The sequence below is a fragment of the Woodsholea maritima DSM 17123 genome (assembly GCF_000382325.1).
GTDB lineage: Bacteria > Pseudomonadota > Alphaproteobacteria > Caulobacterales > Maricaulaceae > Woodsholea > Woodsholea maritima.
On record NZ_KB908056.1, the window covers coordinates 331,111 to 446,453 of the forward strand.

The window sequence follows — 115,343 nt, forward strand, 5'->3', positions numbered from 1 at the left end:
GTGGGCCTTTCTCAAAGCGGCCAGCGCGAGATCATCCAGTTCGGCGCGAACCAGACCTTTGAGCGTTTCTGGCTGGAAGCGGCCATGGGCGTGCGTGCGACCCAAGTCGAGCTGAGCGTCACCCTAGAGGGCGATCTTCACCATTTGAGCCGCGGTGAAGAGCGTGTGGCCACGTTGGATTTCACCGCCAGCGACAATCAGGCCGCGCTTGATGGCCATGTGCTGACCAGTTTTACCCGCTGGGCAAGCCATAATCTGACCCTGCACCCGGACATTCTGGCCTATATCACCGAGGTCGGACACATCCCCAGCGCCATGACGTTCAAAGTCGTCAGCCCCGAAAGCCCTCAAGGGCGCATGGAGCATTGGCAGCTGACCAGCGCCACACCCAACCCGGACCTGCCGGAGCTTTTGAACGATAAAACCAGCTTCATCTTCCCGATTGAGGGCGAAGTGGGCGATGTAATTGAACATGCCGCGGCAGGGCTTTTCTCCTATCGCCCAACGCAGGAGAGCTTTCTCAGCGAATTTCAAGACGCGTTGGGCGAGGAGGATCCCGCCAAGGCACTTTTAATCGCCCATCAAGAAGCCTTTCACTTTGGCCCCTGCCCGCGTGAAACCATTGGTTCTTCGCGCCTGGTATGCGCCAGCCTTCAAGGTTTGACGAATGCGGGTGTCGGCAATGCCCGCTTTGAAGCGCTTAATGATGTTTTGATGCGCCTGGGCCAGGTGAATTATGTCGATCTGGAAGCCGCGCTGAGCCCCTATCTAAACGCCGATGGCCATGCCGGGGCGGGGGCCAATCTGATCTATGGCCTTGAGCTGAGCCGTTTGGCGCAAAGCGACACGACTTTGATCGAGGATAGTGCCCTTTCCCCGCAAAGCGCTTTAAATGCTGCCCTCCTCAAAGATCCCATGGCCGGGGATACGTATTGGTATCTCGCTCAACATGCGATTGCCAGCGGGAACTATGATCAAGGCTGGGCCTATTTAGATCTGGCGCGCGCCGGGGCGCAGATCGAAAAGACCCCCGCTTTAGACCAGGCCGAAGCCATCGAATCACGGCTCAAAGCCCTGGCGCCGGGATTCTTCCTGCCCAGTGAAGAAAATCTTCAGATTTCTGAATAAATATTAGCGCGAAACCCCAGGCGTTAACGCTGCATTAACCGCACCAACGGCTCTTGATTTTATGGGAGTTTGGTGCGGTGCGCGCCCCAACAGCGATTCGGTGTGGATATACCACATCTTGAGGGGGCAGACATGGTTTACACAATATTAACCGCTCGATACCGTCTACCCATTGAGTGATGGAGTTGAGTCGTATGGCGTCGGGAACGCCCTGGAGCATTAAAGGCATTGACCCTCGTGCCCGTGCAATCGCGAAAAGCGCTGCGCGCAAGGAAGGCATGACTTTGGGCGAATGGCTAAACAGCGTGATCCTTGAGGATGGCGAACCTGCGGCTGAGCGCTCCAAGCCCTGGGACAAGCTGGCGGGTTTTCCCGGCTTTGCCCGTCCTGGCGGCGGTGGCGGGGATGATGATGGCCCCGGCGACGAAGACAGTGAGCTGAACAATATCGTCCAACGCTTGTCCGAGCGTTTGGAAGCGGCCGAGCAACGCTCTGCCCTCGCGCTGACCGGTGTTGACCATTCCGTGCTTAATCTCGCGCGCCGTTTGGAACGGATTGAGGAAGAGCGCGATCAGCATGATAGCGATCTTGATGAAACCCTGGTGCGCACCCGCGCGGCCCAGGAAGAATTGCTCGACCGGATCCGCAAGCTGGAACGTCAAGACCCTGCGCAAATCACGCCGGAGAGCGTCAAAGCCATAGAAAAGGCGGTGGGTAAAATCGCTCAGCGCCTGTTTGAGACGGAAAACACCGTACGCTCTGAGCTGCAACACGCTGAAAGCCGCGATGACAAAGCTCAATCGGATCTCGAAAAAACCACCAAAGCCCTTTCGACCCGCCTGGAAGACATCGAAAAGCGGGCAAAGGGTGAATATAACGAGCTGAAAGACCTGTTAGAGAGCCGCGAGCGGCGCGCCACGGAAGGTCTGCAAGGGCTCTATGATGCCACGCGCGCCATGCAATTGCGCCTGTCACAAGCCGAAGAGCATACCGATCACGCGGCCAAAGCGCTCTCCACCCATCAAGAGATGTTTGAACAGCGCCTGCGTGAGATTGAAAGCCGCAGTGCGGGATCTGTCTCCACCCAGTCCTTCCAGCGCCGCTTTGAGCATCTTTCTGATGAGCTCGCTCAAGTCATCGCGCGCACCCGCAGTGAGCTGGCCAATGAGATCAGCCGCGCCAGCCAGGCCCCGCGAGTGGATCAAATCGAAGCCGCGTTAAAAGCCGCTGAGAGCCGGATCGAAGCTGCCGAAGCGCGCCATTCTCAGGCGCTGGCTAAAATCGGCACGGAAATCGGACGCATGGCGCGCGCCATGGATCGCCGTTTGAAAGAGACCGAGCGCCGGGTTCAAGTTCAGGCACAAGCGCCCGCCCCGCGTCCTGTTCAACCCAGCGCCCATATCGAAGCGCGCCTGGATGAAGTGCGCCGCGAAAGCACCGATGCCGTAAAGCGGATCGGCGAAGAAGTCTCCAAGCTGGGCAATAACTTAGCTGAACGCGTTAGCGAGGCCGAAGCCCGCTCGGCCGCCGCCGTCGAAGCGGCCGGTGAGCGTATGGCGCAGATGCTTGAGCGTTTGGAAAGCCAACGCGTTGCAAGCCCGGAAGCAGATTTGGAAGCGCGCATTTCCGCCTCAGAAGAGCGCACCGCGCGCCGCATAGAGGAAGCCATGCAAGGGGTTCATCAACGGCTCGACATCGCGCGCGCCGAAACGCACGAGGCCTTATCCCCGGTGCAACGCGCCATGACCGCGCTCGCCGAACGGCTCGAAGCGATTGAACAACGCCATCCCGGTGCCCATGCCGCGCGCACCCAACACGCCCCCGCCCAAGAGGATGCTGGGGAATGGATCGAAGCCCAACCCCAACAGCCCTATACGCCGCAAGCGCCCAAGGCCGAGCCCACGGGGGGGGCCAATCGCGATTTTGATGAGCCGCTGCCCTTACCGCCCGGCTATAATCTGGGGGCCCAGCCGCACAGCGATCCGGCCTTGGAAGACGATGGCTTCATCCTGAACGCCCTTGATATGCCAAGCCAGCAGCCCCAGGGCGCGCGCCAGCCTCAAGCGCAGGCGCAGACAGCCCAGCCTCACATGGCTCAAACTCAGGCAGCACAAACTCAGGCGGCTCCGGCTCAACCCCAAAACGCGCCGCAGCCCCAGGCGCAACCGGCCAAACCCGCCCCCTTGGGGGCCACGGCCAACGCTGAATTCCTGGCGGCCGCACGCAAAAGCACCCGCACGGGGCAGAACAGCTATAATCAAGCCATGGGGGCTGCGCCGATGGCGAGCGCGCCGGTCCAGGGCCTGAGCCTTCCCAAAGCCCAGGGCGGACGCTTACTTCTGATCGGACTTCTCGTCGTGGGGTTCTTGACGATTGGCTCGGCCTTTGCGCTGTTGATGCTGGATCGTACGGGGTCTGAACCCCGTCAGGCCCAAGCCAATACCGATGCGGTTTCGCAATTATTCGCGGCTACGCCCTCTTCTGCGCAAGAGCCACCGGTCGCTGAGCCTCAACAGCCCCCGCAGACGGAGGGCGAAGGCGAAGCGCGCCCTTTTGATCCAGACCAAGGCAGCGCACGCCCGGACTCCCTTTCCAGCGCCGCAGATGAGACACCCCTTGAGGCTCCGCGTGAGGCCCAATCTGCGCCTGCACCGCGCCTAGAAACACCCGCCCAAAATGTGGAGCCGCAACCCATTGGCGCCGCGCAAGAGCCAGGCGCACAAGACCTAGGCGCGCCCAGCCCGGCGGTTGAGCGCGCTGCCCCGCCGCTGACTTTAGAAGCCGCCGCCGCTCAAGGTCATCCCATTGCACGCTATCAATTGGGCCTGCGCCTCTATCGCGAAGGTGAGTTCGCGGATGCCGCCGCGCTGTTGCGCCGCGCCGCGGAACAAGGCGTGCCTGATGCCCAATATCGCTATGCCAAAATGTTGGAACGCGGCGAAGGCATGGAGCAAGATTTCCTGGGCGCTGCGCGTTGGAACCAGGAAGCGGCCGAAGCCGGTCATGGCCGGGCCATGCATAATATGGGCGTGCTTCTGGTGACCGGTCAGATGGGCGAGCCTGATTATGAACGTGCCAAGCGCTGGTTTGAGCTGGCCGCCCTGCATGGCGTGGCCGATTCGCAAAACAATCTGGCGCTGTTCTTTGAGCGCGGTATTGGCGGTACAGCGCAAAGCCTGCCCGATGCCTATGCCTGGTATTCGATCTTGGCCCAAAGCGGCGATGAAGCCGCACCCGAACGCGTCGCGGCGCTGCGCCCGCAAATCAGCCCAGAAGCCGCGGCCCAAGCCGATCAGGTCGCACGCCAATTTACCCCCCGCCCTCTCGATCCAATTGTTCAAGGCCAATATGGCCCACAAGCCTGGGACCAGGGAGAAAATTCAGTTTCTGTTCAACGTGCACAAACTTTATTAGCACGCTTGGGCTATGATGTGGGTCCAACCGATGGTGATGTCGGACCCAAAACGCGGGAGGCCATTATCGCTTATCAAAGCGAGCATAATCTTGATCAAACCGGAACGATTGACGCAGCGCTGATTGCACGCCTAGAGCGCACAGACGGGCGTTAAGCCCGATGCAAATCTACCTGCCGATCGCGGAAATTTCGATCAATATTTTCCTGCTCTTAGGATTAGGGGCCGGGGTCGGCTTTCTATCGGGTATATTTGGCGTCGGCGGCGGGTTTTTGATGACACCGCTGTTGATTTTCATCGGCATTCCCCCCGCCGTGGCCGTTTCGACCCAAGCCAATCAGGTGATTGCCTCCTCCGCCTCGGGCGCGTTGACGCATTGGCGCCGCCAAGCCATTGATATCAAGATGGGACTTCTCCTGCTGATCGGCGGCTCACTGGGCTCCGTTCTTGGGGTTTTCCTCTTCACATGGCTGCGAACCCTGGGTCAGATCGACCTTTTCGTCTCGCTGGCTTATGTCGCGCTCCTCTCCATCATTGGCGGGTTGATGCTGGTCGAAAGCGTCAATGCCCTACGCAAAAAATTCCTGGGCAAGGGCGATGACAAGGCCAATCCGCGCCGCAAACGCCGCCTGATTGACCGGCTGCCTTTCAAAGTGCGTTTTGCGCGCTCTGGGCTCTATATCAGTGTGATCCCGCCTTTATTCATGGGCTTTTCGGTTGGGGCATTGGCCGCAATGCTGGGCATTGGGGGCGGCTTCATCATGCTTCCGGCCATGATTTATATCCTGCGCATGCCGGCCAATGTCGTGGTGGGAACCTCGCTGTTCCAGATCCTCTTCGTCACCGCGCTGACCACCTATCTTCAAGCGGCGCAAAACCAAACCGTCGACATTGTTCTGGCCCTCACCTTGATTGTGGGCGGGGTGATCGGGGCGCAATTTGGCGCGCGCCTGGGCCAGCGCCTTCCGGCGGAAGAATTGCGCACGGGCCTAGCCTTGCTGGTTCTGGGCGTTGGGGTCAAGCTCGCCTGGGATCTGGGCTCAGAGCCCAGTGATATGTTTGAAATTATTCAGACCGGGGTGAAGTGATGATGCGCGCCCTTCTCCTCACCTCGCTCCTCATCCTCATCAGCACACTCAATAGCGCCTTGGCCGCCCCGCCCGATGAGTTAGAGCGCGAGGCCGATATCGTTGCCGCTCTATCCCAGACGACCGTCGAGATCCGCTCCAATTTTGCCGGGGCGGATTTGATTTTATTTGGCGCAATTGCAGGCTTTCAAGACGGCGATGATGTCGCGGTGGTGGTGCGCGGGCCGGCCAGTGATTTACGCGTGATGCGTAAAGAGCGCAGCTTCGGCATCTGGATCAATCGCGCGCCGGTGCGCTTTGAAGAGGTCTCTGGCTATTATGCCGTGGCCTCGACCCGGCCCCTGAAAGACATGGGCACGTTCTCGGCCCTGAGGCGCAACCAAATCGGGCGCGATCATGTGCGCCTGAATGCCCCCGAAACCCAGCGCCGCGAGACCCGCTTTGGCGTCAGGGATGTGTTGGTTTCGGATCTCGGCTCGGAGATAGTTGATTATCGCGAAGCCTTGGGCCGGATCAAAGGACGCGCGGGGCTTTATGTCGAAACCCCCGGTGGGGTGACGATTTTGGAAGGCGGGCTGTTCCAAGCGCGCCTGCGCCTACCGCCCGCCACGCCCGTGGGCGATTATGTCGCCGATGTCTATCTCTTCCGCGCTGGTCAGCCCATCGCCAGCCGTCAGATTTATCTTGATGTGCGTAAAGCCGGGTTGGAGCGCGCGATTTATGATCATGCCCATAACCATCCCCATCTTTATGGGTTAATCTGCGTCCTACTCGCGGTCTTCGCCGGATGGGCCGCGGCCGAGATTTTCCGTCGCCGCTAGGGGAAAGACCATGAACCATCTCAAAGACGCACCGACCCTTCCTTTGATTTTGGGCTTTGGCGGACTGATCCCTTTTGCCTTAGGTCCGATAATGTGGCTGATCGGCGGGCCGCTCAGCGCCGCGGCGCAACTAGCCTTACCGCTTTATGGCGCGATGATCCTTTGCTTCCTGGCCGGGGGACGCTGGAGCGCCGAGCTGGTCCTAAAAAGTGATGCCCCGCGCGCCGCGATCATGATCGAGAGTGTCACCATCATGGTGCTGGCCTGGGGCGCGGCGCTGATCTTGATCTGGCCCAGCGTATTGATCATTAAGGGCGTCAATTTGCATCTGGTCAGCTGGGGCACCCTGGCCCTGTTGTTCATGATCCAATATCTGATTGATCGCACAGCCGTGCGCGAAGCCATGCTGGCGCGCTGGTATGGCGATCTACGCTTTTGGCTCAGCGCGGGCGCGGAGATCTCCATGCTGAGCGCCGGTGCGCTGACCTATGCCCAGCTGGGCGCTTAAAGCCTAATCCCCGACACAGCGCGCATAGGCGATGGGATACATCTGATCCTTGCCCATCACATAGGCGCGCGGGGCTTCCTTAAAACACGCCGCAAAAGCCTGATCACGGATATTGAGCCCACCGGTATAAGCCCCAAAGGCCGGCAGGATCAGGCGCGAACCATCGCTGACAAAGCAACGCCGTCGCACCGCGCGCCCACTGGCGCGCACCTTGGCACAGGGGTGGAGGTGGCCGGCAATCTCCCCCACTTGCGGGCCCGGCAAAGGATCATGGCGCAGGCGCAGGGCCCCGATATGCAAAACCTCGCGGCGTTGACCGCCAAAGCGCGTTGGCGGGGCAGGATCGTGATTGCCTTCAATCCAGATCCAATCTTCAACACTGGCGATCAAGTGCGCCAAGCGGCGCTCATCATCCAGATGCATGCGCCCATCTGCGCCCAGATCATGGAAGCTATCGCCCAGCGAAACCAGGCGGCGCGGGCGAAAGCGCACAATCAATTCAGACAGGCGCGCCAGGGTCGCGCGCGTATCATAAGGCGGCAGCAAAATGCCTTTTTGGGCAAAAGCCGAACCCTTTTCAAAGTGGAGATCAGACACTACCAGGGTGAGGCTATCCTCATGCCAGAGCGCCCCACTGAGATCAGCCCACAAGGCTTCACCGGCTACAGTCAATTTGGCCACGCTCAGCTTAGCACCGGGCGCGGGGGTTTGGGGTGATGATAGTCGGGCCAGGCTGGGCTTCACCCCATCGCCTCCTCAATCAGATCTGTATCTGCGGCATCTTCCAAAATGGCATCATGGGCTTCGCCATAGACCGGTTCGCGCCCAACCTCCAGCATCACTGGAACCGCCAGAGGAGAGATGCGCGTCAAGCGCTCTACATCGACATGATTTTGGATGCGTGACAACCAGTCTGAGAGGCGGCGAATATCCAAAAGCCCCGTGGCCGCATCCTGCCAGGCCGCCTGAAGCAAGATATGATCGGGTTCATGCTGGCGCAGAACATCATAAATGAGATCGGCCGAAAATGTCACCTGACGCCCGGTTTTCTCAAGGCCCGGCACGCGGCGCTCGATGAGGCCTGAAATCAGCGCACAATTGCGAAATGTGCGCTTCATCAGCGCGCTTTCATCCAGCCAAGCCTCCAGATCATCACCCAGCATGTCGCTGTCGAACAGGGCGGCCATATCCAGATCCGCCATATCGCGCAGCCCCCAGATCGACAGCGCATATTCATTGGCGACAAAGCCCAGGGGCCGCATCCGCGCGCGCTCCAACCGGCGGGTCAGCAACATGCCCAGGCTTTGATGGGCCAGGCGCCCTTCAAAGGGATAGCAAACCAAATAGAATTTGCCCGCGCGTGGAAACGTCTCCACCAACAACCGGCCCGGCTGGGGCAAGCGCGATTTTTGCTTCTGGATGCTCAGCCATTCGCGGATCTGATCAGGCAATTGCCCCCAGAGATCTTCCCTGTGGACCAGATCGCGCACGCGCTCAGCCAGATAGGTCGAATAGGGAAATTTTCCGCCATTATAGGCCGGGATTTTAGGGGTTTCATCGCGCGCGCGGGTCACAAGACAATCAGCCCCGCTAACCCCTTCAAAACGCAAAACCTGCCCACCAAACAGGAAGGTATCCTTCGGGCTAAGCTGATCGACAAACCATTCTTCAATCTGGCCCAGGCTGGCACCCCCGACGGCGCGGATTTGCGGATGGTCCTTGTTGGGATTGATCACCTTGGACAGGCGCACATGAAGCTGAGCGGCTTCGATAATCGCGCCGACATTCATGCGATGACGGGTAATGACCTCACGCGAGCGCGGTCGCCACAACCCATCGCGGGTTTTCACCAGGCGGCGGAAACGATCATAATGATCCAGCGCATAGCCCCCATCGACGACGAATTGATGGATGCGGTCAAAATCAGATCGGCTGAGATGGGCATAGGGCGCAGCACCGGTGATTTCGCGGTAAAGATCATCAAGATCATACGGATCCCCACAGGCCCGGCCCATAATATGTTGCGCCAAAACGTCCAGATGACCCGCCGCCAAAGGATCGCCATCCATGACCCCTTCATGAACGGCGGCGCGCGCAGCGGCACATTCCAAATGCTCAAACCGGTTTGTCGGCACCAGAACCGCGCGTGAGGCTTCATCCAGGCGGTGATTGGACCGGCCTAAGCGTTGGATCAGGCGCGAGGTTCCTTTGGGCGCGCCCAGTTGTATCACCAGATCGACATCCCCCCAATCTATCCCCAGATCCAGGGTCGAGGTACACACCACGGCCTTTAACGCCCCGCGCGCCATGGCCGCTTCGACCTTGCGGCGCTGTTCTGGCGATAACGAGCCATGATGGAGCGCGATGGCCAGATGATCCTCATTCAGCGCCCACAGCTGTTGGAAGGTAAATTCCGCTTGGGACCGGGTATTGACGAAGATCAGGCTGAGGCGCGCCGATTTGATGGCCTGATAGACATCCTCCATCGCGTGGCGCCCTGAATGGCCCGACCAGGGAATGCGGCTCTCGCTGGCCAGGATCTCAACTTCACTGGGCTTGCCGGCCTGGCCTTCGATAATGCGGGCAAAGCGCGGCTCCCCCCCGCTTTGTAAGGTCAACCAACGGGCATGGCCCATCACATCTTTGACGGTGGCCGAAAGGCCGACCCGGCGCATAAGCGGGGCATAGCGCGCCAGGCTCGCCAGCCCTAAATTCAACAAATCCCCGCGCTTTTGCGGGGCCAGAGCATGGATCTCATCCACGATGACACAGCGTAAATCGGCAAAAAAGCCCGCACAATTATCCTGCGCCATGAATAAAGCCAGTTGCTCGGGCGTGGTCAGCAAGATGTCCGGGGGTTGGGCGCGCTGGCGCTGGCGCTTAGCCGGTGAAGTATCACCTGTTCGCGTCTCGATCCGCAGATCCAGACCCATCTCCTCAACCGGGGTCATCAGATTGCGCGCCACATCCACCGACAGCGCTTTCAGCGGAGAAATGTATAGCGTGTGCAGCCGATAAGGCCTTGAAACCCCGTTGAAACTCTCAGCCTGCTGGGCCAGATCAATCAAGCTTGGCAAAAACCCGCCCAGCGTCTTGCCTCCGCCCGTTGGTGCGATCAATAGCGCGTCTTCGCCCGCCCGGGCGGCCTCGATCATCGCCAGCTGATGGGCACGCGGATGCCATCCGCGCTGAACGAACCAGTCGGCAAAGCGTTGAGGAAGAAGCGAAAGCGCCTGATCAGCGGTCATATCTTATTAGATAGAACGGAAGATGAGCTATCGACAGAGCAAATGCGCTTCGTTACTGTGTAACCAAATAAATTCGCTATGCGCGCCCTTGGGGGGGCGTGTGACGTTAAAAGGGGAGATCCTAAATGCGCCATCTTCTATTCTGCGCGGCTTCAGTGCTGGCCCTTGCGGCCTGCGCTGAACCCGCCAATACCGCGTCTTCTTCTGAAGCTGCGAGCACACCTTCCGTTGAAGCAGAGAGCCAACACGTGAGTGAAACCAGCTTCACCTATCCTGAAACCCGCACCGTCGATCAAACCGATGTTTTCCAATCGGCCGCAAATGGCGAGGTCACCATTGCTGACCCCTATCGCTGGTTGGAAACCGATGTACGCGAATCCCAAGAGGTCGCCGACTGGGTTGCCGCCCAAAATGAGCTGACCTTTGGTTATCTGGAAAACCTGCCCGGGCGTGAACAGATCGCCGCGCGCATGACCGAATTGTTCAATTATGAGCGCGTCGGCATGCCTGAAAAAAACGGTGAGCTGTATTTCTTCTCGCGCAATGACGGTCTGCAAGATCAATCGGTCTTCTACGTTCAAGAAGGCCTGGACGGCGAGCCGCGCGCCCTGATCGACCCCAATGGCTGGTCTGAAGATGGCACGGTGGCGCTGGCCGGGTCTGTCCCCAGCCCCGAAGGACAAAAAGTTGCCTACTTCATCCAGGATGGCGGGTCTGACTGGCGCACCGTACGCGTTATCGACACGGCCACCGGTGAACTGGATAGCGATGAGCTGAGCTGGGTTAAATTCTCTGGCATTTCATGGGCCAAAGACGGATCTGGCTTCTATTACTCGCGCTATCCTCAGCCTGCAGCCGGTGAAGAGTTTACCGCGCTCAATCATAACCAAGCGGTCTATTTCCACACGCTCGGCACTGATCAAAGCGAAGATCAGTTGATCATCAGTGATCCAGAGCAGCCAGAAGTTGGCTGGGGCGGCTATGTCACCCATGATGGCCAATATCTGGTCATCTATACCTCTAAAGGCACCGACGGGAATGGCATCCGTATTCTGGACCTGACCCAAGAGGGCGCGGAGCCGGTCGTGATCTTTGATGGCTTTGACAACAATCACGGCTATATCGGCAATAATGGCTCGACCTTCCTCTTCTCTACCGATCTGGACGCGCCAAACAGCCGCGTCGTCTCAGTTGATCTCGCCAATCCAGGCACGTTGAGCGACATCATCCCTGAAGGCGAGAGCCCGCTGCAAGGCGTCTCTTATGTCGGCGGTCATTTGATCGTTGAGAGCCTGGAAGACGTCCAGTCTAAAGTGCGCGTTTTCACCCCAGACGGTGAGTTTGTACGCAATGTCGAGCTGCCGGGCATTGGCTCTGCAGGCGGCTTTGGCGGCGAGCCGGATGAAGCGGAAACCTTCTACAGCTTCACCAGCTTCAATCGTCCTTCGACGATTTATCGCTATGATGTCGCGACTGGGGAAAGCACGCTCTATCGTGAGCCGAACCTCCTGTTCAATCCTGATGATTATGTTGTTGAGCAAGTCTTCTATGGCTCAACCGGTGGGGCGCAAATCCCCATGTTCATCATCCACCATAAAGACGTCACGCCAAACGGTCACAACCCGACCATGCTCTATGGCTATGGCGGTTTTGCGATTTCCCTAACCCCAGGCTTCTCCGTCACCCGTCTGCAATGGATGGAAATGGGCGGCGTGTTTGCCATCGCCAACCTGCGCGGTGGGGCCGAATATGGCCGCGATTGGCATGATGGCGGGCGCTTGAAAAACAAGCAGAACGTCTTTGACGACTTCATCAATGCCGCGGAATACCTGATCGACAATGATTGGGCCGGACAAGGCACGATCGCCATTCAGGGCCGCTCTAACGGGGGTCTTTTGATTGGTGCCGTCACCAACCAACGCCCAGACCTCTTCGGCGCGGCCTTGCCAGGCGTGGGCGTGATGGACATGCTGCGCTTTAATCAATTCACCGCCGGTCGCTTCTGGGTTGATGATTATGGTAGCCCGCAAGACCCTGAGCTGTTTGATGTGTTGAGCACCTATTCGCCTTATCACAACATCCAGCAAGGCGTGGATTACCCCCCTGTCATGGTCATTACCGCCGATACCGATGACCGCGTGGTCCCTGGCCACTCGTTCAAATATATCGCGGCCCTGCAGGCTGCTGATGCTGGCAATGCCCCGCATTTGATCCGCATCGAAAGCCGCGCAGGCCATGGTGCCGGTACGCCGGTATCTAAAGTGATTGAGGCCGCCGCCGATGAATGGGCCTTTGCCGCCTATCATACCGGGCTGGATCTGAGCGAAAATGAGGGCGAAGCGCACTAAGCGCTTTTCCCCAATTCCTTGAAAAAGGCGGTGATTTTGTCACCGCCTTTTTTCATGGCTGAACGCGCTCAAAAAAATATGCGCGTGAGGCCAAGATTTACTTTTTTATAAGACATTTCCCCTTATAACGGTAATGCAAAACGCGTTCAACGTATGCATTTACTTCGGAAGCCGATAGTCTCCCCCCTCGCTAGAGGCTTCCCCATAAGGCACCGCACAGCGCTCTCTTCCCCTCCCCCCTTGAGATCCGTGCGGTGCCTTTATTTCTTCTTCCCCACTTTACCCCTTAAATCTGTCACACATGCACGCTAAAATCGTGGCTATGGGGGACACACGCTTACACGCTCAGTCGATTATCAAGGCGCTGCGCCAGCTGGTGCTGCGGGTGGAAGAGCGCTTTCCCACAACCAGCCTCAATGGGGTCTGTAAGGATCTGCTGGAACAGGCCGAGCGCAGTGACAGGCGCGTGCGCGCCATTGCTCGGCCCTATATGTTGTTACGCGGCGGATTGATGATTTTGGTGGTGCTGGGGCTTGCCGGGCAAGCGGTCATCATCAGCCATATGGTCAATCTGTTCGACTTCAATGTCTCCAACACCGAGGTCTTTTCCTTCGTCGAGGGCGTTGACGCCGCGCTCAATACCCTGATCTTGATGGGCGCGGGTATTTTCTTTCTGACGACGGTGGAAGAGCGCATTAAACGTCGGCGCGCCCTGTCCGACCTTCATCAATTGCGCGCCATCGCGCATATCATTGATATGCATCAGCTGACCAAGGATCCCACGGCGATCCTGGGTCATGGTCCGCGCACGCAATCCTCACCTGATCGCGAACCGATGACCGCGTTTCAGCTCAATCGCTATCTTGATTATTGCTCGGAAATGCTTTCGCTGACAGCGAAGCTGGCCGCGCTGTATGGTCAAAGTGCCCATGATCCGGTGATCATCAATGCAGTGGCGGATGTCGAAAACCTCACCACCGCTCTCTCACGTAAGATCTGGCAGAAAATCATGCTGATCAACCCGAATGTTATGACGGGCGAGGACACTCACTAAGCTTAACGTCTTTAAGAGACCTCCAGAGCCTTTAAACCACGCATAAAAAACGGCCCCGCAAAGCGAGGCCGTTCTTTCATATGAAGGCTAAGAACGCTTACGGGTTCATCGCCGGTAGCGTGTAATGAACCTCTGCGCCCGGCCCCAAAGGCCAACCCAGATAGACCCAGGCCACGGTTAGTGCGACACCGACAATCATCAGCCAGATTGAATACGGCACCATGGCCGCAGTCAAAGAGCCTAGACCAAATTCAGGCTGCCAGCGTTGGGCAAAGACCAAGATCAGTGGGAAATAGACCATCAACGGCGTGATGATATTCGTGGCACTATCCCCAACACGATAAGTGGCGGTGGCCATTTCCGGGCTGACGCCCAGCAACATCATCATCGGCACCATAACAGGGGCCAATAGCGCCCATTTCGCACTGGCCGAGCCCACGAAGAGGTTGGCGATACCGGTGAAGATCACCATCAAACCCATCAAGATCGGCAAGGGCAGACCGGAAGCCTCCAGCGCGTGTGCGCCATTGACCGCAAAGATGATACCCAGATTTGACCAATTGAAGAGCGCCACAAAATGCGCCGCAGCAAAGGCCAGAACCAGATAATAACCCAGATCCTTCATCGCCCCGGCCATCATCTCCACCACATCACGGTGCGATTTAACTGTGCCTGCGGCCGCGCCATAAAGCCAGCCTGCAACCAGAAACAAGAGAAGGAAACCCGCCACCAGTGAGCGATAGAATGGCGTTAAACGCCCCGGCCCGGTTGCGCTTTCATCGATCAGCGGGATATTCCCGCCCCACAGTGAGGCCGCACCACCCGTGACCATCGCCAGCACATCCGTCGACAACAGCGCCCAAATCGCAATGACCATCAGCAAGCCTAAACCTGCCATCATCAAGCCCTTGCGCTCACCCGCATTCAAGTCCTGACGGTCGGTATCCTCACTGTTCGCGGCACCATGATCGCTCCATTTACCCAGGCGGGGCTCTACGATCGCATCGGTGACAAACCAAATGACCGGCAAGAAGACCAGGGTCATCGCCGCAATGAAATACCAATTACCCGCCAGATTCACAGTCCAATCCGGCACCAAGGCCTGAACGGTGGTTTCGGTAATCCCAAACAAAAGCGCATCAAGCTGGCCCGGGAAGATATTGGCCGAGAACCCGCCCGACACCCCGGCAAACGCCGCGGTAATCCCAGCGATGGGATGGCGCCCAGCCGCCGCAAAAATCACGCCCGCCAAGGGGATCAAGACCACATAGGCGGAATCCGCCGCATGGTTCCCGATCATCGCCACCAAGGCAACCATTGGGGTCAAAAGGAAATGCGGGGCTTTAGAGATACTGCCGCGCATCGCGGCGCTGAACAGGCCGGTGCGTTCGGCCACACCCGCGCCCAGCATCACCACCAATACATAGCCCAAAGGGTGGAAGTGGGTAAAGGTGGCCGGCATTTGAACGATCAAGCGATTGAGGTTTTCAGCTGAAAACAGGCTGACCGCTTTGATGATCACGGGATTGCCGTTGTCATCAAGCTGGGTGGGGTGCTCCACCGCCAGACCGAACATCGCGCACAAGACACTGATCGCGATTAAACCCGCCATCAGATAAAAGAAAATGAAAACAGGGTCTGGCAGACGGTTCCCCGTGCGCTCAATCCAGCCCAAAATCCCTTTGTTTTGCACCATATCCGGCGCAGGTGGGTTTGCCATGTCGTTCTCCCCAAGACAATCTGGGAAACAACTTACCCAATTTTAACCCATCCCCATACCCGCATTCGACATATTGCTCTGCAACACTTCTAGAATTGAGTGCATTATAGTGTTAGCGCTAAGTCTAATATTTCTTATCCATCCCTGGGGGACATAATGGAAGACAAAGGTTTTGATCTGGCCGCCCTGGCCCAGCCCTTAATGTTTCGCGGCCTAGAACTGGCCATCAATGTTGGTTTGGCTGCCCTGATTTTCGTCGTGGGTATGTTCATTGCGGGTTTCGCCAGCCGCATGGTGCGCCGCGCCGCTGAACGCAATCCGCGCATTGACAAGACCTTATCGTCTTTCTTCTCTTCCGTTGTGAAATACGCGATCATGGCCGTGGTCTTCATCTCGGTCCTTAATCGCTTTGGCGTTCAGACCACCTCAATCGTGGCCGCCTTGGGTGCCGCAACCTTGGCCATCGGCCTTGCCTTACAGGGCACACTCTCAAACCTGGCCGCAGGCGTGATGATCGTCTTCTTCCGCCCTTATCGCATTGGAGATTTCGTCGAGATTGCGGGCACTTCAGGCACAGTCAAAGAAATCACCCTGTTCACGACAGAGCTGGCGACGCCGGATAATAAGCAGATCATCGTTCCCAACGGCAATGCCTGGGGCCAGGTGATTACCAATTATTCTTTCCACGCCACGCGCCGCGTCGATTTCACCTTCGGCATTTCCTATGATGACGACATCAATAAAGCGATGAGCGTCATTCGTGAGGTTGTCGCCAAGGACACCCGCATCCATGCCGAGCCTGAAGCCTTTTTGGGCGTCCTGGCGCATAATACATCCTCCATCGACATTGTGACCCGGGTCTGGTGTAATACAGAGGATTATTGGGGGATTTATTTCGACACCATGAAAGCGGTCAAAGAGGCCTTTGACGCCAACGGCATTGAAATACCCTATCCTCATCAGGTCGAGATTCATAAAGGCGGCGAGGCATAGGCCTGGTGCCCCACATGACCAAAGCGTAAGGGATGCGGCCACAATCCGGCCCTAATTGGAAGAAAGATTAAGGCTATGAGCCCGTCAAACAACACGCCTGAGAATACAGTCGAGGACAAGCGCAGCTTTGTTCAACGCCTGATCAGTATTAAACCGACCGACATCATTACCTTGATCATATTCTGTGTGGTCGCGGGGCTGGTCCTCGGTGCGTTTAATGTCGACCCGGCAGATCTGTGGGTCGATTTCTTCGGCACATTGTTTGAGGCCTGGGATCGGTTCTTACACATCATCACCGAATCCTTCGGCTGGTCCGTGCGCTACTTCTTCTTAGGCGCGGTTCTCGTCGTACCGATTTGGATCTTGTGGCGGGTGCTCAGCGCGCTCAATGCCAAGCGTTAAGGCCTATAAGGGGTGAGGCGTTCAATCGCTTCACCCTTACTTAACCCTAACCTAAATTTAGCCACGCGCGCGTGGGAACTTTACGCTATCTCCAGCGTCTTTCTTGGAATGGACGATGGGGACGGCAATGGCGATCGAAGCGGTATCTTGGCAAGAACAAGAACCTCAAAGCGTGAAAGACTGGCGAGAGCGCCTGGTCATCATCTGCGATCCGTTTTCCTTCACCCGTCAATTGATGCGCGACATCCTGCGACATGCGGGGGCGCGCGCGGTGGAAACCACCCAATCGCCCGAAGATGCGTTAAATGCCCTGGCCATCGGCAATCAGGCCACCCTGCTGATGGATTGGCAGGATAATAGCACTCAAGGCCTGCACGCTATTCGTCAACTGCGCCAGTCCCCCAAGCATGCCCGCCAAACCCCGATCATGGTGGTGAGTGCGCGCAATCGCTTTAACGATGTCGCCTCGGCCCGTGATGCCGGGGCCAATGAATATCTGCTCAAGCCGATCTCGCCCAACCGACTGATTGCCCGCCTCGATCAAATTCAAGATAGTCCGCGCGCCTTTATCTTAACCGAAGGCTTTACCGGGCCTGATCGCCGGCGTCGGCGTCCACGCCCGCTACCCAGCCATAATTATAAGCGCGATCAGGATATCGAAGCTGGCCTCACCGATCCGCTTCAGGCCGCCATGGCCCAGGCCGACAGCATGTCGTTTGAAATGCTACGCCGCGGCGATCCGATCGCCGCACGGGTTGGGCGCTCTTTGCGCTTCTTCTTAGAGCGTGTGGACCAGATCGACCCCGAAGCCCAAGCCATTATTGGCCTGCATCGCGCGACCCTTAATCGGATCCGTGATCTGTATGAAGCGCGCGCCAAAGATCGGCTAGACGTCATTCATGGCTTGGAAAAAATCGTCGGTCGTCACGCACATCACTAAATCGCGTAAGGTATAAAATATTAGACCCCTTACACGTTCTCCGGTATGAGCGAGGGTATGGATAAAGCACCCCACCCTCAATTGGTTGAGCTGGGCCATCTTATGGTCGACGGCTCACCCCATGCCGTTCATCTGGGTCTGAAATTAGAAGCCATTGGTGAAGGCAGCGCGCAAATGCGCGCGCCCTATCATGGCGATTTTGTCGGCGATCCTGAAACCGGCGTCATTCATGGCGGGGTGGTTACGGCCCTGTTGGATCATGTCTGCGGGCTTGCGGCCTTTGCCGGTTTTGGCGGCCATGACCCGGTAGCAACACTGGATCTGCGTCTTGATTATATGCGCCCGGCCCAGCCTGGCGCGGATATCGTCGCTGAGGCCCATTGCGTCAAAACCTCTGGCCTGATCGCCTTCGTGCGCGCCAGTGCCCATGATGGCGATCCAGACAATCCCGTGGCCCTGGCCCAATCGACCTTCATGGTCACGCGCGCCAGCCAAAAAGCCGTCGAAAAAGCTAAAGCCCTCTTCAAAGGAGACGCCTCATGAGCCAATCCTTGGAGCGCTTGTTGACCTCGCCCTATGTCAAAGCCATGGGCGTACGCTTCGATCAGCATGGCGATGAACTGACCGGCGTTATGGCCTTCGCACCGCATATCGTGGGTAATCCCCTGATCCCCGCCCTTCATGGCGGTGCGGTCGGCGCTTTCATGGAAATGACGGCGAGCGCGAGCCTTCTATGCGCGGCTGAGTTAGAGGGCCTTCCGAAAACCATTGACGTTTCCGTGGATTATCTACGTCCCGCTGCGGCCAAGGATGTCTATGCGCGCGCCGTGATCGGCCGGCTGGGCTCTCGCGTGGCCAATGTCCGCGTCGAAGCCTGGCAAGATCGCCGCGAAGCCCCCGTCGCCACGCTCCACGCTCACTTCATGATCAAACGCGTCGATGCGGCGTAATGGCTCATACAGTTTCGACTATAAGGGTTTAAACTCTTCACCATGACCGAGCCAACATCCAATACCACTGCCCTCACCGTGTGCTATGACGGGGCCTGTCCGGTGTGCCGCACCGAGATCGACGGGTACCGTGCCCAAGGCGTGGCGGCGGACTTCGTTGACATTTCTCAAGACCTCACCAGTCTTGAGCATGCCTCTGGCGCACCCGATCAAGCCCAACTGATGGCGCGCTTTCATGTTCGCGACGAAAATGGGGCTTGGATCAGCGGTTTTGCCGCCTTCTGTGCGGTCTGGCAGCGCTCACCTAAGATGAAAACTCTCGGTAAAATCTGTGCCCAGCCGCCCATCGTCTGGATCGGCGAAGGACTTTATCGCTGTTATCTGATTTTTAGACCACTCTTAAAAAGATAACGGAAACAGCGCTTTAATTGCCCTCAAATTAAAGCTTTCCCCTATATGTCCAACACATAACCGCATTTTAATATGCGCCTAAACATCTCTATGAAATAGACTTTCTATATTAATGAACCAAGAATGAATATTTTGACATCTTCGCGTTAGCCCTGTGCAATCTTCGCCTTGCGATAACGATCCTGCCGACTTTCACAACAGATGAAAGCCGCATTGGTTGATTAAAAACGAAAGGCGTCTCCCATGTTCATTGCAACCCTGTCTAGCTTAGTGCTATTAGCATCAGGCGGTCAAACAACTCTAAGTTCTGATTCTGTTGTAAAGCAACGCACAATCCACCTCTCTGATTATGATCTTTCTGACGAGCGTGATGTTCGTAGACTACGTGATCGTATTGATGCTTCATTGCTTAATGTTTGCCCTTATTTTGCGATTTATATGGAAGGTGAAGATCAGCAATCATGCCTAGACCAAGCCCGCACTGCGGCCTATGCGCAATTGGACCAGCACATTCAACATGCACAAGCCCACCAACGTCTGGCCCAAAATTGACTTTGCGCAAAAGATTGGGTGATCACATTTAGTGAATCACCCAATCTTTCATGACACATTGCGAATGTCGAGGCATAAAGCCTTGCATTTTTGCAATCGTGCGTTGCGTGAACACAGCACAACCTGTCATGGTGTCGTCATGGGAGTCGGGCACAAAGCCCGTGCCGGCCAGGAGATGTCTGGACAAGAGATCCGGACACCTTGGCTTGCTTGGTCAAATAGCCCTTAGGAGCTCCTCCCATGCGTATCCTTTTGTCTGCCTCTGCCCTTGTTCTTACTCTGTCTGTGTCTGCTTTCGCGGCCCCTTCAAACCGTTATGAAATTCGCTATAATTCTGACGAATTGACCATTCAAAGCGGCGTTGAGCGCCTGGAGCGTCAAATCCGCAATGCCGCTGAAAACGTTTGTAATGCTGACTCAGCGCGTAGCCTGACTGAAATTCGTATCGCCCGCGAATGCGTAAGTGAATCTGAGCGTCGCGCTCTCGACGTTCTTCACGAACGCGTTCGTAACGCCAATAGCGAAAATGGCTCAATCACTGTTGCCTCTCGCTAAGGCCGATCTCCCCCTTCTGATGACGCAGAAGGGGGAGAATTTCTTTACTCACTGAGTTAATTCAATTTCAGTCATTCTCTGACATTGTCCCCCCATACCGCCCGCAAGGGGTGGAAGAACAAAAGTGGTGGAGTGTCAGAGAATGAAAATGATTGTATCGCTTGCCCTAGCCAGCGTTCTGGCTGTGGCGACTTCCTCAGTCAGCATGGCCGTTCCGCCTCGTGATCATGATGACGAGGTTGGCTCCGTTGAAATCTGGTTCAATACCGACGATTACAGCGATCCGCAAAAAATCCAGGAAATCGAAGCCTATATCCGCTCAGCCTCGGTGGATGTGTGCACTCCGCGTGAAGATCAACCGCGCCGTTCTAGCTATGAAATCACCCAATGCGCGCAATTGGCTGAGCTTCAGGCGCTCGCCTTATTCCATGCACGCCTCGACGCGCACCAAAACTCATCACGTGAGCTGTTATCAACGGTGAGCGAAGCTGAAGACGAGGCCTCATCCGTTGAGGTCTGGTTTGACCGCGCTGCCCTAGACGATCCAGATCAATACGCCGGGGTTGAAGCGCGCATTCGCGCGGCGGCCGCACGCGTCTGCGCCCCGGAAGAAAACTATCGCTATGTCGAGCGGCGCACATCCCATGCCCGTTGCACCCGCTTGGCGACCTCCCAAGCGCTGGCGGTCTTACAAGCCCGCGCCGATGCGATGGCCAATGATGAGCGCGAGCTATTACCTGAAACCCATAACGAATAACCGGCCAGGGGACTGACCGGCGCGGGCTAAGTACGAACCTCCGGCGTACTTAGCCCCCCCCCTTTTATTGCCTAAACATCATTCTCCAGAACAATACGGTAATGGGCCTTGCCCTGACGCAAGCGCTCAAAAGCCGCGTTGATCTCAGACATTTTCATCACCTCCACCTTAGGTCGGATCTGGTGACGGGCACAAAACTCCAACATCGTGGCTAACACAGACGGTGAACTGACGGGCGAGCCTGATATCGCGCGTTGTTGATCAATCAATTGACCGGCATGGGCCGGGATCGGCTCTAACGGCACGCCAACACAATGCAAGCGGCCCTTCGCGCGCAGGGTTTCCATATAAAGCGGCCAGTTAAGACTGACATTGACGGTCGAAAGGATAAGGTCAAACCGACCCTTCTCGGCTTTGATGGCCGCTTCATCCCGGCTATTGACCACGCGGTGTGCGCCAAAAGCCATGGCCTCTTCGCCCTTATCGGCTGAAGAAGTGAAGGCCGTCACCTCACACCCCCATGCGCGCGCAAACATCAAGGCCATATGGCCCAGCCCACCAATACCCACAACGCCGACCCGATCAGTGGGCTTGATGTCACAGGCCATAAAGGGCGTGAACACCGTGGCCCCGCCACAAAACAAAGGCCCCGCACTTTGGGTGTCGATCCCCTCAGGCAATGGTACGGCCCACAAGCTTTTTACCCGCACCCGATCGGCGAACCCGCCATGGCGGCCCATGATAATGCCTTGGCGGTCCCCACACAGATTATGATCACCGCTTATGCAAGGATGGCAATGGCCACAGCTATGGGCATACCAGCCCACCCCCACTTTTTGGCCCGGTTTAAGATGGCTCACCCGATCGCCGGTCTCAACAATTGTACCGATAACTTCATGACCTGGGACAAAGGGAAATTGTACCCGGCCCCATTCCCCATCCAGCAAGGACAAATCCGAATGGCAAAGCCCACAGCTTTCCACTTTGATTTCAACCTCTTCAGCCCCAATCTCACCGGGATCATAGCTATAGGGTTGAAATTGACCTTGGCTTTCAAAGGCCGCATAGGCGTGAAACATGGCGCGCTCCCAAAATTGTATCAGTGGGTCAAACAGTAAGATACAGATCCCCACTTGCAAGAGAAGACGGAGGCAGGCTAGCTGAAATGATGGCTTTATCCCTCACCAAGCGCGCCGATGTTTTCCTGCTGGCCGTGCCGATCATCGCGGCGAATATCGCCAGCCCTCTGGTGGGCTGGGTGGACACGGCTGTTATTGGCCAAATTGGCGATGCCGCCGATCTGGCCGCGCTGGCGCTCGGCACACTGATTTTCAATGCGCTCTACTGGTCCTTTGGCTTTTTACGGATGAGCGCCACAGCCCTGACCGCCCAAGCCCTAGGCCGTGAAGATAAAGCCGCCCTACCCCTTCATCTCTGGCGCGGCATGGGGATCGGGTTCACAGTCGGCTTGAGCTTTATTGTGTTCAGCCCCCTGATTATGCCTCTGGCCTTGATGGCTTTCTCAACAAGTCCCGCGCTCAACGATCTTACAAGTACTTACGTCTTTTCGCGCATCTGGGGGGCACCCGCGGCGCTGGCCGGAATGGCCGTGCAGGGCTGGCTGATCGGCATGGGCCGCACGCGCATGGTCTTCATCATTCAGCTGGTCTTGAACCTGGTGAATGGTGCCTTCTCGATCCTTTTTGTGCGCGTTTTTGAGGGGGGCCTGGGCGGGGTTGCCGCGGCCAGCGCCCTGGCGCAAATCGCCGCCCTGGCCGTCGCACTTTATGGCGTGCGTGATTATTTGCGCCTGGATCTCAAAGCCCTTTGGACGCGCTTGATCGAACGGGCCGGACTTCGCGCTTATTTCGGGCTCAACCGCGATATTTTCCTGCGCACCCTCGCCCTCTTGGCCGGGTTTTATTGGTTCAATGAAGCCTCCCTGCGCGCAGGCACTGAAGTCCTGGCAGGCAATGCGATTTTATTGCAATTCATCACCCTCGCCGCGATGTTTCTCGACGCCTTTGCCTATCTCACCGAAAGCGCGGTCGGGCGCGCGCTCGGCCGCGGGTCGCGCCAGGATTTCCTGCGCATGCTCTACCTCACCAGTGAACAAGCCCTAGGGTTTGCCTTGGCGTTAAGCGCCCTCTTCTTCCTGGCCGGGCCTGAGATCATTGACTTTCTGGCCAAGGATGAAACCGCGCGCGCGGCCGCCAAAACCTATTTGCCGTATTGTGCCCTCGTGCCGCTCATCGGCCTCGCCAGTTGGCAGCTGGATGGGGTAATGATCGGGGCAACGCGCGGCGCGCTGATGCGTAATGCCATGATCGCGGCCTTTATCCTTTATCTGGCGCTTGATGCGATACTGCGCCCGCTGTGGGGCGGGCATGGACTTTGGCTGGCCTTTTTAGGCTATTATATCGCGCGCGCGGGGACGTTAATGCTCGGCTGGAAAGGCCTGATGGCGCAATTTCACGCCCCGGCCTCGACCCCTACCGCATCTGCGATCGACGCATAGCCCTCGGCTTTTACCAAATCCAGCAAGCCATCGCGCACGCGCTGAACCAGACCCGGACCTTCATAGACCATGGCCGAATAAAACTGCACCACATTGGCCCCGGCTTTGATCTTGGTAAAGGCGGTCTCAGCGCTGGAAATCCCACCCACGCCCATGATCGGTAAAGCGGGTCCAGCCGCGCGGCGGAAGGCCTTTAACAAGGCCGTCGAAGGCTCAAACAAAGGCGCACCTGACAGTCCGCCCGCCTCGCTGGCCTGCGCATCTTTCAAGCTTTCAGGGCGTGCCAACGTGGTGTTGGAGACAACCAAACCAGAAAGATTATGGGCGCGAACCGCCTCTAAAATCGGCTCAATCGCGCTGTCATCCAAATCGGGCGCGATTTTCAAGAAGACCGGCTCCGCGCCGCGCGCATCATTGACCTTTTCTAAGAGGGCATGAAGGCTCGCCTCATCTTGCAGCCCGCGAAGGCCGGGCGTATTGGGCGAGGAAATATTGACCGTAAAAAAGCTGGCCAATCCCGACAAGGTTTCCAGCAAGGCGACATAATCGGCGATGCGATCAGCAGAATCCTTATTGGCCCCCAGATTGATCCCGACCACGCCGGGCTTACCCTTGCGCGCTTCCAAACGTCGCGCCAAAGCCTCAACGCCTTGATTGTTAAAGCCCATGCGATTGATGACGGCTTTATCCGCGCTCAGGCGAAAAACGCGTGGTTTTGGATTGCCCGCTTGCGGGCGCGGGGTCACCGCACCCAATTCAACAAAGGCAAATCCACAATTAAGCAGAGCGTCCGGCGCTTCACCATTTTTATCAAATCCGGCCGCCAACCCTACAGGATGGTCTAAAGCGAGACCCGCAAAATGGGTCTTCAATTCAGGGGCATTCAACGCCGGAACCTGCGGGCCAAAGCCCATTTTCAAACCCGTCAGCGCCAAGCCATGGGCCGTTTCCGCCGGGAAAACATGCATGAAACGGGTCATCGTATCGTGAAGGCTCATGAGGCTTATAATCCCTGCTCTAAATCACTCGGCAACACCCAATCCCCCTCGTCATTGCGCCGGATCAAGCGCACGCTTTCAATCGCGCTGAAGGGTAAGGGGCCATAAAGATGAGGAAATAGCGCACCGCCGCGCGATTTTTCCCACTTCAGACGATCATTGACTGACGCAACACGGATCTTGGCCAGGGCCAAGCGCTCAACACCGTCAAAATGAAGGCTCAATGTGTCTTCCAATTGCTCACGTCGCGAACAATGGATGTAGCCATCGCGATCATCAAGCGCCTCGCCCGCGAATGCACCCGATAGCGAGGCTTGCGCCATCGCCTCAGGGGCGGCAAGGCGGTAAATATAAACATCTTGGGGAAGGGTCTGGGTTTTGCTCATAGCTTGGGCCATAGCCCGCAGCGCAGCCGAATGCAAGCATTTGAACAGGCGTGTAAGAGGACGTGCCTCCCACACGCGTCAATACATTTAGACGTCACAACTTCCAAAGCTAAGACGTTCCGAATATCGCGTATAATCACCCCAGCTGCTGAAACCTGCAAAGCAGTCATACTCAACTTCGCCCACTAATAGCTGATGGTCTTTATCGGCATAATAGCGAATGATAAAAAGCTCCTTAGGAACCCTTGTCACAATCGCCGCACCGCCGACCAAAGCAGACACCAAAAATACACTCAGAACAAAGACTTTAGAGAGTGTCATGATTAGTCTGTCTCACATTTTGATATTTTTATGATCGCAAACGCACAATTGAAAAGCGCCAGATGAGAAACCCATCTGGCGCTTGGACTTAACAAGGCCCGTAAGAAATCCGGGTTCGGTAGGATGTACGCTCCCCCCACGAATAGAAGCGAGAGCCACAGTAATATTCCAGACCGCCCACAACATTGGTTTTGGACGGGTTGGAGAAATAAATCACTTCAAAGGCTTCATTGGGCAGAGCGACAACAGCGGTTGCAGCGGCGCTAGCCAGCAATCCTGCTGAACACAAAGCAAGTGTAATCTTTTTAGAGATCTTCATAACGTGCACCGCTTAGTAGTAACCACCACCATTTTGATCACACCAACCCACGACATAGCGGGTTGAATAAGAGGTTTGCTGCCCCCAAACTTGGGTCCAAACGTGACCTGATGAACAACGGTCTACACCGTAGCCGACTTCAGTTGTTTTAGCGCTGTTGGAATAGTAGGTATATTCCCACATTTTGGAACTGAACAAAGCAAAGGCTGAAGCAGATACTGAAACAGCACCCAGAGTAGCGGCTAGAATTGCGAATACGGCTGTTTTTTTCTTGATTGAAAACATGATGTTTTCTCTCCTCCCTTTATGGTTAACGGAGAAAAAATATCTCACGGTGAGAGAAAAATCACGCTCGAATTCAATGAATTTGATAAATTATATTGTATGAACTGAAACAGGCATCTAAGTGTTCACCCCACCATTTAGCGAGAGAATGAGGGGCCGTCGCCCCTCACCCGTTAAAAACCATCACAGTCCTGCGTTAAGTCGACATACTCATAATATGGCGTTCTTGAACCATTGAAGTAAAAACGCCCATCGCACAGAACCGCTTCTTCACCAACACGCGTCACCATTTCCGGCCCCGAGTAGTAAGTAATTGAGTAGTATTGACTCACCGCATGTGCAGCATATGTACCGACAACAGCAATCAAGCTCACGGCTAAGCCAATTTTAAGTCCTAAGCTTTTCATAGTTTATCCCTCACGGTGATGAATAACATGTTTAAGGATTTAGAAGCATCCTATTGGGGGATTTTTTCAAATAAAATCCCCCAATAGGTTATACCCAGCGCCGTACACGCTGACAATAGGCGCGATACTCATCGCCAAAAGTGGCGCGCATATACGCCTCCTCATAAGTGATCCAGGTGAAATTCATCACCAGACCAAACACGACAACAGGGATCAAGGCCCCGGCTGAGCCCAGGAAAAGCCACGCCCCGAGCAAGGCCAAAAGAAAGCCCAAATACATGGGATTACGAGAGTATTTGTAAACGCCATCATGAATGAAGCGCGTTGGGGCTTTATGGCTTCGCACATTCGCGCCGTGGCGACGAAAGCGCCCCGCCTGACCCATCGTCAGCACCAAGCCGATCATGATCAGTGCCAGCCCCACCCAGCGATAAGGCCCCGAGACCCATTTCGCGAGGGGCCAAAACTTATGAATAATCACCATGGCCATCAGAGCTTCAAAAAAAAGGATCGGAGGAAGAAACATAACAACCACATCACACTCCACTTTGTTAAGCGGCTAAACTTAATAAGCAAATAAAAAGCGAAGGCCTACTTCGCTTTCTCATGCGCCTCACTGTCAGCGAAATGCGCGATGATCTCGCCCATCTCTGCCATAACCTTCAGGGCCTGATCGAGGCGCACCTCCATATCCGGCCCATAATAGTCCCTAAAGGTCTGATACATCGCCCTATGGAACGCCTTATGGGCCGCAACCCCTTTTTCGCCCAAAGCGCTTAAGACCAGGACAATCTCCTTACTATTACGTCCTGCCTGGCGCGTAATCAGACCTTTATCCTCTAACCGGCGCGCCATTTGCGACATCGCCCCGCGTGTCACGCCCATGCGTTCGGCCAAATCCTTCATAATCGCGCCCTGACTATCGCCAATGGCCTGAAGGGTATGGATTTCCGCACGATGTAGAACAACGCCGGTATTGAAGGTGCGGGGAGCCTGGTCAATCTCTTGCGCCCTCATCATGACATGGTGGAACAGCTCAACCAATTGGTCGACCTTGTTCGCGTCATGATGACAGCCCTTAAAACTCACGCGCACTCCCTGCGACACAGATTGTTTAGCAGCTTAACACGCTCTCTTCAAGCACAAAATGAGCCCCCCTTAGGAGAGCTCACCGCGCAGACCCTTTTCAATCAGGCCAATCGTCTCTGGCACGCCATAAATGGCAGCAAAACCCCCAAAGCGCGGGCCTTGGGATTGCCCCAGCAGCACCTCATACAGCGCCTTGAACCAGTCGCGCAGCTGTTCGATACCAGCGTCTTTACCGGCGGCAAAAACCTCGGTCTGGATCACTTCGGCATCGGTCTCCCCCGGATCGAGCGCCTTAAGGCGCGCCACCAAGCCTTCCATGGCTTGGCGCTCTTGATCCGTAGGCGCACGATAGACTTTGGTCGGTTTGACGAAGTCTTCGTAATAGGCAATCGCATAACCCGCCAAACGGTCGAGGAAAGGATCACTTTGTGGGCTCGCTTCTGGGGCATAGCGTGAAATAAAGGCCCACAGCGCCGCCTTGGTTTCGACATTGGCCGCAGAGACCAAGTTCAACAGCAAGGCATAGGTGATGTCTGAGCCTGGCTGTGGCGGATTACCATCATGGATGTGCCAGACCGGATTTTCGATCTGCTGTTTACGCTCCTGCGTGGGATAGGCCGCCAAATGCTGGCGATACTCATCCACCGCCTTGGGGATCACATCAAAATAGAGCCGCTTGGCCGTACGCGGTTTTTGGAACATGTAAAGCGCCAGGCTTTCTTGCGGGGCATAGCGCAGCCATTCTTCCACCGCCAAGCCATTGCCCTTAGACTTGGAGATCTTTTCACCCTGATCATCCAAAAACAGCTCATAGACATATTGCACAGGCTGTTCACGGCCTAAAATCCGGCAGATTTTTGAGTAAACCGGGGCATTAGACTGGTGGTCCTTGCCAAACATTTCAAAGTCCACACCCAGCGCAGCCCAGCGCATGCCAAAATCTGGCTTCCATTGCAGCTTAGTGCGCCCGCCGGTCACCGGCATGGTGATATCTGTCCCGTCCTCATCCTCAAAGGTGATCGTGCCAGCCTTGGCATCAATCGCCTTCATCGGCACATATAAAACCCGGCCCGTGGTGGGAGAGATCGGCAGGAAAGGCGAATAGGTCGCCTGACGCTCCGCGCCCAAAGTCGGCAACATCACCGCCATAATATCGTCGAACTTCTCCAAGGCATGCAGCAAGGCCTCATCAAACGCGCCGGAGCGATATTCATGGGTCGCAGAGCGGAATTCATACTCAAAGCCGAAGCTATCCAAGAAAGAGCGCAAACGCGCATTATTATGCTGAGCAAAGCCCTCATGAGTGCCGAAGGGGTCGGGCACATCGCTTAACGGCTTGTGCAGATGCTCGGCCAACATCTCTTGATTGGGCAAATTGGTCGGCACTTTACGCATGCCATCCATATCATCAGAAAAAGCGATCAGCTTGGTTGGATATTTATCCTCACACAATTCGCGAAAGGCATGGCGCACCATCGAGGTGCGCGCCACCTCCCCAAACGTGCCGATATGAGGAAGGCCAGAAGGGCCATACCCCGTTTCAAACAGGACGTAATCACCCTTCATGCCCTGCTTCTCCACCCGTTTGAGCAAGAGGCGGGCCTGTTCAAAGGTCCAGGCCTTAGCCGTTTGGGCGAGCGCAGAAAGATCACTCATGATGATTACCGTCCTTTTGACAACAATAATAGAAGCTCAAGCGAGTAGCCCTTTTGTTGCAGACGCGTCAATACAGACTGGCAACCCCAAGACGGTTTAGCCCAAGGTCGTTAGCCCCAAAAACACAACAAACATCCAATCCAGGGCGGACATCACCCATGTGCACAGAACATCAAGCATAACACAACCCCGTGCCTATCGCGCTAAGCGTCTTTAACGTGAGCGGAAAAGAGACGTTGAAACAAGACTTTGCGCTTTGCAAAAATCGTCCAGCCGCCAATGACGGCCCCTGTCCACATCGCCAGTTCTGTTAAAAGCCCGACCGTCAGCCCCAAGGCCAGAAGCTGAGGCTTAGACAGATCAAGCAGGGTGATCGCTACGCCAAGGGCAATCCAACTCAGACCCGCCAACACCAATACACTCAACAATGCACTCTTACGAAATTGGGCTTTAGTCATGACTTCCTCCAAGATTTGTAAAGCTCACTTTCCACTATATGGAAAGCGAGCTTTACGTCAAGCCCCCTTGTCATCATCGCATAAAAAAGAGCCGCCCTAGGGCGGCTCTGATGCATCACTCAGCGTTAAAGCGCTTATTTATTGGGTTGCGGCGTGGTGCGCAGATAAGGCTTGATCTTAGTAAAGCCTTTTGGAAACAGCTTTTCTGCGTCTTCATCAGACAGGGTCGGCACGACAATCACATCTTGACCATCTTCCCAATTCACCGGGGTCGCGACTTTGTACCCATCCGTCAATTGCAGAGAATCGAGTAAACGCAAGACCTCATTGAAGTTACGCCCTGCGCTAGGGGGATAGGTGAAGGTTGCACGGATTTTTTTATCAGGATCAATGATATAAACCGCACGCACCGTCACTTTGGCGTTCGCATTGGGGTGGATCATCGAATAGAGATCAGACACCTTCTTATCGATATCGGCAATGATCGGGAAATTCACCGCGCAATGTTGCGTCTCTTCAATGTCTTTGATCCAAGCCTTATGATCTTCCAAAGGATCAACCGACAGTGCGATGGCCTTTGCATTGCGCTTGGCGAATTCATCTTTTAATTTCGCAGTATAGCCCAATTCTGTTGTGCACACAGGGGTATAATCCGCTGGATGTGAGAAGAAAATCACCCAATTATTACCAATCCAGTCATGGAAGTTGATATTGCCTTCGGTGGTTTCAGCGTCAAAATTCGGAGCGACATCGCCTAATAATAAACCCATGTTTTTTCTCCTTCAGCCGTGACGGCGATAAAAAACCAGTATTTACTTGGACCTCACACCGCACACTTACAAGCCCCCTTATTGTCACGCCTCATCGAAAAGGGTCCCTCATGCCTCACATTATCTTGATGCGCCACGCCAAAGCCGTTGACCGCCTGGAAAGCGATGACGATTTTGATCGCGCGCTCAATGAGCGCGGGCAAAGACAAGCGCGCGAAGCCGGTGAGATTATGCGCGCTGCTGGGATTACCTTTGATGTGGCGCTGGTTTCCCCGGCGCTTCGTACGCAGCAAACCTGGAAAGCGGTGAATGAAGTTCTAGGACAGGACGTTGAAGTTCAAGGCGGTATGAGCCTCTATCATGCCTCGCCAGACATGCTGCGCCGTGCCCTGGATGACGCCCTGCAAACTCATACCTCGCTCATCCTCATCGGCCATAATCCCGGCATTGGCGCGCTGATCCATAGCCTGTGCGGCGATGTCGGCCAGCTGCAAGGCCTGCCCCCAGGCTGGCCAACATCTGCTTTTATGGGCTTTAAGCTTGAGGGGACAAATTTATCCCAGATCATAGCGCGAACGCTCCATCACAACCCTAAGGCGCAGAACTAAGAGAATTTAGAAACCTCTGATCGCTCGAAGAAAATTCCATTTTCCCCCACACTTCACAGCTTGTGGAAACACCAGGGGGATCAAAGGTGGAGCGCACAGCCAGCATCACGGTCCTATTCAAAGACGGGCAGACTTCCCCCCCGGCTAATACGGTATTAAAACCGACGCACCTTTCCGACCCTGCCGCCCTTGTCAGCCTGTTTCGCCAGCCGGCGACGCAGCCCCAAGCCCCCAACTCCGGCCCGAATGCCAGCCTCATCACCTATCAGGCGTTTCGCGCCGCCTTCGCCCTGAAACGCAACTCTCCTGAAGCCTGCCTGGGCACGCCCTGGCCTGCGGCAAAATTTTATCAAGCAAGCCTGCCGCCTTGCATGTTCTTGCTGGGACTAATAATCGTCGCCCCCCTCTTTACGCTCAAGGCATGCGCGCTGTGTTTAAGCCTGGGCTTTATCGCCCTCAGTCTTTTTCGCTTGAGCGCAACCTTGTCCACGCCGCTCAAAGCAAGCTTTCCCGCGCGCCAGCCCGATCATAGCCTGCCCAAAGTCAGCCTGATCCTTGCGCTCTATCAAGAAGCCAATAGCGTTGAAGACCTGATCGGGGCCTTAAAAAAACTCGACTACCCTGATGATAAGGTCGAAATCTTATTGGCCATTGAGCAAGATGATGTTGAAACGCTGTCCAGGGCCGCACTGGCCATTTTAAAAGATAAACGCTTTCGCCTTATCCCCATCCCGCTCATCGGCCCGCGCACTAAACCTAAAGCGCTCAACTTTGCCTATTTGCAAAGCCGCGGGGACATTATTGCGGTTTATGACGCCGAAGACGCCCCCCACCCCCAGCAAATTCGCCATGCCGCCGCAGCGTTCGCCCAGAACCCCAAGCTCGGCTGTGTTCAAGCGCCCTTAGGATGGTATAATGCACATGAAAACTGGCTGACCCGGCAATTCACCATGGAATATGCCGCCCACTTTCATGTGATTTTACCCTATTTCTCACGTCTGGGATGGGCACTGCCGCTTGGAGGCACCAGTAATTTTTTCCGCCGCCAAGCCTTAGACGAGGTCTGCGCCTGGGATCCGTTTAATGTTACCGAAGATGCCGATCTGGGCTTTCGTCTGGTCAAAGCTGGATGGCAACTGGATATGATCGCGCCGGGGACCCTGGAAGAAGCGCCCCTCACCTTAGAGGCTTGGCTCAAGCAACGCTCACGCTGGCTCAAAGGTCACGCCCTCACCTGGCGTATACACGTACAACGCAATGCTAAAGGCGAACCCATGGCCTATAAAGATCAAGCCGCCTTGCATCTTTGCCTCGGGGCGGGCGTTCTTAGCGCATTGATCCATGCGCCGACCCTCTTGGCTATCCCCACCGGCCTCGTCTATGCCCTCCTTCGCCCCCAACCTTCGGCCCTACTGCTCCTCTCGGTCATCACTGTGGCCATCTGCGGGCTCAGCCATCTATGGATCTTGCAAACCGGCCTGAAGCGCGCCCAGATGAAAGTCGGGCTTTGGACCCTACTCAGCGCCTTCGCCTATTGGCCTTTGCAAAGCCTGGCTGCATGGCGTGCCTTGCGCGAACTGCTCACGGCCCCCTATCTGTGGCAAAAGACAACGCATGGCCAATCCAAACATAACCGCCATGCGCCACATTAGGGCTCGTTATGGACTTCACCACCACCCTCATCGTTTTGACGATATGTGTCGCCCTGTTCGGATTAAGCGCCTGGCGCTCTAGCCACCGCGCGGACCCCAATCGCGGCGTCAGGCTGATCCCCTGGACCTTTTTGGCCTTGATATTTGCGGTATTTTCTCTGGTGGTTCTCGCCCATTTTGTCAGCTTTTTCGGGATTACGACCGGCGGGCGCTTTAGCTGATAAAAATCATCACAAAGAGGATAAAGAAAATCGCAAAAAAGCTGGCGATGATCAAGCGGCGATAAAGCCCAGGCCAGCTGCGCCACCAGCGAATAAGCGGCGTCCCAAAGCAGTAGACCAACAGCGCCATCGTGCCATAGCGCACCGCGCGCCCGCAGGCGATGGCCACCATGACTGCACCGGCATTTAACCCCGCTAACCCCGCCGCCAAGCATGTCACCTGAACCGGAACCGGGGTCATCATGGCCATGAACACCGCCCAGGGGCCTTTGTCATACAAATGAGCCTGCCAATAGCTTAAGCCTTCGCCAACATCGGCCCAGCGCTCCACATAGGGCGCGATGAGGCTCGAAGCCCCCAGCCCCAGGGCAAACATCACCGCACCGCCCACAACAGAGCCCAAGGTCACCGCAATCGTCGCCGGTAACACCGCTCCGCGCCCGCGTAACATCACGGCCAATAAAGGAAATTCTATCGGCCAAGGTAGCAGCGTCGATTCAATCACTGACCCGGCGAACAACCAGATATATGCGCGCCATCCGCGCGCCATACCCGCCATACGCATCCGCCAATAGCGAAGGCGCACCTGACGCGCCAAACGATTAGATTGCGAGTGCGTTTCAGAAGCCATAACCCGCTTATATCGAGCTTCGCACGCACTGTCGCGCGGCAAACGCGCACAGCAATCAACAAAGTAACAGGAAATAAGTTGGAGCGGGTGAAGGGAATCGAACCCTCGTCGTAAGCTTGGGAAGCTTCTGCTCTACCATTGAGCTACACCCGCGAGCAAGCGCTTAGATAAATCACTTTTTGCGGCTTTGGCAAGCGCCTCAAAACAGGCTCACGCGCGCCTTACGCATCATGATAGCGCCTGAAGCAGGCACGAGCGATCATATAGCTGGCACACCAAACCACCAATAAAGGAGCGCCAATCAAAGTGTCGACAAAGGGCTCCATCAAGGGAAACCATGTCGTCAATGACACGCTGATCACCCATAAAATGACCGAAACGATCATGCCCGTACCTAAGGCCTTAAATTCAATCATCCGCTCTAATTCATCAAGGCGGCGATACCACCCCGTATAAAGCCAACCATAACCGCCTAGAATGGCCAGAATAGTCAGCACAAAAACACCAATCACCAGAGCGGGATGCACCCCCAGCCAACCGGCCAAAGGCACAGCGCCCTCAAAGCCGCGCTCCACCGCTTGTTCGGTTAAGCTAGAGCCCAAGCCAATCACAAAAGTCGGAATAACCGCGGCAAAGATCGACCATAATGACCAGCAATCGGCCCGCGTGGGGCGAATGATCTGGATAAGAAAGCTGAGAAATCCGCGTCGTTCTGTCTGATCGTCGTCCATTTTAACCCTCCCCCTCATCGTCTGAAAAAATATCTTCGATTTTCAGATCAAAGACCCGCGCAATTTTAAACGCCAATGGAAGCGAGGGATCATAGCGCCCGGTTTCAATGGCATTGACGCTCTGGCGCGATACCCCCAGGATTTCCCCCAAGGCATTTTGGCTCCAGCCCCGCTCAGCGCGTAATTCTTTGAGATGGTTTTTCATTAGCCTGTTTTAGCCCGATTTTTATGGCCGCAACAACCGAGGCCAGCTCTGATCGCGCCAATGGCGGAAATGTTTCGACAGTTTAAGCCCTTGAGCCTGATAATTCGAGCCTGATGCGCCATAGGCAATCGCAACGCTACCGGCCATCGGCTCATAGACCAATTTCGCGATGGATTGACCATGTTCCAGAATAAACGGCACATCGCGCCCACGCACCTCCAGCACCGCACGCGCGCCGCCACATGCAACCCCAAAGCCGGGATCGAAAAATCCAGCATAGTGCGCGCGAAACTCACCGATCTCGGGCGCAATGGGGGCCATCTCCGCGGCGTCATGGATAGGGATCTCTACCGGCTCGCGCGAGGCGAGGATGTAAAACTCACCCGGATCCAAGACCAATTGCCCGTTCGGGGCAAATAAAGGCTCCCAATAGGCCAGCGGATCATGTCCCCCCACGTGGGACAGATCAACAAGGCCCGCATGGCGCTTGGCACGAAAGCCCACCGGTTCGCCCTGAGGATGCTCCAGATCCACGCTCAAGACCAAGGCATCTCCGCCTTGGGCTTCACCGCGGCGAAGGCGCACCTGAACCAGGCGATCACCCGGGCGCGCCAACACCGGGAAGGTGCGCGGGCTGATCTCCACATAAAGCGGGCCTTGATAGCCCGCCGGGGCGCGATCAAAGGCCGTGCCCTGATCGGTGATCACGCGGGTAAAGACATCCAAGCGCCCGGTGGAGCTTTTGGGATTCATCACCGCGTGAAGATCCTCGCTGAGATTGAGGCTCTCTTGCAGCGGGGCCAGATAGACACAGCCCGTCTCCAAGACTGCACCCGGTGTCAAATCCATTTCATGGATGACCAGATCACCCTTCAAGCACGCTTCGATAGACCGGTTCGGACCCGGTAAGAAGCTGGCGCGCAGGCGATAGACCTTATCCGACAGGCGAAGGTCTAAACTGGCCGGTTGGATTTGATTGTCCGCCAAAGGCGTTTGCGTGCGTAAAACCCCCTGCTCAAAGGCTTGATAAAGCTCACGATCAGGCAAAATGCCGGGGGCTGGGGACATAAACTACACTCTGAGGCTAGGAATCGTTAAACCAAGATGGTCCTAACATGGCGTCAGCACACGCGATCTGTCCAGCATCCCTTGTGCGATCAGCGCATTCAGGTCAGTGTAGAGCCCCAAAACGAGCGGGTGGTAAGATCATGTATGAAAGCGTGACCCAGGGGATTGTGGTTCGTGTTCAGCCTGATTTTCTTGAAGGCGAATCCACACCGGAGGAAAACCGGTATTTCTGGTCCTATCGGGTGGAAATTGAAAATCGCACCGGCGAAAGCGTGCAATTAATGACCCGCGAATGGCGCATCACCGACGCACGCGGGCGTACCCGCATCGTCAAAGGTGAAGGCGTGGTCGGCGAACAGCCCGTGATCAGGCCGGGTGAACGCTTTACCTATACTTCAGGCGCCCCCTTAGAGACCTCATCCGGCTTTATGAGCGGTTTTTATGGCATGAAGATCAGTGATGGCACGCCCTTCCTGGCGACCATTCCCGCCTTCGCGCTTGATTATCCCTTTGATAACACGACCCTTCACTGATCGGACACCAGCGCCATGACCGCATCTGGCCGTACGGTCATCTTTGCCCTGGGGGCGCTGTTGGCTGCGCTATCGCTGGCGCAATTCATCCCGGCCATTGTCGATCTGCATCATGATGCACAAAGCGCCCATGCCTTCTTTGGCTCAGCCGTATTTGGATTTTTCCTTGGTGGGCTGATGGTGTTCTTCGGGCGCGGCGGAGAAAAGCGCCTGACCCCGCGCGGCGCGATCATTCTGACCGGGGGATCCTGGTTCATGTTGTCCATCGCCTCGGCCCTGCCGCTCGCGCTCTCGGGCGTCGGGCTATCCTGGACCGATGCCCTGTTTGAAGCCACATCAGGCATTACCACCACCGGGGCCACCGTGATGACGGGGTTACAGACCCAACCGGCGGGCATTTTACTCTGGCGCGGGATTTTACAGTGGATTGGCGGCATCGGTATCATCGTCACCGCCATGGCGATCTTTCCCTTCCTGGGCATTGGTGGGATGCAGCTTTTCCGCATGGAAAGCTCGGACCAATCGGACAAGGCTCTGCCCAAAGCTGGGCAAATCGCGGCCTCTGTCGCCCTCGTCTATCTGGGACTAAGCGTCTTATGCATGTTCACCTATTCAGTGGCGGGTATGAAGCCGCTGGATGCGATCATCCATGGCATGACCACGGTCGCCACGGGTGGATTTTCCACCCATGATGGCTCAATCGGGGCCTTTGCCGATCAAGGCGCAGATCTGATCGCGCTGGTCTTCATGATCGCGGCGGGCCTACCCTTCTTGCTTTATCTGCGCGCCTTACAAGGGCGTCCCTTAGATCTCTTCAAAGACAGTCAAGCGCGCGCCTTTTGTCTTGTCGCCTTTGGCGCATGCGCTTTTATGAGCTTGTGGCTCGCCACCCAGGATATCCTACCTGATCCGGGATCCGCCTGGCGGGTGGCCAGCGTCAATGTGGTCTCCGTGCTCACCGGCACCGGCTTTGCCAGTGCTGATTTTGCCACCTGGGGCGGCGGGGCGGCGACCTTTTTCTTTCTTTTGATGTTTGTCGGGGGGTGTGCCGGCTCCACGACCTGCTCGGTCAAAATCTTCCGCTATCAGATCGCGGCCTCAGCGCTGCGCGCCTATATCGAGCAATATGCCCGGCCCAACTCCGTGCGCCCCGTACGCTATCGGGGCAAAGCCCTGCCCCAACAAACTGTGCGCTCGGTTCTGGGCTTTCTCTTCGCCTTCATCGCGACCTTTGCGGTCAGCGCCTGTCTGTTGGCCGCGATGGGTCTGGATACCGTCACCGCCCTTTCAGGCGCGGCCACCACCCTCGCCAATGTCGGGCCTGGCCTAGGCCCCATCATCGGGCCCGCTAGCACGTTTCAAGACCTGCCAGACATGGCCAAATGGGTGATGATCCTTAACATGCTGATTGGCCGGTTGGAGGTTTTCACGGTGCTCGTCCTCCTCTCCCCACATTTCTGGACCCGCTAGATAAAGCGGCGCACGCGGGCCTTATAGGCGCGATAATCCTCGCCATAGACCTGTTCTAGCCACGGTTCTTCATAAAAAGGCGACACTGCATAAAAGGCGGCCCACACCGCCAACAAGATCAACACCCACGCCGAAGGGATAAGAACGGCCCATCCCGCCATCCCGATCCAACTGGCCACATAAATCGGATTGCGCGAGTGTGCGAACCAGCCGCTGGTACATAGGCCCTCATGCGCGCCAAAAGCGTTTTTCCAGCCCATCGACCAGATGATCCGGGCCGCCAGGCCAAACCCGGTTATCAGCACCGCTAGCCCCGCGCCCATACGAACCCAATCTTCAAGGGCTGCGGGCCAGCGGATCTCAAAAATACTCAGAACAATCAAAGGATAGATGAAGGCGCGAAAGCCCCACATATAGGTCGCATAAGCCCAGCTTTTGCGGCTGAGCGCGGGCCAGAATTGAAACGCACTGACCCCGGCCTGCACCCCCATCAATCCACCCAGAAAGAGCGCACTGGAAAAGGATATCGCGAACAAAATATGTGACAACATTCTGCTTTCCCTAAGCTTTCGATAGCTTAAGGGTAAATTGAATGCGCGAACAAGTGTGTTTTTATTGAGGCGGTCTGTGTTTTAAGCCTTCGGCTCAATCTCTGCCGGATCAAAATTCCAGTCGCGATTACAATATTCGCACGTCATCACAATCTGCCCATCACGCACCATATGGGCGCGGTCATCGTCTGGAAATTGCGAGAGGATCGAGGCCAAACGCTCACGCTCACACGTACAGCGCTTGATCACGGTTCGCGGTTCAAACAGGCGCACGCCATCTTCATGGAACAGCCGATAGAGCAGCTTGCCCACCGAAATCGTCTGATCGAGCAATTCTTGATCTTCAGTGGTTTCGAACAGCGCTAAGCCATGGTCCCAGTCTTCCTGAGTGGCCGGGCGGGCATGATCACCGGGGAGTTTTTGCAGCATGGCCGCACCGGCGCGCCAGCTGGCTCCTTCACCGGTAATGCTTTGGCCGACGGCCAATTTGATCCGGGTGGGCACTTGTTCCGATTGCGCGAAGTAATGCTCGGCGCAGGTCGCAAGGCTAGGCCCTTCCAGGGCGACAATGCCTTGATAGCGATCCATGTCAGAGCCCTGATCAATGGTCATCGCAAAACTGCCCTGGCCGAGCAAGAGTTCAGCGCCAGGACGCGGGCCATGCTCGGCCTCCAGCGCTTCCACCGCTTCGCGATCAAACTGGGCAAAGCCGCGCACCCCTTCACCGGTGGCAAAATCGGCCACGACGAATTTCACAGGGCCAGATTTACCACTCGCCTGAACAATCAAGCGGCCATCAAATTTCAAGCTGTCCCCGACCAGCAAAGCCAGTAAGGCGGCTTCACCGACCAAGGCCGCGACCGATTCGGGATAGTCATGGGCGGACAGGATCTCATCCATGGTCGAGCCCAACTGGGCCATACGCCCCCGGATGGGGCGCTGGTCCAATTGGAAAGCGGCAACGATATTGTCCGCCTCGCCTAAAGGGTCATCGCCATGAACCGGGGTCTGCGCATCCATCATTGATCAATCCTGTCCTATCCCAAAGCCTGATTAGGCTGACTTCAATGCGCCCAAAGCTTCGTCCAGAAGGGCGACAGCATCGCGCGCATGGCTTTCTTCAATATTCAGCGCCGGGGCCATACGGGCCACATTATCGCCCGCCGCACCAATCAGCAGATGACGATCGCGTGCAGCCACCACCAGGTCTTTATTGAGGAAGCCCTCACGCAGTTTCAGACCCACCAACAGCCCCTTGCCGCGCACCTCTTCGATTTTGTCTTTATGGCTATCGGCCAAACCTGCAAGCTGTTGATGCAGAAAGTTTGACACCTCGATCACATGATCAAAGAAACCGTCTTTGGTAATCTCATCATAAACGACATTGCCCACAGCCATGGCCAGCGGATTACCGCCAAAGGTCGAACCATGGGTGCCGACCACCATGCTGGCGGCCGTTTTTTCATTGGCAAGACACGCGCCCATGGGGAAGCCGCCGCCCACCCCCTTGGCCACCGCCATGATATCAGGCTGGGCATCCCCGGCCCATTCATGGGCCCACAACTTCCCGGTCCGCCCGGCCCCGCACTGCACTTCATCATAAATCAGGACCAAGCCATGCTCATCACACAGCTGGCGGATCTGGCGCAATTGCGCTTCGGTGAAGGCACGAACCCCGCCCTCGCCCTGCACGGGCTCCAAAATGATCGCGGCGGTTTCTTCGGTGATGGCAGCTTTCAAAGCCTCCATATCGGCGAACTCAACCTGGTCGAAGCCCTCCATGCGCGGGCCAAAGCCTTCGAGATATTTCGCATTACCCCCGGCATTGATCGCGCCAAAGGTCCGGCCGTGGAACGCCCCGGTGAAGGAGATGATGCGATAACGATCAGGACGGCCATTGGCAAAGTGATAGTGGCGCGCGGTTTTCAGCGCGCATTCAATGGCTTCGGTGCCGGAGTTGGTGAAGAAGACCCGGTCAGCAAAGCTGTCACGGGTATATTTCTCAGCTAATTCATACCGCCCGCGCACTTTGAACATGTTCGAGGTGTGCCACAGCTTCTCCGCCTGCGCTTTCAGCGCCGCCACGGCTTTGGGATGAGAATGGCCCAGCGCATTCACCGAAATGCCCGAGATGAAGTCGAGATAGCGCGTGCCATCTTCGGTGAACATATACGCCCCTTCCCCACGATCAAACATCAGATCTGGCGGAGAATAGGTATCCATCAAGGCATTCATAGGCGGGACCTCCCAAGGAACTGGCTGAGACAAATATTTTATAGGGCTAGGTTTAGGACGGCCCTGCTAGCTCTTCAAGCGCCAGCCCGAGTGTAGAAGGAGGTAGCTTGCAGTTAAAAGCACTCCATTGATGGCTCCGATCACCAAAACCCCGATCCAAATCTGACTATCCGCGACGCCGATGAAGCCATAACGGAAGCCATCAATCATATAAAAGAAAGGGTTAAAGTGGGTGATGGTCAAAAATGGCTCCGGCAAAACCTCTACTGAATAGAAGGTGCCTGACAGAAAGGTCAAAGGCATGATGACGAAGTTTGTCACAACGGAGAGATGGTCAAATTTCTCCGCCCACACCCCGGCAATCACCCCAATGGCAGACAGCATGATCGCTGCACCCAAGCCGAAGTAAAAAATCGCCCAGATATGACTGATCGGCACGGCCACAAAGGGTATCACCGCTAAGCCCGTCACCGCGCCCACGATAACACCGCGCGTCACCGCCCCGCCAATAAAGGCCACCGCCAGCTCTACCGACGACAGCGGCGGCATCAGGAAGTCCACCGTATTGCCCTGAACCTTGGCCACGATCAGAGAAGAAGAAGAATTGGCAAAGGCATTGTTTAAAATGCCCATCATGATCAAGCCGGGCAGCAAAAACGCCGTATAGGGCACACCATGAACCTCACCGCGCTGGGCGCCAAAGGCCAGCGAAAACACCATCATGAACAATAAGGTCGTCGCCACGGGAGCCGCAATCGTCTGGATCGAGACCTTCAGGAAGCGGAAAACCTCTTTCTTATAAAGGGTCCACAAGCCCAACCAGTTGACCAGACCCACCGGGCGCGGCTGCGGTGGATTAGGCTGCGCGGTAATTTCTGCTTGATCGCGCATGGGCGACTCCCTCTATAGACGGGTGATCCGGGTTGGAAGCCTTATTTAGGCAAGACCTTAGCCTCTGCCCACCCCTACAAGAGGCTGGTTTCATTTTTCCACAGCAAAAGTGCGTGAGTTATCCACGGCTGGATGAAGCGCGCATCTTGTGTCTTTGCGCACTGCGGATACTGTATCTCGTGGATAGCGCAAGATATTGCGGAAGTGGTTACCAAATCCTCAATATCTTGAGAAAATAACAGTGAGCCTAAAAGGCAAGGAGCGCACGGCCATGGCGTGGACAGATGATCGCGTTGAAACCCTTAAGAAACTTTGGTCTGAGGGCTTAAGCGCAAGTCAGATTGCCAAACAATTGGGCGGGGTGACCCGCAATGCCGTTATCGGCAAAGTACACCGCCTGGGCCTATCGGGCCGCGCGACGCCGTCTCGCCCGCCTCAGCGTCGTGTGACGACCCCCAAGCCGACACAAGCGCGCGTGGCCAAGCCTTCTGCGCCTGCGCAAGTGAAACCGGCTGCAAAAATCGACGCGACCAGCGCGAAGCCCGCGCCTGTCCCTGCCGTTGCTGAGCGTGTTGCCCCAAGTATTCCGGTTGAGGCCCAGCCTTTGCCCAATGGTGAATACGCCACCGTTTTGACCCTAAAAGACAGCATGTGCAAATGGCCCATCGGTGATCCGGCCGATGCGACCTTCCGCTTTTGCGGACGCAAGTCCCAGCCCGGTCACGCCTATTGCGATGCCCATGCCAGCATGGCCTATCAGCCCCAGCAAAAGCGCAAGCGCAAAACCACTGATGCCAACAGCGTCCTGGACGCGCTAGGCACCGGTCGGCGTGCCAACGTCTAAGCCCGCTCTATCCAAACAGATAAAAGCCGCTCTCGTTCGAGAGCGGCTTTTTTTAGTCGACATGTCGGCGTGATTACATCGTGCCGCTGGTATCCAGGGCATAGCCCACAGAGCGGACCGTGCGGATCGGGTCGATCTCGTCGGTCTTATTCAAGGCCTTGCGCAAGCGCCCGATATGAACATCGACCGTGCGCTCTTCCACTGAGACATTGCCCCAGACGGCGTTGAGCAATTGATCCCGGCGGAAAACCCGGCCCGGATACTGCATGAAGTAATCCAACAGCTCGAATTCCTTGGGACCCAAATGAATATCACGCCCACCCCGGGTTACACGGTGCGCCACCCGGTCAATGGTGATATCGCCGCACGTCACCTGATCATCAGCCAGGGCCGGACGCACCCGGCGCAACACCACACGCACGCGCAAGATGATCTCTTCGATGCTGGTGGTCTTGATGACATAATCATCCGCGCCGGTTTCCAGCCCGCGGATACGATCACTTTCTTCCCCGCGCGCGGTCAGCATGATGATGGGCAGATTGCGGGTTTCATTGCGCCCGCGCAGACGCCGGCACAGCTCAATCCCGGAAACCTTGGGCAGCATCCAGTCCAGCAGGATCAGATCGGGTTGTTCTTCTTCGACCAGAAGAATGGCTTCCTCACCATCCTGGGCCACAGAGACCATGAAGCCTTCACGCTCTAGGTTATAGCGCAACAGCTCTGCAAAAGCGTCTTCATCTTCGATGACGAGAATATGCGGTTTCATCGGTAGGGTTCCCTCAGCCTTCCATTAAGTAGCATCAAGTTCCGGGCGCGGACCGCGCGGGCGTTCCCGCGTCAATTCCTCACCCGTCACCAGGAAATGCACGACTTCAGCAATATTCGTGGCATGGTCCCCGATCCGTTCCAAATTCTTGGCCACAAATAACAAATGCGCCCCCGGCCCGATCAGACGTTTGTCCTCGGCCATGAAGGTCAGCAATTCACGAAACAGCGCCGCGTAATGTTCATCGACATCATCATCGCGCGCCCACACGCCCACCGCCTGCTCAGCTTTCCCGGTGGCATAGGCATTTAGAACTTGATTGAGGTGGCCCTGGACCAAGCGCCCCATCCGCTCAACCGCTTTATTGAGCGCACTCGGCTCAATCTCAGAGAGCGGTTTAACGCGCCGCGCGCTGCTTTTGGCCAGATCACCCACACGTTCGAGATCAGAGATAATCTTCAAGGCTGAAATCGTAGCACGCAGATCGCCCGCCATCGGTTGGCGCAACGCCAATAGGCGCAGGATCTGCTTTTCGATATCGCGCTGCATATCATCAAGCTTTTTATCGCGCTCAACGACACTCATCGCCAGATCAATATCGCGCGTCACCAAGGCCTCGATGGCATCCGAGACAAGGCTTTCGGCCAAGCCGCCCATGCGCGCGACATCCGCGGTGAGTTGCTCCAACTCCCCCGAAAACGCCTTTACCGTATGTCCACGCCCAAGTGGGGCCATGACATGTCTCTCTTTTCGTCTCTACCCTTAACCGAAGCGTCCCGTGATATAATCTTGGGTGCGGGTATCCTTGGGGTTGGTAAAAATCTCTTCCGTCGGGCCATATTCCACCAGGCGGCCCAGGTGGAAAAAGGCCGTTGATTGCGACACACGCGCGGCCTGGGCCATCGAGTGGGTCACCATGATAATGCAGTAATTCTCACGCAGCTCATCAATCAGCTCTTCAATGCGTGCGGTCGCAATGGGGTCGAGCGCCGAACACGGCTCGTCCATCAAGATCACTTCTGGATTGACGGCAATGGCGCGCGCAATCACCAGGCGCTGCTGCTGGCCACCGGAAAGGGCGGTACCGGGCAGGTCCAGACGATCGGCCACCTCTTCCCACAGACCCGCTTTACGCAAAGCTGTTTCCACGATGGCATCATGTTCTTCTTTGTTTTCCGCCAGGCCATGAATACGCGGGCCATAGGCCACATTATCATAAATCGACTTGGGAAACGGGTTCGGCTTTTGGAAGACCATGCCCACGCGTGCGCGCAGGACCACGGGATCAACGCTGCGATCATTGACCTCTTCGCCATCAATCCGCACCGAGCCGGTGACCTTGGCCGTATCAATGGTGTCATTCATCCGGTTCATACACCGCAAGAAGGTCGACTTCCCGCAGCCCGATGGGCCGATAAAAGCCGTCACCGAGCGATCAGGGATATCCAGCGACACATCGAACAAGGCCTGCTTGTCAGCGTAAAAGACATCCACGCCGGTCGTTGCGACTTTGATTGGCAGATTGCCAGTCAAAGGATGGTAGGTCGCGCCAGATTTTGCCGTAGGTGTATAATCGTCGACCAACTTACCATCTCCGTTCAAAGCGTCGACGCAGATAAATTGCGAACGCATTTAGAATAATCATCAGGCCCAGCAACACCATAATGGCCGCGGCCGTGCGCATCTCAAAAGCCCGCTCCACCCCACTGGACCACAGATAGACCTGAACCGGCATTACGGTTGCGGGCTCTAAAAAGCCCCCCAGCGACAGGCTGGGCGCATCGGCAATGAAGGCCACCATGCCGATCATCAACAAAGGGGCCGTCTCACCAAAGGCTTGCGCCAGACCGATAATCGCCCCGGTTAAAATCCCCGGCGCAGCCAAGGGCAGAACATGGTGGAATACCGTCTGCATGCGCGAGGCCCCAATGCCCAAAGCCGCTTCGCGAATGGACAAGGGTACCGCTTTCAACGCCGCGCGCGAGGAAATAATCACCGTTGGCAAAGTCATCAGAGCCAAAACCATACCGCCCACCAAGGGGGCCGAGCGCGGCAGGCCAAACCCATTGATGAACAAGGCTAAGCCCAACAAACCGAACACGATCGAGGGCACCGCGGCGAGGTTGTTGATATTGACTTCGACCCAATCGCTCCAGCGATTTTTGGGCGCAAACTCTTCTAGATAGATCGCAGCGCCCACCCCAATCGGCACAGCCAGCAGCATGGTCACCATCATAGTCAGGACCGAACCAATGGCTGAGCCTAAAACCCCCGCTAGTTCAGGTTCGCGCGAATCCGCGCGGGTAAAGAGCCAGGTGTTGAACCGCTTTTTGACAAAGCCGCGCTCCTCCAAGGCCCGCGTCCAGACAATCTGGCGATCAGTCAATCGCGCGGCAGAGGCAGGCGTTTCCAAAATCCAGCGGGTCCAGTGACGCGCTTGCGCCAAGTTTTCCAGAGGGAGAACCACTTCACCCTCAGCCGAGCGCCCATCTGCGCTCAAACGGGTGACGCGCACCACGCCCTCATTCACCCGCACCAACAAGCGCGGCCCATCGGGCTGCAAGGTTAAACCCTCAGTATTGAGCCGGGTAACCCGCTCGCGCCATAACTCACCGGTGCGCAATTCGCGCTGAGCATTCGCACGCTCGGCTTCAGCGGTTTGGGCGTCGATGCCCGGCAAAGACGCCCGGTCAAAAGCGGCGCTGGCACGCGCTTCTGCCGCTTCGGCACGTGTGATATAGGCCTCACGCACCAGTGTCAGAAAGCCTTCAAAAACAGGAGCCGGACTGGACAGCGCCACCCCATCTTCATGCTCGATCAGGCTCAGCGGGGCTTCAACATCCTCAAAACGCTCTTCAACCGAGCGCCCTTTTAGATAGAGGTCCACATCATCTGAAATCGGCATTTCATAGGTGACGGTCTCACCGATCAAATCCGGACTTTTGACGACTTTTTGTAAAAGTCCCGCCGCATTAACCGCCGTGTAGAGCCCAAAGAGTTCGCGCATGTGCGCGCGCGAGGTCACGCCGGGAAACTCCGTTTCCAGCGCCGTTTGCATCATGCGATTATAGCTGCCGCGCCGCAGAGACGATTCGCTGCGATCTCCACGCGGATCGGCCAAATCAGGATCGATCACGACATTCAACGTCAAAGTATGGGCGCTAAACGCAGACACGGCCTTATAGCCAATCGAGCCCAACAAAATCAGCAAAACCAAAATCGCGACACCAATCGCCGACAGGCCATAGACCTGAAAGCGAATTTCCGCGCGATGGCGCTGGGCCAATCGACGCGCTACCGCATCACTGATCTGGGGCGCGCGCTTAAACTCAGTCATATTTTTCCCGATAGCGCTGCACCACCCGAAGGGCGATAATATTCAAAAGCAAAGTCAACATGAACAAAACCAAGCCCAACGCAAACGCAGAAAGGGTTTTGGCGCTGTCAAATTCTTGGTCGCCAGTCAAAAGCGCGACGATTTGCACCGTAATCGTCGTGACCGATTCCAGCGGGTTAATCGTTAGATTTGCCCCCTGCCCGGCGGCCATCACCACAATCATGGTCTCACCCACGGCGCGCGAAACGGCCAATAAAATAGCCCCCACAATGCCCGGTAAAGCGGCAGGCAACACGACCGCACGCACAGTTTCAGACTTGGTCGCCCCCATGGCGTAAGAGCCATCGCGCAAGGTCTGCGGCACGGCATTGATGACATCATCGGACAAAGACGACACGAAGGGGATAATCATCACCCCCATCACCAGACCCGCCGAAAGCGCGCTTTGCGTCGCGGCATTTTCATAGCCCAACATTAAAGCGACATCGCGCAGGAACGGGCCCACAGTCAGCAAAGCAAAGAAGCCATAGACCACAGTAGGAATGCCGGCGAGCACTTCCAAAATCGGTTTGGCCCAGCTGCGCATCAACGGGCTGGCATATTCAGAAAGATAAATCGCGGACATCAAGCCAATAGGCACCGCCACCGCCATAGCAATCACTGTGATCAGCGCTGTGCCAGCAAATAAAGGCACGGCCCCGAAGGCCCCGCTCTGGCCGATTTGATCGGAGCGAATGCCTACTTGTGGGCTCCAATGCAGCCCTAACAGGAATTCATGTAAGCGCCAATCAATCGCCCCAAAAAAGCGTAAGCTTTCAAAGATCAACGAGCAAACGATACCTAATGTCGTTAGAACCGCGATGACGGAGGTGGCGAATAAGAGCAGGGACAGCGCTTTTTCGACATGATTGCGCGCGCGAAACCGCTTGGCGATTTTACCACGAGAGAAGACCAGCCCCGCGAGCGCCAAAGCCAGCGCCAGCCCGGCCACGCTATAGCGTAGAATCTGGTGATAGGGTCGAAATAACGCGCCCGCCGCGCGCAGTTCAGGCGTATCACGGCTTGCTAAAGCTTCATCAAAGGCATAGGCGCGCATATTACTGATATAAAGCTGGCGGCGTTCAGGGGGTAGATGGCTAAACTCAAACCCCGCACGCGCGGTAAATCCATCCCCCTCCACAGGCGCGCCTTGAAACACGCCCAGATAGATCTCTTCCTCACGCGCATCGATTTGATTGATCAGTGAAATGCGTTGCGAAGACACCTCTGGCAAGCGCGCGCGTAGATCTTCATAGCGTTCGGCCTGAACCGTATTTTCACGGCGAATATAGGAAATTTCACGCTCAACCGCCTCTAACTCCGCGGTGGATTGTACAAGCTGCTCTTGCAAATCCTGATAGAGCTGATCTTGGTCCAGCTGCGCTTCATATTGCGCGACTAAAGGCGCGCCAGCGCGCTCCAAGTCCTTCAGGACCAACATGTTGACGAGGCCCGCCCCGATCACGCCATAGACCGCCAACAATAAAAATGCCGGTGCCCCGACCCATAACGCAATATAATAGCCATAATAATTGGGTAGAGAATGCAGGCTCGCCGCACGCCCCCGTCCCGCGCCGTAGGCACGTTGGCGTCCGATATAAAATCCAATTGCGGTCAACACCAGCAAAGCCAGTGCTGTAAGCAGCGAGATATGCATAGAACTCCTTAGGGAAATCCCTTTATAGTCTTCACCTTACCCAAATGATCGCCAGCCCCCCATCATTTGAGTAACGGCCAATGTGCCGTGAAGCCGTAAATCAATTGTGACGAAAGTACTACATTTTTGTGACAGCGCAGATCCTTTGCTCAATCCTAAGAGCAAAGTGTTGCTTTAATTCGAGAAACAAGTGGTTACTCAGCTGCAGCGCTTTTTGCAGATCGCTGGTCCAGTGGGAAGAAAACCGTAAAGACAGATCCCACCCCAGGCGCGCTTTCCACCGTGAAGCCGCCCCGATGGCGGGTCACAATGTGCTTAACTATGGCCAGACCTAACCCAGTTCCCGCCTTAGGTCCACTTTTTTGGCCATCGACGCGATAAAAACGCTCTGACAAGCGCGGTAAATAGCGCCGATCAATGCCATCACCTTCATCACGCACCCGGATCACGCCATAGCGCGCCTGACTATCCAAAGCCGGTGCGGCAATCGTCAACCGGGCAGACATCTCACCAATGCGCTCTGGCAAATGCTCCGACGCGTCACGGCTTAAGGAGCTTAAGACCTCAACGACAACCCGCTGCCCCTCATGCGAATATTTCAAGGCATTTTGTGTTAGATTTTCAATGACTTCATGAATTTGATCGACATCACCATGGATGAGAACGCGCTCATCCTCGGGCGGTGCAATCAATTCAATCGCCATGTCGCGATTTTGCGCCACGAGCTCCAAAGCCATCACCACTTCGGAAGCAACCTGAGCGATATCGACCTGTGTATCCGGCAAGATATGCTCATTCATCTCCACCCGGCTGAGCGAGAGTAAGTCATCAATCAAACGGCGCATACGATCAGTTTGATCGCTCATAATGGATAAAAATCGCGCTTGAGCCTTGGCATCTTCGCGCGCAGGCCCGCGCAATGTATCAATAAAGCCCGCCAAAGAGGCCAAGGGCGTGCGCAATTCATGGCTGGCATTGGCCAAAAAGTCGGCACGCATACGCTCCGCGCGCTTGGCTGAAGTCTCGTCGCTTAAACACAGCATGGCGCGCCAAGGTAAAGCCCCATCGGTTTCAATCTTAATCGGCTCGACAAACGCGCGCACATGGCTTTCGTGCGGTGACAAAGTCGCATATTCAACCGTAGAGCCACTTTCCCCGCGCAGCGCCGCGCTGACCGCCTCTAAAATGCTGGGCTGGCGTAAGACCGTCGATAACAGCGCGCCCTCATTGGCTAAGCCCAAAAACGCCCGCGCGGCCGGGTTCGCGCGCTCAATCCGCCCCCCCGGACCGATCAGCAAGACCGGTGTTTCCAAGCGATCTAAAATCGCATCGGCCAGGCTTTCACCCCCCGATTTTAGCGTGGCGATCGGTGCGCGCGCGGGCAATGGCTGGGCACTGGTAATCGCCGTCAAAAGATAGACAAAAGCCAGCGCACTCAAAGCCGCCGCAGAGGCCAGAAAGGGTAAAAGGTCGATGACCCCAACACTTAATAAAACAATCAGGATGGATAAACCCAAACCCGCTGTGATCACGATATCACGCCGACGCGGACGATCGGGCGTACGCACAGGCGCGGACGAAGAAAGGAGGGGATTGCCATCAAAATCACTCATTTCACCGCTTTAGCATGCAATTGTGACGAACGCGTAGCTAAAAACTGCATTCACCCTCAAACATGAATTTTATGTAATTCGAGATCCTTTTAGCGTTTTTCGATAAACTTTTGTTGACATTCAAAAAGAGTGAGCTAGGTTGCCATCATGCTTGGATTTGAAATGGGAGGACGCCGGATGCTCCGGCAGAGTTTGATGATCACCGCCGCACTCAGCCTAACCGCTTGTGCCGGCACAGGGGCTTTAACTAGCCCGCCAAATTTAGACGCGCCCGCGCAGTTTGCCTCGCAAAACGCAAGCCCTGGGCGTTATGTTGAAACCAATTGGGTTGCGCAGTTTAACGACCCTCAACTAACGGCTTTAATTGAAGAAGCCCTCAACGCCAGCCCCACTATTCTGGCTGCGCAAGCCGATCTGGCCCGCGCACGCGCCGGGGCACGCCTGGCTGGGGCTGACCGATTGCCATCCTTAAACGCGGGCCTCGAGGCCAGTCGCACCGATTCCGATAATGGCCCAGCGACCGAAAGCTACAGCCTAGGCGTCAATGCCAGCTGGGAAGCGGATATCTGGCAAAAGGTCGCCGATCAGGCCAAGGCGGGTCATTTCAGTGCTGAAGCGGCGGCGCAAGATTTAGCCGCAGCGCGCCTGTCTTTGGCTGGGGCTGTCGCCCAGTCCTGGTTCCAGGTCCTTGAGGCCCGCCAGCAAACAGAGCTCGCTCTGTTTGATGTCGAAACCCGCCAACGCCAGCTCGACATTGTCGAGCGTCGCTTTGCGCGCGGGGTCGTGCGTTCGTCAGACGTGCGTACGGCGCGCTCGGTTTTGGCCAGCTCTGAAGCGAGCTATGCCGCGCAGCAGCGCGCGGAAGCCGCCACTGTGCGCAGTCTTGAAACCTTGCTAGGGCGCTATCCTTCGGCCAGCCTGGCCCATGGCGGGGATCTGCCCTCCATCGGGGATGCGCCCTCTAGCTTAACGCCTGAAAGTCTCTTGGCGCGTCGCCCTGATATTCTGGCCGCCGAAGCCCGGCTTCGCTCGGCAGGATATTCCGCTGAAGCGGCCCGTAAGGCGCTCTATCCCAGCCTGACCTTGAAGGCCAGCCTGGGCAATAGTGATAGCGAGTTTGGCGAGATCTTCTCGACCAGCAATCTCGTCAATACGATTGTCGGCAATATCGCCGCCCCGATCTTCAATGGCGGAGCCTTGCGCGCCCAACGCGATCAAGCGCTTGCGAACGCCGAAAGTGCAGCGATTGACTACACACGTACAGCCCTGGCGGCCTTTCAGGAAACAGAAAACGCCCTGTTTGCCGACCAAATGTTGGCTGAACGTGTCGCGGCCTTAGAAACAGCTCATGAAGAAGCTGCCGCAGCTCAAGAACTCGTCGAACGTCAATATGCCAGCGGTGTCGCCGGCATTGTAGAATTGCTAGATGCCCAGTCACGCGCGATCTCAGCACGTTCGGCTCTCATCAACGCGCGCCAAGAACGCGCCAGTAACCGCGTTGCGCTACACATCGCCATGGCAGGGGATTTTGCCTTGGGTCAAGCGCTCAGCGGTCAAGAAAACTAATAAAGAGGTTGGTCATGTCAAAAACAATGGGACGGTTACTAATCGTTGGTCTACCCGTGGCGATTATCGCCGGGTTTATCTTCTTATTTATTGTGATGGCAACGCTGGCACCCAAGCCGGAAAAAGCCGATGCGAGGCCCCGCCCTGTGGCCGTCTTCGTGGCGGAGGCAGAACGCGAGCCGGTAGCCCTCACCGTATCAAGCCAGGGCGAAGCACGTCCGCTCACTGAGATCAGCCTGGTTCCGCAAGTCGCGGGCCGGATTGCCTATGTGAACCCAAACTTTGTGCAAGGCGGGTTCTTTGAAGCTAACGAAGTTCTGGTGCGCATTGAAGATGCCGATTATCGCCTGGCCGTCACGCGTGCTGAAGCCAGTGTGGCCCAGGCCCGTCAAGCCTTGATCCGCGAAGAGGCCGAATCTGAACTTGCGCGCCAAGAATGGGAAAGCCTGGGTGAAGGAGAAGCCTCAACCTTGACCTTGCGTGAACCCCAACTGGCCGAAGCCCGCGCGCAATTGGCCGCGGCAGAAGCCAGCCTTCAAGAAGCCCGCCTGAACCTGTCGCGCACACGGATTTTTGCTCCGTTTGCAGGACGCGTGCGTTCAAAATCTGCCGATTTGGGCCAATATGTCGGCCCGGGCGCCGAATTGGGGCAGATCTTTTCATCGGATACCATCGAAATACGTTTGCCCCTAACGGACAACCAATTGGCATTGCTGGGCATCCCTGTCGCCTTTATGGAAAGCGAAGCCAGACCGGGGCCTAGCGTGACTTTAAGCGCGATCCTGGCCGGGCAGGAACGCCATTGGCAGGCACGTTTGGTGCGTACAGACAGCTCGATTGATCCTCAAACCCGCGTCCTCTACGCCATCGCCCAATTGAATGATCCCTATGGAGCCGGTGCCGACAACGGTACGCCTTTACCTGTTGGCATGTTCGTCAACGCCCAGATCGAAGGACGCACCCTGGACAATTCGATCCGCCTGCCGCGCTCTGCGCTGCGCGGTGAAAATAATGTCTATGTTGCCGAACAAGGTGGGCGCCTGTCCATCCGCACCGTGGCTGTCGTCACCAGCAATCATGAGTATGTGATTTTGACCTCTGGGGTCAGCGATGGCGACATGGTGATCACATCGCCCGTGCGCTCTGCCACCAATGGCATGCCCATTCAAAGCATTGGTGCCGATGGTCAACCGATCGAAGCGCTGTCTGCCGATCTGACCCAAACCGCTGAAAACACACCCCCCGCCGAAGGCGATAGCTCAGTCGCGCACGCTGACTAGGGCTTAGCTAGGAATGGGTGAGGAGACATAAAATGAGTGATGACCATCACAACGATGCCCACGAGGCCCCAGAAACCGAGCACAAAGGCATTATTGCCTGGTGGGCTCAAAACGGGGTCGCGGCCAACCTCTTGATGTTGGTTGCAATCGTCGGCGGTATCATGGGCTATTTCCAGATGAGCCGCCAAGTCTATCCAACGGTGCCCTTCAATGGGGCTTCGATCACTGTGGTCTGGCCAGGCGCTTCGCCACAAGAGATTGAAGAACAAATCATCGTACGGATTGAAGAATCTCTATCCGATCTTGAGACCATCAAAACCATTGAATCGACCGCACGCGAAAGCGCCGCTTCGATCAATATCGAAGCCAAACGCTCTGCCGATCTGAGTACTTTTATTGATGACGTCAAACTGCGCATCGATTCAGTCAACAATATGCCGCCTTCGGCCTATCGCCCGATCGTGGAGCAATGGCGCTCACAAGATCAGGTCGTGGGCTATGCCCTTCACAGCGCCACCTATCCGCGCCGTGATTTGCAACGTCTGGCCGAAGAAATCCGCGATGAAGTCGCGGCCAATGTTACCGGCGCATCTTTGGTCAATGTGTGGGCGACCCTCGGCGAAGAAGTTGCCATCGAACTCTCTGAAGAGGCGATGCAACGCTATAATTTGACCTTTGATGATGTCGCCAATGCGGTTCGTTCTTCATCTTTGAACGCGTCTGCCGGTAATGTTCGCACCGAATTGGGCGATGTGCCTTTGACCTCGCGTCAGTTGGCCGATTCCAAGCAAGACTTCGAAAACATCATCGTGCGCCAAACTCCTGATGGCGGAACCATTCGCGTGGGCGATGTCGCCACCGTGATCGACGGTTTCGTCGATCAAAACCTGATCGGAACGTTCAATTCAGAACCCATGGCCTTGATCGTGGTCTTGACCACACAAAACATGGATGTGGTCGATGTCTCGCAAGCCGTTCACGACTATATGGATGAGAAACGCGCTGAACTGCCTGAAGGCGTGTCACTGTCTGAATGGTGGGACAATTCCGAGCAATATAAAGGCCGGATGTCGACGATCTTGAACTCGGCCACCTCCGGTATGATCCTCGTTCTGATCTGCTTAGTGCTTTTCCTGCGCCCTATCGTGGCTTTCTGGGTCACAGTCGGGATCGCCGTAGCGTTCAGCGGGTCTCTACTGTTACTTCCGCACTTTGATGTCACCTTGAACATGCTGTCCTTGTTCGCCTTCCTAATTGTGATCGGGGTGGTGGTCGATGACGCCATTATTGTTGGTGAGAATATTCACAACCGGGTTGAACGCGGTGAAACCGGGATGACGGCCGCCATTGTGGGCACACAAATGGTCGCCAAGCCAGTGATCTTCGCGGTCATCACCACGATCATGGTATTTGCCCCCTGGATGATGCTGACCGGGCCGGAAGTACAATTTACCCGTCAGATCTCTCTGGTGGTCATTTGTGCGCTGAGCTTCTCGTTGATCGAATCGCTTTTGATCCTGCCCGCTCACTTGGGCCATATGAAGCCACAAAAAATGGATGGCTTCTTTGCGCCCCTGTTCAAACTGCAACGTGCCATTGCCGATGGCCTGATCTGGTTTGCCCAGAACATCTATGGTCCGGCTTTGGTGTTCACCCTGAAACGGCGTCTATCGACCGTCATTTTCTTCATCGGCGTGTTCGCAATGGCCATTGGCCTGCAAGCCACCAACCATGTTGGTAGCGTGTTCATGCCGCAAATTGAAAATGAAACCATCCAGGTCAATATCCAGCTGGCCGAAGGCACGCCTTGGCAGCGTACCGAGCAAGTCCGCCTGCAGCTAGAGCATGCTGAAGAGCAAACCTTGGAGCATTATCGCCAAGAATATCCTGGCTCCATTGACATGATCGAAAGCCGCTCAACCTTGGCCACCGATGGGCGTATCCGCGCCTGGGTGACGGTTGTTGAGCCGGAAAATCGCCCGGGCCATCTGCCCACACGTGATGTGGCTCAGGTTATGCGTGAGTACCTTGGCAATATTCCGGATGCGGAAGAAGTACGCCTGGACGTAACCATCAATGATGGCGATGCTGGTTTGCAATTTGCGATCAGCCACCCTGACTTGGATCGCCTGCGGGAAGCGGCCGATGACTTAAAGGCGCATTTGTCCACCTATGATGTGCTCTATGACATCGTTGATAATCTGCAAGCGGCCAATGATGAATTGCAAATCTCCTTGCGTCCGGATGCGCAATCTTTGGGGCTGAGCCTGGCTCAAGTCACCAATCAGGTCCGTCAAGCCTATTACGGGGAAGAAGCTCAACGCCTGCCGCGCAATGGTGAAGATGTCCGCGTAATGGTGCGTTATCCGCGTGAGACGCGCGAGTCTTTGGATACCCTTCAAGACCTGCGTATCCGCACCAATGATGGGCGTGAAGTGCCCCTCTCAGCGGTTGCCGAGGTTCACTACGCCCCCGGCTTGAACCGGATCAACCGCCGCGATCGTATGCGCACGATTACCGTCAGCGCCGAGCTGACCAGCCAGGAAGCGCGCAAAGCCGTGATGGATGATCTCAACGAGAACTTCTTCCCGGCCTGGCAATCACGCTTCCCAGGGGTTTCGCGTGAAGAAACCGGCAGTGCCGAGGGTGAACGCGAATTCATGCAAGAAATCATGGGTCTTCAGATCCTGGTTTTGGGGTCCATGTATATCTTATTGGCGGTCGCCTTTAAGTCTTACACCCAACCCTTCTTGATCATGACCGCTATTCCCTTTGCCTATGCCGGCGCGGTCTTTGGACACTTCCTGTTTGATATGCCGATTGCGCTCTTCTCCTACTTTGGGGTCGGGGCCGCGGCCGGGGTTGTGATCAATGACAACCTGGTCCTGGTGGATTTCGTCAACCGTCTACGCCGAGAAGGGGTTGGAGCTTTCCAATCTCTGGTCGATGCCGGGGTTCAGCGTTTCCGCCCGATTTTGTTGACCTCAGTAACGACCTTCCTGGGCATTCTGCCCATGATGGCCGAACAATCGACCCAGGCTCAATTCTTGAAGCCTATGGTCGTGGCCTTAGGGTTTGCAGTGGCCTTCGCCCTGTTCCTGACCCTGTTCATGGTGCCCGCGCTTTATGCCTTGGGTGCCGACTTTAAACGGATGATTGTGGCGCTTTGGACCGGTCAAAAGGCCGAGAAATTGGGCCACACCTATCCAGAACACCACAATACCCTGGATGGCGTTGACCTTGGTCACACCCGCCACGCGTCAGAATAAACGTGCCTATCAGGTCTCGCCCTTGATTACAGGGGCGAGACCCCTTTAATAGCTTAATGATAAAAACAATCCTATGGGGGAACCGATGAAACGGATTCTACTGTCTACCAGCGCCCTGATCCTGGCCGCCGCAGCCGCGCCAGCGTTCGCCGCCCAAGCCTCTGCCCAAAGCCATGCCGAACACAGCGCCGATGCGCCGGTCTATGGCAGCTGGGGCTTTGATATTGAGGGCATGGATCGCTCGATTGATCCAGGCGACAACTTCTTCATGTATGCCAACAAAAATTGGTTGGAGAGCACTCAGATCCCGTCTGATCGCTCGAACTATGGCATGTTCACCGTGCTGGCCGATGAAGCCGAAGACCAAGTTCAAGCCATCATCACCGATGCCGCTGCTGAAAACGCAGCCACCGGCACCAATGCCCAGCTGGTTGGCGATCTTTATGCCAGCTGGATGAATGCCGATGCCATCGAGGCGGCAGGCCTGGCCCCAGCCCAGCCTTACCTGGATCAAATCAACGCCGCGTCCAGCCATGATGACATCGCGGCTCTGTTCGCGACCGTTCATTTCGCCTCACCGTTTGGCGCTGGTCCGATCCCTGATCCGGCAGACACCACCCGCTATACCGTTTATGTCGGTCAAGGCGGACTGGGCATGCCCGACCGGGATTACTATCTGGAAGAGGGCGAAGCTCAAGACGGCTATCGCGCCGCCTATCTCGCCTATATCGAACAGCTTTTGAACCTTGGTGGTTTCGAAAACGCGGCTGAGAAAGCCCAAGCCATCATGGCGTTTGAAACCCGTATTGCCGAAGTCCACTGGACCCAGGAAGACAGCCGCGACATCCAGAAAATCTACAATATGATGCCAACGGCTGATGTCATCGCCCTGGCACCGGCTTTCAACCTTGAAGCCGGCCTCGCCGCGCTGCGCCTAGACAGTGTTGATCAATTCCTGGTCGCACAGCCCAGCGCGATTTCAGGCGCATCTGAAGTGTTTGCCGACACCGATGTTGACACCTTGAAAGCCTATCTGGCCTTCCACTTCCTGTCAGACAACGCAAGCGCGCTGCCGAAAGCGTTTGATGATGCCAGCTTCAATTTCTTCAGCAAAACCTTGAACGGTACCGAAGAACAGCGTCCCCGTGAAAAACGCGGCGTAAATTTGGTGGGCAGCGTTTTGGGCCATGCCGTAGGCCAGATCTATGTTCAACGCCACTTCCCTGAAAGCTCTAAAGAGCAGATGGATGGTCTGGTTCAGAACCTGATCACCGCTTTCGAAGGCCGCCTGGAAAACCTCTCCTGGATGGATGATGAGACCCGTGAACGTGCGCTTCACAAGCTCTCAACCTTCGAACCGCGTATTGGCTATCCTGAAATTTGGGATGATTACACCGGTCTGGAAATCAGCGCCGATAATTATTTCGCCAATCAAATGCACATTGCCCAATTCCAATGGGATCAACAAATTGAAGATCTGGGCGGTCCCGTCGATCGCCGCGAGTGGGATTGGCCGCCACAAATCGTCAACGCGTCTTACAATCCGTTGATGAACCAGATCACCTTCCCTGCCGGTATCTTGCAGGCCCCATTCTTTGATCCTAACGCCGATCCTGCGATCAACTATGGTGGCATTGGTGCCGTTATTGGCCACGAAATCGGCCATGGCTTTGATGACCAGGGTCGCCGCTTTGACTATGATGGGTCGATCCGCGATTGGTGGACTGAAGAAACCAATCAGGCCTTCATCGAGCGCTCTGACGCTTTGGTTGCTCAATATGATGCGTACGAGCCTCTGCCCGGCGAGCACGTCAATGGTCGTTTCACCCTGGGTGAAAACATCGGCGATCTGGGCGGTCTGCAAATGGCTTACACTGCCTACCGCCACTATGTGGAAGAGAACTATCCGGGCGGCGAAGCGCCTGTACTGGATGGTTTGACCGGTGATCAACGCTTCTTCCTGGGCTGGGCGCAGGTTTGGCGCCGCCTGTATCGGGAAGACAATCTGCGCTCGCGTCTTTCGACCGATCCGCATTCACCCTCTGAATATCGCGCCAATGTCGTGCGCAATTTGGACGCGTGGTATGCCGCCTTTGACGTTCAAGAAGACGATGCGCTTTACCTGCCACCAGAACAGCGCGTCAAAATCTGGTAAGATAAAGATTATAAATAGCTTTACTGAAAGCCCGGTCAATTTTGACCGGGCTTTTCTTTACAAACCTTACTGTTATGTAATCCAATAAATGTGAGTCAGGACTAGTCGACATTGCTATTTTATTACACTCTCGCGGCTTATTAGATCATACGTGAAGACTGAACACTTCAGTCAGGCGTTGGGGAGAGACCATGAAACATCTTCTATTGGGCACATCAGCCCTCGTTCTGATCGCTTTGAGCGCGTGTACGCCTGACAGCGGACAAGCAAACCAAACCACACATGCACAAACCCATGAGCAAGCCTCAGTTGAGACACCGGTCTATGGCCAGTGGGGATTTGATATCGCGGGCATGAATACTGAAGTCCATCCCGGTGATGACTTCTTCGCCTATGCCAGCGGCACTTGGGATGAAACCACGCAAATCCCATCTGACCGTTCACGCTATGGCATGTTTACGGTTTTGTCCTTGAAGGTTGAAGATCAGGTCAAAGCGATCATCGAAGACACGGACGCGACGGGCCAGCCCAAAGGCTCCAACGCCCAACTGGTGTCCGATCTTTATGCCAGCTGGATGAATGCCGACGCGATTGAAGCAGCAGGCACCGCGCCTTTGCAACCGTATCTGGAAGAGATTTCCACCGCGCAAAGCCATGATGATATCGCGGCTCTGTTCGCAACCGTTCAGCATGCTTCACTTTATGCGCTACCGGTTTGGGCCGACCCGTCTGACCCATCAATTAATGCATTGCGTGTCTATCAATCCGGCCTCAGCCTGCCGGATCGCAATTACTATCTCGATGAAGGTGAGCGTTTCGCAGAATACCGCGCGAAATTCCGCGATTATATCATCACCCTCTTCACTCTTGCCGACATCGAAGACGCTGAGACCAAAGCCGATGCGATCATCGACTTTGAAACCCGCATTGCTGAAGTGCATTGGAGCCGCGAAGATTCGCGCGACATCACCAAGACCTACAATGTCGTCAGCATTGATGACTTGGCTGAGCGCGCACCGGCTTTCAACATCCATGAAAGTTTTGAAGCCCTGGGCCTTGGCAATGTCGAAAACGCCATCCTGGTCCAGCCCAGCGCATTTGAAGGTATGAGCGAAATTTTCGCCAATACCGATGTTGACACACTCAAAGCCTATATGACCTTCCACTTCATTGATAACCGCACCTCGCAATTGCCTGCGGCCTTTGATGAAGCCAGCTTTGATTTCTACAGCCGCACTTTGAACGGTCAGGAAGAACAACGCCCCCGCGACAAGCGCGGTGTTGGCCTGGTCGGTGGGGCCTTGGGCCATGCCGTCGGTCAGATCTATGTTGAGCGCCACTTCCCTGAGAGCTCTAAAACCCAGATGGATGAGCTGGTGGCTAATCTGCGCACCGCATTCCGGGGTCGCCTGGAAAACCTCTCTTGGATGGATGATGAGACCCGCGTTCAAGCGCTTGAAAAGCTCTCAACGTTTGAACCGCGTATCGGCTATCCAGAAATCTGGGACGAATATGATGGGCTCGACATTCGCGCCGATGATTATTTCGGCAATCGCATGCGCATGGCTGAGTTTAACTGGCAGGAAAATGTCAAAGACTTAGCTGAGCCCGTTGACCGCCGCGAATGGAGCTGGCCACCGCAAATCGTCAACGCGTCTTATAACTCTTTGATGAACCAGATCACCTTCCCGGCGGGTATCTTGCAAGCCCCGTTCTTTGATCCCTATGCGGATCCTGCGATCAATTACGGCGGGATTGGCGGCGTCATCGGTCACGAAATCGGCCACGGCTTTGACGATCAGGGCCGTCAATATGATGCCCAGGGCCTGCTGCGCGATTGGTGGACCGAAGATACCAAAGCTCAATTCATCGAACGCTCTGATGCGTTGGTCGCCCAATATGATGGCTTCAGCCCGATCGAAGGCGAAAATGTCAATGGTCGCCTGACCTTGGGTGAAAATATCGGCGATCTGGGCGGTCTGCAGATGGCCTATTCGGCGTGGCGTGAATATGCCGATGCGCATTATGAAAACGGCGAAGCCCCTGTGATTGATGGCTTCACCGGTGATCAGCGCTTCTTCCTGGGCTGGGCGCAAGTTTGGCGGGCCAAAGCGCGTGAAGATGCGCTGCGTGCTCAGTTAAACACCGATCCACACAGCCCTGCGCTGTACCGGGTCAATGGCGTCGTGCGCAATCTCGATGCCTGGTATGAAGCCTTTGGCGTCACCGAAGACAATGCGCTTTACCTGCCGCCTGAACAGCGCGTCAAAATCTGGTAAGCGACAGATTTAAAAACTTAAACTTCAAGGCGTGCGGGATCCCTCGCACGCCTTTTTTCTTTGCGCGCACATCCAGGTGCAGACCAGCCCCATCGCGGCGTGCAATTGTCATAGAGACGCGCTAAACAAAGTCCATCTTCGGACCATGAGGGGAGACGGACATGACCTTTCGCAGCTTGATTTTGGCGACCAGCGCCTTGACGCTGATGGCCTGCACACCACCATCACAAAGCCAGACCGCCGCCCCGGCCGCGCCAGAAGGCCCAAGCCTTCATGAGGTTGAGTTCCAAGGCCCCGGCGCTGCGTATCGCACCCGCGCCCAGAACGAATTGCGCGCGCGTATTGAGCGCCCGGAATATACCGGCACGGCCAAGAATGTGATCTTGTTCATCGCAGATGGGATGAGCCTGGGCACCGTGGTCGCCACGCGCATTTATGATGGCCAATCCAAAGGGATGAGCGGGGAAGACAACACTTTACCGTTCGAAGCCTGGGGCCATAACGCCACCATAAAAACCTATTCTGACAATGGCCAGGTGCCTGATTCTGCGGCGACAGCAACAGCACTGATGACTGGTGTTAAATCCCATAATGGCTCGATTTCCGTTTATGCTCGCAATTGGCTGGAAACCTGCGCAGCGGATGCCGCTCTACCACGCACGATTTTGGAACGCGCCGAAGACACCGGTAAATCCACCGGTGTGATCTCTACCGCGCGAATTACTCATGCAACGCCTGCAACCACCTTTGCGCACGTGCCTCATCGTGATTGGGAAAATGATGCGGCACTGCCCGCTGATGCGGCCGATGCCGGATGCCGCGACATTGCCCGCCAGTTGATCGAGTTTAACTACGGCAATGGCGTGGATGTGGTGCTTGGTGGGGGCCGCGCCTCTTTCCTCACCACTGAGGAAGGCGGACAGCGTCAAGACAATCGCGACCTGACCCAGGAATGGACCCAGCGCGAGCAGGGCGGCGTCTATGTAGATGACCGTGCCGGTTTTGACAGCCTGGACCCCACTGATGCAACCCCGGTTCTGGGCCTGTTCACCAATTCACATATGGCCTATGAGCTGGACCGTGATGCCAGCGCAGAGCCAAGCCTTACCGAGATGACGCATTTCGCCATCGAGCGCTTGTCGCAGAATGAAGAGGGCTTCTTCTTGATGGTTGAAGGCGGCCGTGTCGACCATGCGCACCACGCCACCAATGCCGCGCGCGCCTTGGGTGATGCCCAGGCCTTTGCCAAGGCCATCGAAGATGCCGCCAATCAGGTGGATTTGAGCGAGACTTTGATCCTGGTCACCGCTGACCATGGTCACGTCTTCACGATCGCCGGTTACCCACGCCGCGGCAACCCTATTCTAGGCCTGGTTCATCCGCCCGCCCCTGATCTCAGCGATGATCCAACCCCGCCCCTGCCCGCCCAAGATGGTCGCCCCTACACCACGCTTGGCTATTACACCGGTCCGAACCAGCGTCATCCTGATGGCGAAGTTCTCACCGATGAGCAGGTTCTGGATAAAGACTATCGCCAGCAATCAGCTATCCCGATGGGCTCTGAAACCCACTCCGGCGAAGATGTGATCTTGTATGCCGTTGGCCCACAAGCCCATCTGGTCAATGGTGTGATGGAACAAAATACCGTCAACGCCCTGATGCAATACGCCTTTGGCTGGGAGCCACAGGAATAGGAAGCATTAACCTCCCCCGGCAACGGGGGAGGATTATGCAAGCTAAATGTCATCCCCGACGCCGCAGGCGTCTGGGGATCTATGGATTACCAGATGCTTCGCATCGGCAATGACGAGAATGCTTTACATGTCACCCCACACTTGATGTGGGGTCCATGCCGGAAGGGATGAGCGAGGGTCTGGGCGTGAAGACAATGCCGCAGAGCTCACGGCATGGATGCCAGATCAAGTCTGGCATGACAGTTCTTTTTAAGTCCTCGCTTCGCTGCGGGCGCGCGTTCGCGCTTGCGACCCTTCGGGTCGACCTGTCATCCCCGATTTAATCGGGGATCTATGGACCTTCATGGCTCGCTCAATAGATCCCGGGTCTCACAAAAGTTCGCCCGGGATGACACGCCCTGCAAGGCGAGGAGCACATAACCGCCACGGTTGTCACCCCACACTTGATGTGGGGTCCATGCCGGAAGGGATGAGCGAGGGTCTGGGCGTGAAGACAATGCCGCAGAGGCCCCGGCATGGATGCCAGATCACGTCTGGCATGACAGTTCTTTTTAAGTCCTCGCTTCGCTGCGGGCGCGCGTTCGCGCTTGCGCCCCTTCGGGTCGACCTGTCATCCCCGATTTAATCGGGGATCTATGGACCTTTATGGCCCGCCCAATAGATCCCGGCTCAGCGCTTGGCTTGGCCGGGAACCCGCAGAGTGTTTGATCGGGTCTTGGCCCGCAAGGACGACTGTCCGCCCGCAGCGAAGCGAGGATGCTTTATAAAAAAACGCGGCCCCGGACTTGATCCGGGGTCCATACCAGACCCCCTTAATCGTGGCTCTCGCCGTTTTTACCCATGCAAAAAACATTGAGCTTATTGCCATCCAGATCACGGAAATAGGCGGCATAAAATCCCCCTCCGCGTAGGCCCGGCTCGCCTTCACTTTGGCCGCCTAACTCTAGGGCCTTGGCATAGACCTCATCGACTTTAGCCTGGCTGGGCACGGCCAGCGCAATCATACCGCCATTAGACACCGTATGAGGTGACCCATCGAAGGGGGTTAAAACGCCAAACCCTGGCTGCGTCATGCTGGTGCCATAGGCCACGCCGCGATCAAATTCCATCACCCGCGACGCACCCAGCAGAGGGAATAAGGCATCGTAAAAGCCCAAAGCTTTATCGAGATCATTCGTCCCTACAGTCACATATCCAATCATTATCTTTCCCCTGGTTAGTAAACTTCAAACAGGCCGGCTGCGCCCATACCCCCGCCGACACACATGGTGGCGACCACGTATTTCGCGCCCCGGCGCTTACCCTCAATCAAGGCATGGCCCACCATGCGCGCACCGGACATGCCATAAGGGTGACCGACCGAAATCGCCCCGCCATTCACATTCAGCAAATCATCCGGAATGCCCAGCGTATCGCGGCAATAAAGCACTTGAACGGCGAAGGCCTCATTGAGCTCCCACAGGCCAATATCCTCGACCTTCAACCCATGCGCTTTCAAGAGTTTCGGCACCGCATAGACCGGACCGATCCCCATTTCATCAGGATCCAAGCCCGCAACCGCAATCCCGCGATAGGCCCCCAGTGGGGCCAATCCCGCCTTCTCGGCGCGTTTCGCCTCCATCAACACGGCCGCTGAGGCCCCATCGGAGAGCTGGGAGGCATTGCCCGCAGTGATGAAGCGCCCTTCCTGGATGACCTGACCGTTGGCAAAGACGGGCTTCAAGCTTTGCAAGCCCTCTAAAGTCGTCTCTGGGCGATTACCCTCATCCTTGTCTAACAGCGTATCGACAAAGCTAATCTCTTTGGTCTCTTTATTCATCACGCCCTGCTTGGAGGCGAGGGGGACAATCTCGTCATCGAACTTACCGCCCGCCTGGGCTGCGGCGGTACGCTGTTGCGATTGGAAGGCATAAGCATCTTGGGCCTCGCGCGAAATGCCATAGCGCGCAGCAACCACTTCAGCGGTTTCCAGCATGCTCATATAAAGCGCGGGGCAATGCGCATTGATCCAGGGATCAAAGGCGCGGTGGATATTCATATGCTCGTCTTGCACCAGAGAGATGGATTCAAGTCCGCCGCCCACGGTGACCTCCATGCCATCAGAAATGATCTGCTTGGCCGCCGTCGCAATCGCCATCATGCCAGAGGCGCATTGACGATCCAAACTCATCCCCGCCACGGATGTGGGAAGACCGGCGCGGATTGCGCATTGGCGCGCGGGGTTTTGAAAGGTTGAACCCTGCTGCATCGCCGCGCCCATGATCACATCATCAATCTCAGCCGGGTCAATTTTGGCGCGCTCAACCGCATGCTTGATCGCATGCCCGCCCAAGTCCTGGGCCTGGGTATTATTAAATGCGCCTTTATAGGCTTTACCAATGGGGGTACGGGCGGTGGATACAATAACGGCTTCACGCATGTTTTCTCTCCCTATGAACGCGCCGCTTGTGATGCAGCTTGGTGCCCATTCGAGAGGCTTGGTGAAGGCTTGTCCAGTGAATTCGTAAGGCTTTTAAATCGGTGGGGATGAAGGGGAGGCAAACTCCCCTTCCCCGTGCCGAAAACAGTCTGAAGCGATTAAAGCAGGAAGGCCGGTGCGGCGACGTTTTCAAAGTCATTGCGGGCAATAAAACGCGCCACAGAGCGCTCTGCACACGCGTTTAACTTGTCCGGATTTGTCACAAGCCGGCGCGTATCGCCTTCGATCTGACCTACGCCATTCGCCTCTTTCAAACTCATCCCGATATAGCTTTCCCAATCAGCCAAGGCATTCTCAACTGCATCGGGGGCAATCGTGGTATAAGCATCTACACAGGCCGCCAGACGTGCCCCCGTCAAAGCGCGCAGATCCAGCACGATCTGAACCTTGAAAATCTCATCCAAAGGCCATAGGCGCATCCGCCCGCCATGGGGGCGCACGCCATGCATGGCGGTAATCCAGCGCAAACGCTGGAGATGGCGCAGCACGCTAATACTGGCCTCACCCTCCAGGGCACCAGCCTGAGCACGATCACCAAGGACTTCGTCATCGGTAAGCAATTGGCGCATCCGCCAATCATAGATCAACAGGGCAGATAAAGCCCCAGGGTCACGCAAGGCAAATTCGGCACGCGAAGACATCATCATGACGCAACTTTCTCCATTGGACGGAAGGGAAGATCTAACAAGGCATCGACCAGGGTTTCGCGCGCGACGGGTTTCAACAACACATCGCGCATACCCGCCGCTTTCGCGGCTTTGCGAACGCCCACCTGGGCATCCGCTGTGAGCGCAAAGATCGGTACGCTCGCATTCTTGGAAGATTGGGTGTGAATAGCTTCACAAACCTGATATCCGCTCATATTCGGCATGCGGATATCCATAAAAACGGCATCAAAGGCGCTGTCCTTGGCCTGGGCGATTGCGTCCTCGCCATTGCTGACGGTCACAACATGCGCACCGGCGCTTTCCAGTAATTCACGCAGCACAATCAAGGTGAGAGCATTATCATCGACCACTAGAACCTGACGCTCAGCCAATTCCGCTGAAGCGCGCCGGCGCCCGGTCACCGAGGCATTTGCGCGCTCTATTGCCGGGTTTTGAGAGCGCTCAAGCACCAGATTAACCTGGACAAGCAGCCCGCCTTCTGGCGCATCGTGAAGCGTGATTTGGCCCTTATAAGCCTCCGCTATTTTTTGCGCCAGGGCGAGGCCTAGCCCCGCACCCTCACACCCGCCCTCCATATGAGGGTGAAGTTGAACAAAAGGCTGAAACGCGGCTTCAAATTGGTCAGGCGCAATACCCGAACCGCTATCTTGGATGTCCAAGCGCAACACCAACGCGCCCTCTTCGCCATCATGACGCGAGGCTTTAAACACAATCGGACCGTCGGGCGCATGCTTGCGTGCATTGCCCAAAAGGGCGCTGATCATTTGGACAAGACGATCTGGATCAACCTTGACCCAGACATTCTCAAGATCCTGAGTATCCATTTCATAGCGATCAGGGTCAGGATCTCGGCTTTGCTCACGCTCCCAAACGGTACGCAACAATAAAAGTAAGTCACAGGTTTTTGGAGAAAGCAGCAAGCCCTCATCATCAATTTCAGCATAATCAAGGATCTGAATAATAAGCTGACTAAGCTGATGACAGGCCGTCTCAGCCAAATCGACAAGACCGTCGACCCGATCAGGGTCTGTCGTATTTCGAATGACCTGAAGCGCGCCCAATACACCATTAAGGGGCGTGCGCATTTCATGACTGAGCATAGTGGCGAACCGATTGCGGGCCTGGTTAACCGCTTGCGCATGCGCCTGAGCTTGGCTCAAAGTTTCAACGCGCGCATTCGCTTCTTGCTCTCGGGCGCGCAAACGTCCTTCGCGCTCACGCTCTTGGGTCACACATTGAGCACTGCCGATGAGACGAGGATGATCCGAGGCAATATTCAGCCAACGTCCACGTATGGCAATCCAGCGCCCTGTATCATCTAGACTTGGTAAACGTACAACATGTTCAATACCGTCCTCACAAGGCGATCCAGAAAAAACACCCTGCAAACAGTCACGACTTGCCTCATCCAATAGACCCAAAAACTGATCAAGAGTGGGAGGATCAATTTCACTCCACCCAAAAATATCATAGGTCACAGAGGTCCAGTCAAAACTCTGGGTCGTGGAGTTAAACTCCCAAGGCCCAACTTCAGCAACGCGCGTGACCTCCCCCAGCAAAGCATTCTGGCGGCTCAATTCTTCGCGCAACTGGCGACGATCGGTAATGTCGCGTAAAATTCCTACCGTGCGTGTGCCCGCACCATCGGGTTTGATGACATTTTGAACATTAAGCTCGCCCCAAAAAGGCGTACCATCCTTTTTATAATAGAGGATTTCTTCGCGTGTCGGCTGTCCACTCGCGATGGCGGTCAGAATACGCGCCCGGGTCTGTGGATCAGTATCGTCCCCCACCAACAACTCACCGGGTGTGCGCCCAAAGCCTTCGCTTAAAGAGTATCCCGTCAACGTCTCAAAACTGGGATTGACCCATTCAATACGCGCATGACCATCGGTAATCACAACCGCGTCGCGCGCATAATGCGCCGCCAAACGAGATTGTTCCCATTGGCCCCCTTCAAGAATGTCGCGATGAACATCGCTTGGACAACCGGTCACATCATGGACGAAGCCAACAAGTAAATCACCGCGTGAATGGCGCAGGATCCGCGCCGTGCTGGCCATTTCACGCACCTCGCCCTGGCGAAAGATGTGAAAGCGACACGAAAATTCAGCTTGCCCCGCAAGGGCATCGGAGAGCGCTTTTAAGACCCGAACTTCATCTTCAGGACAAAGGCATCCGCGCCAACGCTCATAAAGTGAGCCACGTTCTTGTGGGTCGATCCCATATAGCGCATAGGTTTGTGCATCCCAAATCCAACAGTGCGCGGACAGATCCCATTCCCACACGCCTGCACGGGTGACATCCACATCCGGACCTGAAATTTGCATCGTCCCCACGGTGCGCCCCGTATTTTGAACCTTTGGCAGATCTGCCATCGATTTGACCTAACGAATCCACTGACCCTGTTCATTATGCACGTTCACCTCAGCCGGTTAACTTAGAATTAATGCGTTCATTGAGTTTGTAAAAAATTAGCTTGCCACGCTAAAACAGCGTGCTTTTTGTGATTTATGGTTAAGAGAAAGCAAGCACTCGCACTATTTTTTATTCGAATAAAAAAGGCAACTTAGCCCTAATCACGACCTATTTTCGCCCATCGTAAGAACTAAATCAGTCTTGGGATATGCATCAGATGGAACAGATCATGGCAGCTTGGCGTGTGGGGATTTTAGCCGCCTTATTTTTAGGGCAAGGTGCGTGCACATCGAATTTTGAGGGAGAACCTCAGCTCTCCACTTATGATAACCTCCACGAAGGACGGCGCGGCTTCATTGACGTTCAAGAATATGCCAATGACACTGCGTTGGCCCAAATGGATGGGCTTTATATCGCCCCCGTCATTATTGCAGATGGCGTCGCCCGAGACAGTGGGCTCTCACCTGAGCAAATCGAAGACTTGCAAGAAGAATTACGCGGGACCACCTGCCGCAGCTTTGCTTTCTCCAAATTGCGTATTGTCAATGAGCCAAGCTTGGCCAGCCATGAAATTCGCATTTTTGTGACGGGTTTAACCACAACCAATGTTGCAGCCGCCAGCGCATCCTGGGTCGCAGGCTGGGCTCTGCCCGTGGCCGTACGCGCGCCTATGGGCCGCGGCTCATTGGGCGTGGACGCCGAAATTCTCGACAACACAACAGGCGAGCAAGCCGCCGCCCTGAAATGGGGCCGTCAAGCCAGCCTTGCTGCTGATGGAGGCTTCACAGAGCATACCGATGCTTTGAACCTCTCCAGCGATTTTGTCGATGCTATGAAAGACATCATCCTTGAAGCTCGCCGGCGCGAAGATGCACCAACGCAGCACACCGAACGCGATACCTGTGACAAACCAGATGTGGCGCGCACCATTCAGCGCTTTCTCTAACCTCTCAAAATCGTGACGCGCATAACCGACGCAGTGAAACATGGACGTCACAAAAGCCTGTATAACGAACCTGCTCATTATAGGAGGTTTTATATGTTATACTGCGCGCTCGCTCTTTTCAGCCTCACCCTGGTTCTAAGCCCGCTGGCCCAAGCCCAAAGTGCCCAGGTCGATACACGCCCCGTCTATACCGGCACCTTCTCCAACACGGCGCTGGAAGGCTATGACGCCGTGGCCTATCATAGCGAAGGCCAAGCCATCCGCGGCCATCGTGATTTTCGCACGCAGTGGCGCGGTGCTGAATGGCGCTTTGTCAGCCAAGACAATTTAGAATTATTCCTGGCCGATCCTGATCGCTATGCGCCGCAATATGGCGGGCATTGTTCCTGGGCTATGGCGCAAGGCTATGGCGCGAAGGGCGATCCGCTGGCCTGGGACATCGTCGATGGCCGGCTCTATCTCAATTACAACCGCGAAATCCAAGAGCGCTGGCAACAAGACCCCGAAGGCTTCATCACCCAAGGCGATGAGAACTACCCCCATGTGTTGAGCGAGTAAGCCCCAGCATCCAAATTTCAGACCTTGAATGAAGGGCGAAAGCACGCTTTAGTTTGGTAAGAGTTTGTTTAAGGACATCAGCATTTGCCCCTTGTCTTTCACACCCACCCAACCCGCCAAGCCCGCGATGTTGCACTCTGCCAAGTCATTGAAACTCGGTTGAGGTCAGCTCTCGCAGAACGCGGACAAGCTTGCTTTATTGGTGCGGGGGGTGGCACGCCGCGCGGGGTGTATGACGCGCTCTCACACTGCGATCTGGATTGGCCTCGCATTACGCTGACCACCAGTGACGCCATCTGCCTGCCTGAGGCTTTGATGGATGATTTCCCCCATGTGATGAAAACCGCGCTGCATCAGAACAAGGCTGCACATGCGCCCTTTACGGCCCTCTATGAGCGCGGAGAAAGCGCGGATCAAGCCATCACCCGCGCGCAAAACGCCCTCAAGCCGATGATGACGGGGCCGGTGTATACACTGCTGGGCATGGGCACTGACGGCCATATCGCCTCGCTCTACCCCCATGCTTTAGGACTAGAACGCGCGCTGGCCCTGGATACGGATGATCTTATCGCGCCGCTTGCACCCACCAATCTCAACGCCCAACCCTTTGTACGGATAAGCTTTACCTACACCGCATTGATCGCCAGCACCGCCCTCATGATCCTTCTCGACGGACCTGATAAGCGCGCGGCCCTAGATCAGTTTTTGAACAATGATGACCTCATCGCCCATCCCGCCAGCGCAGTTCTGCGTCAAGAGCAAACACCGGTCGAGATTTATTGGTCGCAGGTGTGAGGGGGACGCGCTTAGATCGCACGTATAAATCCTCTTACACCTGACGCACCATCGCTCCAATCATCGCCCAGAAAATACCCCGCAATAATGAAGACGTGTGGCGGTGAGATGCAGCTCGCCCCTTTAAACGCGGCACATTAAATGTAATAAGATATGTTATATCATAACCCTTCATTTCGGAGCCTTCTTACATGTACCGCATACTGTCGCTCCTCAGCGCTTCAATTCTAACAACACCCCCCATCTATGCTCAGCCCAGTGAGGACGCGCCGATCATCGATAGGATTGTGGTAACTGCGCCTGCACTCAACCGCGTTCATGAAATTAATGCCGGTGCCTTTGGTGCAAGAGACGTGATGGAGATTCCCTTGGCCATTCAGAGCTATGACGCGCGCGCCATCACTGAAGCCTCAGCGCGAACCGCTGCAGACATAGTATTAAGAGACCCCTCTGTGCTCAGTGCGAGTGGCGGATCTGCGTTCGATAATTTCCGGTTGCGCGGTTTTGCGATGGATAGCTTTAACACGATCCGACGCGATGGTCTGACCTTGGCCCCACACCATGATGTGCAGTTGGAGAATGTTGAGCGTATCGACATTCTCAAAGGCCCTTCCGGCTTCCTCTACGGTTTCAACTCTCCCGGCGGGACAATCAACTATATTCTAAAACGCCCCACCCAAGAGCCCTTTTTAACCGCGACATTAGGCGGGTCATCTCTTGAACAGACCTATATCGCCCTTGATGGCAGCTTAACCACCATGCAAGACACGCTGGGGGTCCGTGTGAATGCAGGCCATGAAAAGACCGGCAATTTCGACCATGCGCGCGATATGGAACGCAGCTTTTTCGGGCTCGCGACAGACATCCGCTTCAGTGAGGGCGCGCTTCTTCAAATCAATGGTGACTGGTCCAAAAAGTCGACCATTGCTGACCCGCTCCTGCGCGCGGATCAAAGCCCGCGTACCGACCCGCTTGACCCAGCAAGCTTTATCTTGCCGCCCCGCATTGACCGGCGCGACCTTCTCACAGGGAGCTGGTATCGTCATGAAACCGAAGGATTAAACTTCGATACCCGGCTTGAACTCGCGCTTTCGCAAAATTGGCTCACCATCCTTCAGGCCAATTATTCGCGCGTTGAGCGCAATGGCGGCTACACCGATCTTTTTGATATTCAGCCCAATGGCGATATTGGTTGGGGCGATCTTTACGCCTCTCGTGGCGAAATTTTCACGACCTGGTCCGTTCAAGGCTACCTCGCGGGTCAATTCGAAACTCAAGGCATCAGCCATGATGTTTTCTTCGGCGTGTCTCATCGCAGCTTCAGCGATAAAAGCCCATTTTGGGACTATGTCGACACCGATGGCCCCTTAGGGATGAATGGCATTACCGTCGGCAATATTCTAAACCCCGTTCAACCGCCCGTTTATGATTTTGGCCCTGAACAAGCGATTAATTTCAAATCCAGTATTAAAGAAAGCTCCGTCTTCGCCACGGACCTTGTTACACTCAATGATCAGGTTCAGCTCCTGTTCGGGGGACGTTACATCTGGTACCGGGCGGACGACCTGTCTGCAGACGCGCTGCCCCAGCGGGAAAACACCTTCGTCCCGACCGGGGCCGTAATGTTTCGCCCCACGACTAACATCCTGACATATGCCAGTTATTCACGCGGACTTGAAAAAGGCGATTATGCACCGTTTAACGCAAACAACGCCAATCAGCCCACCGATCCCATCGAAAGTCGTCAATATGAAGTTGGCATCAAGGCCGACCTTCTGACCAACCTCAATCTCGGATTGGCGCTCTTTGACATCAAACGGGACGCCAGCTACCTCAATCTGGACAATGATTATGTCAGTGCGGGGCGCTATCACCATCGCGGAATGGAATTCACCCTAACCGGACAGGTAACCGACACACTCTCTCTTACCGGCGCTCTGGCCTGGATTGACACTGAACTTAAAGATGTAAGCGATGAAACGACTCTAGGCAAACGCACTGAAAGTGTTCCCGAATGGAAGACAACTCTTGGCGCACGCTATCAAATTCAGGCGCTACCCGGCCTTTCAGTCGACGGCCAAGTCAACTATGTTGGAAACCAGCCTGTTGATGCGCAAAACAGCGGCTTTATTCCATCTTTCACCGTTGTTGATGCGGGTATCAGTTATGATACATCAATTATGAAAAGACCTGTTCAATTGCGCGTGCAAGCAAAAAATCTCTTTGATAAATATTACTACGCCAGCGCTTATTACTCAGGGGGCCTAGATATTGGTCGACCCCGTGAAGTCTTTGTTACACTTAAAACAAGCTTCTAATCAGCCTCAACACTCTTTTGTAAGCCCTGCCCGTTACGGTGCTTTCGCCGTCGGGCGGGGTTTTATTCACTTTAGCTCTTAAAAAGGGCCGCGTAACAGCACATATCTGCCCACTCGCGCAGGCTTCGCGACATCGTATTGGATTTGAAGAGGAATGGCGCGCCTTGGCGGGCCCACTTCGAACCCGCAGGGTTCGCAAGGGCGACCGCCCGCCCGCAGCGTGAGCGAGGATCGACTGAGCGGACGCGAAGGAGAACAAGTAAAAATGGCGCGCTGGGGAAGATTCGAACTCCCGACCCTCAGATTCGTAGTCTGATGCTCTATCCAGCTGAGCTACCAGCGCCAAGCGGTGTGTGCGTCGTGGCCAACACCGCTGAAGAGGCGCGGAAACTAGCGGAGGGTTTCGCACTTGGCAAGCACCGGTCTGCACATAAAGTGCAGCCATATGCAGCGCGCACCATTATTCCATATGTATCAATATGTTAGCTTCACGCCAGGCTCTAAATTAAGACACCTAGCCCTCTCCTTTCGCCGCATGACAGCCGCGCGCCACGGCGCGGGCCAGACAATCGGCCGCCAGACTGCCCAGGCGCGCCAAGGTGAAGGGCTGGGGCTCACTTAGAGGCTTCAGACCTGTTGAGACCACAAAGACCACATCGCCATCGAAGGGCGTGTGGATGGGGCGCAGCGCGCGCGCCAAACCATCTTGGGCCATCACCGCCATGCGCCGCGCCTGATCCTTGGTGAGGATCGCATCGGTGGCAATCACCCCAATCGTGGTATTGGTGCGTGGACTTGCCTCAACCTTGGCCGCGCCCCAATCCTCACCGTTGAGGACATAATCCGCGGGCGGACGCACGCCGCCAAACTCGCCCTCAATCTCCAAAGGCCAGGCCCAATAGGCCTCAGTCCCTGGCAAGGTGGGCGATCCAAAACTGTTGACACAGACCAGCGCCGCAATTGTAAAGCCCTCATCGGTGACAAAACTCGCTGAGCCCGTGCCGCCGGGATATTGCCCCGCCTGTGCGCCATAGCCGGCCCCGGCCTTACCCTGTTTGACCGGACCATCGCTTAAGGCTTCAAACGCTGCGATGCCTAAATCACGGTAAGGAGGATGATCGCCCCAGGCCTTATCCCCGCCATTGGCGAGATCATAAAGAATAGCACCGGGCACAATCGGACTTTTGGGTACGCCGGGCAAATCCATCAGGCCATAGCCGCGCCCCATCGCGCCCAGGCGCGCACACACGCCATCACAGGCCGCCAGCCCATAGACAGATCCGCCTGACAGCACGATAGCATCGACCTGATCGACCAGACCGCCCGCATTCAGCGTATCGGTTTCGCGCGTACCCGGTCCGCCGCCACGCACATCAACCCCGGCGGTCATCGGTTGATCGCCGACAATCACGCTGACCCCGGTTTTTACGTCTAGACTGTGGGCCTGACCCACTTTAAGCCCCTTAACATCGGTGAGATCATTCCTATATCCGGGCCCGGCCATGGCATTTTCCTTTGTCAGTCAGACGTTGGACGTTATGGTGAGTATTCTGCGGTAAAGAGCAAGGGGGGAGCTATGCGCTCGATCGGTCTTTTCACGTCATTGTGCCTTGGCGCATCCTTGATCAGCCTGGCCGCGTGTCAGCCCGCTCCCGAGGCGACACAAACCCAGACGGCCCCTTCCCCTGCCCCCAGCGTGCAAGAGGTTCTGACCCCCACCCCGGTCAATGTCTCGCAAGAGCGCCCCAAAGCCATGGTCGCGGCGGCCAATCCTTTGGCGGTTGAAGCGGGCCTGAAGGCACTGCGTGATGGCGGTGATGTGGTCGATGCCGCGATTGCGATCCAGGCCGTTCTGGGCCTGGTAGAGCCGCAAAGCTCTGGCATTGGCGGCGGGGCATTTATGCTGCGCTATGATGCCAAGGCGCAAACCATCACTGTCTATGATGGACGTGAAACCGCACCCAGCGCCGTTGATGAGACGTTATTCCTCAGCGAAAGCGACCAACCGCTTGATTTCCTGACCGCCTGGACCAGTGGACGCGCCGTGGGCGTGCCCGGCGTCATCGCCATGTTGGCCATCGCCCATGACGATCATGGCAAGCTGGACTGGGCGAGTGATTTTTCCAGCGCCATCAGCCTGGCCAATCACGGCTTCCCGGTTGCCAAACGCCTGCATGATGTCAGCGAGCAAGTGATGGCCTATTCCCCCCTGGATGAGCGCCCGGCCACGGCCAGCTATTTCTATGACGATCAGGGTCGGCCTTGGCCCATTGGCCATGTGCTGACCAATACCGCTTATGCCCAGACTTTGAGCTTGATCGCCGCCGATTGGCGTAACTTCTATGAAGGCCCGATCGCGCTGGGCATTGTTGAGGCCACCCGTGCCGAGCCCTTACCTGGGGCAATTACCATGGAAGATCTCGCCAGCTATACCCCGGTAAAGCGCGAGGCGTTGTGTGTGCCCTATCGCAGCTATCAAGTGTGTGGCGCGCCGCCGCCCGCCTCTGGCGGCGTCGCCGTGGGCCAGATCATGGGCATGCTCAACCATTTCGATATGCAGGCCCTGGGCCCGACCCGCGATGGCTGGCACGTCTTCATTGACGCTAATCGTCTGGCCTATGCCGACCGCGATCAATATGTCGGTGATCCGGATTTTGTAGATGTGCCCATCGAGGGCTTATTGGATAGCGATTATCTCGCCAGTCGGGCCGCCCTGATCACCATGGATCAAGCCCTGGTGCGGGCCTTGCCCGGTGAACCGCCGCGGGCTGAAACCATGGGCATTGATGCCTCCAACGATGCGCCCGGCACCAGCCATTTTGTCATTCGCGATAATGACGGCAATGTCCTGTCGATGACCACGACGGTGGAAAGCCCTTTCGGCAGTCAGCGCATGACCCATGGCTTCCTGCTGAACAACCAACTCACCGATTTTGCGCGCGCGCCGCGCGATGAAGAAGGGCGTTTGATGGCCAATGCCCCGGCAGCGGGAAAGCGTCCACGCTCATCCATGTCGCCGACGATTGTTTTGGATCAGGACAATAATTTTGTGCTGGCCACAGGCTCACCGGGCGGTAATTCCATCATCGGTTACACCGTGAAATCTCTGGTCGCCATGCTGGACTGGGGCATGACCCCGGGTGAAGCCGCTGCCATGCCCAATGTGGTTGCGCGCGGGGAAATCACCCGCATGGAAGAAGGGTTTGATCCGGACATCCAACAAGACCTACGCGCCCAAGGTCACCGCATCGAAGGCGGACGCGGCGAAGTGTCCGGCATTCACATCATTCGCGCTCTACCCGATGGCGGCAGTGAAGGCGCGGCAGATCCGCGCCGCGATGGTCAGGCCCGCCATCCTTAAGCGCTTAAAGATTGGTGCTCCGCCAGATGTGCGCGTTTGAAGAGCACTTCGAACGCGCTACCGCGCTCATCGGTTTTTACCAGGCGCACATCCCCGCCCATATTGCGTGCCAATTCGCGCGCAATGGAGAGGCCCAAGCCTGAGCCCCCCACGCGGGTGCTGGTGCCGAAGGCCTGAAATAGGCTGTCCCGCACACGCTCTGGGATGCCTGGACCACAATCTTCAATCTGGATCCGCACCTCATCACCCTCCACCACCGCATCAACCCGCAGACACCGCTGCTCTTGGCCCTCCATGGCCTGCAGAGCGTTGCGAAACAGGTTGAGGAAGATGCGATAAGCTTGCTCGCGATCGGCCTCGATATGGATCTCAGCCTCAATCGCGTTGATCCATTCAGCATCGCCCAGGATTTCCAAGGCATCGCGGCCCGCCTCATCCAGTAGCGCTCCCAAAGGCGTGGCATCCAGAACCGGCGCACGCTCGCTGGTGCGGCCATAGGCCAACACATCCTGACACAGGCCAATCCCGCGATTGACCGCGCGCACCAGACGCTCGCCCAGCGCGGCCGTCCTTTGATCGCGCGACATCGCCAAGCGGTCTGACATCAATTGCGCAGACGCCAGCACATTCCTAAGATCATGATTGATCTTGGCCACCGCCCCGCCCAAAGCCGCCAAACGCTCGCGCTGGCGCAGGGCATCGCGCACATCCTTTTGCATCTCGGCTAAAGCCTTTTCGGCTTCACCGATTTCATCCCCAGATACCGACGGCGTGATCTGACGGGTAATATCCATGGGATTTTCTTGAAACGCCGTCATCGACTTGGCAAGACGACGCATCGGGCGCACCAAGAGAAACAGGAGGGAGATATAGATCAGGCCACCGGTCAGGATCGAAGTAAACAGCGAAACCCCCAGCATATAGCGCGAATAACGCGACAGCGCTTGCTGCAAAGGGGCCTCTGGTACGATCACAAAGACCAGCTCATCTGGGCGCGAAGGCGGGCGGGCTTTGATCAGAATATGGCGGGGTTTCTGATTAAAAAAGAAATCCATCAAAGCGATCATGTTCGACCAGGGATTGACGTGATCAAGATCAGCTTCGATCAGATGTTCCGGCACCGTCTTGGTGCCCAGCACCAATTCATTGAAGCCATCCCAAACCCGCGACACCGCAATCGCATCCACACCGCTTAACAACTCCAGGGCGATTTCATCCCCCACCGGCATACCACCCGCCGCATCTACGGCGAGAATCGCTAAATGCGCGTCCGCCGCGCGCCCTTCCAACCAACGAATCCGAAAGCTGGCCGCCGAAGGGATAAAAATCATCACCTGGGCCAACATGACAAAAAAGATGGTGAGCAGCAGCAACTTACCCGGCAGGGAGCTTAAGGCACGCCCAAGCCCATGCCACGCCCGCCCAATCAGACCGGTGCGCGCCTGCATATCGTGTGTGTGTGCGTCCTTCAACGTCACACGCGGCCCCCTTAAGATCATCCCTCACGCTTCATCACGTGTTATATGGGTAGTTGCATCCGGCTTTGGCATCGCCCACGCGCTACGCACGCCCTTGCGCCTTGTGCTGGAATGCCTGTCAGTATAGCGATTTTTCACCCAAGCGTGAAATACCCTATGCTGGCCCTGCTTGTATCGCGCTTTATCAGGCCTCAAAATGGCAAAAACATGAACAATCGGTCATGATAAGCGCAGGCCGTCAGCGAGTTTTCACTGCGTTTACGCATCATCGCCCTTGACTCCTCGCCCCTAGCCACGTAGATACGCCCGCTCAAATTCAACGCGCTTAGCCTATGGAGCCCAGCCGTGAAACGCACGTACCAACCGTCGAACCTCGTTCGTAAGCGCCGTCATGGCTTCCGCGCACGCATGGCGACCAAGTCCGGCCAGCAAGTGATTGCTCGTCGTCGCGCTAAAGGTCGTCATCGCTTGTCTGCTTAAGACCAGCGGCCTTACCCGTGTTAGACTATCCAAATCGCGCCGCTCGCCTTCGCAAGCGGCGCGATTTTTTGCGTCTCAGGCATGGCTTTAAGGCCGTGCGTAAAGGCTTGATTGTTCAGGCTCTTCCTCATCCCACTGAGATGGACGCCAACACGCCCAGCCGCATCGGCTTTACCGCGACCAAGAAAATCGGCAATGCCGTAACGCGCAATCGTGCCAAGCGCCGGTTGCGCGAAGCCGCACGCCTACTGCTCTCGCAGTATGGATCACATCATACAGACTATGTATTCATCGCTCGAGCTGTTACACCGTCTCGCAATTGGACGGCTTTACTGGACGATGTGAAAAGCGCGTTGCTCAGCCTCGCGCCGGATCGACGTGAAGCGGGCACTCGCCCCCCTTCGCAGATGTCCCGGGGACATAGAGAAAAAGGATAGCGCCGCACATGGGCGATAATAAGAACACGATCATTGCGGTTGTTTTGGCCGTGATCATTTTATTCGGCTATGACTTCTTTGTTTTGAAGCCTATGCGTGATCGCGCGGCCGCCGAAGCAGAAGCAACCCAGGCGGCGCAAGAGCTGGCCCAGGCCGACGCGCCAACCCCCGATGGCATCACGCCCGACATGCCCGCAGCCCCTGTTCTGCGCGCGGTTGAAGAGGTGTTAAGCGAAGGCCAGCGCATCCCTGTACGCACCGCCACGATCGAAGGCAGCTTGAACCTAACCGGTGCGCGCCTGGATGATATACGTCTGCTCGAATACACAACCGCCGTCGATTCAACGACGCCCGTCACCTTGTTGAGCCCGCAAGATGCGCCTTTCGCCTATTATGCGGCGAATGGCTGGACCGGAATTGAAAACGCCCCGTCCAATATGCCAGGTCTCAACACGTCTTGGACCTTGGTTGAGGGTGATGTGCTGACCCCAACCACGCCTGTGGTTTTGGAATACACCACCGGGGATCTGACCTTCCGGCGCACCGTGCGCGTGGATGAACATTATATGTTCACCTATGATGACAGCGTCACCAATGCCAGCGCCCAGCCCGTGACTTTGGCGCGCTATGGCCTGGTGCGCCGCCATGGCCAACCCGCAGATCTTGCCAATTTCTACGTCCTGCATGAAGGCCCGCTGGGCGTCATGGGCAATACCTTCTTTGATCGCAAATATAAGAAGATTGATAAGGATGGCGGCCTGCAAGAGACCGGGCAAGGCGGCTGGATTGGCAATACCGATAAATATTGGATGGCTGTTACCGGGCCTTTGGGTGAAAATCCAAATCTGCGCGGGGAAATCCGTACGCTTGAGGCACGCGGTGAAACCATCTATGAATCGAATTATATTCGTGATGGTCAGATCATTGCGCCCGGTGAAACCCTCACCTCGCAAGCCTTCATCTATGCTGGTGTAAAATCCTCAGGGCTGCTGCATGACTATGAAGAAGAGCTGGGCATCCCCCGCTTTGACATGGCCATCGACTGGGGCATGTTCTGGTTCCTGACCCGTCCTTTCTTCTATCTCTTGCACCTATTTAATGGCTTCCTGGGTAATTTCGCCCTGGCCATTTTGCTGCTGACGGTTCTGATCAAGCTGGTGCTTTATCCGCTGAACAATCGCGCCTTCAGCTCGATGGCGAAAATGCGCGCCGTTCAGCCCAAAGTCCAGGAATTGCGTGAGCGCTTTGAGAATGACAAAGAGCGCCAAAGCAAGGAAATGATGGAGCTTTATAAACGCGAAAAGATCAATCCGGTCGCCGGATGCTTGCCCATCCTACCGCAGATCCCGATCTTCTTTGCGCTCTATAAAACCGTGTTCATCTCGCTCGATGCGCGCCATGAAAGCTTCACCTGGATCCAAGACCTGTCAGCCGTTGATCCCACCACGATTTGGAATTTGTTTGGATTATTGCCGTTTGACCCGTCTGGATTGCCGATTTTGGGCACGAGCCTGCATATCGGGGCATGGCCACTGATCATGGGGATTACCATGTGGGCTCAGCAGGCGCTGAACCCACCGCCCCCAGATCCGATGCAGCGGCGCATCTTTGCCTTCATGCCGATCATTTTCACCTTCGTGATGGCAAAATTCCCTGCGGCTTTGATCATTTACTGGGCCTGGAACAACACCCTGACCGTGCTGCAACAATACATTATCATGCGCACCCAGGGCCAAACCACCGAAGTTGATCGCCAGATTGCCAAGCTTCGCGATCGCTTCCTGCCCCGTAAGGGCGAAGGAGAGAATTAAGTGAGCGAGGAGACCTCTAGCTCATCTGATGACGCCCATGCGGCCCGCCTCGAGGCGGGCCGCATGCTCTTTGCTGCCGGTTGCGAGTTCATGATGGGCGCGGTGAATATGAACCATTTACCGCCCAGCGATGTGCCAGAGATTGCCTTTGCCGGACGTTCAAATGTGGGCAAATCCTCGCTGGTGAATGCCATTACAGGGCGCAAATCCATTGCGCGCACCTCTGGCGATCCAGGCCGGACACGCGAGCTCAACTTCTTCAATCTCTCCGATCGCCTGCGCATTGTTGACTTGCCGGGCTATGGCTTTGCCAAAGCCCCCAAGGATGTCGCCCAGCGCTGGACCAGCCTGACGCAGGATTATCTGCGCGGCCGCGTCAATCTCAAGCGCGTCATTTTGCTGATCGATTCGCGCCATGGCATTAAAGAGAGCGATGAAGCCATCATGCAGGTCTTGGATAAATCCGCAGTGGTCTACCAGATCTGTCTGACCAAGCTCGATAAGCTGCGCCCCGATGAGCAAGAGCCCGCGAAAATCGCCGCTGCGCAAAAAGTTGTCCGCCGCGCCGCCGCTTACCCCTTGATTGCCGCGACATCCTCAGCCAAAAAACTAGGGATTGAGGAATTAAGGGCCGATCTTGCTGATCTGGCCCTACCAGGATAGAGCCGATGATCAAAACCTCGTTAAGCGCCTGTGCCCTTGTGATCGCGTTAAGCGCACCCGTACTGGCCGGAGAGGTTTGTAACGAAACCAGCTTCGTGGTGGAGATCGCCACCGCCTGGGATGGCGAGAATGCCATGACGGTCGCGGGCTGGACCCGGCTGCGCCCCGGTGAATGTGGCGAGACCCAACCGCGCACCGCGCCTGAAGGCGGCTCGGTCTTTCTCTATGCCCGCTCCAGTGATGCTTATCTGGGCGGCGTGCGCGAATGGCGCGGGGCTCATCCTTTCTGTGTCGGTGATGACACCTTCAGCTATGAAGGCGTGCAAGACTGCCTGCCCCTGGGCATGCAGGAACGCCATTTCCGCCAATTGAGCGCCGATGAGATCACCCGCACCATCTTGGTTGAGCCCTCAAACTTTGGCGAGCGCGCCGATGAGGCGGGCTTGCAGCGCCTGTTACAAAGCGCGGGCTATGACATCCGTAATATCGACGGCTATGCCGGGCGACGGACCACGCGCGCGGTGTCGGCCTTTGAAGGCGATGTCGATCAGCAATTTGGCTCAAACCGGGCTGGCCTTATGGATGCGCTGGAGCGCGCGGCCATCGCACGCAATGCCAGCGCAGGCCTGAGTATTTGCAATGATGCGAGCGCCCCCCTCGCGGTAGCCGTGGCGCGCCTTCGCCCTGAAGGCTGGCAAAGTAAGGGCTGGTGGCGTATTGAAACGGGCACGTGTGAACGCACCATTGCGGCGCGTTTAAGCGCCAATGAAACCTTCGCCTATGCCATGCGCATTGACGGCGATACGCCCGAACCTATGGTGACCGGCACACAAGGTTTTTGCCTGGCACCCGCGCGTTTCCTGGCTGAAGGGGAAAATGAGTGCGAGGCGCGCGGCTATCAATCGGCGCAATTTCGCGCCGTCCCCGCGCCTGAAAACGGCGCGACCATTCTGCGCTTCAACGATAGCGATTTCGTCTCCGCCCCACAGCCGCGCCAAGCAGGAGGCCAATAATGGCCCCAAACCTTTTCAAGCCCGATCTCAACCATGTTGAGACCTGGGTTTTTGACCTAGATCAGACCCTGTATCCGGCCGAAACCGCCGTAATGAGCCAGGTTCAAGACCGCATGACACTCTATGTCATGCAGCTGTTAGACTTGCCCCGAGACGAGGCCAAACAGGTCCAATCGACCTATTTTCGTGAATATGGCACAACGCTAAGCGGTTTGATGCACCATCATAAGGTGGATATTCACGAATTCCTGGATTTCGTGCACGATATTGATCATTCGGTGATCACGCCTGATCCGCGCTTGGGTGAGCATCTCGCCCGCCTGGACGGCAAGCGCTATGTCTACACCAATGGCTCGCGCAAACATGCCGAAGACGTGCTTAAAGCGCTGAAGATAGAGCATCTTTTCGATGATCTCTTCGATATCGCCGCAGCCAATTTCACCCCCAAGCCCGAACGCGCGGCCTTTGATCAGTTTTCCAAGCATTTCGCCCTGGCCCCTAAGGCAACGGCCATGTTTGAAGATTCTGCACGCAATCTGGAAACCGCTGCAGCGCTGGGCTTTACGACCATTCTTGTAAGGTCCAAAACCGACCTCAAGGATGGCCATACTGCGGGGCCGGGCGAACATCCCGCCCATGTCCATTACGCGGTTGACTGTCTGCCGACCTTTCTTAGCCAATTGGACTTTAGTGCGCGCAAGGCCCGCTAAGCTCCTGTCGATCCGAAGAGGCCCCTCATGTCTATCCTTCTCCAATTGGAAGATGCGGTAAATCGCGCCTGGGACAATCGCGACACCATCACCCCAGACACCCAGGGCGAAGCGCGTGAATGCGTAGAGACAACGCTGAGCCAGCTCGATAACGGCACTTTGCGCGTGGCTGAAAAGGGCGCGGATGGCAATTGGGCTGTGCGCGAATGGGCCAAGAAAGCCGTGCTTTTGTCTTTCCGCTTGAACCCGATGGCCCCGATTGAGGGCGGCATCGCGGGCGCGCATTGGTGGGATAAAGTACCATCAAAGTTTGAAGGCTGGAGCGCGCAAGATTTCCAGAAAGCGGGTTTCCGCGCTGTACCGCCCTGCGCCGTGCGCCGCGGGGCCTATATCGCCAAGGGCGCGGTTTTGATGCCGTCCTATGTCAATCTGGGGGCCTATGTGGATGAAGGCGCGATGATCGACACCTGGGCCACGGTCGGCTCTTGCGCGCAAATCGGCAAGAATGTGCATATTTCCGGCGGAGCCGGGATTGGCGGCGTTCTAGAGCCTTTACAGGCCAGCCCCGTCATCATTGAAGACAACGCCTTTATCGGCGCACGCAGTGAAGTCGCAGAAGGTGTGATCGTGCGTGAAGGCGCGGTCCTGTCCATGGGGGTTTTCCTGGGCGCATCCACCAAAATTGTCGACCGCGCCACGGGCGAAGTCACGCGCGGCGAAGTTCCCGCCTATTCGGTCGTCGTGCCGGGCACCTTGCCTGATCCCAAGGGCGGGCCGTCTTTGGCCTGTGCGGTCATCGTGAAACGCGTTGATGCCCAGACCCGGTCTAAAACCAGCATTAACGAGCTGTTGCGCGACTAAGCCCTGCCTTTAATTATTGAGACGCCGACCATGACAATTGACCCCACTGATCCGATTGCGCTCAGCCAAGCCCTGATCCAGGCCCCCTCTGTCACGCCGCGTGATGAAGGGGCCTTGGACACGGTTCAAGCCGCGCTGGAGGGTCTGGGCTTTACCTGCACGCGCTATCCATTTGAAGAGGTGGATAATCTCTATGCCCGCCTGGGTACGGCTGAACCCGTGTTCTGCTTTGCCGGTCACACGGATGTGGTCCCGGAAGGCGATAGCGCGGCGTGGAGCAAAGACCCCTTTGGGGGTGTCATCGAAAACGGCATTCTATGGGGGCGCGGCGCCGCGGATATGAAGGGCGCGATTGGGGCCTTTATCGCAGCCACAGCGCGCTATCTGAAATCTCACCCCGCGCCAACGGGCTCCATCGCGCTCCTCATCACCGGTGATGAAGAAGGCCCTGGCCTTCATGGCACCAAGCGGGTCTTGGAAGCCATCACTGCGGCCGGTGAGCGCCTGACCCATTGTCTGGTGGGCGAGCCGACCAATCCCAACACCCTGGGCGATACCATCAAGGTGGGCCGGCGCGGCTCTCTCAATGGCGTCATCACGGTCCATGGTCGTCAAGGCCATGTCGCCTACCCGGAGCGGGCCGTTAATCCCATCCCTACCTTGATGGCTTTGCTATCTCGCCTGACCGCTCGGACCCTGGATGAGGGCGCACCGCATTTCCAACCTTCTAATCTGGAGATCACCAGCCTGGATGTGGGCAATCCCACCCATAATGTGATCCCGGCCAAGGCCAGTGCGCGCTTTAATATCCGCTTCAATGTCGCCCATCAGGGCCATGATTTGAAACGCTGGATCGAACAAGAAGCCCACGCCATCGACTTGAGCTTTCCCGGCGAGATTGATCTCGATTTGAAAGTCACCGGGGAGGCTTTCCTGACCGAAGATAACGCCTTCACGGGCCTTTTGAGCGAGGCAGTCGAAGCCCATACCGGACGCAAGCCTGCCCTGACCACCGGCGGGGGAACATCCGATGCGCGCTTCATTAAAAACTATGCCCCTGTGGCCGAGTTTGGCTTGGTCGGTGCCACCATGCATCAGGTTGATGAGCGGGTGCCCGTGGGCGATATCGAGGCCTTAAGCGCGATTTATGAGACCATCCTGACGCGCTATTTTCAGGCCTTTCGCGCATGATCTCGTCCAGCTTGCGTGATATTAAACCCGCCCTCATCGGCTTTGGTAAATTGATGGCCTATCAAGACGGCTGGAGAGACTATTTCGATGTCTCGACGGCCGGGGTTTTGCGCTCTTTCAGCGCCGCGATCTGGTCGCTGCCGATCTTCATTCTCTATTATTTTTGCGTCAATTACTTCTTATCGGGCCTAGCGCCTGTCGATGGCGAGCCCATTGCGACACTTGGCCTGTTGGATGGCGTCCTGACCTTTGTGCGCATCTGGGTGGCGTTTCCGATTATCGCCTTTGTGACCGTGCGTATTTTAGGCTTAGAGGCTCTCTTGGGGCCCTGGCTGAGTGTGCATAACTGGACGGTCTTCATCCTTTTACACTTCACCGGTTTTGTCTGGCTGATCTATGCCGCAGGTCTGATCGATGAAAATGGCGTATTGATCTTCAACGGTTTTTTCTATCCCGTTGTGCGCCTCTTCGTCCATTACCGCGTCGCCGAAGGGGCTTTGGGCTGTCATTGGACCACAGCGCTGGCCGCCGCCGGCATTCCATTAGTGGCCGATTGGCTGCTGATTCAACTTATATGATATTTTAGCGCTTGATTGCTCAAGTCTCTACTCGTAAGTATGATGAAAAAGGATGTCAAAAATGAGCAACAAGGCTTTCAGACTTGGCTTTTACAAAGGGGTTTCATCTCCTTTACAGTTTTTCTCGCGCGCTAACTTCAAACGCTCCCTTGCATATAAACCCTCACACGCACGTGCTTGGATAAACATAACACAAAGCATCAATCGCTCCCTACCAAAAACTGATCCATTATGACAAATAAGCATTTGCCTGAACGCAATGATGAAAAAGTCTCTCTAGACAAAGAAATATCGAACATCATTGAAAACACTGTTGGCAATAGCCCTAACGGCAAAATCGCCCAAGAACAAATAATTAACGTTTTACATAAGCGTACACAATTCTCAGGTCCATTACCTCCACCTGGACTTCTTCAAGCCTATGAGGAAATTAATCCTGGATCTGCTGAACGAATACTCAAAATGGCAGACGAAGATTTAAATCATCAACATAATTTTCATTATAGATTACTTATTGAAGATAGCAAGGATGCCTTATTAGGTCGTATATCTGGAATTTTTGCTCTCATACTTATAATTGGTGCCTCAGTTTTCTGTGGGATGAATGGCTTAAAAGAACTTTCATTAGCATTAGTTGGCACTAGTGCTATTGGTGTTATATCGGCGTTTATTATTGGAAATCGAAATAATACCGGTAGCAATTCTCAATCGTAATCGACAAAATCGAGATATAAGCCATCGGGCGGGGCCACCGGACCACAGGCCTTACGATCGCCCGCATCCAAGGCCGCTTTAAAATCCTTCGGGCTCCATTTACCCGTGCCAACCTCGGCGAGGGAGCCCACGATGGAGCGCACTTGTCGGTGAAGAAAGCTGATCGCCGCGCAGCGAAAATGCACTTCATCGCCCACTTGTGCGACCCAGGCCTTATCCATGGATTTCACCGGGCTATCGGCCTGACATTGCGCATCGCGAAACGTGGTGAAATCATGCTCGCCGATCAAATATTGCGCCGCGGCATGCATCGCATCGACATCTAAGGGCTTGAAAACCCGCCAAACCTGGCCTTGGGTCAAGGTCAAAGGCGCGCGGCGATGGATCAGGCGATAGACATAGCCGCGCTTAATCGCGCTGAAGCGGGCATGGAAATCATCACTGACCGCTTGGGCCTCAACAATTGCAATAGGTTGGGGTTTCAGGTGATAATTCAAGGCATCGCGCACTTTGTCGGCGCGGATATCGCGCTCTAAATCAACATGGGCAACCTGGCCCAGGGCATGAACCCCGCTATCAGTGCGCCCCGCGCCATAGACCTCGCGCGGACCGCCATCGAGCGCCTCACACGCGGTTTCGATGGCCTCTTGAATGGAGGGGCCATTATCCTGGCGCTGCCAACCGACATAATTTGTGCCCTCATACTCAATAGTCAGCTTGAAGCGGGCCATGATTATAGCTGGCTACCTTTGGGTATATTATTGCCGCGCAAAAAGGTCTCCAGATCCATCGCGCCCTTGCCTTCACGCTGCAAGCGCACCGGGCGCAGCGCGCCAGACCCACAGGCAATCGTCATGCGATCATCCAGCACCGTGCCCGGCGAGCCCTCGCCCGCAACGGCTTCGGCCATTAACAGCTTAACCCGCACGGGGCCTTTATCACTGTCCATCATGAACCAGGCCCCGGGGAAGGGCGACAGGCCGCGCACATGATTGACGAGATCGCCGCCGGGGCGCGACCAATCCATTCGCGCCTCTTCAGAGGTGATTTTGTGGGCATAGCTCACCCCCTCTTCGCTTTGCGCCACCGCTTCCAAAGAACCGCGCTCCAAGGCCGCCAGAGCGCGCGGCCACAACTGGGCCCCAATACCCATCATCCGGTCATGAAGCGTTGCGGCCGTATCTTGCGCTGTGATCGGAACAATTTCAGACAGCAAAATCGCACCAGTATCGAGCCCGGCCTCCATCTGCATGATCTGCACCCCCGTCATCGCATCACCGGCCATGATCGCGCGCTGAATAGGAGCCGCACCGCGCCAGCGCGGCAATAGCGAGCCATGAAGGTTGAGGCAGCCCATCTCAGGCGCATCTAACGCCGCCTGGGGCAAGATCTGGCCATAGGCAACGACGCAGGCCACATCCAGTTCTAAGGCGGCAAAATCGCCAAGAACATCAGGATCACGCAAAGAGGCCGGGGTATGAACCTCTAACCCGAATTGTTCGGCCAGCGCATGAACAGGGGATTTCTGCTCGCTCATCCCACGGCCCTTTTTTCGCGGCGGCTGGGAATAGACCCGCACAACCTCATGGCCCGCGCCGACAATTTCAGCCAGCGAGGCGGCCGCAAAATCCGGTGTACCCATAAAGGCCAAACGTAGGCTCATGTTCTCTTTCCTTCCTAGTTTCCTTATCGCTTAAAACCCCAAGCGCGCCCTGCCAAGCCCAGGCCCGCACCCCTGGGAGCCTCGCATGCATATTATCGGCCATGGAACACAGCGCCCATTTCTTCGTTTCTTCCCGGATCGCCTTATGGCATACCAAAGTAATCGCAACACCGTGGAGGGGATTATGCGCGCTTTTTGGCTTGGAGTGATGTTTTTCGTGGCGGCCTGCGCCGCACCCGTGTCCAGCCCATCCCCAGAACCGGTTGATCCCCCGCTTGCTGGCACTGAACTGCCTGCAAACGCAGAAACCTGCGGCGGGCTAATGGGTAAGATGTGTTCTAACCCTGCTGATTATTGCCGCTATGAGCCAACCGCCCATTGCGGGGCCGCTGATCAGATGGGCACCTGCCAAGAACGGACCTTCGCCTGCACCCGGGAATATAATCCAGTATGCGGATGTAATGGCCAAACCTATTCAAACCCGTGCGAAGCCGCCGGGGCCGGTGTTAGCGTCGCTCATCACGGCCAATGTGATGGCCCAAGCCTGCAAGACCAGGTCGAAGGCAAGACGACCGAACACTAAGTTATAAGGCTTTGAAAACACAAAATCCCCAAGCCAAGCTTGGGGATTTTGTGTTTCAAGCGATAGGGGATTGGCTGCGCCCTAGCGATGCCCCTAGCGAGGCTTAGAGGCTTAAACGATCTATGCGTCAGGCCATGCAGGCCTTGTTACAGGGCTAAGCCGCGTCGGAGCGGGTCTTGACCAGCTTTTGAACCTTCTTAACCGCGCGTTCGCGTTTCAGGCGCGAGAGATAGTCAATAAAGACAATGCCTTCCAGATGATCCATCTCATGCTGGATACAGGTGGCGAACATGCCTTCAGCGATTTCCTCGCGCGCTTCACCCTCGTAATCGAGATAGGTAAGCTTGACCTTGGCCGGGCGCTCAACCTCATCATAAACATCGGGGATCGACAAACACCCCTCTTGATAGGGCCGCACATCCTCGGTTAAGGGCGTGATCACCGGATTAACAAAATAGCGCGGTTCTGCACGCTCTTCAGGACCGGAGAGATCCATCACGATCACGCGCTTTGCAACACCCACTTGGATTGCCGCAAGACCAATGCCATCCGCAGCATACATCGTCTCCAGCATATCATCCATCAAGGCGCGTAGATCATCATCAACCCCGTCAACGGGGTCAGAGACGAGCTTCAAGCGCGGATCAGGAACGGTTAAAATGTCTCGAATAGCCATGAATATAACTTAATCTCAGCGCCCTTGCCTTTCAAGGGACTTCACCCTTGGTGCACACAGCCTAGCCTTCAGTGTCTTGCGAAGCGGTTACACTGACCTGGCGGGGCGCATCTTCCACCTGAACCGGGGCTTCAATCGCCTTCACCCCTGAGGTGGCGTTTAAATCCGACATCTTACGCGCTGAGACCAGCACCCGGCCCTCTAAGGAGGCCACCGCCTTATTATAATTGCTGGTGGCCGTTTTCAGCCCCGTACCCACACGGCCCAAATGATCGCTAAAGGTTGAGAGACGATCATAAATTTCCGCCCCCAGGGCTGAGATCTGCTTGGCATTGGCTTCCAGGGCTTGTTGGTTCCAGCCATAGGACACCGCCTTAGACAGCGCCAGCAATGTTGCTGGCGTAACGATAATCACCCCGGCCGCAATGGCATCATCAAAAAGGCCCGGATCTTCATCCACCGCCGCAGAATAAAAGCTCTCACCGGGAATAAACAGCGCCACAAAGTCGATCGCCCCATCGACATGCTTGGCATAATCCTTTTTGGCGAGCTGCTTCATATGGGTGCGCACCTGATGGGCATGACGGCGTAGCGCATCTTTGCGCGCAGTATCATCGCGCGCTTCAACGGCATCGAGATAGGCGCTCAAGGCGACTTTGGAATCAATGACAAAGCGGCCCCCACCAGGCAGGCGCACCACGAAATCAGGGCGCAGGGCATCCCCCTCCCCGGTGCGGGTCTGGTGCTGGCCTTCATAATCAATGCCCTTGGTGAGCCCCGCAAGCTCTAGGATATTCTCAACCGTGCGTTCGCCCCATTGACCGCGCGTCGTGGAGGAGCGCTGCAGGGCATGCACCAGCTTGGTGGTTTCTTGATGTTGACGCGCGAGACCTTCAGACAATTTGCCAATTTGGCTTTCCATCTGGCCACGATGTTCGGCGCGTTCTTTTTCAATGCCTTCGATTTTGGTTTTAAACGCGTCCAAGCGCTCGCGGATCGGTTCAACCAGGCTTTTGACGCCAACCTGATTATGCTCGGCCTGAACTTTAAAACTTTCCTGGGCCTGCTCAAAAAAGCGTTTCTGGCTCTCGCCCAACACATCATGGGCCATAACTTTGAGGCGTTCTTCGATCTCACCGCGCAATTGGGTCAGGGCCTCGGACTTCTCGGTAAACCCCTTTTGGCGCTCTTCACTTTCAGATTTCAACCGAGCCAGTTCGGTTTCCACCTTTCGGCGCTCATCGAGTTCTAATTGCACGCGGTTTTCAAGGGTTTCGATCCGGCTGGCGCGCGCTTCTAAATCTGCGGCGCGGGTTTCGGCGCGCTGACGACGTTCGGCCTCCTCCTCTAAGCGCGCTTCTAAGCCTTCAACACGCAAGGCTTTGGCTTCGGCCACAGCATGGGCTTGTTCTGATTGCGCTTTTAAGATTTCGGTCTCGCGCAACTGGCGCTGTACGTCCTCCAGACGAGCATTGAGGCTCTTCATCTGACCTTCGCGCAGAAAACCATAGGCAAGCAAGATCGCAAAGCTCGCCAGCATCGCTGCGCCCATCAGAAGATATGCCACATTCAACCCGTCCATCCTGCACCCCAATCCTTGTTCTCGTTATGTTTCGCACATCTTTTCACGTTCGGCAAGAGGTTTGCATAACGCCTCTCAAGTGAAAGGAAAACCAGCTGATGCGCTATTTTAATGTCTCAATTCAAGACTTAAAGACCCGCGATCTAGCGCTATGGCAGGAGTATGCGGCCCCGAACGGTCAGCTGATCAGTCCTTATTTGACCCCGGATTTTGCCCAGGCAGTGGCGCGCGTACGCACTGATTGCCGAGTTTTGCTCCTTGAAGATCAGCAAAAACCAGTGGGATTTCTGCCCTTTCATGCCCCTGCGCGCGGCATTGTGCGCCCCATCGCGGCCCCAATGTCTGACTATCAAGGCTTGGTTGCGAAACCGGGTTTGACCCTTGATCCCGAGGCCGCGCTCTCGCATATGAAGGCCAGCGCGATGGTGTTCAATAACTGGACGGGCCCGATACCCAGCGGCGTGCGTCAACGGGCGGGGTCGGCAGTGATTGACCTTTCTAAAGGCGCGCAATGTTATTTCGCCGCGCAAAGTGCGCGTTTTAAAGATCATTTCAAGAAAATGGCCCGCCGCCTTCGTAAAGCTGAAGCTGAGTTTGGCCCGATGCGCGTTGAGCTGGGCGATGCCACAGGCACGGCGTTTCAAACGCTTAAAGCCTGGAAATCGCGCCAGTATCAAATGTCGGGCAAGCTTGATCTCTTCGCGATCGAGTGGGTCGACCAGCTGCTAAGCGATCTGGCGAGCCGCCGGTTTGGGACCTTAAAGGGCATCGTCGCCTCGCTCTATTTTGGCGACACTGTGGCGGCGGTTGAGTTTGGGATTGCCGCCGGGGATGTCTACCATTCCTGGTTTCCGGCCTATAATCCACAATTTGCTAAAGTTTCACCCGGATTATTACTGCTGCATGGCCTGATTGAAACCGTAGGCCGTCAAGGCATCACCCGCATTGATCTGGGCAAGGGCGATTGTGCGTATAAGAAGTATTACACCAGTTATGAAATGCCCTTGATGGAGGGGCGCATGCTGGCCCCCGGCCTGGCCGCGGCACGCATTTATGGCATGGAATTGGCGCAAGACATGTGTGATCACCTCCCCGGTGTCGTCTCCAAAGGCGTCAAGAAATTGCGCGGGCGCTGGGCCCATACGGCGGCGTTTGAACGCCGGTTGGATCGCCGTTTCCAGTTGATGGGAGCCGCCATGGCCGCGCAGCTCAGTGCGAAGTCATAATCCTCACGCAGATATGATCGCTTGGACCGTGCACGTGGGCTGAAACGGCGACGCCTTCGCGTTATTCTCCCCTCACCAGATCAGGGGAGAGACTATGTATAAATCAGCACTCTTAGCGTTCAGCCTTTTAAGTGTCAGCGCGCCCAGCTTCGCACAAGATGTGATCGAAAGCGAACAGGCCCGTTTCCAGATTGAAACCGTCGCCGAGGGTCTCGCCTTCCCCTGGAGCCTGGCCTTTATTGATGAGACAACCTTATTGGTCAGCGAGCGCGATGGCTTTATGCGCCTGATCAAAAACGGTGTCGTTCAACCACGCCTGGCCAACACACCTGAAGCCTTTGTCTCGCGTCAAGCGGGCATGTTTGATATTGCCCTGGCCCCAGATTTTGCCGAAAGCGGTATGATTTATTTCAGCTTTGCCCAAGGCGATGCGGACAATAATCATACCACCCTGGCCAAAGCCCGCCTCAATATCGAAGCCAATGCTCTTGAGAAGGTTGAGATTATCTACACCGCCCACCCCGACAAACGCCGTGCTCTTCATTTCGGGGGTCGTATTGCAGTGATGAGAGATGGCACCCTCCTCCTCTCCATCGGAGAGGGCTATATCCACATGCAAGAAGCGCAAAATCCCCAGGTAAGCTTTGGCAAGCTGATCCGGATCAATCCCGATGGCTCAATCCCGGCCGATAACCCGTTCGCAGACGGCGTAAATGGCGCGCCAGAGGTCTATAGCTATGGCCATCGCAACCCCCAGGGCCTGGCGCTGCACCCTGATACCGGGGCGATCTGGATGCATGAACATGGCCCACGCGGCGGGGATGAGATCAATATCATCACCCCCGGCACCAATTATGGCTGGCCCCTGATCACCTATGGCATTGATTATTCTGGTGAGATCATCACCGAAGATCGCACAGGCCCCGGTATGGTCGAACCGATCTGGTATTGGGTGCCCTCCATCGCGCCTTCTGGCATGACCTTCTATCAGGGCGAAGCCTTCCCTGAATGGCAGGGCGATCTGTTTGTCGGGGCCTTAGCGGGTTCAAAGATCGAGCGCTTTGAGCTGGATGGCGATCGCATCATCTCCACCGAGGAGTTATTATTTGATGAGTTGGGCGAGCGGATCCGCGATGTGCGCACCGGACCGGATGGCTATCTCTACGCTCTGATTGATGACGCCGAGGGGCGCATTATTCGTCTGGTGCCAGCAGGGGATTAGTCAGGGATCTCGGCTCAAGGAGCTGATATAAAACCCCTAAAACATGTCATCCCCGATTTAATCGGGGATCTATGGACCTTAATGGCGCGCTCATTAGTTCCCGGAGGGGCGCTTCGCGGCTCCAGGATGAGCGTTTCTTGAGTGTGGCAGAGAACACTATAGATCCCGGCTCAAGGCCGGGATGACAGTAATTGAGTGCCCCCGACTGGCATGCCCCCTCCGGTCCTAACGGGCCACCTCCCCCGTAAACAGGGGAGGACAAGCTAACGCTAAAACCATCCCTAAGGGCTTTGCTATCAGAGCCTGCATGGGGCCCGGCTCAAGGCCGGGAGCCCGTATTCGATCCGCATCGTAAGTAAGGATTTCCCCGGCATGAAAACCGCACGGCCCCGGCCTTGCGCCGGGGTCTAGGATGACAAAGGGCGCAGCTGCGTTCAGGCCCTTAGCCCTTTAGATCTAAAATAAAATCCAGTGTCCCAATACGCGAAAGCCCAGCGGCACGCGCCAGCCCTATAGAGGCGATATGGTCAAGCTGACAGCGATATTGGGGGACATATCCTTTTGCAGTAATCGCTTGAGCGATGGCCCGCACCAGGCGCGCACCATAGCCCTTGCCGCGCGCATCAGGGTGCGTAATCACGCCAATGTCGGCAATTTTCCCATCCCCATCGGGATAAGCGCTGGCGATGCTTACCAATTGCCCCTGGATGAAAAGCCCCCTCACCATCCAGTGATCCAATACGACAAAGCCTTGATCAAGATCATCTTCTGAACATTGGGCTTCAAAGGCTTCAAACACCCCCTGATCAGTGGCATTAAGCGTACGCACATCACCATCTTCACATAAACGCTTAGCGTCCTCGTCATCATAGCCGAAGAGGTAATCTTCGCCGTGAAAGGCATAGCCCAGCTCGATCACAGCCGCGCGAAATCCGGCTACATCCTGAATAGGCTTGCAAAGCTCGCGCGATTGGAAGGCCGGGGCAAGATCAGGCCCTAGCACAGCCAGAGCAGGCGCATGCTCGAAACAATATAGCACACCCATATCCTGGGCGTGTTGATCATAGACGACCTCAAGCGCCTGTGAGGCCATCAAACCTTGCGCGCGTGATTTTATCGCCATCCATTGCGCTTGCATGGCCTCAGGAATTGCCGAACCCGTCAAACGCGGCAGGGATGAACGCTGAGTTGAGCTGTCCGTCATGAGGGTGTGCCACTCAAAAAAAATCCAATAAGACGCCTCGTTATCGAAAAGCGCCTACGCGGACAAACCTTTTTGTTAATTTATGAGTAGCTTTAGGCGATAGCTAACGTCGGCTTTTAAACGCCGCGCTGAGCGTGCCTTCATCGAGATAATCCAGCTCACCGCCGACCGGCACCCCGCGCGCCAGCGAGGTGACGCCGACCCCGGCATGTTCAAGCTTATCGGAAATATAATGGGCCGTGGTTTGACCATCGACCGTGGCATTGAGCGCCAGAATAATTTCCTGGGTATCTTCGCGGCCCGCGCGTTCGAGAAGTTTGGGGATGTTGAGCTGATCAGGCCCGACCCCATCGAGCGCAGATAAGACCCCGCCCAGCACATGATAGCGTCCACGAAAGGCCCCCGCGCGCTCCAAGGCCCACAAATCGCCCACACTTTCCACGACGCAAATACTGGTGATATCGCGGCCCGGCGAGCGGCAGATCGCGCAAGGATCGCTGACATCCAGATTGCCACATTCCCCGCAAGGCCGGATCTTGTCCGCCGCCTCTTGGATTGCCGCCGCCAAGGGCTCCATCAAGGCTTCGCGCTTTTGCAACATATAAAGCGCAGCCCGGCGCGCCGAACGCGAGCCCAGCCCAGGTAGTTTAGCAAGCAATTGGATCAGACGTTCAATTTCCGGACCAGAAGCGGCAGACATCATTATCCCCATACGAATCAGCCCTGCCAGCTTAAACCGGCAGGGCCATTGGGAAAGAGGGCGTTCTCAGACGTGCTTACAAGGTCTTACCGAAGGGCAGATCAATGCCCGGTGGCAAGCCCAGACCTTGCGTGGCTTCAGAGAGGATTTTCTGCTGCACCTGATCGGCCTTGCGCTTGGCATCATGAAGCGCGGCGAGGATCAAATCTTCCAGCACTTCTTTTTCATTGGGATCAATCGCCACCTTGTCGATCATCACCGACTTGGGATCGCCCTTAGCCGACATGGTGATCGCGACCAAGCCCGCCCCGGCTTCACCGGTTACGGTCGCATCATCAAGACGTTTTTGCGCTTCGCCCATTTTGCTTTGCATTTCTTGGGCTTGCTTCATCAAACCGGCAAGGTCTTTCATGGATATTGCTCCTGTAAGGGGGGATGGCCATCGCGTGATCCCGCTTCATCCTCATCTGGGGCTTCAACGGGCGCGGGCATAGCCTCTACCGATAATATTTCTGCGCCGGGAAACAGCGCCATCGCTTTGACTAAAACGGGATCGCGCGCGGCGCGTTCCATATGTTCACGCGCTTCACGCTCGCGCTTTTCATAGAGGGTTTCACCGCCCTCGCGTTGACGCTCGGCCAAAACCATCCAGGCTTGGCCCGTGGCATCTTGTAAAAAGCGCGACAACTCATTGGCAAGATTGGGCGGTGCGGTTTTCGTCGGCTGGAAGACCAGCTGACCCGGCTTCATGGAGATCAGACGCACACAGCGCTCCACATTCAGCTTCATCTCCAGATCGCGGGCCTCGGCCAGCATGGCGATCAAGCCTTCCAAAGTGGTGGGTCCAGTGAGGCCCGCGCCCGGATCTTCAGGCTGCGCCGGGTCCGCCATGCGCGGATCAGGACCCGGCGGGGCCTCCCCCTGGGGCGGTGCCCCGGTGGCCTGAGGCGTCATCTGAACTGCCCCATTTTGCAAGCCAGCAAGAAGGCGCGCGGCCTCTTCCGGGCCGGGCATTGCGCCTGCGGCCATCAAGCGAATGACAACCATCTCGGCGGCGGCCACGGGATCAGGCGCGGCGCGCACATCATCCAGCCCACCGAGCATAATCTTCCAAAGCCGGGCCAGCGCGCCCAAAGACTGCGCCTGCGCCATGCGGGCCAGGCGCGCGGTCGTTTCGACCGACTCGCCCAAATCCGCCGCATCACCCGCCGCTTTGACCCGCGCCATAGCGTGCAGATAATCAAGCAGATCGCGCACCAAAACGACCGGATCAGCGCCGCTATCATATTGGTGGCGCACTTCTTTCAGCGCCTCTGGCCCTCGGCCCTCAAGCGCAGCGTCTAACAGATCTAACACCCGCGAGCGATCGGCCAGGCCCAGCATATCGCGGATCTGAGCTTCGCTGACCGGGCCATCGCCTTCGGCCTGGACAATCGCTTGATCCAGCAAAGATAAACCATCACGCACCGAGCCTTCGGCGGCACGTGCCAAGGCGATCAGACCATCGCGCGCAATCTCAGCGCCTTCTTTTTGGGCAATCCGGCCCAAATGATCGGCCAGCACATCGCGGTCAATCCGCTTTAAATCGAAGCGCTGACAGCGCGACAGCACCGTCACCGGTACTTTACGGATTTCTGTGGTGGCAAAGATAAATTTGGCGTGGGGCGGAGGTTCTTCTAGCGTCTTCAACAAGGCGTTGAAGGCCGCAGTAGAGAGCATGTGCACTTCGTCGATGATATAGACTTTATAGCGCGCCGAAACCGGGCCATAGCGCACGCTGTCCAAAATCTCGCGCATATCGCCCACACCGGTGCGCGAGGCAGCGTCCATCTCCATCACATCGACATGAGAGGATTTGGCAATCGCCGCGCAATGACGCCCCGGCGGGGTTAAAATCATACTGGGCGCGTTGACCTGATCGCTTTCATAATTGAGCGCGCGCGCAATCAAACGCGCTGTGGTGGTCTTTCCCACACCGCGCACGCCGGTCAGCATATAGGCCTGGGCAATCCGGCCCGCGCCAAAGGCATGGGTCAAGGTGCGCACCATCGCCTCTTGACCGATCAAATCTTCAAAGGTTTGCGGGCGATATTTGCGCGCCAACACCTGATAGCCTGGATCACTTTGGCCAGAATGACCGCCCAAGGCCGGAGCCTCAAAGCCAGGCAAAGCGATGTCATCGGGTCCGGGCCCGTCATGGCTGTCATCAGGGGGGGAAGCTAAGGGCTCCTCGCTCACGGCGCACGACACTCCTCTTTCGCGTTTGAACCCATGCTAGAGGATGGGGCGCAGTTGGCCAATCAAGAACTGGCGCAAAAGCGGTGGAAGACTGGACGCGACCCGAACGAAAACTCGTTACGGCTGCTTCCTTCCGGACCTGACCGGGTTGGCGAGGCGCTCGTCCGCGCCAGCCTTCCTCATGGAATATTGCGTCTTCGCAGCGCGAACGCAAGACACCCGCTCAGCCCGAACGCAGCCCCTTGACAGGAAACCAAAAGGTTTTATTTATACGAAACTGAAAGGTTACATATCATGCTACACCTCGATACTCATCAACCCGTCTTTCGTGCGCTCGCCGATCCCACCCGGCGCGCGATTTTAAAACTTCTGAGCAAGGCCCCGTTAAGAGTCAATGACATCGCCGAGCATTTCGAGATGACCCGCCCTGCGGTTGCGAAGCATCTCGACATTCTGGAACACGCCCAACTCATCGCTACCGAAAAAAAGGGACGTGAACGCCTCAACCACCTCACCCCTGCCCCTCTGGCCCAGGCTGCGGACTGGCTCAGCTTCTTTGATCATTTCTGGGATCAGCGTTTGGCTGACCTCAAAACCGCTGTGGAGACCTCTTATGACCGTGATGAAAATCGTTAAAACCCTGATCTTGAAAGCCCCACCTCACCATGTCTGGAGCTTTCTCACCCAAGCCGATCGCTTGGCCCTGTGGTTTATGAAGGGCGAAGCCGATATCCAAGCCGATGGCCCCTACACCCTCGTCACCAATTCCTATGGCCGCGAAGGCGAGCGCGTCATCACCGGAGACGTCCTGGCTTTTGATCCGCCCAAGCGCTTGGTTCACACCTTCACCCATCCCTATCTAGACGGGATCATCACCCAATGCGAATGGACGTTAGAGCCCCTTGCCCAAGGCACGCTGTTGACCTTGACGCATACCGGTTGGGAAGATCTGGGCCAAGATAAAGTCCTGGGCCTTCTTAGTGATCACGACAAAGGCTGGGATGAGCATTTCATCCGATTGCGCAGTGTCACGGCTTAGTCCCGTCGCAATCGCGCCCATCTTAAAAAGTCGGCATGACGATCAAGAACCGCGATCACTTGATCGTCGCCGCCCTCACTGATCAAGAGATCGCGCCAATAGGCCACAACATGGCCTTGGGTCTCCAGCCACTCCAGAGCGGCCTCCGTGACCGGTGACCGCTCATGCTCCTTCGCCATAAAAGCCGCGACGCGGCCGGATGACGGGTTCTGAAAAGATAGAATCTCGCTCATGATGCCAGTTTATGCGACTAATTCTCATAAGCAAGCCTTAAGCGCTACAATCTCACACCCAAGTGTCGCAGGCCCTTAGCCCAATAAAAACACCCCGCAAGTAAAACCTGCGGGGTGTAAAACTCAGCCTCAAGAAGACCAGATTTTAGAAGCGACGTACGAAAGATACGCCCCATTGATCCAGCTCAACATTATTATCATGGTCATGACGTGTGTAGTCAAAGCGGACGCTATTTTGGCCGGCAAAGGCCCATTCCACACCCGCGCCATAAGCAACACCGTCGCTGGTATCTGAAATAGAACCCTTGATCGCAGTACCATTCACGGTCCCGTCCACATCAGCTTCAGCCTTACCACGGCTATAACCTAAACGCGCAAATACAGAAAACTGCTCGTTCAACGGATATTGAACTTTTGCGAAAGCTGCGATTGTATGCTTCAGCTTGATATCAATCGAACCCGTCGCGGTATTGCCCGCATAAGTCACGGAACCGGAATATGTTTCATCCGTGACGCCCAAAGAGCCCTCAGCTTCCAGACCGAGATACTCATTGAAGTCATAGCCGCCACGTACGGTGACAGCGTGAACTTTTGCAACATCCTGATCAAAGTATGACCAACCTGCACCCAAATGCCACTCACCTTTAGACTCTTGCGCTTGAGCCCCTGCACAGACCAAAACAGCTGCGGCAGACGCCAACATCAAAGCTTTCATAGGATCCCCCTAATAAAAAAATGAGCCGAAAACGACTCATCGGTTTATGAATTACGGGAAAACGCCTAACAAGAGAAAATGCGCGCATTTACAGAATTGTCATAAATTTGATCAACCTACACACGAAAAAGGCTCCGTCAATGGACGGAGCCTTGATACGCAACCTCAAGCGAGGTTTAACTTAGAAGCGGCGAACGTAAGACACGCCCCACTGATCGAACTCAGCATCGTCTTCATAGTCATGACGCGCGTAATCGAAACGCACAGCGTTAGGACCCGCAAATGCCCACTCGAAGCCAGCGCCGTAAATCACACCGTCAGCATTGCCGTCCGCAGATACAACAGCGTTACCAGCTTTTGCAGAGGCTTCGATCTCAGCCGTGCCGTAACCCAAACGGGCAAATACAGAGAATTGCTCGTTGAAGGGGTATTGAACTTTAGCGAAACCCGCCAAAGCATATTCCAGTTTGTAATCAACATCGACGCCCGCGAAAGTCGCGTCTTTTTCGTTGATGCCGATTGAGCCTTCGGCTTCCAGGCCGAAGTATGGGTTGAAGTCGTAACCACCACGTGCAGTGATCGCGCTCAGATTGCCGCCATCGGCGTCAAACAGAGAGTAACCACCACCCAAATGCCATTGACCTTCAGCGGTTTGAGCCTGAGCACCAGCAACAGTAGCCAAAGCAGCGGCGGAAGCGAGGAGAAGTGTTTTCATTGATCCTAATCCCTTTGTTAGACAGTCATTTTTTTGCGAGCGTTAACGCCCGTGCCGCCCACAATTGGGGAAGGAGCCCTCGTCTTACAAGCGCCTTCTGCGGTAAAATGCATGTTTTAAATGAGGAGCTCACCTCTCTGTGTCGCAAAAAACACATATTTGAGAAAAGAGGGCAACATTGCCGACAAGTTGCCACATTTCGGCCATAAAAATTAAGCCCCACTCACGAAGAATGGGGCTTAAAATCAGATCGTTCGCGCGACGGAGGTCAAAATTGAGCCCAAACGGCAAACTTCACTTAAGTTGTGACTGAATAGTCACACTTAATCTTAGAAGCGGTAAACGTAGGATACGTTCCACTGGTTCGCTTTGGCGGCATGGTGACGGGTGAAGTCTAAACGCAGACCGCTATTGTCAGAGAAGTTCCACTCTGCGCCAGCGCCGTAAGCCAAACCGCTTTTGGTGTCGTTGTAGTTTTTGCTTGGGAAGTCATACTTCAACTTCATGGTAGAATAACCAACACGGCCATATACGTTGAACTGCTCACCCAATGGCATTTGAGCGCGAGCAAAAGCACCCAAAGCATAGTTCAATTTTACATCGCCAGTGTAGCCATTCAGGCCAATTTTGTCGCTCTTAATGCCCATAGAGCCTTCTAGGTCTACACCAAACATTTCTGAAACATTGTAACCACCGCGCAAAGTCAACGCGTTGACGTCACCTTGTTTCAGGTCAAACAAAGAATAGCCTGCGCTCAAATTGAATGCGCTGTCTTGAGCTTGAGCACCGAAACCGACCACAGCAGCCAAAGCTGCAGATACCAAAAGAGTTTTCATTGTTCTGTCCCCCAGGACTGAGCCTGATTTGAGAGTTAAAAGTCGAGAAGGTCATCGCTGTATTGCGTCTTCCGTGAGGGTGTTATCGGCGCAAAAAAAGGCACATTTGGGACAAGAATGCGGCCTATAGTCGGTCAATATATGTCTAACCCTTCAATATCGCCAAAAATTCACCCCCTTCACTTTAATCTTTACTAAGGCAGATCATTCGCTTTAATAATATTAAATCTATGCCGCTGATTTCACTGATCAATTTTTCTCAACTCACGGTGCTGCGCAGTTAAGCTTCAAATAGGCGGCTTCCCCAAAGCTCTGCAAAGCCCAAATAACGTGATTTTTTTATCACGCTTCATCCGGAGCACAGCAAGGGATTAGCGCCAAAACGACCTAAATCTAAATGCGGAATGAATGGAAAAAGACATAAAGACCCAACTTTGCCCCAATCCCTAATGCATGCGCCAAAAAAGCAACGCCCCGGTGAGGGGGGATCACCGGGGCGTCGGGAGCGCGGCGCGTTGGGGGGGAGGGAGATCGCGGGCGCCCTTTCTCGATAGTCTTTACTTAACGCTTACAAACCACCTCTTTGACCTGACCTTCATCCTGAAACAGCCGCGTCATCTGATCGAGCCGCTCTATCATCGCTGAAAGCTCATCTGAGCTAATCACGCCTTCAAGGCCAGCCAGCTGATTGAGCGATTTTAACAGCTCAATCTCCTGCAACACATCCTCTGCGGCCCGCGCAGTTTGTGCGGCGAGCGTGTGGACCCGCTCAGCGGCATCCATAATCTGATCATTGTTTTTGAGGGACATGGCATCGCTGGCCACTTTTAACGCCAGCACGTTAGAGCGCATCACGATTTCATTGACCATATCGACGACACGGCCCTGATCGTCTATGCTTTCGAAGTCTGGAAACGTATGTGCAACCCCAAGCGTCATGCTGACCCCATTAACTTGACCGGTTCGGTGAACGCGTTTGTTAACTATGTTGTATTATGAGTCGTTTCGCGTGTTAAGCAAGAATTGAATTTTCCACAGCCTTGCGTTTTGTCACGCAAGATCTTGATTTTAAAAAGCGTATTTGATTATTTCAACAGACCATAAAGTTTTCCACGCCCTTTTCCACACCTCAAGACGTCGATTGAGGCAAACCCTCGCACCCCAAAGCCCCCTCGCCGCCCCACATCATTGACCCGCGCGCTTAACAGCGCGAAGACTATGCTTCACACCCCCTCTTTATGCCCAGCCCATCCCATAGGTGCCCTATGCCCCTCAGCTTTACAGCCTCCCCCTTGGACTTTTCTGGACTTGAGCGCCCCAACACCGACTGGCTAAGGGCGCAGCACGAGCATAAAGACGCGCAGATCGTGCTTTTTCATGGTCTCGATCTCATCGAAGCCCAACCTTCGACCCCGATGGTAGCGGCTATACGCTTTATATCTATGGATGATCTCGACAGCTTAGGTCCGATTTACCTGGGTCAGGTAGAGGGCACACCCTGGTTTGCGGCCAGCCTCGCCCAGGCTCATGGCGAAAAACCCGCCTGGAATTTTCGCGCCGCGACCATGGCCCTACCTCATGATATCGCCGCGATTGCCGGGCGCGCACGGGCTCTGCTCGCCTGGCATGGCCGACGGCGGTTTTGTTCCAACTGCGGGGGACATAATCACCCCAAAGACGGCGGGCTACGCTTGCAATGTGGTTCCTGCGAAATGGAGCATTTCCCGCGCATTGACCCTTGCGTCATTATGCTGGTCCATTGTGGTGAGCGCTGCCTTCTGGGCCGCCAAGCCAATTGGCCCGACGGCGCCTATACGACATTGGCGGGATTTATGGAGCCCGGCGAAACCATTGAAGAGGCCTGCGCGCGTGAGGTGTATGAAGAGAGCAATCAGCGCGTCATCAAGACCGAATATATCGCGAGCCAGCCTTGGCCCTTTCCCTCTTCCCTTATGATTGGCCTCTTGGCCGAGATCACGCCGGATCAAGAGGTGATTGCGCGCGATGATCTGGAGGATGCGCGCTGGTTCGATCGCGAATCATTGCGCACGCTCTTGGATGGCCCCTTAAAGGCTATGGCCCCGGATCATTACTCCATTTCCCGTCTTTTGTTGAAAACCTGGCTTGATCGCGGGGTCTAGCCCGCGACCTCTCGCCGCATACGCACGTGCTTACGGCAATATAAAGTCTTTGGCAGCGTCAATGTGTTGCGTCATGGGCCAGCCCGTGCCAAACACAAGCCCAATTTTGTCATGATCGAGCAGAGAGAGGACGTCGATGGGCGATCTTTTCTGGAATAAAGTCGCTGGAGCCATTTTGGCTCTGTTATTGGTTATTATGGGCATCCGCACCTTTGGTGATGCGATGTTCCACGTCGAAGACCCAGAAGACGTCGGTTATCCGGTGGATCTGTCGGCCATGGCCTCATCCGGTGGTGAAGCCGAAGAGGATGCAGGCCCTGTAGACTACGGTCTATTGCTAGCTTCTGCCGATGTCGGTGCCGGTGAGCGCGTTGCGCGCCGTTGCGCCAGCTGCCACACCTTTGAACAAGGGGGCGCGGATATGACCGGGCCGCATTTGTGGGGTGTGGTTGGGCGTGAGATCGCCTCTGCCTCTGGCTTTAATTACTCAGATGCTTTGAAGGGCCTTCAAGCTGAGCACGGCCAATGGTTGTGGGCATCTTTGGATGGCTTCTTAGAAAGCCCACGTCGTTATGCGCCGGGCACCGCGATGAGCTTTGCCGGTCTGCGCGATCAACAAGATCGTATCAATTTGATCGCCTATCTACGCACTTTATCTGACTCTCCAGTGGCTCTGCCGGCGGCTCTGCCTTCTGAGCCCAATGTCGAAGCCACCGAGATGGCCGACGCGGCCGGTGAAATGGTCGAAAATGCTGGCGAAGCCGTTGAAGCTGCTGCTCAAGACGCAGGTGAAGCGGTAAGCGAAGGTGCAGAGCATGTCGCGCAAGAGGCCAGTGAAGCGGCTGAAGACGCGAGCGGCGCGCATCAAGAAGAAGGCGGTCACTAAGACCCCTCTCTTCAAATCCAAATAAAAAAGGCGGTGAGAAATCACCGCCTTTTTTATTGTCCCGGTTTCAGACTTAAAGCCGAATGATGCTGCGAATCGGCGCGTGTTTAAAGGCAATGCGCTTGGCAGCCAGGCTGATCGGCTCGATCACACAAGCCATGTGATGGGCATTGGCATGTAGGAAGCGGGTTTCATCAACCATCACCCCAACATGACCCGGCCAAAACACAACATCGCCGCGTTGCAGCCCAGAAAGATCCTCGTTGATGGCGAGGGTCTCGCCGCGTTCGCGCATCCAGGCTTCTTGATCGCCACTATCGCGCGGTGCACGCAGCCCCGCAGCCTCCAGCGCGGTCTGGATCAGGCCCGAACAATCCAGCCCAATGCTTTCACGCCCGCCCCACTGATAAGGCGCGCCTTGAAACTGTTCGGCTACGGCGACCCAATCGGCCTCCCATTCACCCAAAGCGGCTAAGTGAGGGGTAAAGACCCAGCCCAGTCGAGGCACTTGCGTAAACCGATCCTGGCGCACACCGGCTGCAATCTTGGCATTCATCGACAACACACCAAGGGTCGCGGTTTTCAGATTGGGCTCTGGAAAGACATAAGTGCGTAACGCCCGCACCCGGTGCGTGGGGATCAAGACCGGTTCGGCCAGATCGGATCGTTTGACCCAGCCCTGATAGCCATCACGGATGGCGCGGGCATAGACCCAGCCCGCCGCCTCACGCTCAAACGTCACGACCTCACCATGTAACAGCTGGCTGGCCAGCTCACTCTCATCACTGGGGCCTTGGCGTTGCGCGCTAATGGGGGTGATGACCTGGAACTGGGTCTCAGACATGGGTTAAGCCTTCACATACTGGGTTTTCAGCCAATGATAGAGCGCGCGCGATAATTGCGCATTACCGCCCTTGGGATGACCCGGGCGATCCTTAGGGGTCCAGGCGAAAATATCACCATGAACCCAGCGCCTTGTCTTCACAAAACGTCGCAGGTACAGACCGGCAAGGATCGAGCCCCCCAGCGGCCCCTCACCCATATTGGAAAGATCAGAGATGGCCCCCTCCAGCTGCGCATCATAGCCATCCCACAAGGGTAGACGCCAGGCCGGGTCTTCAACCGCCTGGGCCGCCTTCGCGATCCCGTCGGCAAATTCCTCGTCATCAGTATAGAAGGGAGACACCTCTGGCCCCATGGCGATCCGCGCCGCGCCGGTCAGGGTGGCAAGATCAATGAGCATATCCGGTTCATCCTCGCCCGCACGCACCAAGGCATCACACAGCACCAAACGCCCTTCGGCATCGGTATTATCAACTTCAATGGTCAAGCCATTACGCGCGGTCAAAATATCGCCCGGACGAAAAGCATTGCCGGAGATGGCATTCTCTACCGCCGGGATCAGAACATGTAACCGCACCGGCAAGTTCGCATCCATAATCATCAAGGCCAGGCCCAGAATATTCGCCGCCCCGCCCATATCTTTCTTCATATTGCGCATGCCCTCGGCAGGCTTAATATCCAAGCCTCCGCTATCAAAGCACACACCCTTACCCACCAAGGCCAAACGCGGATGGCTGGGATCGCCCCACTCCAGCTCGATCAGGCGCGGCGCATCCTCCGCGGCGCGTCCCACGGCATGAATGACAGGGAAGTTTTCAACCAGCAGGTCTTCACCCTCGGTAACATGCACGCCAGCGCCAAAGCGCGCGGCCAGGGCGCGCGCAGCCGCTTCCAGATCGCTGGGCAGCATATCGCCCGCGGGCGTATTGACCAGATCGCGGGTCAAAGTCACGCCATCGACCACGCGGGCGACTTCAGCCAAATCCGCGCCTTCTAAAGCGACCAATTGCGCTGGCGCACGGCTCGCATCTTTGTAGGCGTTAAACTGATAGGCCCCCAGTCCCCAGGCCGTCATGGCCAGCGTCGGATCAAAGCTTTCAGGCAGGTTTTCAACGCGCCACACCCCTTCAGGTAGGCTCAAAGGCGCTTTACCCAAGGTGAAAACGCTTTTACCCGCACCCAGGCCCAGCACTGCGCCCGCTTCGGGTAGAATAACAATCTCACCAGATTTGGCCTTAAACCCAACCCGCCCCAGATATTGAATATCGCGCGCGCTTAAACCCGATCGCGCCGCATCTTGCCATTGCGCTTGGGTAAGAACGATCAGGCGCTCTCCAGCGGTGTCAGGCGATACGAACAGGTCTTGCATGATGTCTTCTCCGGCTAGCGACAAAAGGGCAGGTGCGATCAAAGGATCAGCGTTAACACATCCTTGACCGACTAAGGCAAATGTAAGCAGTCACAGCATAAAGAGGTAGGATATGCGTGTGCTTTTGTCTGCCCTGGGATTGAGCTGTCTTACAGCGCTCGCCGGGTGTGCCACCAGTCAAAGCGCGCAAGGTTTAGCGCGCTCGGTTGAAGAGGACGCCCTCGCCGATGAGGTGCTGGGGCAAAACATTGCGCCCTCTACCGCCAGCGAACGCGCGGCCATTGAAAACCAAGACCTGCTGACCCAGGCCGCCTTCTGGGCCGAAGCCTATGAGTTGAACCCGGCCGATCTGGAAGCGGCCACCAAGCTCTCCACCGTACTGCGCAAGATCGGCGGCACCCAGCGTGCCGCAGAAGTTTCGCGTCAGGCCTTGGCGCTTTATCCTGACAATATCGAGCTTCAAGCCAATTATGGCCTAGCCCTCGTTCAATTGGGCCAGGCCCAATCCGCGATTGAGCCCTTAAGCCGTGCCGCGCAAAGCGATCCCACTAATTGGAAAGTCATCAATGGCTTGGGCATTGCCTTAGAGCAGACCGGGCGCAGCGATGGCGCGCGGGTGCGCTTTCAAGAAGCGGTTGTCGTCTCTGGGGGGGAGCCCTCGGTCATGGCCAATCTGGGGCTTTCCTATGCCCTGGATGGCGATCTGGATCAGGCCGAAGACTATCTGCGCCGCGCGCTGAGCCATGAACGCGCCGGGCCGGAAGTGCGTCAAAACCTTGCGCTGGTGCTGGCCCTGCAGGGGCGTTTTGATGAAGCTGAACGCTTTGCCCTGATCGACAGCACACCGACCATGGTTGAGGGGAATATGGCCTATGTCCGCGCCCTCATGTCCAATCCGCGACGCTGGGATGCCCTGCGCCAAGATACTGGCCCGCAAGGCTAAGGCTTACGCTAAAACTCATCCCCATGGGCGCCCGGTGCAATGGCTTTGGGCGGCGGGGCGATTTGCGTCTCTTCCCCCTTCTTCAAAGGGAAGCGAGATTTCAGCGCATTACAGACCAGAGTGTGGTCAAAGCGGAAGTTTTCTGTCAGTTCGCGTATCTCTGTCGAGGGGCGACCATTTTTCGCATTTTCGATGGCGCGATAACGCGCAAACAGGCGCAGATACCCCTTATCATCGCGCGTCAAACTGGTTTCATCCAAGCGCTTACAAAACTCAAGAAGCTTGCTGAAGCCCTTATTGCGCTTGTCATCGGCGAATTCAACCAGGGACCAGACAAGGGTCACCTTCCAGCCGATATCAGCAAAATCAACACGCTTGGGCACGGCGGCCAGCTCCGCACGCGCACGTGCGACATCCTCCTCGCGCAGGGCCAGCAAAGCATTCTCCGCAGCCGTGTCCGCGAGCTTATTCGCTTCACGCCGCTTTTCTGCAGATTTTTGACCCCCAAACACGCGAACCCCTTTCGCCGCTAATGTGGAATAGCCATAGCGCGTATTGGCTTATGTCACAAACCCGGAAACGTCAGAATGGCAGGACCCAAGATCACGACGAAGATTACAGGCAGGAAAAACAAGATCATAGGTACTGTCAGCTGAGCAGGCAGCGCGGCGGCTTTTTTCTCGGCCTGGGCCATGCGCATATCGCGGTTTTCCTTGGCCATCACCCGCAAGGCTTGGCCCATCGGCGTACCATAACGCTCTGCCTGAATGAGGGCCGTCGCCACAGATTTCACACCGGGGTGATTAGTGCGCCGGGCGAGATTATCATAGGCCTGACGACGATCTTGAAGATACGACAGCTCTGCCGTGGTTTGAGATAATTCTTCTGCCAGTTCAATCGAGTTCGAGCCAATCTCACCGGAGACTTTTTGAAACGCCGCCTCAATCGACATCCCGGCTTCCACACAGATCAACAAAAGATCCAGGGCATCAGGAAAGGCGCGCATGATAGAATCTCGGCGCTTTTGCGCAGCGTTCGAAAGATAGATATTCGGCGCATAATAGCCGCAAATCCCAATGCCGACGATCAAGGACCAGCGGGTAATGCCGGGCAAGCCGAAGTCATTGATAAAGCTCAAATAAAGCCCAGATCCGATCCATAATATGAAAGGGCTCGCCAGACGAAAAAAGTAAAAAGTGAAGATCGGGCCCTGGCCGCGCAAACCCGCCTGAACCAACTTGTCCTTCAGATCGGGATCTTCCAGCAGCTTTTGCAGGTTCAGCTTTTCCACCACATTGCGATAGAGCCCCTTACCCTGATCCCCGCGCAGGCGCTGATTTTGCGGTTTATGGGCATTATCAATGGCTTCACGCGACTTACGGCGCAGCTCTTCGCGGCGTACATGCACGGCCTTGATGCGTTTATCCAACGAATCCCCGCCCATTAAAGGCTTGGTCAGGGTCAAAATCGTGGCAAAGACCAAAACGGCCGCGATCAGCGCAAACAAAGTGCCTGGATTGGTGATGAACTCGGCAAATTCAGTATAGCCCATAGCCCAGCCCTACATCTTGAAATTGATCATGCCGCGCATGACCAAAATACCAATGCCCATCCATACCACCCCGCCAATCAACAGGAATTGTCCCTTGGGCTGGGTGAACAGGACATCGGTATAACCCGGTGAGACCAGGGAGATAATCACCAACAAGAGCGGCGGCAGCGCACCGATAATCCCGGCTGAAGCCTTGGCTTCGCTGGATAGGGCCCCGATCTTCTCGCGCATCATCTTACGCGAGCGCAACACAATCGCCAGATTGCCCAAGGCTTCGGCCAGATTGCCCCCGGTCTTTTGTTGGATGGTCAATACGATGGAGAAGAAATTAAGTTCGGGCAGCGGCATGCGCTCGGTCATCCGGCGTAGCCCCTCGTCCACCGGTACGCCCACGGCGATCCCCTCGATCAGCTCTTGAAATTCGCTCTTGATGGGTTCAGGCGTATCGGCAGCAATGATCTTCAAGCATTCATGCAGCGGCAGGCCGGACTTGATCCCGCGCACGATAATCTCCAGCGCATCGGCGAAATTCTCGGTGAATTTCTTTTGCCGCTTGGCCGTGATCATGCCCAAAATCCAGCGAGGTAGGCCCAGACCGGCAGATACACTCAAACCCGCAGCGATCAAGATATGCTGGCCCAGCACCAAAATCGTCACAAAGACAATCGCGCCAATAACCCCAGAGCCAATCCAAAATTGCTGGGGCGTGAAGGTCATCCCGGCTTGCTCAATTCGCGCTTTCAAGCTGACTTTACGCTTGCGGGCCAGCTTTTGACGCTCTTCGATGTCCTTAATCGAATCCTGGATCTGCTTTTTCTTCTGCGCGGCCATATCCAGCGCGGCGGTATGGCGCCGGCCCCGATGGAGGGGCGCGCCCACGGCCTGGGTCACACGCTCAGTTTGGCGCTTATTACCGCTAGGAATAAGGGCAAAGCCAACGCCCGCAATGGCGATAAAGACCGCAACGGCCGCAAAGATGAAGGCAAGATCGGAGCTCATCTTTATCCTTCCGCCGCATCCAGGGCATCAGCGAGTTCTTTTTCCAGCCCGTAATAGCGTGCCCGATCCCAGAATTTCGGCCGGGCGATCCCGGTCGAGACATGGCGACCTTCGATATCGCCATTGGCATCTTCCCCGGTGATTTCATAAAGGAAGAGATCCTGGGTGACGATAACATCGCCTTCCATGCCCAGCACTTCAGTGATGTGGGTGATCCGGCGCGAGCCATCGCGCAGACGCGCGGCCTGAACAATCACATCAATCGAGCCGGAAATCATCTCGCGAATGGTCCGGTTGGGCAGGTTATAGCCGCCCATCGTGATCATGGATTCAATACGCGAAAGCGCCTCACGCGGGGAGTTGGCGTGCAGCGTGCCCATGGAGCCATCATGGCCGGTATTCATCGCCTGCAACAGGTCAAAGGCCTCTGGCCCGCGCACCTCACCCACGATGATCCGCTCGGGACGCATACGTAGACAGTTCTTGACCAGATCGCGCATGGTGACCTGGCCCTGGCCCTCTAAGTTTGGGGGACGCGTTTCCAAACGCACGACATGAGGCTGTTGCAATTGCAATTCGGCGGCGTCTTCGCAGGTTACGATACGCTCATCAGCATCAATAAAGCCGGTTAAACAGTTCAGAAGCGTCGTCTTACCCGAGCCCGTACCGCCGGAGATCAAGACATTACACCGCGACGCCCCGATAATCTGCAGAACTTTCGCCCCTTCGGGAGAGATGGATTTGAACCTGACCAGATTATCCATGGTCAATTTGTCTTTTTTGAATTTCCGGATGGTCAGCGTCGGGCCATCCAGCGCCAAAGGCGGCGCAATGACGTTGACCCGCGAGCCATCGGCCAGACGCGCGTCACAAATTGGACTGGATTCATCGACCCGGCGGCCCACCTGGCTGACGATGCGCTGACAGATATTCATCAACTGGGCATTATCGCGAAAGCGCACATTGGTTTTGCGCACCTTGCCGGCAACCTCGATAAAGACATCGCCTGCGCCATTGACCATGATATCGGCGATATCATCACGCGCCAGCAAGGGCTCTAACGGGCCATAGCCCAGAACATCGTTACAAATGTCTTCCAGCAGGCGTTCCTGCTCGGCAATCGACATCGCAACATTTTTGATCGAAATGATCTCGGTAACGATATCGCGGATCTCTTCGGCCGCGGTCTCATTATCCAGGCGCGAAAGCTGACCCAGATCAATGGTATCAATCAGCGCATTAAAGATCGTCGTCTTAATGGCATAGTATTCGGCAGAGCGTTCCCCGCCGACATCTTCAACGACCGTATTAGGCTTGGTGGTTTTTTGAGGCGGCGTTTTGGCGGCCGGGGCCTTGACGGCAGGGCCTTTCGGGGCCGCTTTCGGCATGCCGATAGGGGCTTTCGGGGCTGGCTTAGGCGTAGCTGGACGCGCCGCAACAGGCGCAGCCTGAGGCCTGGGCGGTGTGGCAACACCGGCCCCTGGGCCTACGCTGGGCGTTGTCGGACGACCCTCGGGTCCGGCGCTGCGTTTGCCGAACATGCGCTACCTCACCTTTTTCTAACGCGAAAACAATTTCTTAAAGAAGGACTGACGCACTGGCGCAATGGGGCGCCCCGCGATCGCTCCCGCCAGATGGGCAAAGCCTTCTGCCGCTTTTGAGGCTTGATCGACCTCACCCACCATCTGACCATTATTGGCGGCCTTGCCGAACAGCTCCGGCTCGAACGGGAGAACCAAGGCGGGCGAGGCCCCCAAGGCATCGGTAAAATCCTTCAACGGAATTTCCGGACGCTTAGGACAGCTCGCCATATTCACCACCACTTTGGGTGGCTCATCATTAGGGCGGTTCTGACGGATCAGATCGAACATATTCTTGGCATTGCGCAGGCACGCCAGATCCGGCGTCACCGTGACAATGACCTGATCCGCGCTCAACAAGGTATGGCGCACCCAGGGGCTCCATTGATGGGGTAGATCCAAGGTCACATAGGGGGCCTGGCGGCGCACCTTATCGAGGACATTCTCATAAGCCTCTGGATCATATTGCCATTCGCGCTCCAATGTCGCGGGCGCAGAAAACAGCGTCAAACGCTCACTACACCGCACCAGCAAACGATCGAGCAGCGCATCATCCAAGCGATCTGGGTCATCAAGCGCATCAGAAATCGTCTGAGCGGGATCTTGATTGAAGTCGAGCCCGGCCGTGCCGAACGACAGATCAAGATCGACCAAGACCGCATCAGAGCGCAGATTTTCTGTCAGGCTCCAAGCCACATTGTGCGCAATGGTCGATGAGCCCACCCCACCCTTCGCGCCAATAAAGGCGATGGATTTACCGGCGAAGGGCGCTTCAGGATCTAAGAATAATTCAGAGATCGTCTTGATCATATGTAGCGGAGAGAATGGCGGAACCAAATATTCGCTAATCCCGCGCCGGATCAATTCGCGATACAGCGTGATGTCATTGGCCGCGCCAATGATCACAACTTTCGTGTCGCCATCACAGACCCCAGCCAGTTCATCAAGCTGATCAAAAAGCCCCTGGCCGCGCATTCCGGTCTCAATAATGAGAAGGTTAGGCGTGCCATGATCATGAAAGCGCTCAATCGCAGCGGCCAGACCGCCCAGCTCCACCGTGACATGAGCCTTGGCCAAACGCCGATCATTACCCGCCGTATGGATCAAACGCCCGGTTTCCGGGCTTTCACAGAAGGCTTGAATATCAATGCGCGGTATGGGCTGATAAATGGTCGGATCGTCTTCATCAATTTCGCCATAAAGCCCGCCCTGCACACTCATCTCGGGCGCGACATGCATCGCCTCTAAGGTCATGGCGGTAGGGTCGGTTTGCGCAGGCGTTACCGGGGCAGGCGCATGAACCGCTGGCCCCTCGAAGGGATTATCAAAGCCGGTAGATCCACTGGAATCGAAGTCATGATAATCTTCGGCCATCGTCTCAGCGCGATTGGCGTCGGCCAGACGCGCGCCAAAGGGACGCTTGGTTTGAGGATCGCCGAGACTATCGAAATCACCCTCATCACCCAGAGTAGACGCAGGCGAGGCCTGGGGGGCAGACGCGCTGAGACCTTGGGAAAACATCCGGCGCTCAACTTCATCCGCGTCCAGGAAGGGGTCAAATTCATCCAGGCCCGGATCTTGATCATCCAGAAAATCATCATTCGGATCGAAAGGATTATCGTCTGCCGGTTTGGGGTGTGACATGGCCGATCCTTTCCTAATTCTGACTGCGGATTGCGGTCGATACGGCACCGCTTTCCCCGTCATTGCGCTGGCTGGCCGTGCGTTCGCCAGATTGATAGGCATCGGTGACCGTTTGGCGCCGCTCGGTGCTGGCCGGATCAGAGCCGCGCGGCGCGATCAGATCATGGGGATCGCTAATAATCGCCGCAAAATTCTGTGCCGTGGCACAGCCAAAACGCGCGTGATTATCCGCAAGATTGGCCATGGTCATATCTTCCCAACCGCCGGGGCATTTATCGGCCACCGCCTGATAGCGCATATAGGTGACGAGCAGGTGCGCAGGGGCATCCGCGTCCAAATCCATCCCGGCACCGCGCAGATTCTGCCAAGCGATACCCTGTTCATTCAAATGCGCGCGCGCCCAGGCCGCGGCCTGGACCAGAGCCGGCGTATTTTCTGTGCGCTCAGGGTAAGCAATGATCAAAGGCCCATGTCCGCGCGCTTTATACTCAGCGGCGATGGCGTTCAGCTCCGCCGTCTGCGCCCAGGTGAGGCCAGTATCGGCACTATTCACCGGGATAACCTTGTTCATGATGACGGGTTGAGCCTGAACCTGAGGCAATTGATGAGGCACATGGCCAGAGGTGACACATCCGCTGAGCCCCAGGGCGACACCCATCAAGCCTGAAATGACAATCGCGCGCATCATGTCTTACTCCACCACAAATCCAATAGGGCCAGACCAGCCCTTACCCTCGATATCCGCGCCCGGTGCCGCATAGACGACATTCAAGCGCCCCAGGAGGAAACCCGCCAAAGTCGAAGCCGGGGCAAAGCCATAGGCCGGGTCGGTTAATTCACTCTGGCCCACGGGATCGACCAGATAGGGCGTAACGATGATGACCAGCTCGGTTTCATTATTCACAAAGTCACGCGAGCGGAACAACGCGCCCAAGACAGGAAGCGCCCCAACACCTGGAACAGAATCAATCGCTTGACGCGTTTCCTCTTTGATCAGACCGGCCAGAACCATGCTGCCACCAGACGGCAGTTCCACGGTCGTCTCCGCCCGGCTGACTGAGAGAGCAGGCACGTTCAGACCATCGACTTGCTGGACCACATTGCCCTGATCGTCACGAATAGTGGTGCCGCCCAAGGTGATCGAGCCTTCATTGGACAGCTCCGAGACCTCGGTAGAAATGCGTAAAGATATGCGCCCTTCCGACATCACCACGGGAGTAAAGCCCAACCCCACACCGAAGGGTTTAAACTGCAAGGTGATATTGCCATCGCGGTCACGGCCACTGGGGACGGGGAATTCGCCCCCCGCCAAAAAGTTTGCCGCTTCACCAGAGATCGCCGTCAAATTGGGCTCGGCGAGCGTGCGCACCAGGCCCACGCGCTCTAACGCATTCAGGGTCGCGCCCAGCGAGCTTTGCAGCACGCCATCGACATAATTGTTATAGCCCAGACCGCCCGTGAGACCGCCCAGCGCCGCGCCCGCCACCCCGAAGGAGTTTTGGGTTTTGATGGTGTTATTGCTGCCAAAGGAGCCCGGCGCCACGGTTTCCCAAATCTGGTTACCGAACTGATCATAAACTAGATTGCTGTTGCCATCCAACAAAGGCCGGCGCACAGGGGGGCGGAACTCGCCAAAATTGGTCGTGCCATTAAGGTTCACACCCAGCTGGCGCACCACATTGCGCTGCATCTCGACAATGCGCACTTTCAGCATCACCTGATCACGCCCTTCAATGCTCACCAGGCTGATCACATCTTCGGGATCATCGACGAAGCGGCGCGCGACATTCAAGGCGGTATCGGCCGCCGCCGCACTGGGCACACTGCCCGACAGAACGATGTTAGAATTCAGGCTTTCTGCACGCACCCGGCCATCGGGGATGAAGCGATCAAGCGCATCTTGCAGGCCCGACATATCGCGCTCAACCCGGACATTAAGATCAAGGATTAATTGACCATCTTCGGCGAAGAAGAAAATATTTGTACGCCCGACGGCCTGGCTCATCACGAAGGCGCGATTGGCACTGCGCACCACGGCATCAGCCACGCTGGGGTTGGCCACCACCACATCGGCCACATCTTTGTGCGGGATATTGATCACCGCAGCTTGACCCAGCGGCAAATTAAGATTTTCCGAGACAGGCCCCTGTCCGGGCTGGCGAATATCAATGCGCAGAGTATTGGTCGCTTCTTGCGCTACACCCGGCGCGCTGAGCGCCACTGCAAGCCCCAACGCCCCTGCCAGCCATGCGACAAAACCGTGTTTGATCATTGTGGTTGCCCCCGGCGTGGTACTTGAAGGGTTTGCGCCTGGCCGTTCGCCACCATGCGCACCTGACGGGTCGCGGTCGCGGTGCGCGGGCCCTCCCCGCCCGAAGTTGGGCCCCCCGCATTATCGGCATAGCTGCGCAACACCACGGAAATATAGCCCTCATAGCGGGAGTTCAAAACCAGAACCGCCTGCTCGGGCAGCATCTCCAAAGTGATGGTTTCCCCCACATAGGCGTTTTCTTCAAAACCGCCTGCGATCTGATCGACGCCTAGAACGCGTGAATTTTCAACCAGCACGCGCGACTGGGCAACGCGTTTGGATTGCTCCACGCTTTGGCCCGCTTCACTACCGCCTATAAGGCTGCGTGATTGCTGCTCCATCGGAATACTGACAATCACATCAACATGATCACCGGGCAGAACAAAGCCGCCCGCGCCGGTATCGGCAGCAATGGGAATGGAAACCGCGCGCATGCCCGGTTCAACCAGGGCCGCCATCATGCCCGCTTCACCGGCCTGAACGACTTTGCGCGGATCGAAGACTTCCCCGCTATAAAGCTCAAAGCGCACGATGGCACCGGCCAGCGCTTCACGGGCATCGGGTTGGGCCGAACGTACCAGTGCGCTCTCTAAAACGCTATCTTTCGGCCAGGCGCGCCATTGCAAATGATCGGGGGTCAAACGCATGCCCGCGCCGATATCCTCGCGCAGGGTCAACACATCAACGGTTTGGACTTCTGCCACAGGCGCAGGGATATTCGCAGCAGGCCCGGGCGCAGGTTGCATCGCCTGGCGTACGAACAAAGCCGCCGCCAAGGCCGCCACACCGGCGAGTATTAAGACTAATATCCTAACCATATTCGAGGCCCCGTTCCCTCAGCACGCATTGCGTCACCCGATAGGAAAGCGCGAAAACCTCAAAGCAGCGTTAACGGTTAGCCCAAAAGCGCAGTTAAAAGATGACTATTCGGTAAAACGCTCAGCATTCCAGCTGCAATCGCGACACCATAAGGCGCAGGCGCGCCCTCTTCCACCACACATCTGGGCGCGTGGGTCGCAATATAGGGGATATGAGCCAGCTGACGGCGCATGATAAGAAGACCAATGGCCAGAACCCCGCCCCATAATGCACTGAAACTGACAAAAGCGATCAGATCACTCCAGCCGACCCACAGCGCTAAAGCGGCCATCAGCTTGGCATCGCCCCCGCCAATCCAGCCCGGCGCAAACAGGGCAAAGCCGATCACCAGCATCAAGCCCCCGGCCAGCACAGCGTTCATAATATCAGGCAGCGTCATCCCTAAAGCGAAAATTCCGACCGGAAATAAACCGATCAAGGCCAGCGCGATCCAATTAGGAATGGTATAGCCCATGACATCTTTGGCAGCCGCGACGAGGCTCAAACCCAGAACAAGAAAAATAACAATCGCAGCCATCATGATCAATCTCCCTTGTCTCAAATATAGAATATAGATCTAAACATCACTTTAAAATAAAGAAGGCCGCCCATTGAGCGGCCTTCCTCGATGACGACTTAAGCGAAGCTTATGTGCCGGTACCGGTACCAGAAGACGCGCTCGCGCCTTGAACAGCGGTGCCCACTTCGGTGAATTT

At 56.1% G+C, this 115,343-nt stretch carries 112 protein-coding genes, 2 tRNA genes and 1 other RNA gene (2 of these 115 only partly in view); 52 read left to right on the forward strand and 63 right to left on the reverse strand.

Annotated features, from left to right (window positions below):
• From H151_RS0101645 to H151_RS0101665, 5 genes are all read left to right on the forward strand, one after another.
• A protein-coding gene (locus H151_RS0101645) for a tetratricopeptide repeat protein (protein WP_019959882.1) crosses the window boundary here: on the forward strand, positions 1–1,128 show its 3' portion. It extends 444 nt beyond the left edge of the window; the window shows 1,128 of its 1,572 coding nt (coding positions 445–1,572); its start codon lies beyond the left edge, outside the window; its stop codon occupies positions 1,126–1,128.
• Between the two features lie 194 nt (positions 1,129–1,322).
• Positions 1,323–4,697 (forward strand): peptidoglycan-binding protein, encoded by a 3,375-nt coding sequence (locus H151_RS0101650; protein ID WP_019959883.1) that lies wholly within the window; start codon positions 1,323–1,325, stop codon positions 4,695–4,697.
• A gap of 5 nt (positions 4,698–4,702) precedes the next feature.
• Positions 4,703–5,629, forward strand: a complete 927-nt coding sequence (locus H151_RS0101655) for a sulfite exporter TauE/SafE family protein (protein WP_019959884.1) — start codon at positions 4,703–4,705, stop codon at positions 5,627–5,629.
• Positions 5,629–6,450, forward strand: coding sequence for a TIGR02186 family protein (locus H151_RS0101660; protein ID WP_019959885.1), 822 nt, complete (start codon positions 5,629–5,631; stop codon positions 6,448–6,450). Before H151_RS0101655 ends, H151_RS0101660 begins: the two co-directional genes overlap by 1 nt.
• Positions 6,451–6,460: 10 nt before the next feature.
• Positions 6,461–6,958, forward strand: a complete 498-nt coding sequence (locus tag H151_RS0101665) for a DUF3429 domain-containing protein (protein WP_019959886.1) — start codon at positions 6,461–6,463, stop codon at positions 6,956–6,958.
• Positions 6,959–6,961: 3 nt separating this feature from the next.
• Here the strand turns inward: H151_RS0101665 and pdeM are convergent, their stop codons facing one another.
• Entirely contained in the window at positions 6,962–7,702 is a 741-nt protein-coding gene (gene pdeM, locus H151_RS0101670; protein WP_019959887.1) for a ligase-associated DNA damage response endonuclease PdeM, read from the reverse strand.
• Positions 7,699–10,206 (reverse strand): ligase-associated DNA damage response DEXH box helicase, encoded by a 2,508-nt coding sequence (locus tag H151_RS0101675; protein WP_019959888.1) that lies wholly within the window; start codon positions 10,204–10,206, stop codon positions 7,699–7,701. The genes pdeM and H151_RS0101675 overlap by 4 nt, the downstream gene beginning before the upstream one ends.
• A gap of 125 nt (positions 10,207–10,331) precedes the next feature.
• Between H151_RS0101675 and H151_RS0101680 the strand changes: the two genes are divergently transcribed.
• On the forward strand, positions 10,332–12,554 hold the full coding sequence (locus H151_RS0101680; RefSeq protein ID WP_019959889.1) for a prolyl oligopeptidase family serine peptidase: 2,223 nt from the start codon (positions 10,332–10,334) through the stop codon (positions 12,552–12,554).
• Positions 12,555–12,855: 301 nt separating this feature from the next.
• The gene (locus H151_RS0101685) at positions 12,856–13,608 is read left to right on the forward strand and encodes a hypothetical protein (protein WP_026353760.1); all 753 of its coding nucleotides are present in this window, start codon (positions 12,856–12,858) and stop codon (positions 13,606–13,608) included.
• Between the two features lie 97 nt (positions 13,609–13,705).
• Here H151_RS0101685 and H151_RS0101690 read toward each other — a convergent pair whose 3' ends face one another.
• The gene (locus tag H151_RS0101690) at positions 13,706–15,328 is read right to left on the reverse strand and encodes an AbgT family transporter (protein ID WP_019959891.1); all 1,623 of its coding nucleotides are present in this window, start codon (positions 15,326–15,328) and stop codon (positions 13,706–13,708) included.
• Positions 15,329–15,484: 156 nt separating this feature from the next.
• Here H151_RS0101690 and H151_RS0101695 point away from each other — a divergent pair, with 156 nt between their 5' ends.
• The 9 genes from H151_RS0101695 (at position 15,485) to H151_RS0101735 (ending at position 20,888) form a co-directional block, all read left to right on the forward strand.
• Positions 15,485–16,321: a mechanosensitive ion channel family protein gene (locus H151_RS0101695; RefSeq protein ID WP_019959892.1), complete on the forward strand. Its 837-nt coding sequence runs from the start codon at positions 15,485–15,487 to the stop codon at positions 16,319–16,321.
• 75 nt (positions 16,322–16,396) lie between these two features.
• Complete coding sequence (locus tag H151_RS0101700) at positions 16,397–16,723, forward strand: DUF6460 domain-containing protein (protein WP_019959893.1); 327 nt, start codon at positions 16,397–16,399, stop codon at positions 16,721–16,723.
• A gap of 127 nt (positions 16,724–16,850) precedes the next feature.
• Positions 16,851–17,663 carry a response regulator gene (locus H151_RS16770; protein ID WP_019959894.1) on the forward strand — a complete coding sequence of 271 codons (813 nt, stop codon included), beginning with the start codon at positions 16,851–16,853 and terminating at the stop codon, positions 17,661–17,663.
• 57 nt (positions 17,664–17,720) lie between these two features.
• Positions 17,721–18,206, forward strand: a complete 486-nt coding sequence (locus H151_RS0101710) for a PaaI family thioesterase (RefSeq protein ID WP_156823336.1) — start codon at positions 17,721–17,723, stop codon at positions 18,204–18,206.
• On the forward strand, positions 18,203–18,613 hold the full coding sequence (locus tag H151_RS0101715) for a PaaI family thioesterase (RefSeq protein ID WP_019959896.1): 411 nt from the start codon (positions 18,203–18,205) through the stop codon (positions 18,611–18,613). Before H151_RS0101710 ends, H151_RS0101715 begins: the two co-directional genes overlap by 4 nt.
• A 42-nt stretch (positions 18,614–18,655) precedes the next feature.
• A complete protein-coding gene (locus H151_RS0101720; RefSeq protein WP_019959897.1) occupies positions 18,656–19,024 on the forward strand; it encodes a thiol-disulfide oxidoreductase DCC family protein in 369 nt (122 codons plus the stop codon).
• Between the two features lie 243 nt (positions 19,025–19,267).
• A complete protein-coding gene (locus H151_RS0101725; RefSeq protein WP_019959898.1) occupies positions 19,268–19,576 on the forward strand; it encodes a UrcA family protein in 309 nt (102 codons plus the stop codon).
• 240 nt (positions 19,577–19,816) lie between these two features.
• Positions 19,817–20,131, forward strand: a complete 315-nt coding sequence (locus tag H151_RS0101730; protein WP_019959899.1) for a UrcA family protein — start codon at positions 19,817–19,819, stop codon at positions 20,129–20,131.
• Between the two features lie 142 nt (positions 20,132–20,273).
• A complete protein-coding gene (locus tag H151_RS0101735; protein WP_019959900.1) occupies positions 20,274–20,888 on the forward strand; it encodes a UrcA family protein in 615 nt (204 codons plus the stop codon).
• Between the two features lie 71 nt (positions 20,889–20,959).
• Here the strand turns inward: H151_RS0101735 and ahr are convergent, their stop codons facing one another.
• Positions 20,960–21,967 carry an NADPH-dependent aldehyde reductase Ahr gene (gene ahr / locus H151_RS0101740; protein WP_026353761.1) on the reverse strand — a complete coding sequence of 336 codons (1,008 nt, stop codon included), beginning with the start codon at positions 21,965–21,967 and terminating at the stop codon, positions 20,960–20,962.
• Between the two features lie 86 nt (positions 21,968–22,053).
• Between ahr and H151_RS0101745 the strand changes: the two genes are divergently transcribed.
• On the forward strand, positions 22,054–23,406 hold the full coding sequence (locus H151_RS0101745; RefSeq protein ID WP_019959902.1) for an MATE family efflux transporter: 1,353 nt from the start codon (positions 22,054–22,056) through the stop codon (positions 23,404–23,406).
• Here the strand turns inward: H151_RS0101745 and H151_RS0101750 are convergent.
• From H151_RS0101750 to H151_RS0101795, 11 genes are all read right to left on the reverse strand, one after another.
• The gene (locus H151_RS0101750; RefSeq protein WP_019959903.1) at positions 23,361–24,404 is read right to left on the reverse strand and encodes a quinone-dependent dihydroorotate dehydrogenase; all 1,044 of its coding nucleotides are present in this window, start codon (positions 24,402–24,404) and stop codon (positions 23,361–23,363) included. The genes H151_RS0101745 and H151_RS0101750 overlap by 46 nt on opposite strands.
• A gap of 5 nt (positions 24,405–24,409) precedes the next feature.
• Positions 24,410–24,790 (reverse strand): DUF952 domain-containing protein, encoded by a 381-nt coding sequence (locus tag H151_RS0101755; protein WP_026353762.1) that lies wholly within the window; start codon positions 24,788–24,790, stop codon positions 24,410–24,412.
• Positions 24,791–24,877: 87 nt separating this feature from the next.
• Entirely contained in the window at positions 24,878–25,111 is a 234-nt protein-coding gene (locus tag H151_RS0101760) for a hypothetical protein (RefSeq protein WP_019959905.1), read from the reverse strand.
• A gap of 88 nt (positions 25,112–25,199) precedes the next feature.
• Entirely contained in the window at positions 25,200–25,430 is a 231-nt protein-coding gene (locus H151_RS17465; RefSeq protein ID WP_156823337.1) for a DUF6289 family protein, read from the reverse strand.
• 12 nt (positions 25,431–25,442) lie between these two features.
• Positions 25,443–25,715: a hypothetical protein gene (locus H151_RS17470; protein WP_156823338.1), complete on the reverse strand. Its 273-nt coding sequence runs from the start codon at positions 25,713–25,715 to the stop codon at positions 25,443–25,445.
• A gap of 173 nt (positions 25,716–25,888) precedes the next feature.
• The gene (locus H151_RS17475) at positions 25,889–26,122 is read right to left on the reverse strand and encodes a hypothetical protein (RefSeq protein ID WP_156823339.1); all 234 of its coding nucleotides are present in this window, start codon (positions 26,120–26,122) and stop codon (positions 25,889–25,891) included.
• A gap of 88 nt (positions 26,123–26,210) precedes the next feature.
• Complete coding sequence (locus H151_RS0101765) at positions 26,211–26,648, reverse strand: methyltransferase family protein (RefSeq protein WP_019959906.1); 438 nt, start codon at positions 26,646–26,648, stop codon at positions 26,211–26,213.
• 65 nt (positions 26,649–26,713) lie between these two features.
• Complete coding sequence (locus tag H151_RS16775; RefSeq protein WP_156823341.1) at positions 26,714–27,211, reverse strand: MarR family transcriptional regulator; 498 nt, start codon at positions 27,209–27,211, stop codon at positions 26,714–26,716.
• A gap of 69 nt (positions 27,212–27,280) precedes the next feature.
• Entirely contained in the window at positions 27,281–28,867 is a 1,587-nt protein-coding gene (locus H151_RS0101775) for a lysine--tRNA ligase (protein ID WP_019959908.1), read from the reverse strand.
• Positions 28,868–29,070: 203 nt separating this feature from the next.
• Positions 29,071–29,325, reverse strand: coding sequence for a hypothetical protein (locus H151_RS0101785; protein ID WP_019959909.1), 255 nt, complete (start codon positions 29,323–29,325; stop codon positions 29,071–29,073).
• Positions 29,326–29,459: 134 nt separating this feature from the next.
• The gene (locus H151_RS0101795; RefSeq protein ID WP_019959911.1) at positions 29,460–30,095 is read right to left on the reverse strand and encodes a peroxiredoxin; all 636 of its coding nucleotides are present in this window, start codon (positions 30,093–30,095) and stop codon (positions 29,460–29,462) included.
• A gap of 110 nt (positions 30,096–30,205) precedes the next feature.
• Here H151_RS0101795 and H151_RS15170 point away from each other — a divergent pair, with 110 nt between their 5' ends.
• The 3 genes from H151_RS15170 (at position 30,206) to H151_RS0101810 (ending at position 32,576) form a co-directional block, all read left to right on the forward strand.
• Entirely contained in the window at positions 30,206–30,703 is a 498-nt protein-coding gene (locus H151_RS15170) for a SixA phosphatase family protein (protein ID WP_019959912.1), read from the forward strand.
• 86 nt (positions 30,704–30,789) lie between these two features.
• Positions 30,790–32,355: a glycosyltransferase gene (locus H151_RS15175; RefSeq protein ID WP_019959913.1), complete on the forward strand. Its 1,566-nt coding sequence runs from the start codon at positions 30,790–30,792 to the stop codon at positions 32,353–32,355.
• Positions 32,356–32,363: 8 nt separating this feature from the next.
• Positions 32,364–32,576, forward strand: a complete 213-nt coding sequence (locus tag H151_RS0101810) for a hypothetical protein (RefSeq protein WP_019959914.1) — start codon at positions 32,364–32,366, stop codon at positions 32,574–32,576.
• Here H151_RS0101810 and H151_RS0101815 read toward each other — a convergent pair.
• The 5 genes from H151_RS0101815 to H151_RS0101835 form a co-directional block, all read right to left on the reverse strand.
• Positions 32,569–33,207: a YqaA family protein gene (locus tag H151_RS0101815; RefSeq protein WP_019959915.1), complete on the reverse strand. Its 639-nt coding sequence runs from the start codon at positions 33,205–33,207 to the stop codon at positions 32,569–32,571. The genes H151_RS0101810 and H151_RS0101815 overlap by 8 nt on opposite strands.
• A gap of 79 nt (positions 33,208–33,286) precedes the next feature.
• Positions 33,287–33,360: transfer RNA gene (locus H151_RS0101820), tRNA-Gly, on the reverse strand.
• Between the two features lie 68 nt (positions 33,361–33,428).
• The gene (locus H151_RS0101825) at positions 33,429–33,938 is read right to left on the reverse strand and encodes a hypothetical protein (protein WP_019959916.1); all 510 of its coding nucleotides are present in this window, start codon (positions 33,936–33,938) and stop codon (positions 33,429–33,431) included.
• Between the two features lies 1 nt (position 33,939).
• Entirely contained in the window at positions 33,940–34,143 is a 204-nt protein-coding gene (locus H151_RS0101830) for a helix-turn-helix transcriptional regulator (RefSeq protein ID WP_019959917.1), read from the reverse strand.
• A gap of 21 nt (positions 34,144–34,164) precedes the next feature.
• Positions 34,165–35,211, reverse strand: coding sequence for a 2'-deoxycytidine 5'-triphosphate deaminase (locus tag H151_RS0101835; protein WP_019959918.1), 1,047 nt, complete (start codon positions 35,209–35,211; stop codon positions 34,165–34,167).
• Between the two features lie 140 nt (positions 35,212–35,351).
• On the opposite strand from H151_RS0101835, the gene apaG reads away from it, so the two are divergent.
• Both apaG and H151_RS0101845 read left to right on the forward strand, forming a co-directional pair.
• Positions 35,352–35,744 (forward strand): Co2+/Mg2+ efflux protein ApaG, encoded by a 393-nt coding sequence (gene apaG / locus H151_RS0101840; RefSeq protein WP_019959919.1) that lies wholly within the window; start codon positions 35,352–35,354, stop codon positions 35,742–35,744.
• Positions 35,745–35,759: 15 nt separating this feature from the next.
• The gene (locus H151_RS0101845; protein WP_019959920.1) at positions 35,760–37,214 is read left to right on the forward strand and encodes a TrkH family potassium uptake protein; all 1,455 of its coding nucleotides are present in this window, start codon (positions 35,760–35,762) and stop codon (positions 37,212–37,214) included.
• Here H151_RS0101845 and H151_RS16780 read toward each other — a convergent pair.
• The 4 genes from H151_RS16780 to H151_RS0101865 form a co-directional block, all read right to left on the reverse strand.
• Positions 37,211–37,765, reverse strand: a complete 555-nt coding sequence (locus tag H151_RS16780) for a methyltransferase family protein (RefSeq protein ID WP_019959921.1) — start codon at positions 37,763–37,765, stop codon at positions 37,211–37,213. The genes H151_RS0101845 and H151_RS16780 overlap by 4 nt on opposite strands.
• An 81-nt stretch (positions 37,766–37,846) precedes the next feature.
• Positions 37,847–38,788 (reverse strand): Hsp33 family molecular chaperone, encoded by a 942-nt coding sequence (locus tag H151_RS0101855; protein ID WP_019959922.1) that lies wholly within the window; start codon positions 38,786–38,788, stop codon positions 37,847–37,849.
• A 30-nt stretch (positions 38,789–38,818) separates the two neighbouring features.
• Positions 38,819–40,000 (reverse strand): aspartate aminotransferase family protein, encoded by a 1,182-nt coding sequence (locus H151_RS0101860; RefSeq protein WP_019959923.1) that lies wholly within the window; start codon positions 39,998–40,000, stop codon positions 38,819–38,821.
• 66 nt (positions 40,001–40,066) lie between these two features.
• Positions 40,067–40,891, reverse strand: coding sequence for an ABC transporter permease (locus tag H151_RS0101865; RefSeq protein WP_019959924.1), 825 nt, complete (start codon positions 40,889–40,891; stop codon positions 40,067–40,069).
• A 271-nt stretch (positions 40,892–41,162) separates the two neighbouring features.
• On the opposite strand from H151_RS0101865, the gene H151_RS0101870 reads away from it, so the two are divergent.
• On the forward strand, positions 41,163–41,735 hold the full coding sequence (locus tag H151_RS0101870) for a GcrA family cell cycle regulator (RefSeq protein ID WP_019959925.1): 573 nt from the start codon (positions 41,163–41,165) through the stop codon (positions 41,733–41,735).
• Positions 41,736–41,808: 73 nt separating this feature from the next.
• Here the strand turns inward: H151_RS0101870 and phoB are convergent, their stop codons facing one another.
• The 6 genes from phoB to H151_RS0101900 all read right to left on the reverse strand — a co-directional run bounded on the left by phoB (position 41,809) and on the right by H151_RS0101900 (position 49,147).
• Positions 41,809–42,501, reverse strand: coding sequence for a phosphate regulon transcriptional regulator PhoB (phoB, locus tag H151_RS0101875; protein ID WP_019959926.1), 693 nt, complete (start codon positions 42,499–42,501; stop codon positions 41,809–41,811).
• A 24-nt stretch (positions 42,502–42,525) separates the two neighbouring features.
• The gene (phoU, locus tag H151_RS0101880; RefSeq protein WP_019959927.1) at positions 42,526–43,236 is read right to left on the reverse strand and encodes a phosphate signaling complex protein PhoU; all 711 of its coding nucleotides are present in this window, start codon (positions 43,234–43,236) and stop codon (positions 42,526–42,528) included.
• Between the two features lie 27 nt (positions 43,237–43,263).
• A complete protein-coding gene (gene pstB, locus H151_RS0101885; RefSeq protein ID WP_083918355.1) occupies positions 43,264–44,133 on the reverse strand; it encodes a phosphate ABC transporter ATP-binding protein PstB in 870 nt (289 codons plus the stop codon).
• Positions 44,087–45,838, reverse strand: a complete 1,752-nt coding sequence (pstA, locus tag H151_RS0101890; RefSeq protein ID WP_019959929.1) for a phosphate ABC transporter permease PstA — start codon at positions 45,836–45,838, stop codon at positions 44,087–44,089. The genes pstB and pstA overlap by 47 nt, the downstream gene beginning before the upstream one ends.
• Positions 45,831–47,534 carry a phosphate ABC transporter permease subunit PstC gene (pstC, locus tag H151_RS0101895; RefSeq protein WP_019959930.1) on the reverse strand — a complete coding sequence of 568 codons (1,704 nt, stop codon included), beginning with the start codon at positions 47,532–47,534 and terminating at the stop codon, positions 45,831–45,833. The genes pstA and pstC overlap by 8 nt, the downstream gene beginning before the upstream one ends.
• A 194-nt stretch (positions 47,535–47,728) precedes the next feature.
• A complete protein-coding gene (locus H151_RS0101900) occupies positions 47,729–49,147 on the reverse strand; it encodes a sensor histidine kinase (protein ID WP_019959931.1) in 1,419 nt (472 codons plus the stop codon).
• Between the two features lie 177 nt (positions 49,148–49,324).
• Here H151_RS0101900 and H151_RS0101905 point away from each other — a divergent pair, with 177 nt between their 5' ends.
• From H151_RS0101905 to H151_RS0101930, 6 genes are all read left to right on the forward strand, one after another.
• Complete coding sequence (locus H151_RS0101905) at positions 49,325–50,713, forward strand: efflux transporter outer membrane subunit (RefSeq protein WP_019959932.1); 1,389 nt, start codon at positions 49,325–49,327, stop codon at positions 50,711–50,713.
• A 14-nt stretch (positions 50,714–50,727) separates the two neighbouring features.
• Positions 50,728–51,993, forward strand: a complete 1,266-nt coding sequence (locus tag H151_RS0101910) for an efflux RND transporter periplasmic adaptor subunit (RefSeq protein ID WP_019959933.1) — start codon at positions 50,728–50,730, stop codon at positions 51,991–51,993.
• A 32-nt stretch (positions 51,994–52,025) separates the two neighbouring features.
• On the forward strand, positions 52,026–55,262 hold the full coding sequence (locus H151_RS0101915; protein ID WP_019959934.1) for an efflux RND transporter permease subunit: 3,237 nt from the start codon (positions 52,026–52,028) through the stop codon (positions 55,260–55,262).
• Positions 55,263–55,347: 85 nt separating this feature from the next.
• A complete protein-coding gene (locus H151_RS0101920; protein ID WP_026353764.1) occupies positions 55,348–57,417 on the forward strand; it encodes a M13 family metallopeptidase in 2,070 nt (689 codons plus the stop codon).
• Positions 57,418–57,608: 191 nt separating this feature from the next.
• On the forward strand, positions 57,609–59,696 hold the full coding sequence (locus tag H151_RS0101925) for a M13 family metallopeptidase (RefSeq protein ID WP_019959936.1): 2,088 nt from the start codon (positions 57,609–57,611) through the stop codon (positions 59,694–59,696).
• Between the two features lie 161 nt (positions 59,697–59,857).
• Positions 59,858–61,390 carry an alkaline phosphatase gene (locus tag H151_RS0101930; RefSeq protein ID WP_019959937.1) on the forward strand — a complete coding sequence of 511 codons (1,533 nt, stop codon included), beginning with the start codon at positions 59,858–59,860 and terminating at the stop codon, positions 61,388–61,390.
• An 812-nt stretch (positions 61,391–62,202) separates the two neighbouring features.
• Here H151_RS0101930 and H151_RS0101935 read toward each other — a convergent pair.
• The 4 genes from H151_RS0101935 to H151_RS0101950 all read right to left on the reverse strand — a co-directional run bounded on the left by H151_RS0101935 (position 62,203) and on the right by H151_RS0101950 (position 66,915).
• The gene (locus H151_RS0101935; RefSeq protein WP_019959938.1) at positions 62,203–62,592 is read right to left on the reverse strand and encodes a VOC family protein; all 390 of its coding nucleotides are present in this window, start codon (positions 62,590–62,592) and stop codon (positions 62,203–62,205) included.
• A 14-nt stretch (positions 62,593–62,606) separates the two neighbouring features.
• Positions 62,607–63,809 carry an acetyl-CoA C-acyltransferase gene (locus H151_RS0101940; protein ID WP_019959939.1) on the reverse strand — a complete coding sequence of 401 codons (1,203 nt, stop codon included), beginning with the start codon at positions 63,807–63,809 and terminating at the stop codon, positions 62,607–62,609.
• A 158-nt stretch (positions 63,810–63,967) separates the two neighbouring features.
• Complete coding sequence (locus tag H151_RS0101945) at positions 63,968–64,516, reverse strand: hypothetical protein (protein ID WP_019959940.1); 549 nt, start codon at positions 64,514–64,516, stop codon at positions 63,968–63,970.
• A complete protein-coding gene (locus tag H151_RS0101950; RefSeq protein ID WP_019959941.1) occupies positions 64,513–66,915 on the reverse strand; it encodes a response regulator in 2,403 nt (800 codons plus the stop codon). The genes H151_RS0101945 and H151_RS0101950 overlap by 4 nt, the downstream gene beginning before the upstream one ends.
• Before the next feature lie 269 nt (positions 66,916–67,184).
• Between H151_RS0101950 and H151_RS0101955 the strand changes: the two genes are divergently transcribed.
• The 4 genes from H151_RS0101955 (at position 67,185) to H151_RS0101970 (ending at position 71,572) form a co-directional block, all read left to right on the forward strand.
• A complete protein-coding gene (locus tag H151_RS0101955; RefSeq protein WP_169336690.1) occupies positions 67,185–67,901 on the forward strand; it encodes a DUF3313 family protein in 717 nt (238 codons plus the stop codon).
• A 93-nt stretch (positions 67,902–67,994) separates the two neighbouring features.
• Positions 67,995–68,459: a YHS domain-containing (seleno)protein gene (locus H151_RS0101960; protein ID WP_019959942.1), complete on the forward strand. Its 465-nt coding sequence runs from the start codon at positions 67,995–67,997 to the stop codon at positions 68,457–68,459.
• 84 nt (positions 68,460–68,543) lie between these two features.
• On the forward strand, positions 68,544–69,254 hold the full coding sequence (locus H151_RS0101965) for a 6-phosphogluconolactonase (RefSeq protein ID WP_019959943.1): 711 nt from the start codon (positions 68,544–68,546) through the stop codon (positions 69,252–69,254).
• Positions 69,255–69,445: 191 nt separating this feature from the next.
• Positions 69,446–71,572, forward strand: coding sequence for a TonB-dependent receptor (locus H151_RS0101970; RefSeq protein WP_083918359.1), 2,127 nt, complete (start codon positions 69,446–69,448; stop codon positions 71,570–71,572).
• 266 nt (positions 71,573–71,838) lie between these two features.
• On the opposite strand, the gene H151_RS0101975 is transcribed toward H151_RS0101970, so the two are convergent.
• Positions 71,839–71,915, reverse strand: a tRNA-Arg gene (locus H151_RS0101975).
• Between the two features lie 171 nt (positions 71,916–72,086).
• Positions 72,087–73,076 (reverse strand): P1 family peptidase, encoded by a 990-nt coding sequence (locus H151_RS0101980; RefSeq protein ID WP_019959945.1) that lies wholly within the window; start codon positions 73,074–73,076, stop codon positions 72,087–72,089.
• A gap of 72 nt (positions 73,077–73,148) precedes the next feature.
• Here H151_RS0101980 and H151_RS0101985 point away from each other — a divergent pair, with 72 nt between their 5' ends.
• Positions 73,149–74,933 (forward strand): gamma-glutamyltransferase family protein, encoded by a 1,785-nt coding sequence (locus tag H151_RS0101985; protein WP_019959946.1) that lies wholly within the window; start codon positions 73,149–73,151, stop codon positions 74,931–74,933.
• On the opposite strand, the gene H151_RS15185 is transcribed toward H151_RS0101985, so the two are convergent.
• Entirely contained in the window at positions 74,930–76,411 is a 1,482-nt protein-coding gene (locus H151_RS15185) for a sensor histidine kinase (RefSeq protein WP_169336692.1), read from the reverse strand. The genes H151_RS0101985 and H151_RS15185 overlap by 4 nt on opposite strands.
• Before the next feature lie 345 nt (positions 76,412–76,756).
• On the opposite strand from H151_RS15185, the gene rpmH reads away from it, so the two are divergent.
• From rpmH to H151_RS17280, 10 genes are all read left to right on the forward strand, one after another.
• Positions 76,757–76,891 (forward strand): 50S ribosomal protein L34, encoded by a 135-nt coding sequence (gene rpmH, locus H151_RS17270; RefSeq protein WP_083918363.1) that lies wholly within the window; start codon positions 76,757–76,759, stop codon positions 76,889–76,891.
• Positions 76,892–76,908: 17 nt separating this feature from the next.
• Positions 76,909–77,328: a ribonuclease P protein component gene (rnpA, locus tag H151_RS17275; protein ID WP_083918365.1), complete on the forward strand. Its 420-nt coding sequence runs from the start codon at positions 76,909–76,911 to the stop codon at positions 77,326–77,328.
• Positions 77,329–77,336: 8 nt separating this feature from the next.
• Complete coding sequence (gene yidC, locus H151_RS0102000) at positions 77,337–79,139, forward strand: membrane protein insertase YidC (protein ID WP_019959949.1); 1,803 nt, start codon at positions 77,337–77,339, stop codon at positions 79,137–79,139.
• Complete coding sequence (gene yihA / locus H151_RS0102005) at positions 79,140–79,802, forward strand: ribosome biogenesis GTP-binding protein YihA/YsxC (protein ID WP_019959950.1); 663 nt, start codon at positions 79,140–79,142, stop codon at positions 79,800–79,802.
• 5 nt (positions 79,803–79,807) lie between these two features.
• On the forward strand, positions 79,808–80,815 hold the full coding sequence (locus H151_RS0102010; protein ID WP_019959951.1) for a DUF1036 domain-containing protein: 1,008 nt from the start codon (positions 79,808–79,810) through the stop codon (positions 80,813–80,815).
• Positions 80,815–81,525 carry a pyrimidine 5'-nucleotidase gene (locus H151_RS15190; RefSeq protein ID WP_019959952.1) on the forward strand — a complete coding sequence of 237 codons (711 nt, stop codon included), beginning with the start codon at positions 80,815–80,817 and terminating at the stop codon, positions 81,523–81,525. The genes H151_RS0102010 and H151_RS15190 overlap by 1 nt, the downstream gene beginning before the upstream one ends.
• A 27-nt stretch (positions 81,526–81,552) precedes the next feature.
• Entirely contained in the window at positions 81,553–82,386 is an 834-nt protein-coding gene (gene dapD / locus H151_RS0102020) for a 2,3,4,5-tetrahydropyridine-2,6-dicarboxylate N-succinyltransferase (protein ID WP_019959953.1), read from the forward strand.
• A 30-nt stretch (positions 82,387–82,416) separates the two neighbouring features.
• Positions 82,417–83,577, forward strand: coding sequence for a succinyl-diaminopimelate desuccinylase (dapE, locus tag H151_RS0102025; RefSeq protein WP_019959954.1), 1,161 nt, complete (start codon positions 82,417–82,419; stop codon positions 83,575–83,577).
• Entirely contained in the window at positions 83,574–84,155 is a 582-nt protein-coding gene (locus tag H151_RS0102030) for a hypothetical protein (RefSeq protein WP_019959955.1), read from the forward strand. The genes dapE and H151_RS0102030 overlap by 4 nt, the downstream gene beginning before the upstream one ends.
• 231 nt (positions 84,156–84,386) lie before the next feature.
• Entirely contained in the window at positions 84,387–84,869 is a 483-nt protein-coding gene (locus H151_RS17280; RefSeq protein WP_083918367.1) for a DUF2335 domain-containing protein, read from the forward strand.
• Here the strand turns inward: H151_RS17280 and truA are convergent.
• Together truA and fmt are read right to left on the reverse strand one after the other, a co-directional pair.
• Positions 84,860–85,600, reverse strand: coding sequence for a tRNA pseudouridine(38-40) synthase TruA (gene truA, locus H151_RS0102035; protein ID WP_019959957.1), 741 nt, complete (start codon positions 85,598–85,600; stop codon positions 84,860–84,862). The genes H151_RS17280 and truA overlap by 10 nt on opposite strands.
• A 2-nt stretch (positions 85,601–85,602) precedes the next feature.
• Complete coding sequence (gene fmt / locus H151_RS0102040) at positions 85,603–86,532, reverse strand: methionyl-tRNA formyltransferase (protein ID WP_019959958.1); 930 nt, start codon at positions 86,530–86,532, stop codon at positions 85,603–85,605.
• Positions 86,533–86,716: 184 nt separating this feature from the next.
• Here fmt and H151_RS15195 point away from each other — a divergent pair, with 184 nt between their 5' ends.
• Entirely contained in the window at positions 86,717–87,115 is a 399-nt protein-coding gene (locus H151_RS15195) for a Kazal-type serine protease inhibitor family protein (RefSeq protein WP_083918438.1), read from the forward strand.
• 154 nt (positions 87,116–87,269) lie between these two features.
• On the opposite strand, the gene def is transcribed toward H151_RS15195, so the two are convergent.
• Both def and rmuC read right to left on the reverse strand, forming a co-directional pair.
• Complete coding sequence (gene def / locus H151_RS0102050; protein WP_019959960.1) at positions 87,270–87,791, reverse strand: peptide deformylase; 522 nt, start codon at positions 87,789–87,791, stop codon at positions 87,270–87,272.
• A gap of 61 nt (positions 87,792–87,852) precedes the next feature.
• Positions 87,853–89,373 (reverse strand): DNA recombination protein RmuC, encoded by a 1,521-nt coding sequence (rmuC, locus tag H151_RS0102055; protein WP_019959961.1) that lies wholly within the window; start codon positions 89,371–89,373, stop codon positions 87,853–87,855.
• Positions 89,374–89,471: 98 nt separating this feature from the next.
• Here rmuC and H151_RS0102060 point away from each other — a divergent pair, with 98 nt between their 5' ends.
• Positions 89,472–90,599: a GNAT family N-acetyltransferase gene (locus H151_RS0102060; protein WP_019959962.1), complete on the forward strand. Its 1,128-nt coding sequence runs from the start codon at positions 89,472–89,474 to the stop codon at positions 90,597–90,599.
• A gap of 94 nt (positions 90,600–90,693) precedes the next feature.
• On the forward strand, positions 90,694–91,821 hold the full coding sequence (locus tag H151_RS0102065; protein ID WP_019959963.1) for a PQQ-dependent sugar dehydrogenase: 1,128 nt from the start codon (positions 90,694–90,696) through the stop codon (positions 91,819–91,821).
• A gap of 442 nt (positions 91,822–92,263) precedes the next feature.
• On the opposite strand, the gene H151_RS15200 is transcribed toward H151_RS0102065, so the two are convergent.
• The 5 genes from H151_RS15200 to ffs all read right to left on the reverse strand — a co-directional run bounded on the left by H151_RS15200 (position 92,264) and on the right by ffs (position 96,143).
• Positions 92,264–93,025: a GNAT family N-acetyltransferase gene (locus tag H151_RS15200; protein WP_083918369.1), complete on the reverse strand. Its 762-nt coding sequence runs from the start codon at positions 93,023–93,025 to the stop codon at positions 92,264–92,266.
• 103 nt (positions 93,026–93,128) lie between these two features.
• On the reverse strand, positions 93,129–93,728 hold the full coding sequence (recR, locus tag H151_RS0102075) for a recombination mediator RecR (protein WP_026353767.1): 600 nt from the start codon (positions 93,726–93,728) through the stop codon (positions 93,129–93,131).
• A 73-nt stretch (positions 93,729–93,801) separates the two neighbouring features.
• Positions 93,802–94,137, reverse strand: a complete 336-nt coding sequence (locus H151_RS0102080; RefSeq protein WP_019959966.1) for a YbaB/EbfC family nucleoid-associated protein — start codon at positions 94,135–94,137, stop codon at positions 93,802–93,804.
• Positions 94,134–95,963: a DNA polymerase III subunit gamma/tau gene (locus H151_RS0102085; RefSeq protein WP_019959967.1), complete on the reverse strand. Its 1,830-nt coding sequence runs from the start codon at positions 95,961–95,963 to the stop codon at positions 94,134–94,136. The genes H151_RS0102080 and H151_RS0102085 overlap by 4 nt, the downstream gene beginning before the upstream one ends.
• Before the next feature lie 81 nt (positions 95,964–96,044).
• Positions 96,045–96,143, reverse strand: an RNA gene (gene ffs, locus H151_RS17285) — signal recognition particle sRNA small type.
• Between the two features lie 114 nt (positions 96,144–96,257).
• On the opposite strand from ffs, the gene H151_RS0102090 reads away from it, so the two are divergent.
• Together H151_RS0102090 and H151_RS0102095 are read left to right on the forward strand one after the other, a co-directional pair.
• Entirely contained in the window at positions 96,258–96,599 is a 342-nt protein-coding gene (locus H151_RS0102090) for an ArsR/SmtB family transcription factor (RefSeq protein WP_019959968.1), read from the forward strand.
• Positions 96,577–97,002 (forward strand): SRPBCC family protein, encoded by a 426-nt coding sequence (locus tag H151_RS0102095; RefSeq protein WP_019959969.1) that lies wholly within the window; start codon positions 96,577–96,579, stop codon positions 97,000–97,002. Before H151_RS0102090 ends, H151_RS0102095 begins: the two co-directional genes overlap by 23 nt.
• On the opposite strand, the gene H151_RS0102100 is transcribed toward H151_RS0102095, so the two are convergent.
• The 5 genes from H151_RS0102100 to H151_RS0102120 all read right to left on the reverse strand — a co-directional run bounded on the left by H151_RS0102100 (position 96,999) and on the right by H151_RS0102120 (position 100,440).
• On the reverse strand, positions 96,999–97,235 hold the full coding sequence (locus H151_RS0102100) for a hypothetical protein (RefSeq protein WP_019959970.1): 237 nt from the start codon (positions 97,233–97,235) through the stop codon (positions 96,999–97,001). The genes H151_RS0102095 and H151_RS0102100 overlap by 4 nt on opposite strands.
• Before the next feature lie 145 nt (positions 97,236–97,380).
• Entirely contained in the window at positions 97,381–97,950 is a 570-nt protein-coding gene (locus H151_RS0102105) for a porin family protein (protein WP_019959971.1), read from the reverse strand.
• A gap of 181 nt (positions 97,951–98,131) precedes the next feature.
• Positions 98,132–98,665, reverse strand: coding sequence for a porin family protein (locus tag H151_RS0102110; protein ID WP_019959972.1), 534 nt, complete (start codon positions 98,663–98,665; stop codon positions 98,132–98,134).
• A 329-nt stretch (positions 98,666–98,994) separates the two neighbouring features.
• Positions 98,995–99,501, reverse strand: a complete 507-nt coding sequence (locus H151_RS0102115) for a porin family protein (RefSeq protein WP_019959973.1) — start codon at positions 99,499–99,501, stop codon at positions 98,995–98,997.
• Positions 99,502–100,062: 561 nt separating this feature from the next.
• The gene (locus H151_RS0102120; RefSeq protein WP_019959974.1) at positions 100,063–100,440 is read right to left on the reverse strand and encodes a hypothetical protein; all 378 of its coding nucleotides are present in this window, start codon (positions 100,438–100,440) and stop codon (positions 100,063–100,065) included.
• Between the two features lie 326 nt (positions 100,441–100,766).
• Between H151_RS0102120 and nudC the strand changes: the two genes are divergently transcribed.
• Entirely contained in the window at positions 100,767–101,642 is an 876-nt protein-coding gene (nudC, locus tag H151_RS0102125) for an NAD(+) diphosphatase (RefSeq protein WP_026353769.1), read from the forward strand.
• A gap of 136 nt (positions 101,643–101,778) precedes the next feature.
• On the forward strand, positions 101,779–102,528 hold the full coding sequence (locus H151_RS15205; RefSeq protein WP_019959976.1) for a c-type cytochrome: 750 nt from the start codon (positions 101,779–101,781) through the stop codon (positions 102,526–102,528).
• Positions 102,529–102,601: 73 nt separating this feature from the next.
• On the opposite strand, the gene H151_RS0102135 is transcribed toward H151_RS15205, so the two are convergent.
• Complete coding sequence (locus H151_RS0102135) at positions 102,602–103,372, reverse strand: C40 family peptidase (RefSeq protein ID WP_019959977.1); 771 nt, start codon at positions 103,370–103,372, stop codon at positions 102,602–102,604.
• 3 nt (positions 103,373–103,375) lie between these two features.
• Positions 103,376–104,740: a leucyl aminopeptidase family protein gene (locus H151_RS0102140; protein WP_019959978.1), complete on the reverse strand. Its 1,365-nt coding sequence runs from the start codon at positions 104,738–104,740 to the stop codon at positions 103,376–103,378.
• A 112-nt stretch (positions 104,741–104,852) separates the two neighbouring features.
• Here H151_RS0102140 and H151_RS0102145 point away from each other — a divergent pair, with 112 nt between their 5' ends.
• A complete protein-coding gene (locus H151_RS0102145) occupies positions 104,853–105,683 on the forward strand; it encodes a tetratricopeptide repeat protein (protein ID WP_019959979.1) in 831 nt (276 codons plus the stop codon).
• 8 nt (positions 105,684–105,691) lie between these two features.
• On the opposite strand, the gene H151_RS0102150 is transcribed toward H151_RS0102145, so the two are convergent.
• The 10 genes from H151_RS0102150 to H151_RS0102195 form a co-directional block, all read right to left on the reverse strand.
• Positions 105,692–106,195, reverse strand: a complete 504-nt coding sequence (locus H151_RS0102150) for a hypothetical protein (protein ID WP_019959980.1) — start codon at positions 106,193–106,195, stop codon at positions 105,692–105,694.
• 53 nt (positions 106,196–106,248) lie between these two features.
• Complete coding sequence (locus H151_RS0102155) at positions 106,249–107,235, reverse strand: type II secretion system F family protein (protein ID WP_019959981.1); 987 nt, start codon at positions 107,233–107,235, stop codon at positions 106,249–106,251.
• A gap of 9 nt (positions 107,236–107,244) precedes the next feature.
• Positions 107,245–108,234, reverse strand: a complete 990-nt coding sequence (locus tag H151_RS0102160) for a type II secretion system F family protein (protein WP_019959982.1) — start codon at positions 108,232–108,234, stop codon at positions 107,245–107,247.
• A gap of 2 nt (positions 108,235–108,236) precedes the next feature.
• Positions 108,237–109,775 carry a CpaF family protein gene (locus tag H151_RS0102165; RefSeq protein WP_019959983.1) on the reverse strand — a complete coding sequence of 513 codons (1,539 nt, stop codon included), beginning with the start codon at positions 109,773–109,775 and terminating at the stop codon, positions 108,237–108,239.
• Positions 109,776–109,793: 18 nt separating this feature from the next.
• Entirely contained in the window at positions 109,794–111,458 is a 1,665-nt protein-coding gene (locus H151_RS15210; RefSeq protein WP_019959984.1) for an AAA family ATPase, read from the reverse strand.
• A 13-nt stretch (positions 111,459–111,471) separates the two neighbouring features.
• The gene (locus H151_RS0102175; protein ID WP_019959985.1) at positions 111,472–112,146 is read right to left on the reverse strand and encodes a CpaD family pilus assembly lipoprotein; all 675 of its coding nucleotides are present in this window, start codon (positions 112,144–112,146) and stop codon (positions 111,472–111,474) included.
• Positions 112,147–112,149: 3 nt separating this feature from the next.
• Entirely contained in the window at positions 112,150–113,730 is a 1,581-nt protein-coding gene (locus tag H151_RS0102180; RefSeq protein WP_019959986.1) for a type II and III secretion system protein family protein, read from the reverse strand.
• Positions 113,727–114,587: a Flp pilus assembly protein CpaB gene (gene cpaB, locus H151_RS15215; protein WP_083918372.1), complete on the reverse strand. Its 861-nt coding sequence runs from the start codon at positions 114,585–114,587 to the stop codon at positions 113,727–113,729. The genes H151_RS0102180 and cpaB overlap by 4 nt, the downstream gene beginning before the upstream one ends.
• Before the next feature lie 77 nt (positions 114,588–114,664).
• The gene (locus H151_RS0102190; RefSeq protein WP_019959988.1) at positions 114,665–115,168 is read right to left on the reverse strand and encodes an A24 family peptidase; all 504 of its coding nucleotides are present in this window, start codon (positions 115,166–115,168) and stop codon (positions 114,665–114,667) included.
• A 106-nt stretch (positions 115,169–115,274) separates the two neighbouring features.
• Positions 115,275–115,343, reverse strand: partial view of a Flp family type IVb pilin gene (locus H151_RS0102195; RefSeq protein ID WP_019959989.1) — the 3' portion only. Its footprint extends 132 nt past the window's final position; 69 of the gene's 201 nt are visible here — the last part of the coding sequence; its start codon lies beyond the right edge, outside the window; its stop codon occupies positions 115,275–115,277.

Bases quoted from the DNA above. Each gene is read 5' to 3' on its own strand.
- H151_RS17475 (WP_156823339.1), bottom strand. From the start codon at position 26,122: ATGAAAAGCTTAGGACTTAAAATTGGCTTAGCCGTGAGCTTGATTGCT.
- H151_RS0101660 (WP_019959885.1), top strand. From the start codon at position 5,629: ATGATGCGCGCCCTTCTCCTCACCTCGCTCCTCATCCTCATCAGCACA.
- H151_RS0101845 (WP_019959920.1), top strand. From the start codon at position 35,760: ATGACCGCATCTGGCCGTACGGTCATCTTTGCCCTGGGGGCGCTGTTG.
- H151_RS0101860 (WP_019959923.1), bottom strand. From the start codon at position 40,000: ATGAATGCCTTGATGGATACCTATTCTCCGCCAGATCTGATGTTTGAT.
- H151_RS0101900 (WP_019959931.1), bottom strand. From the start codon at position 49,147: ATGAGTGATTTTGATGGCAATCCCCTCCTTTCTTCGTCCGCGCCTGTG.
- H151_RS15200 (WP_083918369.1), bottom strand. From the start codon at position 93,025: ATGACGGACAGCTCAACTCAGCGTTCATCCCTGCCGCGTTTGACGGGT.
- H151_RS0101725 (WP_019959898.1), top strand. From the start codon at position 19,268: ATGTTCATTGCAACCCTGTCTAGCTTAGTGCTATTAGCATCAGGCGGT.
- H151_RS15195 (WP_083918438.1), top strand. From the start codon at position 86,717: ATGCGCGCTTTTTGGCTTGGAGTGATGTTTTTCGTGGCGGCCTGCGCC.
- dapD (WP_019959953.1), top strand. From the start codon at position 81,553: ATGTCTATCCTTCTCCAATTGGAAGATGCGGTAAATCGCGCCTGGGAC.
- H151_RS0101795 (WP_019959911.1), bottom strand. From the start codon at position 30,095: ATGGGTTTATTATTAGGCGATGTCGCTCCGAATTTTGACGCTGAAACC.
- H151_RS0101920 (WP_026353764.1), top strand. From the start codon at position 55,348: ATGAAACGGATTCTACTGTCTACCAGCGCCCTGATCCTGGCCGCCGCA.
- pstB (WP_083918355.1), bottom strand. From the start codon at position 44,133: ATGCGTTCGCAATTTATCTGCGTCGACGCTTTGAACGGAGATGGTAAG.
- H151_RS0102115 (WP_019959973.1), bottom strand. From the start codon at position 99,501: ATGAAAACTCTTTTGGTATCTGCAGCTTTGGCTGCTGTGGTCGGTTTC.
- nudC (WP_026353769.1), top strand. From the start codon at position 100,767: ATGCCCCTCAGCTTTACAGCCTCCCCCTTGGACTTTTCTGGACTTGAG.
- H151_RS0102095 (WP_019959969.1), top strand. From the start codon at position 96,577: ATGACCGTGATGAAAATCGTTAAAACCCTGATCTTGAAAGCCCCACCT.
- H151_RS0101650 (WP_019959883.1), top strand. From the start codon at position 1,323: ATGGCGTCGGGAACGCCCTGGAGCATTAAAGGCATTGACCCTCGTGCC.
- truA (WP_019959957.1), bottom strand. From the start codon at position 85,600: ATGGCCCGCTTCAAGCTGACTATTGAGTATGAGGGCACAAATTATGTC.
- H151_RS0102145 (WP_019959979.1), top strand. From the start codon at position 104,853: ATGCGTGTGCTTTTGTCTGCCCTGGGATTGAGCTGTCTTACAGCGCTC.
- H151_RS16780 (WP_019959921.1), bottom strand. From the start codon at position 37,765: ATGTTGTCACATATTTTGTTCGCGATATCCTTTTCCAGTGCGCTCTTT.
- H151_RS17470 (WP_156823338.1), bottom strand. From the start codon at position 25,715: ATGTTTTCAATCAAGAAAAAAACAGCCGTATTCGCAATTCTAGCCGCT.
- H151_RS0102180 (WP_019959986.1), bottom strand. From the start codon at position 113,730: ATGATCAAACACGGTTTTGTCGCATGGCTGGCAGGGGCGTTGGGGCTT.
- H151_RS0102065 (WP_019959963.1), top strand. From the start codon at position 90,694: ATGTATAAATCAGCACTCTTAGCGTTCAGCCTTTTAAGTGTCAGCGCG.
- yidC (WP_019959949.1), top strand. From the start codon at position 77,337: ATGGGCGATAATAAGAACACGATCATTGCGGTTGTTTTGGCCGTGATC.
- H151_RS0101870 (WP_019959925.1), top strand. From the start codon at position 41,163: ATGGCGTGGACAGATGATCGCGTTGAAACCCTTAAGAAACTTTGGTCT.
- H151_RS0101745 (WP_019959902.1), top strand. From the start codon at position 22,054: ATGATGGCTTTATCCCTCACCAAGCGCGCCGATGTTTTCCTGCTGGCC.
- H151_RS0101665 (WP_019959886.1), top strand. From the start codon at position 6,461: ATGAACCATCTCAAAGACGCACCGACCCTTCCTTTGATTTTGGGCTTT.
- H151_RS0101930 (WP_019959937.1), top strand. From the start codon at position 59,858: ATGACCTTTCGCAGCTTGATTTTGGCGACCAGCGCCTTGACGCTGATG.
- H151_RS0102190 (WP_019959988.1), bottom strand. From the start codon at position 115,168: ATGATGGCTGCGATTGTTATTTTTCTTGTTCTGGGTTTGAGCCTCGTC.
- H151_RS17465 (WP_156823337.1), bottom strand. From the start codon at position 25,430: ATGAAGATCTCTAAAAAGATTACACTTGCTTTGTGTTCAGCAGGATTG.
- H151_RS0101815 (WP_019959915.1), bottom strand. From the start codon at position 33,207: ATGGCTTCTGAAACGCACTCGCAATCTAATCGTTTGGCGCGTCAGGTG.
- H151_RS0101710 (WP_156823336.1), top strand. From the start codon at position 17,721: ATGGATAAAGCACCCCACCCTCAATTGGTTGAGCTGGGCCATCTTATG.
- H151_RS0101905 (WP_019959932.1), top strand. From the start codon at position 49,325: ATGCTCCGGCAGAGTTTGATGATCACCGCCGCACTCAGCCTAACCGCT.
- def (WP_019959960.1), bottom strand. From the start codon at position 87,791: ATGGCTATTCGAGACATTTTAACCGTTCCTGATCCGCGCTTGAAGCTC.
- H151_RS0102105 (WP_019959971.1), bottom strand. From the start codon at position 97,950: ATGAAAGCTTTGATGTTGGCGTCTGCCGCAGCTGTTTTGGTCTGTGCA.
- H151_RS0102135 (WP_019959977.1), bottom strand. From the start codon at position 103,372: ATGTCTGAGACCCAGTTCCAGGTCATCACCCCCATTAGCGCGCAACGC.
- H151_RS15210 (WP_019959984.1), bottom strand. From the start codon at position 111,458: ATGTCACACCCCAAACCGGCAGACGATAATCCTTTCGATCCGAATGAT.
- H151_RS0101730 (WP_019959899.1), top strand. From the start codon at position 19,817: ATGCGTATCCTTTTGTCTGCCTCTGCCCTTGTTCTTACTCTGTCTGTG.
- H151_RS0101950 (WP_019959941.1), bottom strand. From the start codon at position 66,915: ATGGCAGATCTGCCAAAGGTTCAAAATACGGGGCGCACCGTGGGGACG.
- H151_RS15190 (WP_019959952.1), top strand. From the start codon at position 80,815: ATGGCCCCAAACCTTTTCAAGCCCGATCTCAACCATGTTGAGACCTGG.
- H151_RS17280 (WP_083918367.1), top strand. From the start codon at position 84,387: ATGACAAATAAGCATTTGCCTGAACGCAATGATGAAAAAGTCTCTCTA.
- H151_RS0101775 (WP_019959908.1), bottom strand. From the start codon at position 28,867: ATGAGTGATCTTTCTGCGCTCGCCCAAACGGCTAAGGCCTGGACCTTT.
- H151_RS0101695 (WP_019959892.1), top strand. From the start codon at position 15,485: ATGGAAGACAAAGGTTTTGATCTGGCCGCCCTGGCCCAGCCCTTAATG.
- H151_RS0101960 (WP_019959942.1), top strand. From the start codon at position 67,995: ATGTTATACTGCGCGCTCGCTCTTTTCAGCCTCACCCTGGTTCTAAGC.
- phoB (WP_019959926.1), bottom strand. From the start codon at position 42,501: ATGAAACCGCATATTCTCGTCATCGAAGATGAAGACGCTTTTGCAGAG.
- H151_RS0102175 (WP_019959985.1), bottom strand. From the start codon at position 112,146: ATGATGCGCGCGATTGTCATTTCAGGCTTGATGGGTGTCGCCCTGGGG.
- H151_RS0102155 (WP_019959981.1), bottom strand. From the start codon at position 107,235: ATGGGCTATACTGAATTTGCCGAGTTCATCACCAATCCAGGCACTTTG.
- H151_RS0101685 (WP_026353760.1), top strand. From the start codon at position 12,856: ATGCACGCTAAAATCGTGGCTATGGGGGACACACGCTTACACGCTCAG.
- H151_RS0102090 (WP_019959968.1), top strand. From the start codon at position 96,258: ATGCTACACCTCGATACTCATCAACCCGTCTTTCGTGCGCTCGCCGAT.
- H151_RS0101720 (WP_019959897.1), top strand. From the start codon at position 18,656: ATGACCGAGCCAACATCCAATACCACTGCCCTCACCGTGTGCTATGAC.
- H151_RS0101980 (WP_019959945.1), bottom strand. From the start codon at position 73,076: ATGGCCGGGCCCGGATATAGGAATGATCTCACCGATGTTAAGGGGCTT.
- H151_RS0101700 (WP_019959893.1), top strand. From the start codon at position 16,397: ATGAGCCCGTCAAACAACACGCCTGAGAATACAGTCGAGGACAAGCGC.
- H151_RS0101735 (WP_019959900.1), top strand. From the start codon at position 20,274: ATGAAAATGATTGTATCGCTTGCCCTAGCCAGCGTTCTGGCTGTGGCG.
- phoU (WP_019959927.1), bottom strand. From the start codon at position 43,236: ATGGCCCCACTTGGGCGTGGACATACGGTAAAGGCGTTTTCGGGGGAG.
- H151_RS0102165 (WP_019959983.1), bottom strand. From the start codon at position 109,775: ATGTTCGGCAAACGCAGCGCCGGACCCGAGGGTCGTCCGACAACGCCC.
- H151_RS0101785 (WP_019959909.1), bottom strand. From the start codon at position 29,325: ATGACTAAAGCCCAATTTCGTAAGAGTGCATTGTTGAGTGTATTGGTG.
- rmuC (WP_019959961.1), bottom strand. From the start codon at position 89,373: ATGGACGGGTTGAATGTGGCATATCTTCTGATGGGCGCAGCGATGCTG.
- H151_RS0102030 (WP_019959955.1), top strand. From the start codon at position 83,574: ATGATCTCGTCCAGCTTGCGTGATATTAAACCCGCCCTCATCGGCTTT.
- H151_RS0101910 (WP_019959933.1), top strand. From the start codon at position 50,728: ATGTCAAAAACAATGGGACGGTTACTAATCGTTGGTCTACCCGTGGCG.
- apaG (WP_019959919.1), top strand. From the start codon at position 35,352: ATGTATGAAAGCGTGACCCAGGGGATTGTGGTTCGTGTTCAGCCTGAT.
- H151_RS0101915 (WP_019959934.1), top strand. From the start codon at position 52,026: ATGAGTGATGACCATCACAACGATGCCCACGAGGCCCCAGAAACCGAG.
- H151_RS0102140 (WP_019959978.1), bottom strand. From the start codon at position 104,740: ATGCAAGACCTGTTCGTATCGCCTGACACCGCTGGAGAGCGCCTGATC.
- H151_RS0101940 (WP_019959939.1), bottom strand. From the start codon at position 63,809: ATGCGTGAAGCCGTTATTGTATCCACCGCCCGTACCCCCATTGGTAAA.
- H151_RS0101655 (WP_019959884.1), top strand. From the start codon at position 4,703: ATGCAAATCTACCTGCCGATCGCGGAAATTTCGATCAATATTTTCCTG.
- cpaB (WP_083918372.1), bottom strand. From the start codon at position 114,587: ATGGTTAGGATATTAGTCTTAATACTCGCCGGTGTGGCGGCCTTGGCG.
- H151_RS0101715 (WP_019959896.1), top strand. From the start codon at position 18,203: ATGAGCCAATCCTTGGAGCGCTTGTTGACCTCGCCCTATGTCAAAGCC.
- H151_RS0101865 (WP_019959924.1), bottom strand. From the start codon at position 40,891: ATGCGCGATCAAGCAGAAATTACCGCGCAGCCTAATCCACCGCAGCCG.
- H151_RS0102060 (WP_019959962.1), top strand. From the start codon at position 89,472: ATGCGCTATTTTAATGTCTCAATTCAAGACTTAAAGACCCGCGATCTA.
- H151_RS0101955 (WP_169336690.1), top strand. From the start codon at position 67,185: ATGGCAGCTTGGCGTGTGGGGATTTTAGCCGCCTTATTTTTAGGGCAA.
- H151_RS0101945 (WP_019959940.1), bottom strand. From the start codon at position 64,516: ATGATGATGTCTTCGCGTGCCGAATTTGCCTTGCGTGACCCTGGGGCT.
- H151_RS0101935 (WP_019959938.1), bottom strand. From the start codon at position 62,592: ATGATTGGATATGTGACTGTAGGGACGAATGATCTCGATAAAGCTTTG.
- H151_RS0102160 (WP_019959982.1), bottom strand. From the start codon at position 108,234: ATGAGCTCCGATCTTGCCTTCATCTTTGCGGCCGTTGCGGTCTTTATC.
- H151_RS0101855 (WP_019959922.1), bottom strand. From the start codon at position 38,788: ATGATGGATGCGCAGACCCCGGTTCATGGCGATGACCCTTTAGGCGAG.
- dapE (WP_019959954.1), top strand. From the start codon at position 82,417: ATGACAATTGACCCCACTGATCCGATTGCGCTCAGCCAAGCCCTGATC.
- H151_RS0101760 (WP_019959905.1), bottom strand. From the start codon at position 25,111: ATGACACTCTCTAAAGTCTTTGTTCTGAGTGTATTTTTGGTGTCTGCT.
- H151_RS0102110 (WP_019959972.1), bottom strand. From the start codon at position 98,665: ATGAAAACACTTCTCCTCGCTTCCGCCGCTGCTTTGGCTACTGTTGCT.
- H151_RS0101835 (WP_019959918.1), bottom strand. From the start codon at position 35,211: ATGTCCCCAGCCCCCGGCATTTTGCCTGATCGTGAGCTTTATCAAGCC.
- fmt (WP_019959958.1), bottom strand. From the start codon at position 86,532: ATGAGCCTACGTTTGGCCTTTATGGGTACACCGGATTTTGCGGCCGCC.
- H151_RS0102120 (WP_019959974.1), bottom strand. From the start codon at position 100,440: ATGACGCTTGGGGTTGCACATACGTTTCCAGACTTCGAAAGCATAGAC.
- H151_RS16770 (WP_019959894.1), top strand. From the start codon at position 16,851: ATGGCGATCGAAGCGGTATCTTGGCAAGAACAAGAACCTCAAAGCGTG.
- H151_RS15205 (WP_019959976.1), top strand. From the start codon at position 101,779: ATGGGCGATCTTTTCTGGAATAAAGTCGCTGGAGCCATTTTGGCTCTG.
- H151_RS0101825 (WP_019959916.1), bottom strand. From the start codon at position 33,938: ATGGACGACGATCAGACAGAACGACGCGGATTTCTCAGCTTTCTTATC.
- pstA (WP_019959929.1), bottom strand. From the start codon at position 45,838: ATGACTGAGTTTAAGCGCGCGCCCCAGATCAGTGATGCGGTAGCGCGT.
- H151_RS0101755 (WP_026353762.1), bottom strand. From the start codon at position 24,790: ATGAGCAAAACCCAGACCCTTCCCCAAGATGTTTATATTTACCGCCTT.
- H151_RS15170 (WP_019959912.1), top strand. From the start codon at position 30,206: ATGCCTCACATTATCTTGATGCGCCACGCCAAAGCCGTTGACCGCCTG.
- H151_RS0101925 (WP_019959936.1), top strand. From the start codon at position 57,609: ATGAAACATCTTCTATTGGGCACATCAGCCCTCGTTCTGATCGCTTTG.
- H151_RS0102100 (WP_019959970.1), bottom strand. From the start codon at position 97,235: ATGAGCGAGATTCTATCTTTTCAGAACCCGTCATCCGGCCGCGTCGCG.
- pstC (WP_019959930.1), bottom strand. From the start codon at position 47,534: ATGCATATCTCGCTGCTTACAGCACTGGCTTTGCTGGTGTTGACCGCA.
- H151_RS0102010 (WP_019959951.1), top strand. From the start codon at position 79,808: ATGATCAAAACCTCGTTAAGCGCCTGTGCCCTTGTGATCGCGTTAAGC.
- H151_RS0101675 (WP_019959888.1), bottom strand. From the start codon at position 10,206: ATGACCGCTGATCAGGCGCTTTCGCTTCTTCCTCAACGCTTTGCCGAC.
- H151_RS0101765 (WP_019959906.1), bottom strand. From the start codon at position 26,648: ATGTTTCTTCCTCCGATCCTTTTTTTTGAAGCTCTGATGGCCATGGTG.
- H151_RS0101750 (WP_019959903.1), bottom strand. From the start codon at position 24,404: ATGAGCCTTCACGATACGATGACCCGTTTCATGCATGTTTTCCCGGCG.
- H151_RS0101985 (WP_019959946.1), top strand. From the start codon at position 73,149: ATGCGCTCGATCGGTCTTTTCACGTCATTGTGCCTTGGCGCATCCTTG.
- ahr (WP_026353761.1), bottom strand. From the start codon at position 21,967: ATGTTTCACGCCTATGCGGCCTTTGAAAGCCAAGGTCAATTTCAACCC.
- H151_RS0101830 (WP_019959917.1), bottom strand. From the start codon at position 34,143: ATGAAAAACCATCTCAAAGAATTACGCGCTGAGCGGGGCTGGAGCCAA.
- recR (WP_026353767.1), bottom strand. From the start codon at position 93,728: ATGATGTCTGCCGCTTCTGGTCCGGAAATTGAACGTCTGATCCAATTG.
- H151_RS0102080 (WP_019959966.1), bottom strand. From the start codon at position 94,137: ATGAAAGACCTTGCCGGTTTGATGAAGCAAGCCCAAGAAATGCAAAGC.
- H151_RS0101680 (WP_019959889.1), top strand. From the start codon at position 10,332: ATGCGCCATCTTCTATTCTGCGCGGCTTCAGTGCTGGCCCTTGCGGCC.
- H151_RS0101690 (WP_019959891.1), bottom strand. From the start codon at position 15,328: ATGGCAAACCCACCTGCGCCGGATATGGTGCAAAACAAAGGGATTTTG.
- H151_RS0101970 (WP_083918359.1), top strand. From the start codon at position 69,446: ATGTACCGCATACTGTCGCTCCTCAGCGCTTCAATTCTAACAACACCC.
- H151_RS0101810 (WP_019959914.1), top strand. From the start codon at position 32,364: ATGGACTTCACCACCACCCTCATCGTTTTGACGATATGTGTCGCCCTG.